This is a genomic window from Streptomyces seoulensis (assembly GCF_022846655.1).
Lineage (GTDB): Bacteria > Actinomycetota > Actinomycetes > Streptomycetales > Streptomycetaceae > Streptomyces.
In genome coordinates this window covers 3,281,596-3,395,542 of record NZ_AP025667.1, presented here as the reverse complement: position 1 = coordinate 3,395,542, position 113,947 = coordinate 3,281,596, and the positions used below count along the sequence as shown (strand labels likewise).

101 protein-coding genes, 1 tRNA gene and 7 pseudogenes (2 of these 109 running past the window's edge) are annotated in these 113,947 nt (G+C 70.3%); 55 read left to right on the top strand and 54 right to left on the bottom strand.

Annotated elements, in window-relative coordinates:
* The 5 genes from HEK131_RS15695 to HEK131_RS15675 all read left to right on the top strand — a co-directional run.
* On the top strand, positions 1–699 hold the 3' portion of the coding sequence (locus tag HEK131_RS15695; RefSeq protein WP_244335784.1) for a DUF6286 domain-containing Asp23/Gls24 family envelope stress response protein. It extends 249 nt beyond the left edge of the window; 699 of the gene's 948 nt are visible here — the last part of the coding sequence; its start codon lies beyond the left edge, outside the window; the stop codon is at positions 697–699.
* Positions 699–1,280, top strand: a complete 582-nt coding sequence (locus HEK131_RS15690) for a hypothetical protein (RefSeq protein WP_244335783.1) — start codon at positions 699–701, stop codon at positions 1,278–1,280. The genes HEK131_RS15695 and HEK131_RS15690 overlap by 1 nt, the downstream gene beginning before the upstream one ends.
* Positions 1,270–2,160: a YihY/virulence factor BrkB family protein gene (locus tag HEK131_RS15685; protein ID WP_244335782.1), complete on the top strand. Its 891-nt coding sequence runs from the start codon at positions 1,270–1,272 to the stop codon at positions 2,158–2,160. The genes HEK131_RS15690 and HEK131_RS15685 overlap by 11 nt, the downstream gene beginning before the upstream one ends.
* A gap of 467 nt (positions 2,161–2,627) precedes the next feature.
* Complete coding sequence (locus tag HEK131_RS15680) at positions 2,628–3,572, top strand: sensor histidine kinase (RefSeq protein WP_244335781.1); 945 nt, start codon at positions 2,628–2,630, stop codon at positions 3,570–3,572.
* On the top strand, positions 3,569–4,228 hold the full coding sequence (locus HEK131_RS15675) for a response regulator (RefSeq protein WP_217461631.1): 660 nt from the start codon (positions 3,569–3,571) through the stop codon (positions 4,226–4,228). The genes HEK131_RS15680 and HEK131_RS15675 overlap by 4 nt, the downstream gene beginning before the upstream one ends.
* On the opposite strand, the gene HEK131_RS15670 is transcribed toward HEK131_RS15675, so the two are convergent.
* Positions 4,203–5,450 carry a cation:proton antiporter gene (locus HEK131_RS15670; RefSeq protein ID WP_244335780.1) on the bottom strand — a complete coding sequence of 416 codons (1,248 nt, stop codon included), beginning with the start codon at positions 5,448–5,450 and terminating at the stop codon, positions 4,203–4,205. The two genes, HEK131_RS15675 and HEK131_RS15670, sit on opposite strands and share 26 nt — an antisense overlap.
* 306 nt (positions 5,451–5,756) lie before the next feature.
* Between HEK131_RS15670 and HEK131_RS15665 the strand changes: the two genes are divergently transcribed.
* Positions 5,757–6,065 (top strand): hypothetical protein, encoded by a 309-nt coding sequence (locus HEK131_RS15665; protein WP_244335779.1) that lies wholly within the window; start codon positions 5,757–5,759, stop codon positions 6,063–6,065.
* Between the two features lie 18 nt (positions 6,066–6,083).
* Here HEK131_RS15665 and HEK131_RS15660 read toward each other — a convergent pair whose 3' ends face one another.
* On the bottom strand, positions 6,084–8,480 hold the full coding sequence (locus HEK131_RS15660) for a beta-L-arabinofuranosidase domain-containing protein (protein ID WP_244335778.1): 2,397 nt from the start codon (positions 8,478–8,480) through the stop codon (positions 6,084–6,086).
* Positions 8,481–8,569: 89 nt separating this feature from the next.
* Positions 8,570–11,233 carry a PA14 domain-containing protein gene (locus HEK131_RS15655; protein ID WP_432215635.1) on the bottom strand — a complete coding sequence of 888 codons (2,664 nt, stop codon included), beginning with the start codon at positions 11,231–11,233 and terminating at the stop codon, positions 8,570–8,572.
* A 151-nt stretch (positions 11,234–11,384) separates the two neighbouring features.
* Between HEK131_RS15655 and HEK131_RS15650 the strand changes: the two genes are divergently transcribed.
* The 5 genes from HEK131_RS15650 (at position 11,385) to HEK131_RS15630 (ending at position 17,281) form a co-directional block, all read left to right on the top strand.
* Entirely contained in the window at positions 11,385–12,422 is a 1,038-nt protein-coding gene (locus HEK131_RS15650; protein ID WP_244335777.1) for a LacI family DNA-binding transcriptional regulator, read from the top strand.
* 159 nt (positions 12,423–12,581) lie between these two features.
* Complete coding sequence (locus tag HEK131_RS15645; RefSeq protein WP_244335776.1) at positions 12,582–13,667, top strand: ABC transporter substrate-binding protein; 1,086 nt, start codon at positions 12,582–12,584, stop codon at positions 13,665–13,667.
* A 68-nt stretch (positions 13,668–13,735) separates the two neighbouring features.
* On the top strand, positions 13,736–15,301 hold the full coding sequence (locus HEK131_RS15640; protein ID WP_432215634.1) for a sugar ABC transporter ATP-binding protein: 1,566 nt from the start codon (positions 13,736–13,738) through the stop codon (positions 15,299–15,301).
* Positions 15,294–16,259 carry an ABC transporter permease gene (locus tag HEK131_RS15635; protein WP_217464646.1) on the top strand — a complete coding sequence of 322 codons (966 nt, stop codon included), beginning with the start codon at positions 15,294–15,296 and terminating at the stop codon, positions 16,257–16,259. Before HEK131_RS15640 ends, HEK131_RS15635 begins: the two co-directional genes overlap by 8 nt.
* The gene (locus tag HEK131_RS15630; protein WP_244335774.1) at positions 16,259–17,281 is read left to right on the top strand and encodes an ABC transporter permease; all 1,023 of its coding nucleotides are present in this window, start codon (positions 16,259–16,261) and stop codon (positions 17,279–17,281) included. Before HEK131_RS15635 ends, HEK131_RS15630 begins: the two co-directional genes overlap by 1 nt.
* Before the next feature lie 15 nt (positions 17,282–17,296).
* Here the strand turns inward: HEK131_RS15630 and HEK131_RS15625 are convergent, their stop codons facing one another.
* Positions 17,297–19,141: a glycoside hydrolase family 76 protein gene (locus tag HEK131_RS15625; protein ID WP_244335773.1), complete on the bottom strand. Its 1,845-nt coding sequence runs from the start codon at positions 19,139–19,141 to the stop codon at positions 17,297–17,299.
* Positions 19,142–19,427: 286 nt separating this feature from the next.
* Here HEK131_RS15625 and HEK131_RS15620 point away from each other — a divergent pair, with 286 nt between their 5' ends.
* Together HEK131_RS15620 and HEK131_RS15615 are read left to right on the top strand one after the other, a co-directional pair.
* The gene (locus HEK131_RS15620; RefSeq protein ID WP_432215633.1) at positions 19,428–22,709 is read left to right on the top strand and encodes a TIM-barrel domain-containing protein; all 3,282 of its coding nucleotides are present in this window, start codon (positions 19,428–19,430) and stop codon (positions 22,707–22,709) included.
* A gap of 95 nt (positions 22,710–22,804) precedes the next feature.
* Positions 22,805–23,080 (top strand): glutaredoxin domain-containing protein, encoded by a 276-nt coding sequence (locus tag HEK131_RS15615; RefSeq protein WP_217464643.1) that lies wholly within the window; start codon positions 22,805–22,807, stop codon positions 23,078–23,080.
* On the opposite strand, the gene HEK131_RS15610 is transcribed toward HEK131_RS15615, so the two are convergent.
* The 4 genes from HEK131_RS15610 to HEK131_RS15595 form a co-directional block, all read right to left on the bottom strand.
* Positions 23,007–24,089: a LacI family DNA-binding transcriptional regulator gene (locus tag HEK131_RS15610; protein WP_217464642.1), complete on the bottom strand. Its 1,083-nt coding sequence runs from the start codon at positions 24,087–24,089 to the stop codon at positions 23,007–23,009. The genes HEK131_RS15615 and HEK131_RS15610 overlap by 74 nt on opposite strands.
* Before the next feature lie 57 nt (positions 24,090–24,146).
* Positions 24,147–24,983 (bottom strand): ATP-binding cassette domain-containing protein, encoded by an 837-nt coding sequence (locus tag HEK131_RS15605; protein ID WP_161149395.1) that lies wholly within the window; start codon positions 24,981–24,983, stop codon positions 24,147–24,149.
* Entirely contained in the window at positions 24,980–25,975 is a 996-nt protein-coding gene (locus HEK131_RS15600; protein WP_244335772.1) for an ABC transporter permease, read from the bottom strand. Before HEK131_RS15600 ends, HEK131_RS15605 begins: the two co-directional genes overlap by 4 nt.
* Positions 25,976–26,095: 120 nt before the next feature.
* Positions 26,096–27,118 carry a sugar ABC transporter substrate-binding protein gene (locus tag HEK131_RS15595; RefSeq protein WP_217464640.1) on the bottom strand — a complete coding sequence of 341 codons (1,023 nt, stop codon included), beginning with the start codon at positions 27,116–27,118 and terminating at the stop codon, positions 26,096–26,098.
* A gap of 405 nt (positions 27,119–27,523) precedes the next feature.
* Between HEK131_RS15595 and HEK131_RS15590 the strand changes: the two genes are divergently transcribed.
* Positions 27,524–30,073: a glycoside hydrolase family 32 protein gene (locus HEK131_RS15590; RefSeq protein WP_244335771.1), complete on the top strand. Its 2,550-nt coding sequence runs from the start codon at positions 27,524–27,526 to the stop codon at positions 30,071–30,073.
* A 77-nt stretch (positions 30,074–30,150) separates the two neighbouring features.
* On the opposite strand, the gene HEK131_RS15585 is transcribed toward HEK131_RS15590, so the two are convergent.
* Together HEK131_RS15585 and HEK131_RS15580 are read right to left on the bottom strand one after the other, a co-directional pair.
* Positions 30,151–30,984 (bottom strand): alpha/beta fold hydrolase, encoded by an 834-nt coding sequence (locus tag HEK131_RS15585; RefSeq protein ID WP_244335770.1) that lies wholly within the window; start codon positions 30,982–30,984, stop codon positions 30,151–30,153.
* Between the two features lie 24 nt (positions 30,985–31,008).
* Complete coding sequence (locus tag HEK131_RS15580; protein ID WP_244335769.1) at positions 31,009–31,383, bottom strand: VOC family protein; 375 nt, start codon at positions 31,381–31,383, stop codon at positions 31,009–31,011.
* A gap of 233 nt (positions 31,384–31,616) precedes the next feature.
* On the opposite strand from HEK131_RS15580, the gene HEK131_RS15575 reads away from it, so the two are divergent.
* Positions 31,617–31,691: transfer RNA gene (locus HEK131_RS15575), tRNA-Leu, on the top strand.
* Positions 31,692–31,788: 97 nt separating this feature from the next.
* Positions 31,789–32,490 (top strand): alpha/beta fold hydrolase, encoded by a 702-nt coding sequence (locus HEK131_RS15570; protein ID WP_244335768.1) that lies wholly within the window; start codon positions 31,789–31,791, stop codon positions 32,488–32,490.
* Between the two features lie 71 nt (positions 32,491–32,561).
* On the opposite strand, the gene HEK131_RS15565 is transcribed toward HEK131_RS15570, so the two are convergent.
* Positions 32,562–33,131: a DinB family protein gene (locus HEK131_RS15565; RefSeq protein ID WP_244335767.1), complete on the bottom strand. Its 570-nt coding sequence runs from the start codon at positions 33,129–33,131 to the stop codon at positions 32,562–32,564.
* A gap of 94 nt (positions 33,132–33,225) precedes the next feature.
* Here HEK131_RS15565 and HEK131_RS15560 point away from each other — a divergent pair, with 94 nt between their 5' ends.
* Positions 33,226–33,420, top strand: a complete 195-nt coding sequence (locus HEK131_RS15560) for a hypothetical protein (RefSeq protein WP_244335766.1) — start codon at positions 33,226–33,228, stop codon at positions 33,418–33,420.
* A gap of 7 nt (positions 33,421–33,427) precedes the next feature.
* On the opposite strand, the gene HEK131_RS15555 is transcribed toward HEK131_RS15560, so the two are convergent.
* Positions 33,428–33,865: a MarR family winged helix-turn-helix transcriptional regulator gene (locus tag HEK131_RS15555; RefSeq protein WP_217464663.1), complete on the bottom strand. Its 438-nt coding sequence runs from the start codon at positions 33,863–33,865 to the stop codon at positions 33,428–33,430.
* A gap of 115 nt (positions 33,866–33,980) precedes the next feature.
* Here HEK131_RS15555 and HEK131_RS15550 point away from each other — a divergent pair, with 115 nt between their 5' ends.
* Positions 33,981–34,823 (top strand): alpha/beta fold hydrolase, encoded by an 843-nt coding sequence (locus tag HEK131_RS15550; RefSeq protein WP_244335765.1) that lies wholly within the window; start codon positions 33,981–33,983, stop codon positions 34,821–34,823.
* 259 nt (positions 34,824–35,082) lie between these two features.
* Positions 35,083–35,856, top strand: coding sequence for an oxygenase MpaB family protein (locus HEK131_RS15545; RefSeq protein ID WP_308409292.1), 774 nt, complete (start codon positions 35,083–35,085; stop codon positions 35,854–35,856).
* Here HEK131_RS15545 and HEK131_RS15540 read toward each other — a convergent pair.
* From HEK131_RS15540 to HEK131_RS15520, 5 genes are all read right to left on the bottom strand, one after another.
* Entirely contained in the window at positions 35,853–36,827 is a 975-nt protein-coding gene (locus HEK131_RS15540) for an SDR family NAD(P)-dependent oxidoreductase (RefSeq protein ID WP_244335763.1), read from the bottom strand. The genes HEK131_RS15545 and HEK131_RS15540 overlap by 4 nt on opposite strands.
* Positions 36,828–36,914: 87 nt before the next feature.
* The gene (locus HEK131_RS15535; RefSeq protein WP_244335762.1) at positions 36,915–38,432 is read right to left on the bottom strand and encodes a catalase; all 1,518 of its coding nucleotides are present in this window, start codon (positions 38,430–38,432) and stop codon (positions 36,915–36,917) included.
* 211 nt (positions 38,433–38,643) lie between these two features.
* Positions 38,644–39,093 carry a spore-associated protein gene (locus HEK131_RS15530; protein WP_217464629.1) on the bottom strand — a complete coding sequence of 150 codons (450 nt, stop codon included), beginning with the start codon at positions 39,091–39,093 and terminating at the stop codon, positions 38,644–38,646.
* A gap of 194 nt (positions 39,094–39,287) precedes the next feature.
* A complete protein-coding gene (locus HEK131_RS15525) occupies positions 39,288–39,560 on the bottom strand; it encodes a hypothetical protein (RefSeq protein ID WP_244335761.1) in 273 nt (90 codons plus the stop codon).
* A 447-nt stretch (positions 39,561–40,007) separates the two neighbouring features.
* Positions 40,008–40,835 (bottom strand): ATP-grasp domain-containing protein, encoded by an 828-nt coding sequence (locus HEK131_RS15520; protein WP_244452029.1) that lies wholly within the window; start codon positions 40,833–40,835, stop codon positions 40,008–40,010.
* Positions 40,836–41,030: 195 nt separating this feature from the next.
* Here HEK131_RS15520 and HEK131_RS15515 point away from each other — a divergent pair, with 195 nt between their 5' ends.
* Entirely contained in the window at positions 41,031–41,918 is an 888-nt protein-coding gene (locus tag HEK131_RS15515) for an alpha/beta fold hydrolase (RefSeq protein WP_244335760.1), read from the top strand.
* Between the two features lie 87 nt (positions 41,919–42,005).
* Here the strand turns inward: HEK131_RS15515 and HEK131_RS15510 are convergent, their stop codons facing one another.
* From HEK131_RS15510 to HEK131_RS15500, 3 genes are all read right to left on the bottom strand, one after another.
* On the bottom strand, positions 42,006–42,542 hold the full coding sequence (locus HEK131_RS15510; protein WP_244335759.1) for a GNAT family N-acetyltransferase: 537 nt from the start codon (positions 42,540–42,542) through the stop codon (positions 42,006–42,008).
* Between the two features lie 62 nt (positions 42,543–42,604).
* On the bottom strand, positions 42,605–43,636 hold the full coding sequence (locus tag HEK131_RS15505) for a zinc-binding dehydrogenase (RefSeq protein ID WP_244335758.1): 1,032 nt from the start codon (positions 43,634–43,636) through the stop codon (positions 42,605–42,607).
* 51 nt (positions 43,637–43,687) lie between these two features.
* Positions 43,688–44,665: an aldo/keto reductase gene (locus HEK131_RS15500; RefSeq protein ID WP_244335757.1), complete on the bottom strand. Its 978-nt coding sequence runs from the start codon at positions 44,663–44,665 to the stop codon at positions 43,688–43,690.
* Positions 44,666–44,877: 212 nt separating this feature from the next.
* Here HEK131_RS15500 and HEK131_RS15495 point away from each other — a divergent pair, with 212 nt between their 5' ends.
* Positions 44,878–45,774, top strand: coding sequence for a helix-turn-helix transcriptional regulator (locus HEK131_RS15495; protein WP_244335756.1), 897 nt, complete (start codon positions 44,878–44,880; stop codon positions 45,772–45,774).
* A gap of 97 nt (positions 45,775–45,871) precedes the next feature.
* Here HEK131_RS15495 and HEK131_RS15490 read toward each other — a convergent pair.
* The 4 genes and pseudogenes from HEK131_RS15490 to HEK131_RS15475 all read right to left on the bottom strand — a co-directional run.
* Positions 45,872–46,173, bottom strand: a pseudogene (locus HEK131_RS15490) (hypothetical protein); the annotation flags it as partial.
* 219 nt (positions 46,174–46,392) lie between these two features.
* A complete protein-coding gene (locus HEK131_RS15485; protein WP_432215632.1) occupies positions 46,393–48,060 on the bottom strand; it encodes an immunity 49 family protein in 1,668 nt (555 codons plus the stop codon).
* A 325-nt stretch (positions 48,061–48,385) separates the two neighbouring features.
* Positions 48,386–49,651 carry an MFS transporter gene (locus HEK131_RS15480; RefSeq protein WP_244335755.1) on the bottom strand — a complete coding sequence of 422 codons (1,266 nt, stop codon included), beginning with the start codon at positions 49,649–49,651 and terminating at the stop codon, positions 48,386–48,388.
* 189 nt (positions 49,652–49,840) lie between these two features.
* On the bottom strand, positions 49,841–50,653 hold the full coding sequence (locus HEK131_RS15475; RefSeq protein ID WP_279614288.1) for a class I SAM-dependent methyltransferase: 813 nt from the start codon (positions 50,651–50,653) through the stop codon (positions 49,841–49,843).
* Positions 50,654–50,849: 196 nt separating this feature from the next.
* Here HEK131_RS15475 and HEK131_RS15470 point away from each other — a divergent pair, with 196 nt between their 5' ends.
* A complete protein-coding gene (locus tag HEK131_RS15470) occupies positions 50,850–51,386 on the top strand; it encodes a hypothetical protein (protein ID WP_244335754.1) in 537 nt (178 codons plus the stop codon).
* A gap of 158 nt (positions 51,387–51,544) precedes the next feature.
* Here HEK131_RS15470 and HEK131_RS15465 read toward each other — a convergent pair whose 3' ends face one another.
* Complete coding sequence (locus tag HEK131_RS15465) at positions 51,545–52,459, bottom strand: alpha/beta hydrolase (protein ID WP_244335753.1); 915 nt, start codon at positions 52,457–52,459, stop codon at positions 51,545–51,547.
* Positions 52,460–52,668: 209 nt separating this feature from the next.
* Here HEK131_RS15465 and HEK131_RS15460 point away from each other — a divergent pair, with 209 nt between their 5' ends.
* From HEK131_RS15460 to HEK131_RS15445, 5 genes and pseudogenes are all read left to right on the top strand, one after another.
* Positions 52,669–53,544, top strand: a complete 876-nt coding sequence (locus HEK131_RS15460; protein WP_217464620.1) for a helix-turn-helix domain-containing protein — start codon at positions 52,669–52,671, stop codon at positions 53,542–53,544.
* Between the two features lie 366 nt (positions 53,545–53,910).
* Positions 53,911–54,114 (top strand): cold-shock protein, encoded by a 204-nt coding sequence (locus tag HEK131_RS15455; protein ID WP_161147263.1) that lies wholly within the window; start codon positions 53,911–53,913, stop codon positions 54,112–54,114.
* Positions 54,115–54,346: 232 nt separating this feature from the next.
* A complete protein-coding gene (locus HEK131_RS15450) occupies positions 54,347–54,832 on the top strand; it encodes a DUF427 domain-containing protein (RefSeq protein WP_244335752.1) in 486 nt (161 codons plus the stop codon).
* A gap of 84 nt (positions 54,833–54,916) precedes the next feature.
* Positions 54,917–55,033: pseudogene (locus HEK131_RS30310) on the top strand (peptidase E); the annotation flags it as partial.
* A 71-nt stretch (positions 55,034–55,104) separates the two neighbouring features.
* Positions 55,105–56,157, top strand: a complete 1,053-nt coding sequence (locus HEK131_RS15445) for a hypothetical protein (RefSeq protein ID WP_244335751.1) — start codon at positions 55,105–55,107, stop codon at positions 56,155–56,157.
* Between the two features lie 33 nt (positions 56,158–56,190).
* Here the strand turns inward: HEK131_RS15445 and HEK131_RS15440 are convergent, their stop codons facing one another.
* A complete protein-coding gene (locus HEK131_RS15440) occupies positions 56,191–57,168 on the bottom strand; it encodes a hypothetical protein (protein WP_244335750.1) in 978 nt (325 codons plus the stop codon).
* Positions 57,169–57,188: 20 nt separating this feature from the next.
* On the opposite strand from HEK131_RS15440, the gene HEK131_RS15435 reads away from it, so the two are divergent.
* The 5 genes from HEK131_RS15435 (at position 57,189) to HEK131_RS15415 (ending at position 64,025) form a co-directional block, all read left to right on the top strand.
* Positions 57,189–58,403, top strand: coding sequence for a CapA family protein (locus tag HEK131_RS15435; RefSeq protein WP_244335749.1), 1,215 nt, complete (start codon positions 57,189–57,191; stop codon positions 58,401–58,403).
* A 221-nt stretch (positions 58,404–58,624) separates the two neighbouring features.
* Complete coding sequence (locus tag HEK131_RS15430) at positions 58,625–60,877, top strand: HAMP domain-containing protein (protein WP_244452026.1); 2,253 nt, start codon at positions 58,625–58,627, stop codon at positions 60,875–60,877.
* A 6-nt stretch (positions 60,878–60,883) separates the two neighbouring features.
* Positions 60,884–62,458: a poly-gamma-glutamate synthase PgsB gene (pgsB, locus tag HEK131_RS15425; RefSeq protein ID WP_244335748.1), complete on the top strand. Its 1,575-nt coding sequence runs from the start codon at positions 60,884–60,886 to the stop codon at positions 62,456–62,458.
* Positions 62,455–62,937, top strand: a complete 483-nt coding sequence (locus HEK131_RS15420) for a poly-gamma-glutamate biosynthesis protein PgsC/CapC (protein WP_161187662.1) — start codon at positions 62,455–62,457, stop codon at positions 62,935–62,937. Before pgsB ends, HEK131_RS15420 begins: the two co-directional genes overlap by 4 nt.
* Positions 62,938–62,972: 35 nt before the next feature.
* Positions 62,973–64,025, top strand: coding sequence for an NlpC/P60 family protein (locus HEK131_RS15415; RefSeq protein ID WP_217464615.1), 1,053 nt, complete (start codon positions 62,973–62,975; stop codon positions 64,023–64,025).
* Between the two features lie 46 nt (positions 64,026–64,071).
* Here the strand turns inward: HEK131_RS15415 and HEK131_RS15410 are convergent, their stop codons facing one another.
* From HEK131_RS15410 to HEK131_RS15395, 4 genes are all read right to left on the bottom strand, one after another.
* Positions 64,072–65,325 carry an acyl-CoA dehydrogenase family protein gene (locus tag HEK131_RS15410; RefSeq protein ID WP_244335747.1) on the bottom strand — a complete coding sequence of 418 codons (1,254 nt, stop codon included), beginning with the start codon at positions 65,323–65,325 and terminating at the stop codon, positions 64,072–64,074.
* A gap of 50 nt (positions 65,326–65,375) precedes the next feature.
* Complete coding sequence (locus HEK131_RS15405) at positions 65,376–66,923, bottom strand: CoA transferase (protein WP_244335746.1); 1,548 nt, start codon at positions 66,921–66,923, stop codon at positions 65,376–65,378.
* Positions 66,924–67,160: 237 nt separating this feature from the next.
* On the bottom strand, positions 67,161–67,676 hold the full coding sequence (locus HEK131_RS15400) for a GNAT family N-acetyltransferase (RefSeq protein WP_244335745.1): 516 nt from the start codon (positions 67,674–67,676) through the stop codon (positions 67,161–67,163).
* Positions 67,677–68,136: 460 nt separating this feature from the next.
* The gene (locus tag HEK131_RS15395; protein ID WP_244335744.1) at positions 68,137–68,496 is read right to left on the bottom strand and encodes a hypothetical protein; all 360 of its coding nucleotides are present in this window, start codon (positions 68,494–68,496) and stop codon (positions 68,137–68,139) included.
* A gap of 186 nt (positions 68,497–68,682) precedes the next feature.
* On the opposite strand from HEK131_RS15395, the gene HEK131_RS15390 reads away from it, so the two are divergent.
* On the top strand, positions 68,683–69,366 hold the full coding sequence (locus HEK131_RS15390) for a transposase family protein (protein WP_432215631.1): 684 nt from the start codon (positions 68,683–68,685) through the stop codon (positions 69,364–69,366).
* A gap of 207 nt (positions 69,367–69,573) precedes the next feature.
* On the opposite strand, the pseudogene HEK131_RS15385 reads toward HEK131_RS15390, so the two are convergent.
* Positions 69,574–69,717, bottom strand: a pseudogene (locus HEK131_RS15385) (IS5/IS1182 family transposase); the annotation flags it as partial.
* Between the two features lie 161 nt (positions 69,718–69,878).
* On the opposite strand from HEK131_RS15385, the gene HEK131_RS15380 reads away from it, so the two are divergent.
* Entirely contained in the window at positions 69,879–70,409 is a 531-nt protein-coding gene (locus tag HEK131_RS15380; RefSeq protein WP_244335743.1) for a GNAT family N-acetyltransferase, read from the top strand.
* A gap of 21 nt (positions 70,410–70,430) precedes the next feature.
* Here HEK131_RS15380 and HEK131_RS15375 read toward each other — a convergent pair.
* The 6 genes and pseudogenes from HEK131_RS15375 to HEK131_RS15360 form a co-directional block, all read right to left on the bottom strand.
* Positions 70,431–71,306 (bottom strand): annotated as a pseudogene (locus tag HEK131_RS15375) (IS5 family transposase).
* A gap of 60 nt (positions 71,307–71,366) precedes the next feature.
* Positions 71,367–71,577, bottom strand: a pseudogene (locus HEK131_RS30305) (IS5/IS1182 family transposase); the annotation flags it as partial.
* Positions 71,578–71,630: 53 nt separating this feature from the next.
* A pseudogene (locus HEK131_RS30300) lies at positions 71,631–71,783 on the bottom strand (transposase); the annotation flags it as partial.
* A 35-nt stretch (positions 71,784–71,818) separates the two neighbouring features.
* The gene (locus HEK131_RS15370; RefSeq protein ID WP_244335742.1) at positions 71,819–72,109 is read right to left on the bottom strand and encodes a hypothetical protein; all 291 of its coding nucleotides are present in this window, start codon (positions 72,107–72,109) and stop codon (positions 71,819–71,821) included.
* Between the two features lie 239 nt (positions 72,110–72,348).
* A complete protein-coding gene (locus tag HEK131_RS15365) occupies positions 72,349–72,663 on the bottom strand; it encodes a DUF6980 family protein (protein WP_244335741.1) in 315 nt (104 codons plus the stop codon).
* Between the two features lie 290 nt (positions 72,664–72,953).
* Complete coding sequence (locus HEK131_RS15360; RefSeq protein WP_244335740.1) at positions 72,954–73,598, bottom strand: dihydrofolate reductase family protein; 645 nt, start codon at positions 73,596–73,598, stop codon at positions 72,954–72,956.
* Between the two features lie 149 nt (positions 73,599–73,747).
* Between HEK131_RS15360 and HEK131_RS15355 the strand changes: the two genes are divergently transcribed.
* A complete protein-coding gene (locus HEK131_RS15355) occupies positions 73,748–74,338 on the top strand; it encodes a winged helix-turn-helix transcriptional regulator (protein WP_244335739.1) in 591 nt (196 codons plus the stop codon).
* 227 nt (positions 74,339–74,565) lie between these two features.
* The gene (locus tag HEK131_RS15350; RefSeq protein ID WP_244335738.1) at positions 74,566–75,006 is read left to right on the top strand and encodes a VOC family protein; all 441 of its coding nucleotides are present in this window, start codon (positions 74,566–74,568) and stop codon (positions 75,004–75,006) included.
* A gap of 395 nt (positions 75,007–75,401) precedes the next feature.
* Here HEK131_RS15350 and HEK131_RS15345 read toward each other — a convergent pair whose 3' ends face one another.
* Both HEK131_RS15345 and HEK131_RS15340 read right to left on the bottom strand, forming a co-directional pair.
* Positions 75,402–76,109, bottom strand: a complete 708-nt coding sequence (locus HEK131_RS15345) for an HAD family hydrolase (protein WP_244335737.1) — start codon at positions 76,107–76,109, stop codon at positions 75,402–75,404.
* A 1,068-nt stretch (positions 76,110–77,177) separates the two neighbouring features.
* Positions 77,178–77,573 (bottom strand): hypothetical protein, encoded by a 396-nt coding sequence (locus tag HEK131_RS15340; RefSeq protein ID WP_244335736.1) that lies wholly within the window; start codon positions 77,571–77,573, stop codon positions 77,178–77,180.
* A 282-nt stretch (positions 77,574–77,855) separates the two neighbouring features.
* On the opposite strand from HEK131_RS15340, the gene HEK131_RS15335 reads away from it, so the two are divergent.
* Both HEK131_RS15335 and HEK131_RS15330 read left to right on the top strand, forming a co-directional pair.
* Positions 77,856–78,344: a hypothetical protein gene (locus tag HEK131_RS15335; RefSeq protein ID WP_244335735.1), complete on the top strand. Its 489-nt coding sequence runs from the start codon at positions 77,856–77,858 to the stop codon at positions 78,342–78,344.
* A 257-nt stretch (positions 78,345–78,601) separates the two neighbouring features.
* Entirely contained in the window at positions 78,602–79,399 is a 798-nt protein-coding gene (locus HEK131_RS15330; RefSeq protein WP_244335734.1) for a carbon-nitrogen hydrolase family protein, read from the top strand.
* A gap of 322 nt (positions 79,400–79,721) precedes the next feature.
* On the opposite strand, the gene HEK131_RS15325 is transcribed toward HEK131_RS15330, so the two are convergent.
* The gene (locus tag HEK131_RS15325; protein WP_244335733.1) at positions 79,722–80,576 is read right to left on the bottom strand and encodes an NAD(P)H-binding protein; all 855 of its coding nucleotides are present in this window, start codon (positions 80,574–80,576) and stop codon (positions 79,722–79,724) included.
* Positions 80,577–80,663: 87 nt separating this feature from the next.
* Here HEK131_RS15325 and HEK131_RS15320 point away from each other — a divergent pair, with 87 nt between their 5' ends.
* The gene (locus HEK131_RS15320) at positions 80,664–81,260 is read left to right on the top strand and encodes a TetR/AcrR family transcriptional regulator (protein ID WP_244335732.1); all 597 of its coding nucleotides are present in this window, start codon (positions 80,664–80,666) and stop codon (positions 81,258–81,260) included.
* Between the two features lie 164 nt (positions 81,261–81,424).
* Here HEK131_RS15320 and HEK131_RS15315 read toward each other — a convergent pair whose 3' ends face one another.
* The 3 genes from HEK131_RS15315 to HEK131_RS15305 all read right to left on the bottom strand — a co-directional run bounded on the left by HEK131_RS15315 (position 81,425) and on the right by HEK131_RS15305 (position 84,900).
* A complete protein-coding gene (locus HEK131_RS15315) occupies positions 81,425–81,904 on the bottom strand; it encodes a diadenosine tetraphosphate hydrolase (protein WP_244335731.1) in 480 nt (159 codons plus the stop codon).
* Positions 81,905–82,696: 792 nt separating this feature from the next.
* On the bottom strand, positions 82,697–83,305 hold the full coding sequence (locus HEK131_RS15310) for a hypothetical protein (RefSeq protein ID WP_217464591.1): 609 nt from the start codon (positions 83,303–83,305) through the stop codon (positions 82,697–82,699).
* 875 nt (positions 83,306–84,180) lie between these two features.
* Positions 84,181–84,900 (bottom strand): hypothetical protein, encoded by a 720-nt coding sequence (locus HEK131_RS15305; RefSeq protein WP_244335730.1) that lies wholly within the window; start codon positions 84,898–84,900, stop codon positions 84,181–84,183.
* A gap of 218 nt (positions 84,901–85,118) precedes the next feature.
* On the opposite strand from HEK131_RS15305, the gene HEK131_RS15300 reads away from it, so the two are divergent.
* Entirely contained in the window at positions 85,119–85,505 is a 387-nt protein-coding gene (locus tag HEK131_RS15300; RefSeq protein ID WP_244335729.1) for a VOC family protein, read from the top strand.
* A gap of 139 nt (positions 85,506–85,644) precedes the next feature.
* On the opposite strand, the gene HEK131_RS15295 is transcribed toward HEK131_RS15300, so the two are convergent.
* The 3 genes from HEK131_RS15295 to HEK131_RS15285 form a co-directional block, all read right to left on the bottom strand.
* Entirely contained in the window at positions 85,645–86,460 is an 816-nt protein-coding gene (locus HEK131_RS15295) for an SAM-dependent methyltransferase (RefSeq protein ID WP_244335728.1), read from the bottom strand.
* Positions 86,457–86,819 carry a hypothetical protein gene (locus HEK131_RS15290; RefSeq protein ID WP_244335726.1) on the bottom strand — a complete coding sequence of 121 codons (363 nt, stop codon included), beginning with the start codon at positions 86,817–86,819 and terminating at the stop codon, positions 86,457–86,459. Before HEK131_RS15290 ends, HEK131_RS15295 begins: the two co-directional genes overlap by 4 nt.
* Before the next feature lie 367 nt (positions 86,820–87,186).
* The gene (locus HEK131_RS15285) at positions 87,187–87,324 is read right to left on the bottom strand and encodes a hypothetical protein (RefSeq protein ID WP_244335725.1); all 138 of its coding nucleotides are present in this window, start codon (positions 87,322–87,324) and stop codon (positions 87,187–87,189) included.
* A gap of 312 nt (positions 87,325–87,636) precedes the next feature.
* On the opposite strand from HEK131_RS15285, the gene HEK131_RS15280 reads away from it, so the two are divergent.
* A complete protein-coding gene (locus tag HEK131_RS15280; RefSeq protein WP_244335724.1) occupies positions 87,637–88,374 on the top strand; it encodes a dienelactone hydrolase family protein in 738 nt (245 codons plus the stop codon).
* A 105-nt stretch (positions 88,375–88,479) separates the two neighbouring features.
* Here HEK131_RS15280 and HEK131_RS15275 read toward each other — a convergent pair whose 3' ends face one another.
* The gene (locus HEK131_RS15275) at positions 88,480–89,328 is read right to left on the bottom strand and encodes a LysR family transcriptional regulator (RefSeq protein WP_279614254.1); all 849 of its coding nucleotides are present in this window, start codon (positions 89,326–89,328) and stop codon (positions 88,480–88,482) included.
* A gap of 83 nt (positions 89,329–89,411) precedes the next feature.
* On the opposite strand from HEK131_RS15275, the gene HEK131_RS15270 reads away from it, so the two are divergent.
* Positions 89,412–90,149 (top strand): NADPH-dependent F420 reductase, encoded by a 738-nt coding sequence (locus HEK131_RS15270; protein WP_244335721.1) that lies wholly within the window; start codon positions 89,412–89,414, stop codon positions 90,147–90,149.
* A gap of 154 nt (positions 90,150–90,303) precedes the next feature.
* On the opposite strand, the gene HEK131_RS15265 is transcribed toward HEK131_RS15270, so the two are convergent.
* Positions 90,304–93,015 (bottom strand): fibronectin type III domain-containing protein, encoded by a 2,712-nt coding sequence (locus HEK131_RS15265; protein ID WP_244335719.1) that lies wholly within the window; start codon positions 93,013–93,015, stop codon positions 90,304–90,306.
* A 460-nt stretch (positions 93,016–93,475) separates the two neighbouring features.
* Positions 93,476–94,222 carry a hypothetical protein gene (locus tag HEK131_RS15260; RefSeq protein WP_244335716.1) on the bottom strand — a complete coding sequence of 249 codons (747 nt, stop codon included), beginning with the start codon at positions 94,220–94,222 and terminating at the stop codon, positions 93,476–93,478.
* A 525-nt stretch (positions 94,223–94,747) separates the two neighbouring features.
* On the opposite strand from HEK131_RS15260, the gene HEK131_RS15255 reads away from it, so the two are divergent.
* The 3 genes from HEK131_RS15255 (at position 94,748) to HEK131_RS15245 (ending at position 97,409) form a co-directional block, all read left to right on the top strand.
* Entirely contained in the window at positions 94,748–95,491 is a 744-nt protein-coding gene (locus tag HEK131_RS15255) for an IPT/TIG domain-containing protein (RefSeq protein ID WP_244335715.1), read from the top strand.
* A gap of 156 nt (positions 95,492–95,647) precedes the next feature.
* Positions 95,648–96,652: an IPT/TIG domain-containing protein gene (locus HEK131_RS15250; RefSeq protein WP_244335714.1), complete on the top strand. Its 1,005-nt coding sequence runs from the start codon at positions 95,648–95,650 to the stop codon at positions 96,650–96,652.
* A gap of 256 nt (positions 96,653–96,908) precedes the next feature.
* Positions 96,909–97,409, top strand: a complete 501-nt coding sequence (locus HEK131_RS15245; protein ID WP_244335712.1) for an Ig-like domain-containing protein — start codon at positions 96,909–96,911, stop codon at positions 97,407–97,409.
* A gap of 601 nt (positions 97,410–98,010) precedes the next feature.
* Here HEK131_RS15245 and HEK131_RS15240 read toward each other — a convergent pair.
* The gene (locus HEK131_RS15240) at positions 98,011–99,864 is read right to left on the bottom strand and encodes a hypothetical protein (RefSeq protein WP_244335711.1); all 1,854 of its coding nucleotides are present in this window, start codon (positions 99,862–99,864) and stop codon (positions 98,011–98,013) included.
* Between the two features lie 808 nt (positions 99,865–100,672).
* Here HEK131_RS15240 and HEK131_RS15235 point away from each other — a divergent pair.
* The 5 genes and pseudogenes from HEK131_RS15235 to HEK131_RS15215 all read left to right on the top strand — a co-directional run.
* Positions 100,673–101,857 (top strand): annotated as a pseudogene (locus HEK131_RS15235) (MOSC domain-containing protein); the annotation flags it as partial.
* 76 nt (positions 101,858–101,933) lie between these two features.
* Positions 101,934–102,437, top strand: coding sequence for a 2Fe-2S iron-sulfur cluster-binding protein (locus HEK131_RS15230; protein ID WP_347881875.1), 504 nt, complete (start codon positions 101,934–101,936; stop codon positions 102,435–102,437).
* Positions 102,438–103,101: 664 nt separating this feature from the next.
* Positions 103,102–105,216 (top strand): MMPL family transporter, encoded by a 2,115-nt coding sequence (locus tag HEK131_RS15225; RefSeq protein ID WP_244335709.1) that lies wholly within the window; start codon positions 103,102–103,104, stop codon positions 105,214–105,216.
* A gap of 171 nt (positions 105,217–105,387) precedes the next feature.
* On the top strand, positions 105,388–106,806 hold the full coding sequence (locus HEK131_RS15220; protein ID WP_244335708.1) for a sensor histidine kinase: 1,419 nt from the start codon (positions 105,388–105,390) through the stop codon (positions 106,804–106,806).
* An 8-nt stretch (positions 106,807–106,814) separates the two neighbouring features.
* Positions 106,815–107,483: a response regulator gene (locus HEK131_RS15215; protein ID WP_217464654.1), complete on the top strand. Its 669-nt coding sequence runs from the start codon at positions 106,815–106,817 to the stop codon at positions 107,481–107,483.
* Positions 107,484–107,558: 75 nt separating this feature from the next.
* Here the strand turns inward: HEK131_RS15215 and HEK131_RS15210 are convergent, their stop codons facing one another.
* The gene (locus HEK131_RS15210; RefSeq protein WP_244335707.1) at positions 107,559–107,720 is read right to left on the bottom strand and encodes a hypothetical protein; all 162 of its coding nucleotides are present in this window, start codon (positions 107,718–107,720) and stop codon (positions 107,559–107,561) included.
* Positions 107,721–108,700: 980 nt separating this feature from the next.
* Here HEK131_RS15210 and HEK131_RS15200 point away from each other — a divergent pair.
* Positions 108,701–109,192 (top strand): MarR family winged helix-turn-helix transcriptional regulator, encoded by a 492-nt coding sequence (locus HEK131_RS15200; RefSeq protein ID WP_244335706.1) that lies wholly within the window; start codon positions 108,701–108,703, stop codon positions 109,190–109,192.
* A gap of 162 nt (positions 109,193–109,354) precedes the next feature.
* Here HEK131_RS15200 and HEK131_RS15195 read toward each other — a convergent pair whose 3' ends face one another.
* Positions 109,355–110,005, bottom strand: a complete 651-nt coding sequence (locus tag HEK131_RS15195) for an FMN-dependent NADH-azoreductase (RefSeq protein WP_244335705.1) — start codon at positions 110,003–110,005, stop codon at positions 109,355–109,357.
* A 146-nt stretch (positions 110,006–110,151) separates the two neighbouring features.
* On the opposite strand from HEK131_RS15195, the gene HEK131_RS15190 reads away from it, so the two are divergent.
* Both HEK131_RS15190 and HEK131_RS15185 read left to right on the top strand, forming a co-directional pair.
* Positions 110,152–110,820, top strand: coding sequence for a nitroreductase (locus HEK131_RS15190; RefSeq protein WP_244335704.1), 669 nt, complete (start codon positions 110,152–110,154; stop codon positions 110,818–110,820).
* Between the two features lie 116 nt (positions 110,821–110,936).
* Positions 110,937–111,665: an SDR family oxidoreductase gene (locus HEK131_RS15185; RefSeq protein WP_244335703.1), complete on the top strand. Its 729-nt coding sequence runs from the start codon at positions 110,937–110,939 to the stop codon at positions 111,663–111,665.
* Positions 111,666–111,987: 322 nt separating this feature from the next.
* Here HEK131_RS15185 and HEK131_RS15180 read toward each other — a convergent pair whose 3' ends face one another.
* Entirely contained in the window at positions 111,988–112,389 is a 402-nt protein-coding gene (locus HEK131_RS15180; RefSeq protein ID WP_432215630.1) for a helicase associated domain-containing protein, read from the bottom strand.
* Positions 112,390–112,651: 262 nt separating this feature from the next.
* Here HEK131_RS15180 and HEK131_RS15175 point away from each other — a divergent pair, with 262 nt between their 5' ends.
* Positions 112,652–112,852 carry a hypothetical protein gene (locus HEK131_RS15175; protein ID WP_244335697.1) on the top strand — a complete coding sequence of 67 codons (201 nt, stop codon included), beginning with the start codon at positions 112,652–112,654 and terminating at the stop codon, positions 112,850–112,852.
* A 94-nt stretch (positions 112,853–112,946) separates the two neighbouring features.
* On the top strand, positions 112,947–113,438 hold the full coding sequence (locus tag HEK131_RS15170; protein ID WP_244335698.1) for a hypothetical protein: 492 nt from the start codon (positions 112,947–112,949) through the stop codon (positions 113,436–113,438).
* A 253-nt stretch (positions 113,439–113,691) separates the two neighbouring features.
* Here the strand turns inward: HEK131_RS15170 and HEK131_RS15165 are convergent, their stop codons facing one another.
* Positions 113,692–113,947 carry the final stretch of a restriction endonuclease gene (locus HEK131_RS15165; RefSeq protein ID WP_244335702.1) on the bottom strand. It continues 1,001 nt past the right edge of the window, so the window shows 256 of its 1,257 coding nt (coding positions 1,002–1,257); its start codon lies off the right edge, out of view — the gene reads right to left on this strand; it ends in the stop codon at positions 113,692–113,694.

Here is a 113,947-nt window from a genome sequence, read left to right as displayed (position 1 = left end):
GACGTGCGCACCGCGCGCGTCGGCGTCACCACGCTCACCCCGGACCGGCCGGCACCGGACGCACCGGCCAGGGAGGCGGCGCCCGCTGGACGCGTCCCACGCCGTTGGTGGGCGCAGCGCAGGCTGCCCCTCGGTGTGCTCACCCTGCTCGCCACCCTGACCTGCGGCGCGCTCGCCGCCGACCTGATCCTCGTGCACACCGGGCACCGCCCGGCCGCCGCCTGGCGCACCGGCGCCCTGCACTGGCTGTACGTGCACGGACCCGGCGAACCCCCGGTCACCGCGGCCGCCCTCGGCTGCGCCCTGCTCGGCGTCTGGCTGATCGTCCTCGCCGTCACCCCCGGCCGGCGCGGCCTGCTCACCGCACGCTCCGCGGCACCGGCGACCCACGTCGCCGTGGACCGCACCGCGGTCGCCGCCCTGCTCCGCGACACGGCCGCCGCGACCGAGGGCGTCGACACCGTCGCCGTACGGGTCCGGCGCCGCCGCGCCACCGTGCGCGCCGCGCTCGCCTTCGGGGACCGCGCCGCCGCCCGTGAGCAGATCACCGACGCCGCGCGCCGCGCCCTCGCCGAATGCGGCCTGCGCCGCCCGATGAAACTGCGCGTCGCCGTACGCCCCCTGCCGGTGTGGACCCCGCCCCCGGCCGAGACGGCACCGGCACCCATGGCGCTCGCGGCACCGGCCGGGGGAAGCTGATGCAGACCTCCCGCACCGTCCTCAACCGCTGCGTCCTTGCGATCACCGGCCTGGCCCTGCTGGCCGCCGGAGCCTGGCTGGCGTCCGCCGACCCGGCCCTCGGCACCGCACTGCCCGCCTGGTGGCCGGAGCCGTCCGGCGACGTCACCTTCCTCAGCCCCGCCCGCCTCCTCGACCTGCGGACCCAGGCGTGGTGGACGCCCACCGTCATGGCCGCCTCGGCCGCCCTCACCGCCCTCTTCGCGCTGTGGTGCGCCCGCCAGTTCCGCGGCGGCGGACGCGCGCTGATCACCCTGCCCGCACCCGGCGCCACCGTGCGCGCCCGCGCGCTGGAGGAGGCCGTCGCCCGCGACGCCGCAGCCCTCGACGGCGTCGCCCGCTGCCGCGCCCGCGTCCTCGCCGGACGCGGCCGCATCACCGTACGGCTGCACCTCTGGCTCCAGCCCGACACCACCCCCGACGCCGTACTCCCCGGCATCACCCGACTGCTCGGCCGGGCCGAATCGGCCGCCGCCCCCCGTCCCGTCCACGGCCGGGTCCGTCTGAGCGCCCGATCCCACCAGGTACCGCATGTCCGCTGAGCCACACGCCCCCGCCGCCACCCGCCCGCCCCGGCCCACCGAGTGGGGCGCGGCGTTGCGCCGCACACCCCTCGCCATGTGGCGCGACGACGTCTCCGACGACGCCGCCGCCCTCACCTACTACGCCATCCTGACCGTGCTGCCCGCCCTCCTCGTCACGGTCATCGCCTTCGCGCTGATCAGCCCCGGCACGGCGGAACGGTTCATCACCCAGGTCACCGCCTACGCCCCCGCCGAGTCCGGCGGCGAACTCCACGACGTACTGGGCCGCATGCTGCGCCCCGACTCCGCCATCTGGCCGCTGCTGGTCGCCGGCTCCGCCAGCGCCGTCTGGTCCGCCTCCAGCTATCTGGCGGTCTTCCGCCGCTCCCTGCACCGCATGCACCGCGTCGAGGACCACCGCTCGCCCCTGCGCAAGGCCCACCGGATCGTGCTGACCGCGCTGGGCCTGCTCGGCCTGCTCGTCGTCAGCGCGCTGGTGCTGCTGCTCACCGGCCCCGTCGCCGAGGCCGCCGGGCGCTTCTTCGGCCTCGACGCGACCGTGGCCTGGGTCTGGCGCCTGCTGCGCTGGCCCCTGCTGCTGGGCCTCGCGGTCGTCCTGATCGTGGTCGTCTTCCGCACCGGCCCCGTGCAGGCGCGTCGGCGCAGCCACAGCCTGCCCGGCGGAGTGCTCGCCGCCGCGCTGTGGATCATGGTCTCGGGGGGCTTCGCGCTCTACACCTCGGTGCTCGGCGGCTACAGCAGGCTCTACGGTTCCCTCGCCGGCTCGGTCGTCTTCCTGATCTGGCTCTGGCTGACCAACCTCGCCCTGCTCACCGGCGCCCAGTTCACCGCCGAGCTGAGCCGCACCCCGGCCGAACCGTCCCCGCCGGCCGACTGAGCGGCAGCGGCTGCGGGCCGGGTCCAGGAGCTGGGCCGCGATCCCGCTGAGCACCAGCCCCGTCGCGATCAGCAGCCCGTGGGGCAGCACGATCCCCGCCGCGAGCAGCACCCCGCCGAGCGTCAGCAGCCACCAGTACCGGGCACGGAAGGGGTGGTGGCCGGGGCGCGGCGGGGGTGCGGGTTCCTTGCGGCGGCCGTCGTACGGGCCGCTCCGGGCGAAGCGCCCCCGGACACCGGCCAGGGTCTCCTCCTCGTACACGTGCATCGGGCGCCTCCCTTCCGGTTCGCTTCCAGCGTCCCGGCCGCACCGCCGCCCGCGCCATCGGGTATGACCCCCATTTGCGTGCCCTGTGACCCGTAGGGGAGACCCGGACGGGTGCCCCCACGGATGGCGCCCCGACCGCTCCCCGCACAGGCTGTAGCTGACGGGCCCGACCGAGACCCGGCGCCGGGAGGTGAGGCGCGGTGCCCCTGTTCTGGCGGATCTTCCTGCTCAACGCCGTCGTCCTGGTCGCGGCCGCCGCCCTGCTGCTCGGCCCCGTCACCGTCTCCACCCCGGTCCTGCTCACCGAGGCCGCGATCCTCACCGCGGGCCTGGCCGCCATGCTCGTCGCCAACGCCGTCCTGCTCCGCGTCAACCTCGCCCCGCTGCACCGCCTCAGCCGCGCCATGACCACCGCCGACCTGCTGCGGCCCGGCGTGCGCCCGCCGGTCGGCGGCCACGGCGAGATCGCCGAGCTGATCACCGTCTTCAACGCCATGCTCGACCGGCTGGAGCAGGAACGGGCCACGAGCAGCGCCCGCGCCCTCTCCGCCCAGGAGGCCGAACGCCACCGCGTGGCCCAGGAACTCCACGACGAGGTCGGCCAGACCCTCACCGCCGTACTCCTCGAACTCGGCCGCGTCGCCGGCCAGGCCCCGCCCCGGCTGCGCGAGGAACTCCTCCAGGTGCAGGAGACCACCCGTACCGGACTCGACGAGGTCCGCCGCATCGCCCGCCGGCTGCGCCCCGGTGTCCTGGACGAACTCGGCCTGCCCAGCGCACTCAAGGCCCTCACCGCCGAGTTCTCCGGTCCCGGACTGACCGTCCGCCACCGGCTCTGTACCGACCTGCCCCCGCTCGGCCACGAGACCGAACTCGTCCTCTACCGCGTCGCCCAGGAAGGACTCACCAACATCGCCCGCCACGCCCACGCCCGGCACGCCGAGCTGGCCCTCACCCGCACCCCGGACGCCGTCGAGCTCCGGGTCGGCGACGACGGCCGGGGCATCGGCTGCGCCCCCGAGGGGTCGGGCCTGCGGGGCATGCGCGAACGCGCCCTGCTCATCGGCGCCCGCCTCACCGTGCGCCCCCGCCCCGGAGGCGGCACCGAGATCCGCCTCACCGTCCCCGTCCGGAGCCGCCCATGACCGCCCCGGCCCCCGCTCGCATCCTCCTCGCCGACGACCACGCGCTCGTCCGGCGCGGAGTCCGGCTCATCCTCGAGAGCGAACCCGACCTCACCGTGGTCGCCGAGGCCGACGACGGTGCCGAAGCCCTCGCCCTGGCCCGCACCCACCGCCCCGACCTGGCCGTGCTCGACATCGCCATGCCCCGGCTCACCGGTCTCCAGGCCGCCCGCGAGCTCTCCCGCACCCAGCCGGAGACCCGCATCCTCATCCTGACGATGTACGACAACGAACAGTTCTTCTTCGAGGCCCTCGCCGCCGGAGCCTCCGGATACGTCCTGAAGTCCGTCGCCGACCGCGACCTCGTCGAAGCCTGCCGCGCCACCCTGCGCGGCGAGCCCTTCCTCTACCCCGGCGCCGTGGGCGCCCTAGTCCGCGACTACCTCGAACGGGTCCGCGACGGCCGCGCGCTGCCCTCCAGGATGATCACCGGCCGCGAGGAGGAGATCCTCAAACTCGTCGCCGAGGGCCACACCTCGCAGCAGATCGCCGACCTCCTGGTCATCAGCCCCAAGACGGTCGAACGCCACCGCGCCAACCTGCTGCAGAAACTCGGCCTGAAGGACCGCCTGGAACTCACCCGGTACGCCATCAGGGTGGGCCTGATCGAACCCTGAACCACCGCTCCGCGGGAACCGGGGCCTCCTCGCAGGGCTTTGGGGCCGGTGGAGCCGGACGCACCGCTCTCATCGCGCGGGCCAGCAGATCCGCGCGTTTGGCGATGACCGGACCGAGGATCGCCAGCACCAGCACGTACCCCGCGATGAACGAGGCGAGCCGTCCGTCCAGCCCCGCGCTCGCCGCCATCGCGCCCAGGATCAGCGCGAACTCCCCGCGGGCCACCAGGGTGGTGGCGATGGCGGCGGCGGGCTCGGGACCGTACCCGTAGGTGCGGGCCACCAGCAGACCGGCGATCACGTTCATCACGATGGTCAGCCCCGCCGCCGCGGCCACCGGTCCCGCCACCGACGCGAGTCCTGCCGGGTCCAGCGCCAGCCCGAACGCGAAGAAGAAGATCGCCGCGAACGCGTCCCGCAGCGGATGCACCAGCCGCCGGATACGCGGCCCGGACGGCGTGCCCGCCAGGATCAGCCCCACCATGAACGCGCCGATCGCGTCCGCCACCCCCAGCAACTCCGACACCCCGGCCACCAGCACGGCCGCGCCCAGGAAGCTGATCACCAGCAGTTCGTCGTCACGGACCCGGATCAGCCGGCCCACCAGCCGGGTGCCGTACCGGGCGGCGGCGGCCAGCACCAACAGGAAGCCGAACGCCTTCGCCGCCTGCGACACCGTCTCCCCGACCCCTTCCGCGCCCCCGATCACCGGCTGGAGCGCGGCGAGGTACAGCGCGAGGAACAGGTCCTCCACCACGATCACGCCGAGGATCAGCCGGGTCTCCGGACGGCTGATCCGGCCCAGGTCGATGAGGATCTTGGTGACGATCGCGGAGGAGGAGATGCCGAGGACGCCGGCCAGCACCAGCGCCTCCCGCGCGCCCCAGTCGAGGGCGAAGCCGAAACCCAGGCCCGCGCCGACATTGAGCAGCAGATAGATCCCGCCCGCCGTCAGCAGCCGCCGCCCGCCGCGCCGGAGGTCGTCCAGCTTGAACTCCAGGCCCAGGTAGAACAGCAGCAGCACGAGCCCGAGCGCGGACAGCATCTCGAAGTCGCGCGGGTCCGACACCAGGGCCGGACCGGGGGTGTGCGGGCCGAGCAGCAGACCGGCCAGCATGAACAGAGGGATCGTCGGCACCCCGAAGCGGGCGCCGAGGCGGGCGAGGAAGGCGGCGGCCAGGAAGGCGCCGCCCATGGCGAGCAGGGTGTCGGCATGTCCCACGGGCCACCTTCGCCTTCCTCGCGGACGCTTCGAGGGCCCGCACCCCGGTGCGGTTCCGGGCGCGAGGCCCCACGCCGTCGGACCGTCCAGGTCCGGGTCGCGGGGGCCCTGACACCGTCGCACGCGCGAGCGCCGGACCACCATCGGTGCCGGCACCCATGCCGGGAGGTGTCCGGCACCCATACGCGGCCGCGCCGCCGTACGGCGAACGCCCCGTGACGAATTGCCGACCACCGTCCGCCGTGTTTCGTTGGGTGCTGAGCCGTCCCCGTCCCGGTGGCGGCGCCCTTGCCGGCTGGAGGAACCGTGGCCGAGAAGTTCGTGCAGATCATCGCCTTCGAGACCGACCGCATCGACGAGATGCGCACCCTGGCGATGGACATCGACAGGCGTTTCGGGGGCATGGAACACGGCCCCACCTACCAGGCCGTCCTCAAGGACAAGAACCAGGACGACCGCTACTACGAGGTGCTGGAGTTCGCCTCCCTGGAGGCAGCCGGCCGCAGCCGCCACGACCCCGAGGCCCGCGCCTTCGCCGAGCGCATGGCGGCCCTGTGCACCAGCCCGCCGTCCTTCATCGAGTGCGACCTGCTGGAGGCGTCCCGGCCGAGCTGACCGGGACGCCCGCGCCGGCTACCCGATCCGCCACAGATGGTCGTCGGTGCCGTTGTCCGCGAACTGCACGACCTGCGCGCTGTTCGCCGTGGACATGCGGTCCACGCCCAGCACCTTGCCGCTGTGCTTGTTCTGGAGCCGGAACCAGCCGTCACCGCTGTCCAGACGCCGCCACAGATGGTCGTCGGTGCCGTTGTCCTCGTACTGGACGACCAGCGCGCTGTCGGCCGTCGACATGCCGTCCACGCCCAGCACCTTGCCGCTGTGACCGTTGCGGACCAGGAACCAGCCGTCCCCCCGGTCGAGCAACTGCCAGGCGTGGTCGCCGGTCGGCGTGTCGTCGTATTGGACCACACGGGCGCTGTTGGCCGTGGACATGTTGTCCACGGCCAGCACCTTGCCGCTGTGCTTGTTCCGCACCCGCCTGAACGGCGGCTCCGGGGTCCAGGGGCGGCCGTCCGGAGCGGCGGTCGGGAAACTGCTGATCCGCAGCCGGGCCGCCCCCATCGGGACCAGCGTGACCGTCTCGACCGGAGAGGTGGAACGGGCCGGGCTCTGCTGGAGCGGCGCGACCACGTGCTCGTCGTCCGCCACCCACTCCGGGACACGGCGGGCCCGCGCCGTCAGCCGAACGGGCGTGCCCTCCAGGGTGAACGGGTTGGCCGGGACCGGACCCGCCGCCCGGACGAACTCGGGCACCGCGCCCGGCACCAGCCCGTAGTTCCACGCGGTGGTGGCGTGCACCTCGTACTCGGGGAAGGCGTCGTCGCCCGCGTAACGCACGTACCGCTCGCCGATCCGCAGCGCGTACGTCAGCGGGCCGTGCGCCACGCTGACCGCGTCCCGCTGGCCCGGCCAGGTGCGCACGGTGGTGCGCTGCGGCAGCCGCAGGGCGACCACGTCGCCGTCCGCCCAGGTGCGGTCCACGGTGACGAAGGCGGGGCCCGGCCGCGCGGCCACCGCCTGTCCGTTCACCGTGAGCACCGGGGCCGCGCACCAGCCCGGCACCCGCAGCCGCAGCGGGAAGCGGACCGCTCGGGGTGCCGACAGGGTGAGCCGGACCGTCTCGCCGAAGGGATAGTCGGTCTCCTCGGTGACGGTGACCCGCGTACCCCCGGCCACCGTGGCCGTCACCCGGCAGGGCGCGTAGAGGGCGGCCGCCAGACCCTGGTCGGGGGTGGCGAGCCACAGCTCCTCGGTGAAATTGGGCCAGCCCATCCCGTAGTTGTGCGGACAGCAGCGGTACTGGTCGACGCCCGGCTGGAACGACTGCATGGCGAAGCCGTTCTGGAACTGCCCCTGCGACTTCACCGTGTCGTCGAGGTCGACGCTGTTGGCGCTGGTGACGTAGTGCACCGCCCGGCCCTGCGGATCGAGCGAGGCGGGCAGCATGTTGAACGCCAGCTCCTCGCACCGGTCCGCCCACACCGGGTCCCCGGTGACCCGGGTGAGCAGCTCGTGGCTGGCCATGAACTCGACGATCCCGCACGTCTCGAACCCCTGCCGGGGATCACCGAAGCCGGGCCGCAGATTCTCGTCCCCGGCGAACCCGCCACCGGGGAACTGCCCGTGGGAGCCCAGCACCTGGTCGTACGTGCGGTACGTGGCACCGGTGTCGGAGGCCGAGCCGGAGAGCCGGGCGTACTGGGCCGGTTCGCGGAAGCCCTGCGCGATGTTGACGTTGTGCGCGGTGGGCAGTGGTCCGGTCCAGTCGGCGCCCCAGGTGTGCATCTTGTCGGCCAGGTCCAGCAGGAACGCGTCGCCGGTCCGCTCGTGCAGCCACAGCGCGATGTCGAGACCGTCGCCCCAGCGGGTGGAGATCCAACTGTGGTCGAAGGCGCCCTTGCCCTGGGCGTTCATGAAGGTCAGGAAGCGGGTCAGGAAGGGGATGATCCGCTGGTCGCCCGCGTACTCCTGCCAGGTGCGCAGCGCCATCAGCAGCGGCAGGAACGGCCAGAAGTCGGGGCCGCCGTCGAGCGAGGTACGCAGGGAACGCGGGCCGAAGAACCCGTCGGACTCCTGGGTGGCCAGCACCGCGTCGATCCAGCGGCGGGACCGCGCCAGCGCGTCGGCGTCCCCGGTGGCGATGGCCAGCGGGACGAAACCCCGGAGCCAGTAAGGCAGTTCCTCCCAGCCGGGCTTCTCGGGGTGCACCCAGCCGGAGGTGTCGAAGTCCAGGAAGTGCGAGCGCCGGTCGTAGCGCCCGCACAATCCGTCGAGCTGAAGCCTGAGCTGGCCGGCCAGCCAGCCGCGCGCGGTGACGCTGCCGGGCGCGAGCCGGGTGAAGGCGGCCGGGGCCGGCGCGCGGGCGGCTCTGCCCGCGGCCGGGGCGGCGTGCGCCAAGGGGCCGGACAGCGCGACCGAGCCCAGCGCCAGCGCGCCGCCGGCCAGGAAGTGACGTCGGTGGAGGGACATGCGGGCGCTCCTGGGGGGTGAGTCCGGCATGGGGGTTGCGCGGCCCGCCCCGCTGAGGCGGGGCGGGCCGGCAGGGTTCTTCAGGTGTTTCAGGAGGTGCAGGTGAGCGTGCCGTTCTCGGCGCCCTTGATCAGCGCCTCGTGCGCGGCGTGCAGCCGCGCGGTGTCGGCCTTGAGGACCTTGCGGTCGTAGGTGAGCAGGCCGTTCAGCTCGCCCTCGACGTCCGTGATCTGGGTGTACACGGCGCCGTTGCCGCCCTTGCAGGCCGCGAGCTGCTCGACCTCCTTCAGCCGGTCCAGGTAGACGTCGGTGTACGTCTCCGGGGTGACGCCCACATAGGTCATCTGGACCGGGAAGGCGTGTCCGGGAACACCCAGACCGAGGCCGCCGTACTCGCCGCTGACCAGGGCCCGTTTGCCGTCGGCCGCCGGGACCTGCGGGCTGGGATAGCCGTGGGCGTCGGCGATGTCACCGTTGCCGCCGTCCACCGCGCCGCAGCAGTTCAGGCCGCTCATGTTGTTGACGAGCCGGGTCGGGTCGAGGGACTTGGCGTAGTCCGCGATCCGCGCCTGGTCGTACTGGCCCCAGCCCTCGTTGAAGGTGACCCACATGACCACCGAGGGGTGGCTGTCGTGCTGGAGGATCATCTCCTTCAGCTCGTGCTCGTACTCGGTACGGGCCGCCGCCGACGGGTTGACCGTGTTCATCGCCGGCATGTCCTGCCAGACCATGAGGCCCAGCTTGTCCGCCCAGTAGTACCAGCGGTCCGGCTCCACCTTGATGTGCTTGCGCACCGAGTTGTAGCCGAGCTGCTTGTGCACCTTCAGGTCGTAGGCGAGCGCTTCGTCGGTCGGCGCGGTGTGCAGCCCGTCGGGCCAGAAGCCCTGGTCGAGCGTGGCCATCAGGAACACCGGCTTGCCGTTGAGTATCGTGCGCTGCTTGCCGTCGACCGTCTTGACCTCGACCGAGCGCATACCGAAGTAGCTGCCCACCCGGTCGGCGTTCGTGCCGCGGCCGACGGTGACCTTGAGCTGGTACAGGTGCGGGTCGTCCGGGGTCCACAGGTGCGGACGGGGGACGGGCACCGAGAAGGCAGAGCCGCTGGTGCCGCTCGCCCGGCCGACCTCACGGCCGCCGTCGTAGGCGACGGCCGTGACCGGCACGCCGTCGCGCACACCACGCACGTTCACCGACACCGAGCGGTTCGCCAGGTCCGGGGTGGTCTTCACGTCCTCGGCGCGGTCCCGGCCCACCGGCTCCATCCACACCGTCTGCCAGATGCCGGAGCTGGGCGTGTACCAGATGCCGCTGGGGTCGAGGCGCTGCTTGCCGATCGGCGGGTTCTCGCCGTTCGCCGAGTCGGTCGGGTCGTAGACGCCGACGATCAGCTCCTGGGGGCCGCCGTTCTTCTTCAGCGCGTCCGTGACGTCCAGGCTGAACCGGTCGTACCCGCCCTTGTGCTCACCGACCTTCTTGCCGTTGACGTAGACCACGGCCTGCCAGTCGACCGCGTCGAAGTTGAGCTGGAGCCGGCGTGAGCCGTGCACCTGCCAGTCGGCGGGGACGGCGAAGGACCGCTTGTACCACATGCGGTCCTCGTGCCGCTCGACCCCCGAGAGCTGCGACTCGACGGGGTAGGGCACCAGGATCTTCTCGCCCAGCTTCTTGCCCGTGGGCGGCTGCTCGCCCGCCTCGGCGCCCGCGAACTCCCAGGTGCCGTTGAGGTTCTTCCACTTGTCGCGGGTCAACTGCGGCCGCGGGTACTCGGGATGGGCGTTGGTGGGGCTGACCTTGTCGGCCCAGGGGGTGCGGAGCTGGTACGTGGAGCGGTTGCTGCCCGTGCTCCAGAAGTCGGAGACCTCGGCGCCGTCGGTGCCGGTCAGGCCGCCCTTGCCGTCGTAGCGCAGGTCCGCGTAGCCGCCGTGGCCGCCGACCACCGGCTCCTTGAGCGGCACGACCAGCTTGCTCGGGTCGGACGCGTCCAGGTGGGCGGTGCCGCGCGGCCAGGCGGAGCCGCCGACATCGATGTCGAGGTGGTCGTCGAACCCGGCCGGGGGAGCCTTCAGTTGCTGGGCGAAGTCCAGCACCAGGGTCTTGCCGTCCGGCTGGATGGCCGAGTCCTGCGGGCCGTTGTAGGTGAACCCGTCGGGCAGGCTGAACGCCGACTGCGGGATCGCCTCCTTGGCACCGCCGGGCGGCGTCCAGCGCACATGCAGGTTGGAGCCTCCGTAATGCTCGAAGTACTCCACCTTGATGTCGTAGGCGTGACCCGCCTCCAGGGTGACGGGCGCCGAATTCTGCTCACGGTCCCAGTCGTCCACCCAGTGGTCGATGACCGGCTTGCCGTCGATCCACAGCCGGAAACCGTTGTCGCCGGTGATCGAGAAGGTGTGCGCGCCGGTCTTGGCCGGGGTGAGCCGGCCGGTCCAGCGCACGCTCACGTCGTCCTGCTGCCCGGCGCGGGCCTTCAGCCGCGGTTCGAGGTCGGCGAAGTCGAGCGAGGGGTCGAAGGAGGTCGCCTTCAGCGCGGCGAAGTCGAAGGCGCCGGAAGCCGACTGGGTGTAGTACTCACCCTTGAGGCCGTGAGCCTCCGCCGGGCCGTCGGCCTTCGGAGCGGCCGGGGACGCCGGGGACGCCGGGGACGCCTGGGACGCCTGGGACGCGGCGGCGCCGGAGACGACGAGCGTCAGAGCGGTGAACGCGGAGGCCAGCCAGCGGTGCGGGCCGGACCTGCGGCGAGGGGATGGTGGCACGAGTACCTCCGGGGGGAACGGAGTTGCGGGTGCGTGCTCTGCCCGTGCTCCAGCACATCTTGTATAACGTTGGAAACAAGGGCAGTTGGCATGAGAACACGCCTCCTGCGCTCTGTCCAGGTGTCTGACACGAGGCGTGGGAGGACTGAGGATGCGCGTGAGTCTGAAGGACGTGGCCGAACGTGCGGGGGTCTCCGTGAAGACCGTCTCCAACGTGGTCAACGACTATCCGCACGTCACCCCGGCCATGCGGGCCCGTGTCCAGTCGGCCATCGACGAGCTGGGCTACCGGCCGAATCTGACCGCTCGTCACCTGCGCAAGGGCCGCACCGGGATCATCGGTCTGGCCGTACCGGAACTCGGCAACTCCTACTTCGCGGAACTCGCCGGCGCCGTCATCGACGCCGCCGCCCAGCACGAGTACACCGTCCTGCTCGACCACACCCAGGGCCAGCGCGAACAGGAGATCCTGGTCTGCCAGGGCTTTCGCGCAAGGGTCATGGACGGCCTGATCCTCAGCCCCCTGGAGCTGGAGACCGAGGACCTCGCCGCCCGCCGCGACGACGCGCCCCTGGTCCTGCTGGGCGAGCGCCGCTACGACCTGCCCTACGACCACATCGTCATCGACAACATCGCCGCCGCCCGGGCCGCCGTACGCCATCTGCTCGCCCTCGGCAGGCGCCGCATCGCCTTCCTCGGCGCCCGCCAGGACCGCATGCACCAGCCCGCCCACCTGCGCTTCATCGGCTGGCAGGCCGAACTGGCCGCCTCCGGCGTGGTGGTGGACGACCGGCTCGTCGCCTCCACCAGCGGCTGGGGCCACGAGGACGGCGCGCGCGCCATGGCCGAACTGCTGGACTCCGGCGAGCGCCCGGACGGGGTGTTCGCCTACAACGACCTGGTCGCGCTCGGCGCGATGCGGGTGATGTTCGAGCGGGGCCTGAGGGTGCCCGAGGACATCGCGGTGGTCGGCTTCGACGACGTCACCGAGTCCCGGTACGCCGCCGTCACCCTGACCACCGTCTCCCCGGACAAGGAGGCCATCGCCCGGCTCGCCGTGGAGTCCGTCGTCGGCCGGCTCAAGGGCGACCAGAACCACGAGACCCCACGGGCCGCGCGCCTGCTCCAGCCCGGCTTCACCCTCGTGGAACGGGAGAGCACGCTCGGACGGCGCCCGTACTCGGCCTGACCAGTGCAAACCCCTTTCCATGGGCCGCAGTTGGCACCCATACCGGTTCGGTGTCGTCCCGCGCAGGGTGTTTACACGGCACTTCCAACGATGTAAAAAGCATCCTGATCTGGTCACCGCCGGACCGGCCTTCCGCAGTCCCGAAGTGGGGTAATCCGCATGAAGCCGCACTCCCGCACCACCACCAGAAACATCCTCGCCGTGGGGCTCGTCGCCGGGCTGGCGCTGGTCACCGGCTGTACCAAGTCCGAGAGCGACAATTCAGCCCCCTCGCAGACGAGCAGCGCGGGCGGCGACGCGGGCAAGCAGGTCGCCGAGAGCGGCGGCGGCAAGACCTGCGCGATCGGCGACTACGGCGCCGACAAGCTCGACCTGAAGGACGCCGTCGTCGGCTTCTCCCAGTCCGAGAAGGAGGCCAACCCGTTCCGCATCGCGGAGACCGCCTCCATCAAGGCCGAGGCCGACAAGCGCGGCATCAAGCTGCTCACCGCCAACGCCCAGTCGCAGTTCTCCAAGCAGATCAGCGATGTGCAGGACCTCATCGCCAAGGGCGCCGAGCTGCTCGTCATCGCCCCGCTGAACTCCGACGGCTGGGAGCCGGTGCTCCGCTCCGCCCAGGCCAAGAAGATCCCGATCATCACCATCGACCGGCAGATCAACGCCGCGCCCTGCAAGGACTACGTCAGCTTCATCGGCTCCGACTTCGTCGCCCAGGGGCGGCGCGCGGCCGACCAGTTGATCGAGGCCACCGGCGGCAAGGGCGAGATCGCCATCCTGCTCGGCGCGGCCGGCAACAACGTCACCACCGAGCGGACCAAGGGCTTCGAGGACCGCGTCAAGGCCAAGGCCCCCGGACTCAAGGTCGTCTTCAAGCAGACCGGCGAGTTCACCCGCGAGAAGGGCCAGTCGGTCACCGAGCAGCTCATCCAGTCCAAGCCCGGCATCAAGGCGATCTACGCCGAGAACGACGAGATGGGCCTCGGCGCGGTCAACGCCCTCAAGGGCGCGGGCAAGAAGCCGGGCGCGGTGAAGATCGTGACCATCGACGGCACCCGCAACGCCGTACAGGGCATCGCGGACGGCTGGATCAGCGCCGTCATCGAGTCCAACCCGCGCTTCGGGCCGCTGGCCTTCGCCACCCTGGACTCCTTCACCCAGGGCAAGCCGGTCGGCGAGGACATCGTCATCCAGGACAGCCAGTACACCGGCGCCAACGCCAAGGCCGACCTGAACAAGGCCTACTGAGCGCCGACTTCGACCGGGCGCCGAGAGCCCTCCGAAGGTTCTCGGCGCCCCGAGCAGGCACGTCGCCCATGACCCCATGGAGAGCAGCCGTGACCGCACCACCCGACGAAGTCCTCGCCGTCACCGGCCTGACCAAGCGCTTCCCCGGTGTACTGGCCCTGGACGACGTGACGTTCACCCTGCGGGCGGGCCAGACCCACGCCCTGGTCGGCGAGAACGGCGCGGGAAAGTCCACGCTGATCAAGGTCCTCACCGGTGTCTACCGCCCCGACGAGGGCGAACTGCGCCACCAGGGCGCGCCGGTGGCCTTCCCCACCCCGCTCGCCGCGCAGCACGCCGGGATCTCCACGATCTACCAGGAGGTCAACCTCATCCCCCTGATGAGCGTGGCCCGCAACCTCTTCCTCGGCCGCGAGCCCCGCACCCGCCTCGGCCTGATCGACTTCGCCCGCATGCACCGCGAGGCGCAGGAGACCATGGCCGAGTACGGCGTCCACGTCGACGTACGCCGTCCCTTGCGCGAACTCGGTGTCGGCGCCCAGCAGATGGTCGCCCTCGCCCGCGCGGTCTCCGTCGACGCCCGCGTGGTCGTCATGGACGAGCCCACCTCCTCGCTGGAACCCCGCGAGGTGGAGACCCTGTTCGGCGTCATCCGGCGGCTGCGCGAACAAGGCATCGCCGTGCTGTACGTCAGCCACCGCATGGACGAGCTGTACGCCATCTGCGACACGGTCACCGTGCTGCGCGACGGCCGCCTGGTGCACACCGGCCCGCTCGCCGAGACCGGCCGCCTGCAGTTGGTCTCCCTGATGCTGGGGCGCGAGACCAGCGAGGTCCGCGCCGAGGGCGTCACCAAGTTCGCGGGGAGCCACGACGCCGGGGCACAACCCGTGCTCAGCGCACGCAATCTGACGCGACGTCACCAGTTGCACGACGTCTCGCTGGACATCCGCCCCGGTGAGGTCGTCGGCCTCGGCGGGCTGCTCGGCTCGGGGCGTACCGAGACCGCCAAGGCCATCGCGGGCGCACTCACCCTCGGGGCCGGAGAGGTCACGGTCGCAGGGCAGCCGGTGCGCACCGGCTCGGCCGCCGCCGCCATCCGGGCCGGGATCAGCCTGCTCCCCGAGGACCGCAAGTCCGAGGGCATCGTGCCGGGCCTGTCCGTCCGGGAGAACATCGCCCTGGCCGCGCTGCCCCGCATGTCCCGCTTCGGGCTCGTCTCCGAGGCCCGTGTCGACGCCGTGGTCGACACCTTCATGAAGCGGCTGCGGATCAAGGCCGCGAGCCCCCACCAGAAGGTCGGCGAACTCTCCGGCGGCAACCAGCAGAAGGTGCTGCTGGCCCGCTGGCTGGCCATGCACCCCAAGGTGCTCCTCCTGGACGAGCCGACGCGCGGCATCGACATCGGCGCCAAGGCCGAGGTGCAGAAACTCATCGACGAACTCGCCGAGAACGGCCTCGGCGTGCTGCTGATCTCCTCCGACGTGGAGGAACTCATCGAAGGGTCCGACCGGGTGGTGGTGCTCCGGGACGGCGCGGTCGTCGGCGAGCTGACCGGGGACGAGGTAGGGGCCGACCAGCTCCTGCGGGCCATCGCCGAGGCCGCCGAGGAGGAGGCGCCCCACCATGACTGAACTCACCCTGGGCAGCCGGACGTTCCCCGACCGGAACACGGTCGTCGGCTGGCTCCAGAACTACGGCGTCTACCTGGGCCTCGCCGTCCTGCTGCTGTTCAACGTGGTCTTCACCGACCACTTCGTCTCCGGCGAGAACTTCCGCACCCAGGCCGTCCAGGTCTCCCCGGTACTGATCGTCGCCCTCGGCATGGCGCTGGCCATCGGCACCGAGGGCATCGACCTCTCCGTCGGCGCCGTGATGGCCCTGGCCACCTCCGTCACCTCGCTCTACCTCGGCTACGGCCCCTGGCTCGCCCTGGTGGCCGCCCTGGTCGGCGGCGCGGTCATCGGCCTGGCCAACGGCTCGCTCATCGCGTTCGTCGGCGTCCAGCCCATCGTCGCCACCCTCGCGCTCATGGTCGGCGGCCGTGGCATCGCCCTGGTGCTGCTGCCCCAGCTCAAGGACGTGCGCGACCCCGCCATGGCCACGCTCGGCTCCGGCAGCGTGGCCGGCATCCCCTACCTCGCGCTGATCGCGGCGGGCCTCGCCCTGGTCGTCGGCTTCACCGTGCGCCGCACCACCTTCGGCCGCAGGCTCCTCGCCATCGGCGACAGCCGCCCCGCCGCCCAGCTCGCCGGACTGCCCGTCCACCGGGTCCTGATCACCGTCTACATCTGCTCGGGCATCCTCGCCGCCGTCGCCGGGTTCCTCGCCACGGCCCGGCTCCAGGCCAGCGACCCCAGCTCCCTGGGCAACCTGATGGAACTGTCCGCCATCACCGCCGTGGTCGTCGGGGGCACCCCGCTCACCGGCGGACGCGTACGCATCGGCGGCACGGTGGCCGGCGCCGTCCTCATCCAGCTCCTGACGGCCACGCTCATCAAACACGACCTGCCGTCGTCGTGGACACAGATCGCCCAGGCCGTGGTGATCGTGCTCGCGGTGTACGCGGCACGGGAGAGGAGCAAGCGGTGATGACCAGCACCAAGGAGCACCCCACGACGGCCGGGCGGACCGCACCCGCGTCCGGCGACACCGGCCGGCGCGGCGACCGGCTGGCCGCCCTCGCCCAGCGGCACGGCGCCCTGGTCGCCCTCGTCGTCCTCGCAGCCGTCGCCTCGCTCTCCTTCGACTCGTTCGCCACCGGCGACAACCTCGGCAACATCGCGGTCTCCTCCTCCTTCCTCGCCACCGTCGCCCTCGGCATGACCTTCGTCATCGTCAGCGGCGGCATCGACCTCTCGGTCGGCTCCGTCTTCGTTCTCGGCGGAGTCCTCGCCGCCTGGGGTTCCCAGTACGGCACGGTCGTCGCCCTGCTGCTGCCGCTGGTGGTGTGCGCGGCGATCGGCCTCGTCAACGGCCTGCTGGTGGCCCGTACCGGACTCGCGCCGTTCATCGTCACGCTCGCCTCGATGCTCGCCGCCCGCGGTCTCATGCTGGCCATCACCGACGAGGGCGCCGACACCTTCCTCGTCGACCCCGACTCCGTCTTCGCCTCCCTCGGCCAGGGCAAGCTGCTCGGCATCGGGACCCCGGTCTGGATCACGGCGGTCCTCTTCCTGGGCGGCGCCGTGCTGCTGCGCAGCACCTGGTTCGGGCAACGCGTGTACGCCGTCGGCGGCAACGAACAGGCGGCGGCGCTGATGGGCGCCCCCGTCGCCCGCACCAAGATCAGCGTGTACACCCTGTCCGGGCTGCTGGCCGGCCTCGCCGGGGCGCTGAACGCGGCCTACCTCGCCTCCGGCGTCACGATCCTCGGCTACGGCATGGAGCTGGACGCCATCGCCGCCGTCGTCATCGGCGGCACCCTCCTCACCGGCGGCCTCGGCTACGTCAGCGGCTCCCTCGTCGGTGTGCTGCTGCTGAAGGTCATCCAGAACGTCATCAACCAGATCGGCTCCCTCGACTCCGCCTACCAGCAGGTGGTCAGCGGGGCGTTCCTCGTCCTGGTCGTCGTCGCCCAGACCTGGCTGGCCCGGCGCCGACGCGTCGGCTGAACGCCCCGCGTCCGCTCACCCGGCCGCGGTCAGCGCCCCCAGCGCGCTCGCCTGGGTCCGCCAGTCCACCTGGTTCGGACCCGTACCGGCCCAGCGCTGGCCGAGCCGGTTCAGCGGGTCCCGGTCCTTGGTCCACACCGAGTCGGCCTGCCGCACGAGATACGCGCGGTAGGCCGACGAACCGGTGGCGGACGCCAGATCGGCCAGATGCCGCACGAACACGCCCTTGAACTGCTTCTGGTTGTCGTCGCAACTCGCGCCGCCGACATCGCACGACTCGGTCAGCACCCCGTCACGGGTCAGCGCGGAGGAGGACAGCGCGGCGTCCGCCAGCCGCTTCGCGGTGTCCAGGTAGCGGCCGTCCCCGGTCGACCGCCACAGCTCGGTGAAGCCGCCGATCGCCAGCCCCTGGTTGTAACTCCACACCGTCTGGCCGTTGTTGGCGCATCCCGAGGTGAGGCCGTCGTTCACCAGACCCGACCCGTTGATCATCCCGCTGCGCAGGTACCAGTCGCCGGCCGTCACCGCACGCGCGCCCCACACCGTGTCCCCGCTCAGCCGCTGGTGCAGCGCCGACGTCAGCCACAGGTACAGCCCGCTGGTCACCGCGTTCTTGTACGTGCGCTCCCGGTTCCACCACACCCCGCCACCGCAGGTGCCCGTGTCCCAGAACCCCCGCACGTAGTCCGTGATGGTGACCGCCTCGTCCAGATACCGTCGCTCGCCCGTCTGGTCGTACGCCGCCACCCAGGCGATCGCCCACCACGCCGCGTCGTCCACGGCCCGGCTGATGAAGTGCCCCTCCACCGGGTCCGAACTGCGCCCGCCCGCCGGGAAGACGCCCTTGTTCTGCTCGAAGGTCCGCGCGATCACCCAGTCGTAGTCGTGCCGGCCCGTGCTCCGCGCGAAGTCGCTCAGCGAGGTCAGTGCCACCGCCGAGTTCCACCAACTGCTGCGCCACCAGCCCTCGTCGGTCCGGTACGACGCCATCAGCGCGTCCGCCGCTCCCCGTGCGCGGGTCGGCGCCGGACGTGCCCACGCGGTGCAACTCCCGTCCTGGTGCGCGGACTCACGGCCGCAGGCGCGCACCGCACCGCCATACAGCAGGCCGCGCGGGTCGCGCGTGGCGAACATCGCCGTGCGGGTGGAGGCCGACCCGGACGGCACGCTCGTCCGGCCGAGCGACGAGCCCTCCGGCCAGCTCGCGCCCTCGTCCCAGGACCGGTCGAGCCAGATCTCGTCGCCCGCGCCGCCGTTCTCCACCACGCCCCACGCCAGACCGTTCGCCTGGTCCATGTGCAGGCTGATGGTGCGCCCGTACAGCGTGGTCGCGGGGACCGGGCGCTCGTCGCGGGCCGCCGTGGCCGGGTCGGCGCCGTCGCAGGAGGTGCCGTCGCACACCCGTGGGCGGAACCAGTCCGTGCAGGTCACCCCGGCCGCGTCCGCGCATGCGCGGACCCAGCCGCGCCGGTGGCCGACGGGATCGGTGACGTTGTACATCAGCGTCCGGGTGCCGGTCCACGAGGCGGGGACGCTCGCCTTGCCGAGCAGCCCGTCCCAGCTCGCGCCCCGGTCCCAGGAGCGGTCGAGCCACACCGCGTCGCCCTGCCTGCCCTGGTCGACACTGGCCCAGACCATGCTGTCCGGCTCGGAGACATGCAGCCTGAGCAGGCGGCCGTTGACGGTGCGGTCCGGCACCGGGAACGACTCCTGGCGGGCCTTGGACGGATCGAGGGTGTCGCAGGAGAGGGCGCACACCGCTGTGGCGGCACGGGCGGGGGCGGGCAGGGCGAGCACTCCGCCGAGCGCGAGGGTGAGGGCGAGCAGCGCGCCCAGGAAGCGAGGTCTGTGAACCGGCATGGCGTGTCCGTCCTCCAACGTTGAACAAGCCCAGTCACTTGCACGACAGCACCGGGGGCTCGGGCTGTACAGCATCAAAAGCAGCCACGGACGGAACACGCGTCGCTCCCGCTTCGCGCCAACTGCCCTGACAACGCTGTCTGTTCGACGCCTGGACACCGGAAAGCGGTGCGTGGTCTCATGCCGGGGAGCCGTGTTTACAACGTTGTAGCTCGTCAGTGATGCACCCGTCGTCTCCGCATGTCCGTCGCGCTCGGCAGAGCGCCACCGCCCCCTGGAGCGTGCTGTGCGACCACCCTTCCCCCGTTCCCTCCGCCCGACGCGCGGGCAGGCCATCGCCCTCGTCCTGGCCTGCGCGGGCGTCGCGCTCGCCCCCGTCGGCGCGGACGCCGCCACCCCGGCCGCCAAGGCCCGCTCGGCAACCGTGACCGTGCCCGGCGCCCGGTTCCAGGTGCTGTCCCCGACCCTGATCCGTACCGAGTACGCCGGGGACGACCGGTTCGAGGACGGCGCCACCTTCAACGCCATCGGCCGGAGCGCCTTCACCCCGCCCGCCTACACCTCGTCCGTCAAGGACGGCGTCCTCACCGTCACCACCAGCGCCCTGACCCTGCGCTACCGGGTGGGCTCCGGCCCCTTCACCGCCGACAACCTGACCGTACGGCTGAAGGCCGGGCAGAAGCAGGTGCTGGCCTCGCCCTGGCAGCGGCCCGACTGCGCCGTGGGCACCCTGTGCGAGGCCGAGGGACAGCTCCACGACGGCCCCGGTGTCGCCACGGACCACACCGGGTTCACCGGCAAGGGCTTCCTCGCGGGCTTCGCCGTCGACAACAACTCCCTGACCACGGACGTTCGTTCATCCGAATCCGGCACCTACGAGTACGCGGTCAGGTACGCCAACGCGGTCGGCGCCGACGGCCGCCGCGAGACCCGTACCCTCAGCCTCAGCGTGGACGGCGGCGCGAACAGGACGTTCAGCCTCCCGGCGACCGCCGACTGGAACACCTGGGGCGTGGCCCGGCTGCCCCTGAACCTCGGCGCCGGCGACCACACCGTACGGCTCCAGCGCACCGCCGCCGACTCCGGCAACGTCAACGTCGACAGCGCGGCCGTGGTGAAGCCGGGCGCCGACTACCCGGCGCGGGACCGCACCGCCGTCACCGGGTGCGCGTTCGGCACGAGCTGCGAGGCCGAGGACGGCCTCCTCGCGGGCTCCGCGGTCATCGCCACCGACCACCAGGGGCACTCCGGCGACGGATTCGCCGCCGAGCTGAACAAGGACGCCCGCCTCACCCGCCGCGTCGTGGACGTCCCCCGCGACGGCACCTACCGCCTGCACCTGCGCTACGCCAACGGCACCGGCGGCGACGGCCGCCACGAGAAGCGCACCATCGAGGTCCGCCCCGGCACCGGCACCCCCGCGACCCTCACCCTCGACCCCACCGCCGACTGGGACACCTGGCAAACCGCCTCCACCACCGTCGAGTTGAAGGCCGGCGCCAACGACGTCACCCTCGCCTGCCCCGACACCACGAGCTGCCACGTCAACGTCGACACCCTCGCCGTCACCGCGACGGCCGACCCCGCCCCCGAGCCGCATCTCGCCCTCGGCGGCTACCGCCGCAGCCTCGACGGACTCGACGGCGACAACGACCCCCACCCGCGCATCACCCCCGGCCTGCTGCACCGCGACGGCTGGCACCTCCTGGACGACACCCCCTCCGCCGTCTACGACGCCCGCACCGGCAAGGCCACTTCGCGCGCCGCACATGCCGGGAAGCCCTACCAGGACGGCTACCTCTTCGGCTTCGGCCACGACTACAAGCAGGGTCTCACCGACCTCGCCACCCTCACCGGCCCGCCGCGACTGCTGCCCCGCTGGGCCTACGGCGTCTGGTACTCCGAGTACATCGACCGCACGCAGAAGGACTACCAGGACACCATCGTGCCCGCCTTCCGCGCGGCCGGTGTCCCCCTGGACGTCCTCGTCACCGACACCGACTTCAAGGCCCCCAACACCTGGAGCGGCTGGAACTTCGACCCCGTCAAGTACCCGGACCCCAAGGGCTTCTTCGACTGGTCGACCGCGCAGGGGCTGCACAACACCCTGAACGTGCACCCCAGCATCCTGGAGTCCGACCCGCAGTACGCCAAGGCCCAGCAGACCGCCAAGGGCAAGCTGGCCAAGGGCGGTTGCGCCGGGTCGGCCGGCTCCGAGTGCCGTACCTTCGACTTCGGCGACCCCGACCAGCTCAAGGCGTACCTCGATCTGCATCGGCCCTTCGACCGCGCCGGGAACGACTTCTGGTGGCTCGACTGGTGCTGCGACGCGTCCCGTTCCTCGCAGCCCGGCGTCACGCCGGACGCCTGGATCAACCAGAAGTACGCCGACCTCACCGCCGAGACCGCCGAGCGCCCCTTCGTGCTCTCCCGCGCCTACGGCTCCCTCCAGGCGGGCGGCTACAGCGGCGGCGTCGGCCTGCCCACCGGTCCCTGGGCCGACAAGCGCAGCACGCTCCACTTCTCCGGCGACACCGCCTCCACCTGGGGCACCCTCGGCGCCGAGGTCGGCTACACCCCGGCCGAGTCCGCCGCCACCGGCATGACCGCCATCAGCCACGACATCGGCGGCCACAACGACGGACACGGCATCCCCGGCGCCGAGACCTACACCACCGACGACGGCCGCGGCCACCGCACCACCAAGCTGCCCGACGACCTGTACGCCCGCTGGGTCCAGTTCGGCACCTTCCAGCCCATCGACCGTCTGCACAGCAACCACAGCGACCGGCTGCCCTGGCAGTACGGCGACGCGGCCCGCGACTCCGCCGCCAAGTTCCTGCGCCTGCGCGAGTCCCTCGTCCCGTACACGTACACCCTCGCCCAGCAGGCCGCCACCACCGGCGTCCCCATCGTCCGGCCCCTCTACCTGGACCACCCCGAGGAGGAGAACGCCTACACCAAGGCGGGCAGCGAGTACCTGTACGGCCCCGACATGCTGGTCGCCCCGGTCACCACGCCCGGCACCAGCACCACCACCTCCGTCTGGTTCCCGCCCGGCAGTTGGACCGACTACTTCACCGGCCGCACCTACACCGCGGGCACCGGCGGCGCCACGTACGACGTGACGACCACCCTGGACACCATGCCGGTGTTCGTCCGCGCCGGCGGCATCGTCACCACCCGCCTCGGCAACGCCGCCCACGACTCCGGCACCCCGCTCGACCAGGTGGGCGTCACCGTGGCCACCGGCGCGTCCGGCTCCTTCACCCTCTACGAGGACGACGGCGTCAGCACCCCCGCCCGCCACCGCGCGGCCACCACCCGCATCACCCACACCGGCCACACCCTGCGCATCGCCCCCACCCAGGGCACCTACAAGGGGCAGCCGGCCCGGCGCAGCTGGACGGTCACCTTCCAGGGCCTGACCGAGCCCCCGGCCCGCGTCACGGCGAACGGCACCAAGCTCGCCGCCTCCGCCTGGCAGTGGGACACCACGACCCGCACCCTGAAGATCACCACCCCCAGGACCAGCGTCCGCGGGCCGGTGACAATCGGCTTCAACTAGCCCCGAACGGACGGGAGGAGGGCCCGCGCGACGACACCGCGCGGGCCCTCCACTACGCTCGATCCGAAAGACGCCGACCGAGGGGATGAGCACCGATGGACTACCGGGACGGCGTGGTCGTCTACTGGCGCCCCTTGTGCCCGTTCTGCATCAAACTCCGGCTCCGGCTGCGGTTCGCCCGGCTGCCCCGCACCGAGGTCAACATCTGGCGCGACCCCGACGCGGCCGCGTTCGTGCGCATGGTGGCCGACGGCAACGAGACCGTCCCCACCGTGACCGTGGCGGGCAACGCGATGGTCAATCCGACGATGAAGGAGATCCGGGAGGCCGTCCGCCGCCACGCCCCGCATCTGCTCGGTTCGACGCGCTGACCCGCTGCTCGCCCGACCCCCGCACGATCAGCCGGGTCGGCACCGTCACCGTACGGGCACGGGAGCGGTCACCGTCCAGGCGGGCCAGCGCCGTGGTGGCCGCCGTCCGGCCGATCTCCCCCGGGTTCTGGGCCACCACCGTCAGCGCCGGTTCCAGCGCCTCCGCGAGTGCCACGTCGTCGAAGGCGACCACCGCCACGTCCTTGCGGCCGCTGCCGGCCAGTCGCGCGACCACGCCGAGGGCCACGATGTTGTTGCCCGCGAACAGCGCGGTCGGCGGATCGGGGAGCGCCAGCAGCCGCGCCGTCGCCTCGCCCGCGTCGTGCTGGTCGTGGGCGCTGGCGATCAGCAGCCGGTCGTCGGGCAGCCCCGCGTCCCGCAGCGCCTCCCGGTACCCGGCCAGCCGCTCCCGCCGCGTGTAGAGCCGGGTGGGCAGATCCCCGACGAAGGCGATACGGCGATGCCCGTACCCGACCAGGTGCGCCACCCCCGCTCGGGCACCCGCCCGGTTGGAACTGACCACGCAGTCCGTCGCCAGCCCCGCCCCCGGCCGGTCCACGAACACCACCGGCAGCCCCACCGCCCGGTGCGGGCGCAGATGGGCGTGGTCGGCGCCCACCGACGGCACCACCATCAGGATGCTGACCCGGCGCGCCAGGAACTTGTCCGTCAGCGCCCGCTCCCGCTCCGGATCGTCGGCCGAGGACCCCATCAGCAGCGTCAGCCCGCGCTCGCGGACGCGGTCCTCGATGCTGCCCGCCACCGCCCCGAAGAACGGGTTGCCGAGGTCAGGCACGACCAGCCCGATCGTGGTGTCCGGGCCGCCCACCCGTATGTTGCGCGCCATCAGGTTGGGCTGGAAGCCCAGCCGCGCCACGGCCGCGAGCACCTGCTCCCGGGTGTGCGCCGAGGCGGGCCCGTCCTCGTTGAGGACACGGGAGACCGTCTTGGCGCTCACCCCGACCTCGCGGGCGACATCGGCCAGGGTGGGGCGGCGGTTCGCGGCCATGCGGGACACGTCTCCTGTGCTCGTCGGCTCCGGCAGGGCACCCCCAGGCCGGTGAAGTCAGGTGGCCTGGACCCCGGCGGCCTTCGCGGCCTCGGAGTCCGCGACGACCGTACCTCCGCTCTCGTCCACCGTGAGCGCCCCCGTCATGATGGCGACCACCTCCGCCATCGAGTACTCCGACGGCTTGATCACCGCCGCGCGGCGCCCCAGCCGGTGCACATGGACCCGGTCCGCGATCTCGAAGACATGCGGCATGTTGTGGCTGATCAGCACCACCGGCAGCCCCTTGTCCCGCACCCGCCGGATGAGGTCCAGCACCTGGCCGGACTCCTTCACCCCGAGCGCGGCCGTGGGTTCGTCCATCACCACCACACTGCGCGCCCACGCCACCGACCGCGCCACCGCGACCGCCTGGCGCTGCCCGCCGGAGAGCGTCTCCACGGCCTGGGTGAGCGAGCGCAGCCCGATCTTCAGATCGGCCATGTGCTCCGCGGCCTCCTGCCGCATCCGCTTCTTGTCCAGCATCCGGAAGACGCTGCCCAGCACACCGGGACGGCGCAGCTCCCGCCCCAGGAACATGTTGGACGCGATGTCCATCGAGGCGGCCACGGCGAGATCCTGGTGCACCGTCTCGATGCCGTGCGCGCGGGCGCTCTGCGGCCCGGTGAACCGGATCGGTTCGCCGTTCAGCCGTATCTCGCCCGCGTCCGGCACGATCGCACCGGTCAGCGCCTTGATGAGGCTGGTCTTCCCGGCGCCGTTGTCCCCGATCACCGCCAGCACCTCGCCGGGCAGCAGATCGAAGTCGGCGCCGTCGATGGCGGTCACCTGGCCGTAGCGCTTGACCAGACCACGGGCCTGGAGGACGGGCGTGGGGGAGTCGGCGGCGGTCATCGGGCCTTCTTCCGGGAGATCTGGTCGACGGTCACCGCGAGGATCACCAGGATCCCGGTGATCAGGGTCTGGTAGATGGACGCGACCCCCATCAACTGCAGGCCGTTGCGGAACACACCGACGATGAGCACACCGATGAACGTGCCCAGCACCGAACCGCGCCCGCCGAACAGGGAGGTCCCGCCGATGACCACGGCGGTGATGCTGTCGAGGTTGTCCGTCTGCCCGGCCTGCGGATCGCCCACGCCGGTACGGGAGATGAGCAGCAGCGCGGCCACCCCGTAGAGCAGACCGGCCACCGTGTACACGCCGATGGTCAGCCGGGAGGTGCGTACGCCGTTCAGCCGGGCCGCCTCCACGCTGTTGCCGAGCGCGTACACGTGCCGGCCCCAGCCGGTGCTGCTCAGCGCGTAGGCGAACAGCAGGAACAGGGCGATCGTCACCAGGGACCCGTAGGTGATGTCGGTGTGGCCCAGCGGGAAGGTCCCGCCGAGCGCGGTCAGCACTCCGGGGAGCTCGGTGACCGTCTGCTCCTTCGAGTAGATGTGGGTCAGCGCGAACGCCACGTTCAGCATGCCGAGGGTGACGATGAACGGCGGCAGTGGGATCTTCTCCGTCAACACCCCGTTCAGCAGCCCGAATCCGGCGCACACCAGCAGCCCCAGACCGACGGCGAGCAGCGGCGACAGCGAACCCTCGGCCGCCATCCGCGCCATCATGATGCTGCCGAACGCCATCACCGCCCCGCACGACAGGTCGATCCCCGCCGTCAGGATGATCAGGGTCTGTCCGATGGCGAGGGTGCCCACGACCATGACCTGCTGCACGATCAGCGAGAAGTTCCCGCCGGTCAGGAACTGGTCGGTGGAGAAGGCGAAGAAGACACAGGCGATCAGGAGGGCGGCCAGGGGACCGGTGGTGGGTGCCGTGAGCAGTCGGCGCGCCGTGCTCGGCGCCGTGAGCCCGGCGTACGGCGTGGTCGTGGCGGTCATACGACGTCCTTGTCGAAAAGGGGTGCCGGAGGTCGGGGGACTCGAACGGGAGGGGAGCAGGGGCGGCCGGCCCGGCGGGGGAGTGGCCGGGCCGACCGCCCGGTCAGGAGTGCCGGGGCATCAGCCCCAGCAGTTGTCCAGGCCGTACGCGGTGTCCTTCGCGTCCACCCCGGACTGCGCCTTGTCGGTGATCAGGGTGACGCCGGTGTCGGTGTAACCCGACGCCTTCTTCCCGTCCTTGGCGTACGACACCACCGCCTTCACGCCCTCGGCGGCCATCTTGAGCGGGTACTGCTGCGAAGTGGCCGCGATCTTCCCGTCCTTGACCGCCTTGGTGCCGGTGCAGCCGCCGTCCACGGAGACGATCAGTACGTCCTTCTCGCGGCCCTTGGCCTTCAGCGCGGTGTAAGCACCCAGCGCGGCGGGCTCGTTGATCGTGTAGACGACGTTGATGCCCGGCTCCTTCTGGAGGCAGTTCTCCATCGCCGTCTGCCCCTTGGTCTGGTCACCGGCGGTGTCCTGGGAACAGACCACGGACGGGTCCTTCGCACCGACCCCGAAGCCCTTGAGGAAACCGTCGTGCCGCTGCACGCCCACCGAGACGCCCGGGGCCAGGTCCAGCGTGGCGATCTTCGCCTTCTTGCCCTTCATCGCCGCCTTGGCGTACGCGCCGATCAGCTCGCCCGCCTTGAGGTTGTCCGTGGCGAACAGCGCGTCCACCGCGCTCTCCGGCTCGGTCGGCGTGTCCAGCGCGATCACCAGCACCCCCTTGGCGCGGGCCTTCGCCAGCGCGGGCACGATCGCCTTGGAGTCGCTCGGCGTGATCAGGATGCCCTTCACGCCGGACGCCACCATGTTCTCGATGGCGGTGACCTGACCGGCGTTGTCCCCGTCGAACTTGCCCGCAGCGGTGAGCAGTTGCGCGCCGTTCTCCTTGGCCGACCTCTCCGCGCCCTCCTTCATCTTCACGAAGAACGGGTTGGTGTCGGTCTTGGTGATCAGCCCGACCTTGACGCCGCCCGAGCCGGACCCGGACGACCCCGCGCCGGAGCCGGAGCCACACGCCGTGAGGGCCAGGGCCGCGACGCCCGTACACGCGGCGACTCTCAGCAGGGACAGGTGCGGGCGAGTGATGCGAGACATGAACGACTCCTGCGGGATTGCGAGCGGCGCGGCCGGCATCGGAACATGCCGTCCCGAGGTGTCATCGTTGACTTATGTCATCGTTGACACTGCATGGCGAGGATGATGGACGGCCCCTCACGGCGGCGTCAATGCCCTGGGCCTGTCACAAATCGGCAACGCATGCGGCTTGTGCCGCCCGGCGGGAATCAGCCAACGAACGCCGCCGCGCGAACCGTTGACGCGCCCGTGTCCCTGCCGCATCATCGACGCACCCGCTCGCTGTCATCGATGACATGAGTCAACGATGACATCTCCCGCCGACGCCAGGGACGACGGCGCCGGCGGCCTGCCCACTCCTTCCCGGACCCGTGCGCCCCGCGCGTCACGCTCCGCCGCGGGGCCGACCGCAGCACAGGAGATGTCATGAGCTCGGTACGTGGAGCGCGGCACGCTCGCGCCTGGCTGATCGCGGCGTCGCTGTCGGCCTGCGCCCTGGCGGCCGCCTCGCTCACCCCGCCGGCGGCCGCCGCCGACGCACCGCCCTACACCGAGACCTACCGCCCCCAGTTCCACTTCACCCCCGAGAAGAACTGGATGAACGACCCCAACGGTCTCGTGTACTACCAGGGCGAATACCACCTCTTCTACCAGTACAACCCCAACGGCAACTCCTGGGGCGACATGTCCTGGGGCCACGCCGTCAGCACGGACCTCGTGCACTGGAAGCAGCTCCCGCTCGCCCTCTCCCACGACGACAAGGAGATGGTGTTCTCCGGCAGCGCGGTGATCGACCGGAACAACACCAGCGGCTTCGGCACCCCGGACAACCCGCCGATGGTCGCCGTCTACACCAGCGCCTTCAAGAGCGGCGGCAAGCAGGCCCAGTCCCTCGCCTACAGCACCGACCGCGGCCGCAGCTGGACCAAGTACCAGGGCAATCCCGTACTGGACATCGGCTCCACCGAATTCCGCGACCCCAAGGTCCAGTGGTACGCGCCCACCAAGAGCTGGCTGATGACCGTCGCGCTGCCCACCGAGCACAAGGTCCGCTTCTACACCTCCAAGAACCTCAAGGACTGGAAGCTGCTGAGCGACTTCGGCCCGGCGGGGGCGACCGGCGGTGTCTGGGAGTGCCCGGACCTCTTTCCCCTCGCCGTCGACGGCAACTCACGCAAGGTCAAGTGGGTCCTGGTCACCAACGTCAACCCAGGCGCGGTGGCTGGTGGTTCGGGCACGCAGCACTTCACCGGTGACTTCGACGGCACCAGGTTCACCCCGGACGACGACGGCACGTACACCCCGCCGCCGGGCACGGCCGTCCAGGACTTCGAGGCGGCGAGCTTCGGGGACTGGACCGCCACCGGCACCGCGTTCGGCGGCGGACCGGCGTCCGGGGCGGTGGACGGCCAGCAGACCGTCACCGGCTTCGACGGCAAGGGCCTGGCCAACAGCTTCCACGGCGGCGACCCGAGCACCGGCACCCTCACCTCGCCAGGCTTCACGGTGAACACCCCGTACCTCAACTTCAAGGCCGGCGGCGGACGCCACCCGCACGAACCCGGCACCGCCGTGGACCGCGGGCCCACGCCCGAGGGCACCGTCCTCGCCGACTTCGAGGGCGGTACGTACGGCGACTGGACCGCGACCGGCGACGCCTTCGGCACCGCACCGGCCACCGGGACGCTCCCCGACCAGCAGCAGGTCTCCGGCTGGCTCGGCGACGGCCTGGTCAACACCTACCGGGGCGGCGACCCCGGCACCGGCACGCTGACCTCACCCGAGTTCACGCTGGACAAGGACTACCTGGACTTCCTCGTGGGCGGCGGCAACCACCCTGCCGCCTCCGCGAACCGCACCGCCGTCGAACTCGTCGTGGACGGCCGCACGGTACGCACCACCACCGGCCGTGACGCCGAGGCGCTCGGCTGGGCCTCCTGGGACGTGCGCGACCTCAGAGGCAAGCGGGCCCGCATCCGGATCGTGGACGACAACACCGGCCGCTGGGGCCACCTCAACGTCGACCACCTCGTCCTCTCCGACACGCGTGCCGAGGGCCTCACCGACGAGACGGCGGTGAACCTACTGGTCGACGGCCAGGTCGTCCGCAGCGTCACCGGCTCCGACAGCGAGGCGATGGACTGGGCCTCCTTCGACCTGCGCCCCTACCAGGACCGCACCGCCCGCATCCAACTGGTCGACCGCAACACCGGAGGCTGGGGCCACATCATGGCCGACAGCTTCACCGCGGCCCGGGCCCCCGCCCGCTCCGCCGTGGACCGCGCATCCTGGGTCGACTACGGCAAGGACCACTACGCGGCCGTGACCTGGAACGACGCACCCGACGGCCAGCGATACATGATCGGCTGGATGGCCGGCCTTGACTACGCCGGTGCCACTCCCACCACCCCCTGGCGCAGCGCCCAGACCGTGCCCCGCCGCCTGACCCTGCGCACGATCGACGGCCGCCCCCGCCTGGTCGGCGAGCCGGTGGCGGCGCTCTCCACCCTGTGGCGGCAGCCCGCCACGACGGCCGGCGTCACCGTCACGGACACCTCCCGCCCCCTCCCGGCCAAGGGCAAGGCCCTCGACATCGAGGCCACCTTCTCCGTCCGGGACGCGGCCCGCTTCGGCCTCAAGGTCCGTACGGGGGCCGGGGGCGAGGAGACGGTCGTCGGCTACGACCGCACGACCGGCGAGATGTACGTCGACCGCACCCGCTCCGGGGTCACGGACTTCAGCCCGTCCTTCCCAGGAGTCCAGCGGGCCCCGCTGAAGCCCCGCGACGGCAAGGTCAGACTCCGCGTCCTGGTCGACTGGTCCTCCGTCGAGGTGTACGGGGGCGACGGCGAAGCGACCATCACCGACCTGGTGTTCCCGGACCCGGCCTCCGACGGGGTCCAGGTGTTCGCCGAGGACGGCTCGGTGAGGCTGGACCGGGTGACGGTGCGGCAGGTCGGCTCGTACCGCGAATGACACTCGGGCCGGGCACCCGTGGCAGGGGTGCCCGGCCGGGTCGCCGGTCGCGTGGCGCCACCGGATCGCGCCGGGCGTCAGTGCGGTCGGTGGCAGAAGGCGATGAGAGCGGCCGTGAGTTCGGCCGGCGCGTCCTCCTGGACGAGGTGGCCGGCACCGGTGACCGGCTCGAGTCGCGCGCCCGGGATGCGGGCGGCGAGTTCCCGGCCCTTGGCGGGAGGGATCCAGGTGTCGTCCTGCCCCCAGCAGATCAACGTCGGCAGATCGATCTCGCCGTACCGCTCCTGCACTTCGTCGGTGTGGAGCTGGTCGGCCTGGGCGATCTGCCGGTAGAAGGCCGCCTGGCCGGGGTCGCCGAGCCAGGGCCGCACGAGCCGGTCGAGGAGGGTTGGGCGCAGACCGGGGCTGCTGGCCGAGCTGATGTACTCGCGCACCAACGCCTGGTGCAGCGGGGGTGGTAGCTGCTCGAAGACCTTGGAGTGCTCGCCGACGAGCCGGAAGAACGGGGAACCCCAGGGAGCCAGCGCGACCGGGTCGACCAGCGCGAGCGCACGGTAGCGAGCGCCGTGCAGCAGATGTGCCCGCAGGGCGACGGCACCGCCGAAGTCATGGGCGATCACCTTCGGTTCGTCGAGGCCCCAGTGCGCCAGCAACTCGGTGAAGACCCTGCCCTGGGCGGCCAGGGAGACGTCCTGGCCGTCGGACATCTCCGACGTGCCGTAACCGGGCATGTCCCACACGAACACCTGATGGTGCCGGGCGAGCGCGCGGGCCACGGCGCGCCATACGTAGGAGGAGAAGGGCGTGCCGTGCAGGAGCACGACCGGGTCCTGGCCGGGCTGACCGAGGCTGTCCCAGCGGACGCCACCCGACGTACTGCGGAACGTCTCTGACAGATGCCAATCACTCACGGTCGCTGTTCCTCTCGGTCGGCACTACAGGTACGGCCGGGTGATCAGCTCGATCGCGTGGCCGGCGGGGTCCTTGAAGTACACACCCCGGCCGCCGTGCTCGTGGTTGATCTCGCCGGGGCGCCGCATCTGCGGATCGGCCCAGTGCACGACGCCGCCGTCCCGGAGCCGCTGGTAGGCACGGTCGAACAGCTCGTCGTCGACGAGGAAGGCGTAGTGCTGCATCTGGATGTCCACCGGCGGCTCGGCGAACTGCAGCAGCACGCCGTCGGTGAGCTGGACGTTGACGAACGGCCCCCAGGACGGCGCCGCCTTCACCTCCAGCAACTCCCGGAAGAATCGGGCGGATTCCTCGCGGTCCCTGGCGGCGATGATGGTGTGGTTGAACGTTGCGGACATACGACTGACCTCACGGTGGTTTCGGACTCGGACGCGTGGTGACGTACGAGACCCGGAGGCCCGCGGGCGAAAGCCCGCCGCGCCCTCAGCCGTCCACCGGCTGACCGTTCTGTGCATGGCGTAGCGCCGATCCGGTGTTCACCCGGAGAACGCTACCGGTCCCTGTGCGAGTGATCCAGACCGGTCCTAAAACCTGTCCACGCGCCGGGCAGAGGTCTATGATCGACAACAAGGCGGGGTCGTAGCACAGAGGTAGTGCGCCGCGACAGCATCTCGGAGGACGTCGGTTCGAATCCGACCACCCCGCCCCTTTCTGCGTGACCCTGCCGAGCAGGCTCAACGGAGTTCGCGTGCGGGCCAGTTCGCCCTGGTGCGGGACGGGCCCACAACGGTTATCGTCCCGGCATGGCTGATCATCGCTCGATCGACGTCGGGGGTATCCGGCTGGCCTATCAGGTCGCAGGCCCCCCGGACGCGCCGCCGCTGCTTCTGCTGCACGCCCTCGGTGAGAACTCCACCGACTGGGAGCCCCTGGTCCCGGTCTTCGCGCAGCACTGGCGCGTCTACTTCCCCGACCTGAGGGGGCACGGCCGAAGCGAGTGGCCGGGGAAATACTCGCTCGAGCTCATGCGGGACGACGTACTCGGCTTCCTGGACGCGCTCGGACTGGACCAGGTGGATGTGATCGGGCACTCGATGGGCGGGGTCGCCGCCTACCTGCTCGCCGAGGAGCAGGCGCGGCGGGTGCGCCGGCTCGTCCTGGAGGACGTGCCGGCCCCGCTCCCGCGGCAAGTGACCAGCCCGATCCGGCCGGACGGGGAGCTGACGTTCGACTGGGAGGCGGTGCCGGCCCTCCGGGGGCAGATCGACACACCCGACCCGCGCTGGCTGGAACGCCTGAGCGGGATCACGGCCGAGACCCTGGTCGTGGCCGGTGGCCCGAGCAGTCACGTGGACCAGCAGGGCGTCGGCGAGCTGGCCCGGCGTATCCCGCGCGGACGGCTCGTCACCATTCGGGCCGGGCACATGGTCCATGCCGCCGAGCCGGTGAAGTTCACGCAGGCCGTGATGTCGTTCCTGCGGCCGGAGGGCGAGGGCCCCGCGTAAGGCGGCGGCGACCTCGTCGTGGACGGGGAGTGGGGGCGTGACGGTTCACCCCGCGCGGTGGTGAACCGGGTTCACTGCCCCACCCTCCCGTCGACCCGTTCACGCAGCAGATCGGCGTGTCCGCAGTGCCGGGCGTACTCCTCGATCCGGTGCACCAACAGCTCCCGGACCGCGATGCCCTCCTTGCCCACGTGCGCCCCCAGGTCCGGGTGCCCGGCCAAGGCGGCGTCGGTCGCGGCCTGTTCACGCTCCAGATCGCGGAAAGCGGCGTCGACCACGGCCTGTTCGGCGACGGCTCCGTCGAAGTCCGCGTCCCGCGCGCCGTAGATCTTCGGCAGCGGCTCGCCCTCGCTGATCCAGTTGCGCCAGTCCCGTTCCACCTCGGCGAGGTGCCGGACCAGCCCGAGCAGCGACATCGTCGACGGCGGGACGGACCGGAGGGCCAGTCGGGCCGCGTCGAGCCCCTCGCACTTCATCCGCAGGGTCAGCCGGTAGTTCGTCAGGAAGTCCTGGAGTGTCGCCGACTCGCCTTCCGGACTGGGACCTTCGGTGTTGCGCGGGTCGACGTCCGGATCGGCCCACATGTCGGGGTAGACGGTCGCCTCGGTCCATCGCGATGGCTGCTCAGTCATGCGGTGCATGCTTGCCGGTAACTAGCGTGCCACGCCACCCAGTTATCGATAATCCTCGCCCAGATCCTTCCCCCGGGGCGAGGTCGTCACCGATGATGTCCCCGTGACCAAGAGCATCAGTACCCTGATCTCGGCCGCCGGTGCTCTCATCAGCGTGTTGCTGCTCGCCCTGGCGGTCGGGGAGTACCGCTCCGGCGCATCCGCCCTCTGGCCCGCCGCCGCAGCCGTGATCTTCCTGGGCGCGTCGTGCACGCTCGTACGGGACCTGCGGAGAGCGCGCGCCGGGACGACGACCTGAGCACCGCCTAGCGCGGGGGAGTGCCGGTGACCTCCACGTCACCGAACAGCTCCAGCATCCGTCCCAACACCCTGACGCACGAGTCCACTTCGGACCCGGTGAGGTCGCCGCCGACCTGGCGGAGCAGCGCGTGCTCACGGGCGACCGCCGTGTTGATCGCGGTGCGGCCGGCCTCCGTGAGACGGACCAGCGAGGACCTCTGGTGCGCCGGGTTGGGGATCGTCTCCACGAACCCGTGCGCGGCCGCGTCATTGACCATGCGCTGCACGAACTGCCGGCTCAGTGACTGGGCCCGGCCGAGCTGCGGAACGGTCATCGGGCCGTGCTCGCGCAGCAGGTCGAGCACCGCACGGGTGCCGACGGAGAGCCCCTGGGCCGGGGCGTCCTGCTCGATCTTGCGCTGGACGCGCCGGTAGAGCGGCCCGACCAGTGCGAACACCTCCATCAGCCGCTCGGGCAGCTCGTCGGGGGAGAGCGGTCGGTCGTCCGGGATCTTGGTCACGCACACCATCATGACACCTTGGTTGCCATACTCGACGAGACATGACACCTTGGTTGTCATGATGAAGGATCTGCACACGGCCCGGCCCGTCCAGACCTACGCCTCGGACGACGGTCCACTCGCCTACCTCGACACCGGCCCCCGCACCGGCCGCCCGCTGGTACTGCTGCACACCGGCTTCACGGACCACACCCAGTTCGACAACCTGGTCCCGGCCCTCGCCCGGCACCACAGGGTGATCGCCCCGGACGCCCGAGGCCACGGCCTCTCCGCGAACGCGAGCAGACCGTTCCGCCAGACCGACGACCTGGCCGCGCTGCTGCGCCACCTCGACCTCGGCGAGCCGGCCGTCCTGGTCGGCGTCTCGATGGGCGCCCTGATCGCCCTCGACACCGCCCTGGAGCACCCGGAACTGGTCCGCGCCCTGGTCGTCAGCGGCCGGGGACTCCATGAACCGGACCTCGGCGACCCCTGGTCCTCGGCCCTCCAGGAAGCGCAGACGCGCGCGCTGGCCTCGGGCGACATCCCCGCCTGGCTGGAAGCGTTCGTCCAGTGGCTCCCCGGCCCGGCCCGCACCCTCGCTGACGTGGACCAGGGCATCGTCCGGCATGTGCGGGAGATGACCCTGAACACCCTGATGAAGCACACCCCGGACGAGCCCGACCACCGGGTCCTGGTCCCCGATCCCGCTTCCCGCGCGAAGGAGATCACCGTCCCGGTCCTGGCGATCAACGGCGCCCTCGACGCCCCCGGCCTGTTGGCCACCGTGGACGCCTTGGTCGGCGAGGTACCCGATGGGCGCATGGCCACGATCGACGGCGTGGGCCACTACGTCACGATGGAGGCACCGGGGCAGTTCGCGGCCCTCCTGGAGGAGTTCCTGCGCGAACTGGACGCTTGAGGAAAGGGCGGCCGAGGAAGCGACGCAGCAACGATGCGGCTGGCGTCGCCCGGACCGCCGCTGTTCACTTGGACCGGAGGGGTCCGCGACCGATTGGGGCAGGGTGATGGCCGACCGACCCGCACCCACGCGGACGCGACCGGGCCCCAGCGGCGCACCCGCAGCCGCGGTGGCGCCTCGCTCCGGACTGCGCGGCCGCCTCGGTGACGCCCTCTTCCGCGGCGTCGCAGGCCCCGGAGGGCTCGAAAGCAGACGGCGCGTGCACGGCACACCGGGCCCTCGCTGGTTCGCGGCCGACCGCCCGATCCGCGTCGTCCACGGGGACGCCTCGATGTTCCCCGGCGGCCTCTCCGCCCTCCTCCTCCAGTCCCTGCACCCGTTGGCGATGACAGCGGTGGCCGACCACTCGGACTACCGCAACGACCCCTGGGGCCGCCTCGCCCGCACGAGCACGTTCCTCGCCTACACCACCTACGGCGCCGCGGACGACGCCCAGCGAGCCGTGGACCGCGTGCGAGCGGTCCACGAGAACATCCGGGGCCGCACGGCGGAGGGCGAGCCGTACCACGCCGCGGACCCGCACCTGCTGGCCTGGGTGCACTGCGCCGAGGCGTACTGCTTCCTCACCGCCCACCAGCGTTACGGCAAACGGCCGTTGGACGCGGCGGGCCGCGACGCCTACGTCGCCGACATGGCCAGGGTCGCCACCGCGCTCGGCATCGCGGACCCCCCGACGACGCTGGCGGAACTCCACGACCGCCTCGACTCCTACCGCCCCGAACTGCGCATCACCCCCCAGACCCGCGAGGCCGTGCACTACATCCTCCTGCGCCCGCCCCTCCCCGCACCGGTCCTCCCCCCGTACCTCTTCCTCGGCGCGGCAGCGGTGTCCCTGCTCCCCGACTGGTCCCGCGAACAACTGCACCTCCCGGTCCTGCCCCGCACCGAACGCTGGTGCGTAGGCCCGGCCGGGGCGGCGGTGACGGCACTGATCAGATGGCTGCTGCCGCCGTCACCGCAGCTCCGGGCCTAAGCGGCCCGTTCGCCGTGGGCGACGGACTCGACGTACTCCCAGAGTTCCGTGCGGACCTCTTCCGGGTCGTCGTCGGCCCCGATCGTGTAGGTCGTGGGCCGCGGGCGGCGGTCGTGCCAGAAGAGGCCGTCGCTGTCCGTGGCCTCTTGGGCCGAGCCGAGCCAGACGATCGTGTCGGCGCCCTGAGCCGGGGTGCGGATGATCGGCCAGGTCACCGCCCGGAACACGGGCATCCAGTGCCGCACGCCCTTGGTGTCGGCCCACCCCGGATGCATGGAGTGCACATGCACACCCTGCTCCCGCAGCCGCTCGGCCCATTGTTCGGTCAGAACGACCTGGGCGCGCTTGGTCCGGGCGTAGAACCTCTTCGGGCTGTACGACGTCTCCTCGGACTCCGGATCGCCCGCCGGAAGCTGTTGACCGTACTGACCGCCCGAAGTCACGTTGACGACGACAGAGGGCGCCGCGCGTGTGAGCAGCGGTGTCAGCTCCTCGATCAGCACCCAGGGCGCCAGCACATGTGTGGCGAACGTCAGCTCGACCCCGTCCACGCTGTACTGCCGCTCGTCCGGCATCACCCCGGCGTTGTTGACCAGCACGTCGAGCCGGTCCTCCTGCTCCCGGAACCGGGTGGTGAAGTCCCGCAGCGCGGCCAGGCTGCTCACGTCGCACGCGACGGGCCGGACGTCGACGTCGTCGCCGGCCTGTTCCCGCGTGAGCGCGGCGGCCTCCTCGGCACGTTCCTGGCTGCGCCCCAGGACCCGGACCGAGGCCCCCAGCCGGGCGAAGCCGATGGCGGCGGCGAGACCGACGCCGGAACCGGCACCGGTGACCAGGACGACCTTGCCGTCCATGCGCTCGGGCCCGTCAGGCCAGCCCGGCAGGGCGCGCCGCACCACGAGTCCGGGCCACCCGTAGCCGAGGACGACGGAACGGTCGAGGGCTGTGTCGATCAGAGATGTGACACTCATGGACTCCGCAGTACCCACCCTCGCCGGACTGACACGGCCCGGCGCCCCTCCCCGCACGGACGGGGGAGGGGCGCCGACGGGACGTGGTCAGGCTTTGCCCTGCATGCTGCGACGAGCGGGATTGCCCTGCTCACCCGCCTTGGGGTCTTTATCGTCGGCCTTGGCGCGCACACCCTCGGCGATGCGCTGGCCGATCTTCGGATCGATGTTGGTCCAGTACTGGAAGGCGCGTTCCAGGACGGGCTCGGTGACGCCGTTCAGCAGGTGGCCGACGACATTGTCGACGAGGCGGTCGCGGGCGTCGTCGTCCAGGACCTCGCGCACCATGGTGCCCGCCTGCCCCCAGTCGTCGTCCTCGGCGTGCTGGACGTAGGCGCTCCGCGTGATCGCGCCGTCGGCCTCCCAGCTCGGCGGGCTGCCGAAGCGGGCGGTGTCGGCTGCGGGGCCGCCCTTGGAGTTGGGGGCGTAGACCGGGTCGGTGGTCTTGCGGTACGCCATCGCGCCGTCCTTGGAGTACGTGTGGACGTCCGCGACGGGGGCGTTGACCGGGAGCTGCGCGTAGTTGGCGCCGATGCGGTGGCGGTGGGCGTCGGCGTACGAGAACAGCCGGGCCAGCAGCATGCGGTCGGGGCTGGGGCCCACGCCGGGCACGAGGTTGTTCGGCTGGAAGGCGAGCTGCTCGATCTCGGCGTGGTTGTCGGTGGGGTTGCGGTCGAGCGTCATCCGGCCGACCTCGATGAGCGGGTAGTCGCTGTGCGGCCACACCTTGGTGAGGTCGAACGGGTTGAAGCGGTACCCGGCGGCGTCCTCGTACGGCATGATCTGCACGTACATGGTCCAGCTCGGGTGCTCGCCGTCGCGGATGTGCTCGAAGAGGTCGCGGGTGTGGTAGTCCGTGTCGACCGCGGCCATCTGGTCGGCCTCGTTCTGGGTGAAGAACTCGATGCCCTGGTCCGTCTTGAAGTGGTACTTGACCCAGAACCTCTCGCCGGCCTCGTTGACCCACATGTAGGTGTGGGAGCTGTAGCCGTTCATGTGGCGCCAGGTGCGGGGGACGCCGCGGTCGCCCATGAGCCAGGTGACCTGGTGGGCGGACTCGGGGGAGAGGGTCCAGAAGTCCCACTGCATGTCATGGTCACGCAGGTTGTTGTCGGCGCGCCGCTTCTGGGACCGGATGAAGTGCTGGAACTTCATCGGATCCTTCACGAAGAACACGGGCGTGTTGTTGCCGACCATGTCGTAGTTGCCCTCGCTGGTGTAGAACTTCACCGCGAAGCCGCGAGGGTCACGCCAGGTGTCCGGGCTGCCACGCTCCCCGGCGACGGTGGAGAAGCGGGCGACGAGATCGGTACGGGTGCCGGGCTGGAACACGGCGGCCTTGGTGTAGCCGCTGACGTCGCCGGTCACCTCGAACCGCCCAAACGCCCCGCTGCCCTTGGCATGCGGCTGCCGCTCGGGAATCCGCTCCCGGTTGAACTGCGCCATCTGCTCGATGAGGTACGCGTCCTGCAGCAGCACCGGCCCGGCGGGACCGACGGTCAGGGAGTGCTCGTCACTCTCGACGGGGGCGCCGGAGTCTGTGGTGGTGTAAGGGGTGTCGGTCATACCTGCTCGCTGATCCTTTCCACAACGTCTGCCGCGCGGCCCTTGCGCATGCCTGCGGGCGCAGGGGCTCAGGCTTACCGGGTGACCGGGTTGGGGGGCGGCAAACGTGGGTGGCGAGGGGATGACCTGGGTGGGGGAGCGGAGGCTCTGGCGGGACGGGGTGGTCCCGGCCCCGCCAGAGCGCGTCATCACCCGGTGTGGTGGTGAGGTACTACCGGGTGAACGTGGTGCGCTTCTCCTTCAGAGAGGCGCAGTTGGAGCCGGAGACCTGGGTGTACACGTTCTTGATGTGTCCACCCCAGTCCACGCAGTGGCCCTTGCCGTAGGCGTAGGTGGGTCCGGCGTAGGAGGTGTAGACGCCGTAGTCGTCGTCGCCCTGCTCGGTGTCGGTGATGTACAGCCAGGCGGACATCTCGGTGGCGGTGCCGGGGTTGCTGCGGATGGTGGTGACGCAGTTCTTGCCGGTGGTGGCGTTGTAGGTGAGGTAGACGGTGCCGAGGCTGCCGACGGCGGCGGAGTTGACGGTGCGGTAGCCGCTGCCGCACACCTTCTGCGGGGTGGTGTTGGGTGCGGCGGAGGCCGGGACCGCCATCGCCGTGGTGGCGGCGAGCGCGAGGGCGGCCAGGGCGCCGATGCCGAGGGCCGTACGGTTGGATCGCATTGTTCCCCCTGTGTGGCTGTTGAAGCTCCTTGCTCCTGTCTGGTGTGACTGACGGCGTATCCGGATGGTTGTACCGGTCGCGGAAGAAAGTCCGGCGGCCGGGAAGCGTGCATGCGCCGACGTGTGCTGTGAACTCCTCAGCGACAGATGGGGAGTTGGGGGTTGCCCTCCGCGTTCCCTTGGCGCGGGGCCCGTCACTCGTCGACGAGCGCCCAGTCGTCGACCTCGCAGTGGTCGATCCCGTCCACGCGCCCCGAGTCGGCGACGGGCACCCGAACGGTCGCTTCGCCCTTGGCGGGCACCGACACCTCGCCGGTGGCGTCGGGCAGGTACAAACCGTCCTCGTCCACGAAGCGCACCGTCACGCTGAACGGGCCCTCGCGCCCGTTCGGGTTCCCGACCTCGACGGTGGCGTACGGGTCGTCCTTGCTCGCGCAGTGGATGAGCTTCGCGGTGCCGTCCTTCATGGACCGGGCAGCGCTACCGGAGGAGGACGTCGTGGGGTGGGAACGAGTGCCGGGCCGCGAACGGTACGTACCGCCGTCGCCGCCACCCGTGCTCGCCCCGAGGTCGTACGCCCCGCTGTCGGACGAATCGCCGTATGGATCGTCACCGTACGGGTCCAAGTCGTCAGGATCGACACTGGACGAGTCGCCGAGGTCGGACACCGACGAACTGTCTTGATCCTGGCTGGAGTTGCTGCAACCGCCCCCGCTGCCGCCGTGATGGCCGCTGCTCCCGTGACCACGGCTCGAGAACCCGGTGAGGGCCAGCATCACCGTCGCCGACACCGCTGCGAATCTGAATTTGCGCCCCCATGTGTACATACCGTCACCCTACTCATCGCCGGTCCACCACTCCGGCCGGCCCGAGTGGCCCCCCTCGCGCGCAACGGCCGAGTCCGCGCCGGATCGTCAGCCGGTCCGGTGAGCGTCCCCGGTGCTCCGGCAGAACCGGCCGTCCCGCCCCGCCAGTCGTGTCCGTGGACCGGCCGAGCGCAGGACGACGTCCAAGGCGCGGTCGGGATCGGCGGCGTAGCAGTTGCTGAACCACGCCATGTTCGCCTCGACCACCGCCCACTGCTCCGCGGCGCCGCCCTCAGGTGCGGCCAGGAGCCCGATGTCCACCACCACCGCGCTGGGCAGACCGTCACCGCACGCGGCCAGCAGACTGTCGGCGAATTCCAGGGCCGCGCCCTCATGCCGGTACCCCTCCAGCGGCTCCGCGTCGAGACGGCCGAAGGTGGCGTACCGCGAGCCCGTGCGGACCTCGCCGTCCAGGACGTACAGGCGGAACTCCGCCGCCCAGGTCACCACGTCGCTGATCTGCACCGGCACCTCCGGCGACAGCTCCGGCCCGTCCGGGAGGCAACTGCCGTCGGCGTAGACGGCGGCCGGGAAGCTCTTGGCGCTCGGTGGCTTGACGAACGCCGGCCGGGACAGACCGCGCGCCTCGCCCAGGGTCGCCATGGTGATACGGCGTCCGGTGTACTCGTAGGGCAGCGTGGTCAGCCACTCGTCGGACGGCTCCAGGAGCGCGACTTCGAGGGCGTCCACGACGCGTGCCGCGAAGGCGGGGCCGCCGTAGTAGTGGCCACCGCGCCTGGCCATGGCGGTGTCCACCCCGCCATGGGCGGGAAGCACCTCCACGTCCATCCCCCGTCGCCGTGCCGATGCCGAGAGCAGCTCGGATGTCGTGGTGTACTGCGGCGCCAACGCCAGGAAACCTTGCTCTGTCACGATCACCGACGATGCCACTGATCCGGCCGGACAGTCCACAGCGTCAAGTTCCGCCTCGGCCAACGGGGGCTAACCCCACCGGACACACTCGCATCAACCGCACCTGGGCACGCGTGCCAGCCGGATTCCGTGATCGTCCAGCCCGCCGAATCATGGACATCGCAGTCTCCCCCGCACTCGTAGCCCGAAGGATCAGCCATGTCCCGTGCCACGCCCAGAAGTTGGTCTCTCCACCGCGCAGTACCGGCCCTGGCCGTGCTGGCCCTGACAGCGGGTGCCGTCACCGCCTGCGACGGCCATGACTCCGCCGACAAGGATGGTGACGAAGCGAAGTTGCACATGATCGACAACGGCGGCCACCGTCTGGCCTTCCATGTCACGCCGGGCCACGGTTCCACCATCGTCCTGGACTCGGGTGGCGGCGAGGACTCGTCCTACTGGAAGAAACTGGTCCCCGGGCTCCACTCGGCCACCGGGGCCACGGTCATCACCTACGACAGGGCCGGGCTCGGCAAGAGCGACGTGGTGCCCGGTCCGTGGAAGGTCGAAAGCGCGGTCAGCGACCTCAGGTCGGGACTCCGGCAACTCGGCATCGCCAAGAACGTGATCCTGGTGTCCCACTCCCAGGCCGGTGAAGTCGCGACCTACTTCGCCAAGGACAACCCGAGCATGCTCTCCGGTGCGGTCCTCGTCGACGCCAACCTGCCCCCGCTCTTCACCGACGAGGAGATCGCCCGCCTGGTGGCCTTCGCCCAGCCCCAGGTCGACGCGGCGAGGAAGGACCCGGACAAGCCGCGCAACCGCCAGCTCATCTCCACCGCGGACAGCTTCGTCGCGACGAACAAGGCCTTCCACACCGTCGCCTGGCCGGACGCGGTACCGGCCACGGTGATCGTCTCGGAGAAGACCCCCTTCGACGGATCCCCTGAGGACGCCCAGCGCTGGCGCGACGCAGCCGCCTCATTCGTCCGCAGCGGCCCGAACCGGACACTCGTCACCGCCGAGCACAGCTCCCACGACGTCCCCGAGGACCGCCCCGACCTCGTCCTCGAAGAGATCGAGAACATGGTCGCCGCACACCACTGACGTTCCGGAGGCACGCGGTTTGCGGCTGTGTGGACCCTGCGTGGAATGGCGAACTCTTGGGCCTGGCCTTCCGCCTACGCCGGTCCCTCACCCACGATCGTCGGCGGTCAGGCTGTGTTCCCAGATGAGCAGGTCGTAGGTCCGGCCCTTGTCGGTGACCGTCTCGGGGACCGAGTGGCTGGACGGGTGGAAGCCGGCCATGCGCGCGACGGTGATGCTGGGCCGGTTGTCAGGTTCGATCTCGAGGATCACCTTCGGCAGGGCGGCAGTGGTGTGCGCGAACTCGGTCATCGTTCGAAGGGCGCGCACTGCCAGCCCTTGTCCCCGGTGGGCGGCACCGACGACGTAGCCGATGCTGCCAGTCACGCGGTTGAGCAGGATCTCTCCCCGCGCCTGGTGCCCGTCGGTCGTGATGGCCAGGTGGATCCGCTCCCCGTTCCGTCGGGCTTGTCCCGCGCTGTGCAGGTATCGCAGTGCGGCTGCCTGGCTGAACGGCGACTCCAGCGGGGTCCGGTAGGCGACGTCGGGGTCGTCGAACAGCTCGCGCATGACGACGAGGTCGTCGCTCGTCCACTCACGAAGGACGAGCCCGTAGCCGGTGAGCAGAAGGGGATGCGTGTCCATGGCGACACCAGTGTGCCCTGCGGCGGCGGAATGTTCTTCTGAGTGGGTGAGGAGCGGGGGGCTCAGGGTCGGATGAGGGCCTTGAGGACCTGGCGGTCGGCCATGGCCCGGTAGGCGTCCGGGGTCCGGTCGAGGGCGAAGGTCTCATCGAAGACGCGGCCGGGGGTGATGGTGCTGTCCAGGACGTCGGCCAGCAGTTCCGGGATGTAGGCGCGGGCAGGGCTGGCGCCGCCGGTCAGGGTGATGTTGCGCATGAACTCGGCCGGGCCGATCGGCCCCTGCTCGTACTGCGGCACGCCCAGGCGGCTGATGGTGCCGCCGTCCAGGACCGTGCCGAGCGCGGTGTCGAGGGCCTGCCGGGTGCCGACGGCCTCGATGACCTTCTCCACACCGCCGCCGGTCAGCTCACGGATCCGGGCGACGCCCTCCTCGCCGCGCTCGGCGACCACGTCGGTGGCACCGAACTCGCGGCCCAGGCCGGTACGGGCCTCATGGCGCCCGGCGAGCACGATCCGCTCGGCCCCCAGCCGCTCGGCGGCGATCACCGCGCACAGACCGACCGCGCCGTCCCCGACGACCAGCACCGTGTCCCCGCGGGCGACGCCGGCGGTGACGGCACCGTGGTGGCCGGTGGTCATCACGTCCGACAGCGCCAGCAGAGAGGGCAGCAGCGCGGAGTCGGCGCCCACCGGCAGCTTCACCAGGGTGCCGTCCGCGTACGGGACGCGGACGGCTTCGCCCTGGCCGCCGTCGACGCCGTCGAAGCCGTAGCGGCCGCCGTTGCGGCACGAGATCTGCAGGCCCTTGGCGCAGTAGTCGCAGGTGTCGTCGCTGTAGGTGAACGGGGCTACGACCAGGTCGCCCGCCGTCAGACCGGTCACGTCCGCGCCGGTCTCCTCCACGACGCCGAGGAACTCGTGGCCCATCGGGCGGCCGGTGTCGGTGGCGGGCATCGACCGGTAGGGCCACAGGTCGCTGCCGCACACGCACGAGGCGACGACACGGACGACGGCGTCGGACGGGTTGACGATCTTCGGGTCGGGCCGTTCCACGACGCGGACGTCTCCGGCTCCGTACATCACTGCTGCACGCATGAGAGGTGTTGCTCCAGACGGGGGTTCTTGCCAGGCGGTGGGCGGGGGTGATCAGCGTTCGAGCATCCGGGCCTGGGCTTCGGTGTGGGTGTCGCCGGCGGCGGGCGGCAGGCCGGAGAGCTGGCCGAGCTGCTCGGCCGTCAGGGTGATGCCGTCGGCGGCGGTGTTCTCCTCGACCCGGCTGACGCGCTTGGTGCCGGGGATCGGGGCGATGTCGTCGCCCTGGGCGAGCAGCCAGGCCAGCGCGACCTGCGCGGGCGTGGCGCCTACCTCGTCGGCCAGGGCCTTGACCTCGTCGGCGAGCGCGAGGTTGCGCCGGAAGTTCTCACCGGTGAACCGAGGGTTGTCGCGCCGGAAATCGCCTTCGTCGAACTGGTCGGTGGAGCGGACGGCGCCGGTGAGGAAGCCGCGTCCGAGCGGGGAGAACGGCACGAGGCCGATGTTCAGCTCCCGCAGTACGGGCAGGACGCGCTCCTCGATGCCGCGCGTCCACAGGGAGTACTCCGACTGCACCGCGCTGACCGGCTGTACGGCGTGCGCGCGGCGGATCGTGTCCGGACCGGCCTCCGAGAGACCGAAGGCCCGGACCTTGCCCTCGGCGATCAGCTCGCCGACGGCTCCGGCGGTCTCCTCGATCGGCGTGTTCGGGTCCACGCGGTGCTGGTAGTACAGGTCGATGTGGTCGGTGCCCAGCCGCCGCAACGAGCCCTCGACAGCCGTACGGATGTTGGCCGGGCCGGAGTCCAGGTTCCATGCGCCCTCGCCGCCGTGGGAGACCATGCCGAACTTGGTGGCCAGCACCACCTGGTCCCGGCGTCCCTTCAGGGCCCGCCCGAGCAGATCCTCGTTGGTGTAGGGGCCGTAGATCTCGGCGGTGTCGATGAGTGTGACGCCCAGATCCAGCGCCCGGTGCACGGTCCTGATCGACTCCGCGTCGTCGGTGCCTGAGCCGGTGTAGCCGTGGGACATGCCCATCGCACCCAGCCCGATCCGGGAAACTTCCAGGTCACGCAGCTTGATATGACGCATTGCCCTCTCCGGTCCGTGATGTCTCGTCCGGCACCCTCACTCTCGCCCGACCAGCCGGATGGCGCCCGTGGCGGCGGGCCGGAGGTGCCGACCGTCTCGCTGCCTCACCTTCCCCCGGATCACGCCCGTGTGGCAGGGCGGGTTCTTCGGGGGTAATGCCAGGGCCCCCCTCCCGCCCGCGCGACGGGTGCCCCGCGGGCGAGACTGGTGTCATGGCATCGATGAGCGCGCACAGCGAGAGCGCCGAGCTGGGCCGCTACCTGCGCGCCCGCCGCACCCAGACCAGCCCCGGACACGTCGGCCTCACCATCGGCACCGGCGTCCGCCGCACCCCCGGCCTGCGCCGCGAGGAGCTGGCCACCCTCGCCGGCATCAGCATCGACTACTACGTACGCCTGGAACGCGGCAAGGAGACCCGCCCCAGCCCCGCCGTCCTCGACTCCCTCGCCCGCGCCCTGCGCATGGACGACCAGGAGCACCAGCACCTGCGCGAACTCGCCGCCAGAGCCGCCCGCTACGCTCCCGAGCCGCCGCCCGCTCCCAGCCGCACGGTACGCCCGCACCTCAAGCTGCTGCTCGAGTCACTGCGCCCGAACCCGGCCTACGTCATCAGCCGCAGCATGGACGTCCTGGCCTGGAACCCTGGTGGCCTCGCCCTGTACGCGGGTCTCGACGACTGGCCGGTCAAGCACCGCAACCTGGCCCGCTACCTCTTCCTGCACCCCATGGCCCGCGACCTGTTCACCGACTGGGACCGGCAGATCACGGGGTGCGTCGCCCGCCTGCGAGCCATCGCCGGCACCGCCCCCGACGCCCCCGACCTGACCAACCTCGTCGGCGAACTCCTCCTTAAGAGCCCTGACTTCGCCGGCCTCTGGGAGCGCTACGAGGTCACCGGCCGCAAACCCGCCCACAAGACCTTCCGACACCCCCAGGTCGGCACGCTCACCCTCACCTCCCAGTCCCTGCACATCGAAGGCACCCCCGGCCAGCGCATCGGCGTCTACACCGCCGACCCCGGCACCCCCGACCACGACGCCATGACACTCCTCGACATGACCGCGCCGGTGACGGCACCGGGCCAGAAAAGTCCGCACACGTCGACCTGACCGCGCTGTGCACGTCGGCTCGGATCGACGGGGCTCGGACAATGACACGTAGCCACCTGAAGAGCCGACGATGTGGTCAGTTGTCGGTTCGTGGAATGCCGAAGTCGACGATCAGAAGTTCCGGAAGGCCGAGCACCGCTGCGATCCACCGGTTGGCATCTCCATCCAGGTGGTGGCCCAGCACAGCTCGAAACCGAGTCCGAGCGGGGATGGGCCGTGCTCGGGGTTGAGCCAGACGCGCAGGGGGCGCCGCCGGAGGGAGAGGCCGCTGTCATCCCGATGTGGCCCGTCGTCCAGAGGCACTCGGAGTGTGGTGTAGCCGTCGGGGCGCCTTTCCGGCTTGGCTGTATAAGGGTTGAGCGGGCCGTCCACGTCGAGGAACAGCAGTGGTCGGTTCACGGTGCCCCCGGTCTTGCTCACATTTGGACTGCCCCGCGGAGCGCAGCGGTGTAGAAGCCGCCCCGGCGTCGGCCGGCTGATCACGATCTGGCGAGCGTGATCAGGGCGTCGGAGCTGTTGCCGAGCGTGCCCCGGCCCGGCCTGACCGAACTCACGGACCGGAAAGAGAACCGGACCGGCGGCAGGCGCCCCTCCGCGAGGTCGGTCGGTCACGCTTCTCTAGAAGGGCTCGGCGGCCGCCAAGAGGTCATGCGGAAGGTAGGGGGACTCGACCCGTATCGCCCAGCCGCGTCGGCGTGCGTGACAGGCGAGAGCCAGGATGTCCAGGTTGACGGAGGCGTCCGGATCATCGGCGCGGTCGGCGACCTGGTAGTAGTCCCGGTGGTGTTCGAGCGCGTCGGCCAGGGCGAGGTTGAAGCTTTCCTCGTCCCCCTCCACGAGCTGCGACAGCAGCACGGTCGGCGGCATCGCGAAACCCCAGTCCTTCGCCTTCTCGTCCTGCTGCAGCGCCCGTTGCGCGGCCGCTTCGGGCTCGACGCCCTTCAGATAGGCGTGGAGGGCTTCTCGGTACGCGCTGAAGGCGGAGCCGTCCGGGCGGGCGAAGGTGGGGCCGGTGAGGACCAGAGGGGCGAGGTCCTCGCGTCGGCCGGTGATCAGGGCGAATGCGGTGGCCGTCTGCCAGTTCCCGGCGCTGATCTCCTCGCCGCGCCCGGCCGGGTAGCGCAGCGTGCGCCCGTCGATGTCCACCTCGGCCTCGGTGCCCGGCTCCGCCTGCGCGATGCGGAACAGGGCAGCGCCGATGCGGGAGGCCAGTCGAAGAGTGGCGAGCTGAGTGCCCGTGACATCACCGGTGTTCCCCGCCCGCCACGTGAAGAGGCGCTTCTGGTCACCCATGGTGCCGCCGAGACGCCGCACGTCGAGAGGCTTTCCGTCGACAGGGGTGAACGCCTCCTGCAGCTCCTCCTCGTACATGGCCTCGATCCGCGAAACGCCGGCCTGTTCGCAGGCCGGACGCTCCACCACGAGCGGGCCCGCGGCAAGCGCGGCGACCGCGTCGGGCCTCCGGTCGCGGCCGAACCCCGCGACCCGCGGGCCTCGGGTCTCGAAGCCGGTGACCAGGGCGTGCGGGAGGTAGTCGGTACGGACGGCCGGTGCCCAGCCCAGCTTGCGGTACGCGAGCGCGGCGAGAGCGATGGGGACGAGTGGGAGCAGAGTGCTGGGCGAGGCCGAGGTGCCGTGCACGGCGGCGTGCCTGAGCAGGAGGTCGGCGAGCACGGCATCGAAGGCTTCCCGGTCCTCGACGACCAGGGCGCGCAGTGCGTGGAGCGCCGCGCTGTCCAGCCGGTCCAGAAGGGGCTCGCCGGTCTCTGCGGCGCGGGTCCGGATACGGTCCAGGGCCGCGTCCACGGCCGCCAGCTTGGCCTGCGCGCTGGGCGGGTACTCCTCGTCGTCCCCCGTGTCGTCCAGGACCACGGCCATCAACCCGGTGGCGAACTCCCCGGCGGGCGTGCCCTTCGCCTGCTCGGTGAACTTCTGCCGGGCGAAGTGGAAGGCCTCGCCGTGGAACTGCGCCTTGTCCCTGAGGACCGACAGGCAGAGCGCGTCGATCCACTCCCCGGTCGTGACGCTCTCCTCGGGGGCGTCAGCACCTGGCTCGTAACCCATGCCGAAGTTCACGTACTCCAGGAAGACCTGGAAGCTGCAGTGCGGGTGGTACGCGGCATAGGCGACGGCGCCGGCCGCGGCCTCGGAGGCGTCCTTCAGGGCGGCCTTGGCCTCCGGGGTACCGAGGTCGGGTGTCTCGACGGAGAGGGCGCCCAGGTAGTCGAGGAACTCGTCGGCGATCGACTGCCACTCCCAGGTGGTCATCCGGCCGGCCTTCGACATGGACCGGACCTCACCCCCGATGCGGTTCGCGAAGTCCTCGCGAGCTGCCGAAATGACGACTTCGCCCACCTGGTGACGCTCTATTCGCACTGCCGCGCTCCTCGATCGAACCTCTGCGACAGCCTAGGTGCGGGCACTGACAGTCCGGCCGCCGCCGTGCGCGGGCCTTCGTCCCGGACCTGTCGCTGCTGGGCCCCCGGACAGCCCGTCAGCAGCGCATGGCCTGACCAGGGGTGCTTCGGCTATGCCGGACGGTCGGCCCGTAGCTGCCGGAGACACCACCCGCCGCCGCGACCCACCCCGAGGCCACGGTTCGGCGAAGCCGCTACGCAGAGGGGCTCTCCGGGGCCGGCAGCGGAACCGCTTCCGTCGTGGGCGACGGAACATCCCTTGTGGAGATACGTGTCTCTCGCCATGGCAGGAGCAACGCGCTGGTCATGCACAGCAGGCCGGCGACGCACAGTGCGCCGCGCACCCCCGCTGCGGCGGCGATGAGGCCACCGACGATCATGAAGGCGGCCTGGCACGTCTTCGAGCCGACCGACCAAGAGGTGCCGACACGGGACATGAACGCGTCCGGGGTGGCCGCCATGCGATACGTGGTGAATGACGGGTTGAAGACCCCGGCGGAGAAGAGCAGTCCGAAGTCGGCGGCCACGATGACGAACACGCCGACGGCACCGGAGGGCGTCAGCGGCAGCAGGATCGTCCACAGAGTGCGCGCGACACCGGCCAGCAACAGAATGCGACGCTGTCCGAATCGCCGGGTGAGCAGCGGGGTGAGGCGTGAGCCCAGAACGCCGCCCAGGCACGGCAGTCCCAAGGCGAGCCCGTACTGCCACGGTGCCAGGCCGAGGTCATCGAGCATGAGGACGGCCATCAGCGGGGACGACATCATCACGGATCCGCCGAAGAGCAGCGCGTTGAAGAACAACGGCCGCAGTCCTGGGTGCCTCAGGAGGAATTGCCAACCGGCAGCGATGTCACGGCCCAGGTGAGCGGTGGCGGCGCGGGCCGGTGGCACAGGTTCAGGCTGCCGGATGCGACGGATACCCAAGGCTGATCCGAGGAAGGACAGTGCGTCGACCACCGTCGTGACGACCGGGCCCAGAGCCCCGACCAGAAGCCCGCCGACGGGCGGCCCGGCGCTCACGCTGATCCAGTTGGTGGTCTCGAACAGGCTGTTGGCACGAAGGCGCTGCTCGGGCAGGACGAGTGCCTTGAGATGGGCGCCGCTCGCAGCGTCGAACGCGACAGATGCCGCCGTCTGGAGAACGCCGACGACACACAGGTGCGTGAAGGTGAGTCTGCCGAAAGCCATGACGAGCGGAATGCTCGCCAGCACCGCGCAGCGGGTCAGATCGGCGATGATCATGACCGGCCGCTTGTACTGGTGCTCGATGCGCACGCCGAGCGGCAGAGCGATCAGCCCGCTGGCCACCGCGGACAACGCAGCTAACAGAGAGACCTGGAACGCCGAGGAACCCACCACCAGGAGGGCGATCAGCGGCAACGCCCCCATGCCGACCGCACTCCCCGCTGCGCTGACCGCATAGGCGCCCCACAACCGCCGGAAGTCCCGCCCGAGCATGCTCCGCCGTACCAACTGAACCTCCCGAGGCGTGAAGGCGCTCAGCGTAGTGAGCCCACTGCTCCACCCGTTGCCACCGTGCTTGTTTCACGGGAGGGGGGTGAGCAAGTGGGCAGCGAGAAAGCTTCGTTCGGAGGGCAGGGCGGGGAGGCCCCCTGGAATCGATCGTCCAGGGAACCTGGAGCCGTCCTACCTGCGGACCGCCGAGATCAGTCCACCGGGCCGTTCCTCGCGCTGCGGCGGGGTGCTGATCGGGCGGCCATAGGCGGCAGCGCGCTCGCGCAGCGTGTGGCTGTCGGCCTCCCAGCCGTGTCCGGCCAGCCAGCCCACCGGGTCGTCAGGCATCTCGGACACCCACAGGGACGCCGCGGATCCCGGCGCGGCGCCCGCGGCGAAGCGATCGATCACGCCGCGCGAGCCCAAGGTCAGCCCCAGCCGACTGCCTGCCGCCGACTGCGTGCTGACCCGGGCCAGCGTCAGATCCACCGCGTCCTCGGGTAGATAGATCAACAGCCCTTCGGCGATCCACGCTGTCGGCAGGCTGGGGTCGTGGCCTGCGGCGGCCAGCGCGCCTGGCCAGTCCTCACGCAGATCCACCGCGACGGGGATCCGCTCGCAGCGTGCGACGGCCCGCTCCTGCCGTAGCACCGAAGCCTTGAAATCCAGTGGCGCAGCGGTGTCGACCTCGAACAGCCGGGTGTTCTCGGGCCAGTTCATCCGGAAGGCCCGGCTGTCCATGCCGGCACCGAGCAGCACGACCTGCCGTACCCCGGACGCGGAGGCCCGCTGCAACAGGTCGTCGAGGAACTTCGTCCTGATGACGATGGAGAACGACACGGCCAGCCGACGGCGTCTCGCGGCCTCGTCATCGGGCGACGGCGAGGAGGGCCACAGTCCGCCGGCGGTGGCGAAGGCTTGTGCCAACGGGTCGCGGAACAGCGCGTCCTCGCGCCCGGTCTCCAGCGCCCGCACCCTGGCGACCCCCACCGCCGTGGCCCACACTCCCGACGGCTGCACCATCTCCGGCTCATCAGTCACCACGCCAGCCTAGATGACCGCCAGGTGGATGCCGGGCACACATGAGACCGCTGACCTCCCCCTTTGGCTGCACTGCCGCGTCGTCGGACCGGGGACGGCCAGAGGGACCGGTCCGGAGGGCGATCGGTTACGCTGCGCGTCCATGCGTGGAGGGGGAACGATGTTCGGCAGGCGACTGGCGATAGCCGGAGTGACGGCGTTGGTCATGGCGGGGATGGGCGGCTGCTCCGGCGGCGACGCCGGTGCCCACGGGGGCGGCGGGGGCGGCGGGGGCCACGTGAGCACCGTGAACGGTGGCACCACCCCCTCACCGAACACCGTGTCCGGGCTGCGTGACGAGGTACGGCACGTCTCCGCCGTGACCACCAGGGCCACCCGACCGCACCTGGTGCGGCAGTGCACCGACGCGACCCGGCGGGTCAAGCACACTGGGCGCACCGGGTCGGGCAAGCGGCGTTCCGCGCGGACCTGGTACACCACCGACCACTACCAGCGCTGCGGGAAGGTGCGTCACGGAACCGAGACGTACCGACGGGTGACCCGGCCGGAGCACTGGTGCGTACGGCTGGACGACGTCGGCGGTGACCGCTCGCACGACGACGTCTGGTACCGCGTCACCCGCACGACCTACGGCGACGCGCTCGGCACACACGACCACGCCCGCCTGAAGTTCACCCCGCAAGGCAGCGGCTGCTGAGACTCGGCCCCCGACAGAAGCGGGGGCCGCCTGCATGTCCCACCCGCCGACCAGGATCTGAAGTGCGGCCGCGACAAGGCCCCCTGACCCGCCACACGCGCCACATCGCGGAGAGGACCCCGGCACCGCCGATCGACCGACGCATGTGTCGGGGCGGGTCAGCCGGTGAGGTGCTCGCCGAAGAAGCTGGTCAGCTTGGTCAGGGCGGTGGGCACGTACTCCTCCTTGTCGTAGAGGTCGATGTGGGTGGCGCCGTCGATCCAGAACAGCTCCTTGGGCTCGTCCGCCTTCTCGATCGCCTCGCGGCTGAAGTACGCGGTGTCCGCCGCGGTGCCGGCGATCATCAGCAGCGGGCGGGGCGAGACGAGGTGGATGAGGTCGTACGAGGAGTACTGGGCGATCTGGTCGACGCTGCGGGCGACGAACCAGTTGGGCGAGTTGGGGTGCTGGGCGCGCGGGGTGCGGTAGTAGTCACTGCCCTGCTGGTACAGGGTGGGCCAGCCCTCCGCGTCCTCCGCCGACTCCGGGACGATGTGCTCCAGGCGAGGCGCCTCACCGAGGGCTTCGGCGGTACGGTCCTTGCCGGCCTGGTCGAGCATGCCGCGGATGACGTCCTCGCTCTGGCCGCCGCCCAGGCCCTCGCGGAACAGGGCGCCCATGTCCGCCGCGCTGACCGTGGCGACGGCCTTGATGCGGTGGTCGGTCTGCGCGGCGTAGGGGACGTAGCCGCCCGAAGCGCAGATGCCCAGCGCGCCGATGCGGTCGGGGTCGACCTCGTCGCGCGTGGTCAGGAAGGTGACGGCGCTCCTGACGTCCTCGGCGCGGGCGAAGGGGTTCTCCAGGAAGCGCGGCTCGCCCTCGCTCTCGCCCTGGTACGAGGCGTCGAAGGCCAGCGCGACGAAGCCCTCGCCGGCCAGCCGTTCGGCGTACAGGCCGGCCGTCTGCTCCTTCACCCCGCCGAAGGGGTGGGACACCACGACGGCCGGGCGGCGGTCACCGGTGTAGTCGTCGGGCAGATAGAGCTGCCCGGCGAGCTCCAGGCCGTTGCTGAGGAACGTGACGTTCGTCTTCATGATTTCTCTCTTCCGTGCAGCGTTATCGCTTGCAGTTGTCTGCGGCGGGACGACGGAACCACGCTCGCATTCACAGCCGTCGGAGACGGGATCTCCGCCCGGCGCATATCCAGACTCACACGCCCGCATGCCTGCGAAAAGTGGAGGATCCCTGCGTAGGAAGAATCCTTCCGTCCCATCCCGGCGCACTCGGCTGCGACACTGGTCTCATGAGCGGCAACAATGCGCGACGCGATGAACTGGGCGATTTCCTGAAGGCCAGACGCGCTGAGCTGCGGCCCCACATGGTCGGGCTGCCCGACGGGGACCGGCCGCGCCGCGTACCGGGTCTGCGGCGGGAGGAGGTCGCCCAGCTCGCCTCGATCAGCACCGACTACTACACCCGCCTCGAACAGGGCACCCTCCCGGCATCCGCCCACGTGCTGGCCGCTCTCGCCCGCGCGCTGCGGCTGGACGAGGACCAGCGGACGTACGTGTACGGCCTGGCCGGGAAGACCGCAGCGCGCCCCCGTCGCCGTACCGCGCAGCGCGTGCGTCCGCAGTGGCAGCGGCTGCTGGACCAGCTCACGGAATCACCGGCCATGGTCCTTGGCCGGTATATGGACATTCTCGCGTGGAATTCCCTGGCGGCCGCACTGATCGCCGATTTCTCGGCGATTCCCGCGACCCAGCGCAATTACGTCCGCCTCGCTTTCCTGGAACCCGCGGTACGCAATCTCTTCGACGACTGGGAGACCACCGCCCGCACCTGCGTCGCGTTCTTGCGTATGGAAGCCGCCCAATCGCCCACCGACTCCCGCCTGGCCGGCCTGGTCGGCGAACTGTCCGTGCAGGACGCGGATTTCCGGCGCTGGTGGGCCTCCCACGACGTGGCCAGCAAGGCCAGCGGCACCAAGCTCCTGCACCACCCCGTCGCCGGTGACCTCACCCTGGACTGGGAGATGCTCGCGAGCACCGCCGACCCCGACCAGCAGCTCATGGTCATGACCGCCGCCCCGGGGACTCCCTCCCATCAGGCCCTGAGCTTTCTCACGTCCTGGACCGAAGCGACGCACTCCGAGGCAGCCCGCGGCGACCGGAGCTGACCCGGTCAGCCGGACTTCGAAGGGCGCGTTTTGGGCTGCTGCGCTGTGAGGTGGGGCCTTTTGGGTGGTCGTGGCCGTGTCTCCTGCACATCTGTCCGGTTTGCCGGCCGGGAGTGCCGGGACCCAGTGAGTCGGCGGCCCGTGTGCGCTCGGGGTTCCGCTGTGGGGACGTGTGGGACGCGCGGGTGAGTCATGGCCGTTGCTCTCTGGTGAGAGCCGGGTTCGCCGTGTAGCGTCGTTCTCAGATGTCGTGATTCGCAGTGCCTGCCCGCGCTTCGGCGTGGGCGTTTTGCTGTGCGGTGCGGGAGCGGGACATCACGTTCGGGTCCGCGCGGTGCGGGTCCGATATCGACCGGAAGGCTCAGCATGACCAGCGGTACCGTCAAGTGGTTCAACGCCGAAAAGGGCTTCGGTTTCATCTCCCAGGACGGCGGCGGCCCGGACGTCTTCGCGCACTACTCCAACATCAACTCCTCCGGCTTCCGTGAGCTGCAGGAGGGCCAGAAGGTGACCTTCGACGTCACCCAGGGACAGAAGGGTCCGCAGGCGGAGAACATCACCGTCGCCTGACCCTGTGCGGCCGCAGGTCCCGGCACAACCCCGGGACCTGCCCCGTTTGGCCGGTGCGGTTCGCACGCGGCAGCATTCTTCCGAGAAGTCCGTCGGATCGGACCGGTCTGGTTCGTCCGGGACGACGAGGGAAGCCCGGCTCCCCTCCCCGCCCGACAGCCCGCGAAACGGCTCAAGCGACGCAGCAACGACGCGGAAGGCGCAGGCCGGGCGACGGTCGCAGGATGGCACCATGTCCGATCACCCACCGCCCCGGACGGAATCCGTCTGGGACTACCCCCGGCCTCCCGCGATCCGGTCCGACAGCCGCCGTGTCCGTGTGGAGTGCGCCGGCACTGAGGTGGCCGACACGCGGCGGGCCCTGCGCGTGCTGGAAACCTCGCACCCGCCCGTCTTCTACCTCCCTCCCGAGGACGTACGCACCGATCTGCTGCTCCCGGCTCAGGGAGGCACGTGGTGCGAGTGGAAGGGACGAGCGGTGTACTGGGACCTGGCCATCGGCCCCGACGTCCGTATGCGCGCGGCCTGGAGCTATTCCGACCCCACGGCCGGCTACGAACAGCTCACCGACCACATCGCCTTCTATCCCATGCGTGCCGACCTCTGCACGGTGGACGGCGAGGTCGTGCGCGCGCAGGAGGGTGACTTCTACGGCGGCTGGGTCACTGCCGAGATCGAAGGCCCGCTCAAGGGCGGCCCCGGAACGGCGCTGTGGTGATCCGCCGAGCCCTCCCCGAATGTGCTTCATCCCGACTGCCGGTGGCGTCGCCCCCGGCTATGTCGAGCAGTTCCTCCAGGCCCACCAGCCACGTTCCTCCCGACCGGCTCGGTCTGCCCGCACTACGACAGTGAGCCGGGCCGACGAGCGTTCCACCAGGCTGTTGTGGCGAACCGTGTGCTGCCGGCCGGCCTCGCTGTCAGCGCTCTGTGTCATCATGCCTGCGCGTCCCAGGGGAGTGGGCCGCGGTCTACTGAATGCCAGGGGTTGGGATGAGCACGGGTACGGAGCCGGAGGGCTCGTCCAGGTCTGACGAGGAGTGGGAGCGGTTCCTGCGTGAGTCGGTGGCGGGTGCCGCCGATGCGCCCAAGGAGCCGTCGGCGCGGGCTCGCGAAGTGGCGAAGCGGCTGCGCGCGGAGCCCGGCCGGGACCGGGAGGGCTGGCGCAGCCACACGCCCGCGCGGCCCAGGCGGCGTACGGGCTGGTACGTGGTCGGACTGCTGGTCGTGCTGGCTCTGATCGTGGTGGCGCTCGCCCCGGAGAGGGTGAGGAATCTGGTCACCGGAGCCGACTCCCCGCCGCTGGCGGCCCAACGTCCCACCGCGGGCCAGCCGTTCCGCGGCTCGCCCGCGGCGGGCTGGGCGAGCGGCGCGGCGGGGATCGCCGTGCCGAAGGCCGAAGCCGTCGGCTGGATGAGCGCGGCCGAGGTCGGGCGGGCCCTCGCGCGCAGCCGGGACTTCCTCGTCGCGTCCGGCCTGGAGCGCGGGGTGCTGCGGGGCGAGCGTCCCGAGAAGGCGATCGCACTGATCAACCCGCACCAGAAGGACGTCCAGCACCTTCTGAAGACCGCTTTCCGGACCCCGAGCGAGAAGAACGACCCCCTCCTCCTCTTCAGCCGCTTCCGGCCCTCCCGCGCCCACCTGGTCGGCGACGTCGTGAAGACCCGAGGCCGGCTCACCTACCGGGAGGGCGAGCGCGGCGCGCTCCAGGTGACCGCCGACGTCACCTTCGTCTATCCGGTCACCCGCGCGGACGCGGTCGGCGACGACGAGATCGTGCGCACGATCATCCGACGCGAGCTGGTCCTGAGCTGGGACGACCCTGACAAGGTGACCACCGAGCCGGGCACGTTCTCGATCGTCTCGTACAAGTACGACATGACCAACGGCGGTTGCGGCACCCCGAGCGGCTACTTCACCCCGCCCTTCGGCGCAGACCGCCGGTCGGACGAGTCCGGCAGGGAGGTCGACCCGTACGACGACAGCAAGCCGGTCGGGCAGGGCGGGTCCTCCGGGGACGAGTGCGGGAGGGCCACGCGGTCCTAGGGACGTCTCTTCGATCACCGGCCGAGATCGGATTCATCGTGCCGACGGGGCCTTCTCCCAGCGACGGGTGACCGTACCGATGTCGTGTGCCGCCTGTTCCGCGGCCGCGTCCGCACCGCGTACCGCCGGTGCGAACTCCACATGCAGGAACGGCACATGCCGGGCATCGGCGACGCGGCCCTGCATGTTCTCCTGGCCTTCCAGCGGGCAGGTCCGGGCCCAGGCCCGGCACACCCGGAAGCCATGAGCGCCCAGTGCGTCGGCCAGCGCGCGGCCGTCGGAGCGGCCCTCCCGGCCGACGCCGGTGGAGGCGATGACGTCATGGTCCGGCGCGGAGGAGGCCGCGAAGCCGTGCAGTTGGACACCCGGCATCCCCCGGCGGGCCAGCTCGGCGCAGACGGCGTGGAAGACGGTGTCCCGGCGGTGCGCCACATCGGCCGAGTTACCCTCGCCCGCTTTGCGATGTGCACCTGCGATCACAAGAACGCCACCCGGTGAGTCCCGCAGCACGCGCACCGCGAGCTGCTCCGTGCCCTGATCGGCGACCGGGTGCGGGACCTGTACCGACCAGCGCGGGCGGTGGTCGAGATCGAGGTAGAACCGGCCCCAGCCGCGTGGTGCGACGGCGTCGTCGGTGCGGTCGGCGACCTCGGTGTAGTGGCGGCCGGAGACCTGGTCGACGATCGTGCGTACGGTGAAGTCCCGCTGGGAGAGTTGCTGTTCAGCCTCATGGCGGTGGCCGTCGAGCAGCAGACCGATCGCCGTGGCGACGGCCTCGCGGTCCGCCCTGTCGGGTTCCCGGTAGCCGTGTCCGGGGCCGAATCCCCGAGTGAAGTCCGCCACCGTGCGCGCCAGGTCGGTGCGCGGTGCGCGCTCGTCGTCACGGTGGTCCGCGGCGGCCCCGGTCACCGTGCGCGCGTTGCGAAGCACCACGGTCGCCGCCCCGGCGAGACCGGCGACGACGAGGAGAATTGTTGCGATCGTTATGGTGCGTGAGCAGTTGGCTCTCATGGTTGTATCAAGATATCCCGGTGAACAGACGCCGCAGCCGCACGCTGCTGACCTTGCTGAGCCCGCTCGCTCTCCTCGCCGGAGCCGCCGGCTGCGGCCTCCTTCCGGGAGGCTCGGACGACCAGGGTGGTGGACGTTCCTTCACGGTCGCGGCGGCCGGCGACATCCTGATGCACCCCCAGCTCATCGACCAGGCGCGCAAGGACGCGAAGACCACCGGCGCCGGGATGGCCGGACTGGACTTCGGGCCGCTGATGGCCGGTGTCGAGCCGGTGATCAGCAAGGCCGACCTCGCGATCTGCCACTTCGAGCCGGTGATGGGCACCCCTGGCGGCCCGTTCGAGGGCTTCCCGGACTTCCAGGTGCCTCCGCAGACCGCCGAGACGATCAAGAATCTCGGCTACGACACCTGCTCCACCGCCTCCAACCACACGCTCGACCACGGGTACCAGGGCGTGAAGCGCACCCTGGACGCGCTGGACGCGGCCGGTGTGAAGCACACGGGTTCCTTCCGGACGAAGAAGGACTCGCTCACCCCGCTGATCATGGACGTCAAGGGCGTCAAGGTCGCGCAGTTGTCGTTCGCGTACGGCTTCAACGAGCCGCACCGCCTGCCCGCCGACAAGCCGTGGCTGGCCAACCGGGCGAGCCTGGAGCGCGTCAAGGCGGCCGAGGGGCGGGCCCGCGCGGCCGGTGCCGAGGTGGTGATCCTCTCCCTGCACTGGGGTCGTGAGCACCAGCCCGACCCGTCGGCCCAGCAGACCGCCTTCGCACGGCAGATCGCCGAGAACACCGGCGTCGACCTCGTCATCGGCCACCACGCGCACGTCGTACAGCCGATGGAGAAGGTGGACGGCACCTGGATCGCCTACGGGCTCGGCAACCAGATCGCGCGGCACGAGGCGCCGACCGGGCTGACCGAGGAGGGCGTGATCGCCTGGTTCTCGTTCACCGAGCACGGCAAGGGCCACTGGGACGTCCGGCCGCGCTTCGAGCCGACGCTGCTGGAGATCCCGCCGGACAGCGGGAACAGCCCCGACGGCAACCCGTCCGCCCCCGACGACGCGCAGGACTACCGCCTGCTGGACGTACCGGCCGCGCTGGAGGACGGCCATGGGCTCACGAGTCGACAGAAGGCCCGGTTGCGGCTGGCCTTCGAGCGCACCGAGGGCACCCTGCTCAACCGCGGCGCGGCCGATGACGGCCTGAAGGCGCTGACTCCGCTGCCCGAATGACGGGCTCCGCCGATCAGCAATGACCACAAGGCGGCAGATGTTGCGTAGATCACGTGAAGATCGGTGCAACCTTACGACTCCTTTTCGGGTCTCGCTTCCGGACATACCCCTGGTGTCACACCTGTGCCGGAACACGACACATGCACCACTAAGCCCGAGAGGACCGTCCCTTGGCCTCACCGCCCCCGGCGGGGCAGCACCGCGCCCGCCGCCGCGCCGACATGTCGCTGATCGGAGGCATCCGCCCGCCGATCGCGGTCCTCTGCGTGCTCCTGCTCTCGCTGGCGGGAGTGACCGCCCTCGCACTGGGGCGTGTGGACGACGCCGGGGTGCCCAAGGCGGTACTGACCTCCCAGCAGCACTTCGCCGAGGACGGCGCCGTCGCGCTGCGCGCCTCCATCGACGAGTCCGTCACCGACCTCACCCGGTCCGCCGAGCTGTTCAGCGCCGGGCCGCCGGTCTCCGGTGACGCGGCGCTCGACAAGCTCGGCAGCACCTACCAGAAGTGGGCGGGGACGGCGGTCGTCGAGATCCGCAGCGGCAAACTCGTCGCCGCCCGCGGCGAGACCGTCCCCCTCACCTCCGTGGACACCTCCACCCTCGGTGACGAGGACGGACTCGCGCCGCGCATGGTCCGGCTGCGCAACGGTGAGACCCGTCTGCTGTCCTTCGCCCTGCTGTCCTGGCCGGGCAGGCCACAGCTCCTGCTGGTCGCCTCCAGCAATCTCCAGTTCCCCGGCATCAGCCTCGGCCAGTTCCGCTCCATCGCCGTGGTCGACAGCGCGGGCACGGTCCTCAGCAGCGACGGCATCGCCGAGCCCGAACAGGCCCGCACCAGCGCCGACCGCAAGGAGATCAAGAGCCTGCGCAAGCAGCTCGAGACCTTCGCCCACGACGCGGCCCGCCGGGCCCAGCAGGACCCCCGCAGCACCAAGGAACCCGGCAGCGGCGGCTACCAGGGCGTCAGCGGCAGCCTGCTCGGCGGACATCCGCTGAGCGACCGGCCCGTCGCCGGATACGCCACCCTCGCGTCGCCCGAACCCGGCGAGGTCACCACCGCCTCCCGGCTCGGCCTGTCCGTGGTCGCCATGATCAAGGTCGACGAAGACTCCGGCCGCGCCGGCTCCACCGTCTTCGGCGTGCTGGCCGGCGGCGCGCTGCTCCTGGTGGGCGCCGCAGCCGTGGCGCTTCTCCTCGGCACTGTGCAGCGTCCGCTGATCCGGCTGTTCCTGGAGTCCCGCCGCCTCACCCGAGGCGATCTGACCAGGCCCGTCACCGTGCCCCGCTTCGGTGAGGCGCACCGCGTCGGCCAGGCCCTGGAACGGCTGCGCCATCAGTTGCTCGGCGAGTCCGCCACCGCGGGCAGCCGCGCGACGCGTCCGGGCGGCATGCGCAGGGTCGGTATCCGCGCCCTGCTCGTCATCTGCGCCGTACTGCTGCTCGCCTGGTCCGCGCCGCTGATGCTGCTGCTCAACCGCGCCGACGGCACGGCGACCGTTCCGCAGCAACTCGTCGGCGACCAGCGCGAACGCACCCAGACGCTCAGCGACCGGGTACGGCGCGCGCTCAACGAGGGCGAGGCCGACCTCCAGTCCGTCGGCTCCCTCATCGGCGACCGGACCGAGCCCGCCGACATGGACGAGGTCCTGAAGCGCACGCTCGACGAGAACACCCGCTACCGCTCGCTCTACGTGATCGACTCCTCCGGCGACATCGTGGCCCGCAAGGGCGACGAACCGCGCCTGCCCGGCTCCCGCCGCACGTCGGCCACGCCGCTCAGGCTGCTCGGGCGGGGCGACAAGGAGCCGTTGGTCGTCGGCACGGCCGAGATCCCCGGCGCCAAGGGCAACCGCCTCGTCGGCGAGTTCCGCATCGAGTTCCTCAACGCGCTGCTCAACCGGCCCGGCATGGGAGTCGTACGCCTCGTGGACGACCGAGGCGCCGTGATCGCCGGCAACACCGGCTTCCTCGCCTTCCAGTCGCTGCCCGACGGCCACCTCGAAGACCTCGTCACGGCCAGCGGTCAGAAGCTCGGCAAGAAGGCCAGGCCGAACGGCGTGCTCTACCGCGACCACGGTGTGCGGATCGCCGCCGCCGCCCCGTTCGCCGGCAGCGGCCCGGCCCAGTCGCTCCACTGGAGCGTGGTGAGCTGGCAGCCGGTGGAAAGGCTCGCGATCCCCGGATACGACACCCAGAACCGCACCGTGCTCGCCGGTCTGCTCGGTGCCGCCGCTGCCGTCGCCTGCCTGGGCTGGCTGCACATCGTCGTCGCCCGCCCGCTGCGGACCCTGGCCGACCGGAGCGAAGCGCTGGCCGACGGCGACCGCAAGGCCGTGCTCTTCCCTCAGCATCACGACGAGGTGGGAGCCGTCACCCGCTCGCTCGAACTCATCCGCCAGCAGTTGCAGGTACAGCGCCGCCAACAGCCGCGCCGCACCCAGCCCCCGGCGGACCAGCAGTACATAAGGAACTGATCACCCGTGCTCTTCCTCTACACCGTGCTGCTGGTGTGCTGCGCGATCCTGCTCGTCGCGGGCATCGTCGAGCAGCGGCGGCACTTCACCAACCTCGACCAGATACCCACCCGCGTCCTCGTCAACGGCATCCGGGGCAAGTCCTCCATCACCCGGCTGTGCGCGGGCGCGCTGCGCGGCGGTGACCTGACCACCGTCGCCAAGACCACCGGCACCGCGGCCCGGTTCATCCACCCGGACGCCACCGAGGAACCGGTCTACCGCAAGTTCGGCATCGCCAACGTGGTCGAGCAGATCGGCATCGTGCGCCGAGCCGCCGCCTACCGGCCCGACGCCCTCGTCATCGAGTGCATGGCCGTCATGCCGGCGCTGCAGGAGATCAACCAGTCCAAGCTGATCCGTTCCACGATCGGCGTGCTGTGCAACGTCCGTGAGGACCACCTCGCCGAGATGGGTCCCACCCTGGACGACGTGGCGCGCTCGCTGTGCCGGTCGATGCCGGAGGACGGCATCTGCGTCACCGCTGAGAAGGAACGTTTCCACATCCTCCAGGAGGAGGCCGACGCCCGGAACTGCCGGCTCATCTACGCCGACCCCGAGACGGTCAGCGACGAGGAGCTGCGCGGATTCAGCTGGTTCACCTTCAAGGAGAACGTCGCGATCGCGCTCACCGTCGCCGAACTCCTCGGCGTGGAGCGGGAGACCGCCCTGCGGGGGATGTACGAGGCTCCGCCGGACCCCGGTGTCCTCTCCGTCGAGCGCTACCTGACCCCCCAGGGCAAGCGGCTGCGCTTCGCCAACGTCTTCGCGGCCAACGACCCCGAGTCGACGCTGATGAACATCAATCAGCTCCTCGACCTCGGGGCCATCCACCGACCGCTCAACGTCGTCATCAACTGCCGCCCCGACCGGGTCGAGCGCAACGGCCAGATGGGCGAGATCATCCCCGACCTCGACCCCGAGCACGTCTTCGTCATCGGCCACCCGGCCAGGTCCGCCATCGACGCCATCCCCACCGCGTTCCGGTCCCGCGCCGTGGACCTCGGCGGCGACAAGCGCGACCCCGAGGAGTTCATGGCCTCGCTGCTGGAGAAGCTCGGCCCCGAGTCCTCACTGGTCGCGATCGGCAACATCCACGGCCAGGGCGAGATCCTGCTGGAGCACCTCGCCGAACTCCCGGCCGACGAAAGCCCCGACGAACCCGCGGACAGCGCACCGGCCCACCCGCCGGAGCGGCCCGACCAGCCCGTGCACGTCGAGACCATGCCGCTCTACGTCCCCCGGATCGACCCCTACCAGCGCTATCCGCAGGCGTACGAGGAGCGCTACACCCAGCAGCCGTACCCGCCCCACCCCCTCGGGCAGCACCCGGACGAACGTCCGTACCCCGGGTACGACGCCCGGGAGGAGCCCTACCAGGCCCCGGCCCAGCCCTATCCGGCCGCGACGGAGCAGTACCCCGTCGGCACCGGGAGCCCGGCGGCCCCGGCAGCGGACCGCGGCCTCTTCGAACCCCGAGTACCGCCCATGAACCCCGCCGACGACAACCGGCAGTGGCACAGTCCAGGAGAACAGCGTTGATCCCCTCCGTCCTCACCCCCGAGATCGCCGCCATCGGCATCGGCCTGGGGCTCATGTTCTCCCTGATGTGCTACCTGACGACCAATCTGTCGCCGGGCGGCATGATCACGCCGGGCTGGCTCGCGCTCACCCTGATCGAGGACCTGCAGCGTGCCGCGCTCGTGGTCGGCGTCACCGTCCTGACCTACGTCACCACGCTCCTGCTCCAGCGCTACGTGATCCTCTACGGCAAGCGGCTCTTCGCGGCCGTCGTGCTCAGCGGCGTCCTCATCCAGGCCACCGTGATCATCGTGCTGCAGACGGAATTCCCGCTGCTCTACGCCAACCAGACGCTCGGGTTCATCGTGCCGGGCCTCATCGGCTACCAGCTTGTCCGCCAGCCCAAGGGAGCCACGCTGCTGTCCGTCGGCGGCGTCACCCTGGCCACCTACGTGGTCCTGACCGCCGGCATCCTGCTCGGCGCCATGCCGTCCGCCTGAATCCGCATCCCCCCGCACCCTGGAGCACCCACATCATGCCGAAGCGCAAAGGCCGCCCCGTCGTCCACGCGGCGACCGTGCTCGCGCTGCTCGCGGGCAGCGCCTACTGCACCTACGAACTGCGCAAGGACCAGCAGGCCGAGGTCACCGTGCACACGGTCACCGACGACGCCCCGAGCACCTCGGGCAAGCACACCGGACAGCAGACCTGGGAGCGGCTGAACGACCCCGCCCGCACGGTGCTGCGCGACGACAAGGGCGCGGTCGTCGCCACCTTCACCGACGGGGCCCGCACCGCCGCCCTGAAGGGGCCCTCGCGTACCTTCGGCGAGCCCGCCGGCACCAGCACGAAGGTGGTCACCGACGACTGGGTCCGCCTCCTGCCCGAGCCCTGGACCAAGGGTGCCCAGAACCAGCAGTGGTTCAAGGACTGGTTCAAGGAGAACTACGGCAGCCAGCAGGACGACGTCTTCGCCATCGCCTTCCAGTACGTGCAGGGCGCCCCGGTGAAGAAGGACGCGCAGGGCGTCCCGTACGCGGGTGACGCGGTGTTCGGCCCCTACAAGCCGGACGGCGTGGACCGGTTCGAGCAGAACGACTTCTACGACTACCTCGGCATCCCGTACACCTTCCGCAGCGGCGCCACGATGCAGCCGCACCAGGACCGGTACCGGGCCCTGGACTGTTCCGGCTTCATGCGCATGGTGTGGGGCTACCGGTCCCGGTTCCCGCTGATGGCCACCGACACCTCGGGCGACGGCCTGCCCCGCACGGCCAACGGCATCGCCCGCTCCAAGACCGGTGTGGACATCATCGAACTGCAGGGCTCCGCGCCCTGGTACGCCCGGCCCAAGAACACCGACCGGCTGCAACCCGGAGACCTGCTGTTCTTCAAGATGGACCACCGCACCGGCGACCACATCGACCACGTCGCCCTCTACCTGGGACCGGACACCGCGGGCCACAAGGTCTTCATCTCCAGCCGCAAGGAACAGAACGGCCCCACCATGGGAGACAAGGGCGGCGTCTCCCGTATCGACGGCAGCGGCTTCTACGCGGATCTGTTCCGCAGCGCGAAGCGGCTGTGACGAAGCGGGGACCCCGCGTTCCCGCTGCCGGTGGTGGTGGGGTGGCTCAGGCGAAGGCGCTGATCCCGGTCGCGGCGCGGCCGACGATGAGGGAGTTCATGTCGCGGGTGCCCTCGTAGGAGTAGAGGGCTTCGGCGTCGGCCCAGTACCGGGCCACTTCGTGGTCGAGCAGGATGCCGTTGCCGCCGAGCAGTTCGCGGGCGTGGGCGACGACCTCACGGGTGCGGGTGGTGCTGAACATCTTCGCCATGGACGCCTGCTGGTCGGTGAGCCGGCCGGCGTCCTGGAGCTGCGCCGCCCGTACGTTCATGGTCTGGCAGGCGGTGATGTCGGCGAGCATCCGCGCCAGTTGGTCCTGGACCAGTTGGAAGGCGGCGATCGGCTTGCCGAACTGCTCGCGTTCCAGGGTGTAGGCGCGGGCGGCCTCGTAGGCACCCATGGCGCAGCCGACCGCGTTCCAGGAGACTCCGAGCCGGGTGGAGCGCAGTACCTTCGCGGTGTCCTTGAAGGAGTTCGCCTCCTGGAGCCGGTCCGTCTCGGGTACCCGTACGTCGCGCAGGCCGATCTCGGCGTTCTGCACGGTGCGCAGCGAGACCTTGCCGTCGATGCGGTGCGGGGTGAAGCCGTCCGCGCCTTGCTGCACGACGAAGCCCTTGACCTCGCCGTCGGCCTCGTCCTTCGCCCAGACGATCACCAGGTCGGCGAAGGTGGCGTTGCCGATCCACTTCTTGCGCCCGTTCAGCACCCAGGTGTCGCCCTCGCGCCGCGCGGTGGTGGTCAGGCCGCGGGAGGTGCCGGAACCGACGCCCGGTTCGGTCAGGGCGAACGCGGCCAGCCGCTCCCAGCGCAGCATCTCCGGTATCCAGCGCCGCTTCTGCTCCTCGGAGCCGCACTCCATGACCGTGGCGACACCGAGTCCGCTGTGCACGCCGTAGAACGTGGCGAACGAGGGGTCGACGCGGGCGAGTTCCATGCTGACGAGGCCGGCCACCAGGGCACCCCGGCCGGGTGCGCCATGACCACTGAACTGGAGCCCCGCGATGCCGAGTTCGGGCATCTGCGGAATGAGCTCGTGCGGGAACTCGCCGCGCTCCCAGTAGTCGGCCGCGATGGGGGCGAGGTTCTTGCGCGCCCAGTCCCGCACCGTCGCCAACAGCTCCTGGTCCTCGGGGCCGACCGACTCGCGTACGTGGTAGAAGTCGGCCTCCACGGCCGCCGGGTCCGCTTCGTGGACCGTGACGCCGGGCCACTCGTGCCCGTGCTCCTGACCTGCGTGGTCGCGCTGCTGCTCTCCGGTCATGACGACCCCTCTTCTCCTCAAGTGGCGTATGGAACGCGGGTGGTACGGGCTCAGGCGGCTGCCGTGCCCGTCCCGCCGCCGTGCCGGGGCAGCCACTGGGGGCGGCCCGAGCCGCGGGGCACGAGCAGGGACTCCGGGCGGTAGGCGCCCGGGGTGCCGGACATCTCGATCTGGTCGGTCACGCCCTGGTACCGGCCGAGCGGGGTGTCCGCGGTGAAGGTGTGCGGGTCGAGGTAGGCGTGCTGGTCACCGGTGCCCGCGATGTCGTGCGCGTACGCCTTGTCGAAGATCCCGAGTGACAGGATCCACAGGGCGACCCGGGTCAGCGAGACGTGCACGCGGTAGCTGCCGCCCTCACGGGCGCGGCGGCGCAGCGCGGCGACGATCCCGGCGGTGGCGAGCCAGGGCACGAGGTAGTCGTTGACCACCTTGATGTAGGGCAGTTCGGGCTGCTCGGCGCTGCCCTCCAGCGTCATCATGCCCGTGACGCAGCCAGCGGTCTGGTCGAAGCCGACCCGGTCGGCCCACGGGCCACGCTCGCCGTGCAGCGTGACGCCGACGTGGATGATGCCGGGCCTGACCTCGGCCGCCTCATGGGCGGTGAGGCCGAACCGGGCGAGGTAGCCGGGACGCCGGTTGGCGTAGAACACGTCCGCGCCGCGCAGCAGTCCGCGTACGGTCGCCGCGCCCTCGGGGGTGGTGGGCTGCACGGTGGCGGAGCGGACGCCGGTGTTGGCGGTGACGTACACGACGTCGTGCTCCCACTCGGTGGGGCGCCACAGGTTGAGCGCGTCCGCGCCGTACAGGGCCAGGGACCTGCCGATGCCCGCGCCCGCGATGACGTGGCCCATCCCGAGGGCCCGTACGCCCTCCAGCGGGGTACGCGCGCCCTCGGGGAGCGGCTCGGGGGCGCTGTCGCCGATCTTCTCGACCTCGACCAGCGGCAGGTCGGCGAGGACGTCGCGGTACTGCGGTTCGGCGAGGAACTCCTCGGTGGAGCGCAGCATCGGCATCACGACACCGGCCTCGGCGCCGGCCTCCTCCAGCTCGGCGCCCTTCCAGCGGGCGACGGCGTCGGCGACGGCCTCGCGGGCGTCCCAGGTGCGCAGCAGCTTCAGCGTGCGGGCCTTGAGCCCCGGATACATCTCCAGCGGCATCACCCAGCGCCCGTCCCCGGCGCGGTAGAAGTCCAGGGTCATCGGGTTGGCCGGGTCGCTCGGGCGGCCGGGCGGGAAGCCGTTGACCAGCTCCCAGCGGCGGTCGTAGAAGGGGCACAGCCGGTGCGGGGCACGGCGCAGGTCCATCGCGATCGACTGGCCCTCGCCGCCCCTGTCGCGCCACAGAGCGGCGATGGCCACGGACCGGGCGGTCAGCGCGAGCGCCGTCGCGGAGGCGAGGCGCAGCGTGCTGGGTACGACGGGGTCGGCGCCGGTGAAGGTGATCTCGCCGCCCGCGTCACCGGCGCTCAGCCCGACACCGGCGAGCACCTCGTCCAGGCGGGCGTGCAGGTCGTAGGCGTCGTCGGTCGCGGGCTCCCGGATCGCGCGCGTGACCTGGTCGGTGAGCGTTCCGGCGGGGCGGGTGGTGCGGACGGTCATGCTGGGGGCCTTCTTTCCGGCGGAGCGGGGGTGGGGGGCGGGGGCGACGGTGGGGGCAGATACGAATCGATGTATATAGCAACTATCGTGGCCCAGAAATTCCCGCACAAACGTGGTCCGCCTTCCGCCTTCCGCCGCCCGCCGGGGCACCGGGGGAGACCTGGCTCGCCCCGTCATCCCGCCTCCACAGGAAAAAGACCTGGCAGTGGCCCTACCGAGGCGGGAGGCCGTTGCTCGTCAGACCCGCTCGAACGGCTCCGCGTACCGGAAAATCCCCCGCACCGCGGGGTCGTGGGCCGTCAGGACGCGGACCTGGAAGTACTCACCCCACGAGGAGTCCGGTGCGGCGATGCCGTGGTCCGCGCCGGCGCGGAAACCGTAGCGGCCGTAGTAAGCCGGGCTGCCGAGGAGGGCGACGAGGGGCTCGCCCAGGGCATCCGCCGCGCCTAGCACGGTGTGGACGAGGGCGAGCCCGACGCCGCGACGCTGGTGGCCGGGGTGCACGCTGAGCGGGCCGAGGCCCAGAGCGGGGGCGGTGCCGACATGACCCCGGGTGCAGACCACGTGGCCCACCACCTCACCGTTGCCGTCGAGTGCCACGAACGACAGTTCCGGCAGCCAGCCATCGCTGGTGCGCAGTTCGTCGAGGAGGGTCACCTCCACCGGCACCGGCGTCTCCGGCTTGGCGAAGGCCGCCGTGGTGACGGCGCGTACGGCGGGGACATCGGCAGGCGTTTCACGTCGGATCAGCACCGGCCCAGTCTTGGCCCCGAGCTGCGGGTCCGCAAAGGTTTTTGGGAGGCCCACCCATCTGACCTGACCGGTGCGCGAGCAGAGGGCCGGCATCATCAATGGAGACTGGCATCGGCCGCCCGCAGCAGTGGCTGTCGGATGGTCCATCACCTCGATGCCAGTCTCCGAGAGCAACCCATGCCCGTCCACCGCGACACCGGGGGAGGTCCCCAACAGGGTCGCATCCAGCACGCGCAAGCCGTCACCGACATCGCCCGCACGCTCAGACAGACCGCTGAGCAGATCGGCGAAGGTCGCGACGTTGACATGCAGGGGTCGCAGATCGCATCGACGACCTCATCGGTCAAGTCCGACGGCAAGGCACGGTCGCCCGCATCGTTGGCCCCGCAGCACGTTCAATTTGATTGCGATGCTGGAGGGGCAGATCGCCCCGATCTACCGATTGGTCGCTGAAGTTTGGTCAGCCGACCCCGCCGGTACTGCCTTCGCCGCCTCCCCCCTCGACCTCACCACGCGCCCGTTCGGCGCGTCGGCGTATCGCGGCAGAGACTCCCGCCCAGACGGCGAGCACGCAGACCGCCAAGCCGGAGAAGACGACCGGGTTCACCCAGACCGGCACCAGCTCGGTCCCCACCCCCTGCTCCGTAACGCACTGCACGCTCACCGGCAGCGTCATACGCGTCACCACGTGGTCGCCGTCGGCGCCGGAAGCCGCACACATCTGGTCCGGGTCCAAGATGTAGAACCCCGACATTACGCCCCAGGCATACGCGCCCACAGCCGCTGCGCCGGCCAATTGCACGACCAGCGCACATGACATGGCGTCTGGCGACGTCCACCCGTTTGGCGACTGACCGTGACGTGCGCGCCACACAAGCTGAACGGCCGTACCCACGACCACCCATGGACACACGAGGGGCGAGAAGGCAAGGATCAAGAAGAGAACGGCTTCCACGCCTTACCGGACATCGTCGTGGGGCGGCTGGTTCCCTCTTGAGGGCGGTCAGTGAGCAGGGCGTTCCGTGATCCAACCGACGGCCAGCAGACCCGCCCCGGCCGACAGGCCCTGCTGGTCCTGGCCCACCTGCGCCGCGGCGACACCTACGCCCGCCTCACGGCGGGATTGCGCGTCGGAATCGCCACGGTCTACCGCTACATACGCGAGGCCGTCGACCTCTTGGCCGCCCTCGCGCCCACGCTTGCGCAGGCCATGCAGACCATACGAAAGAAGGCATACGTGATCCTCGACGGCACGCTCCTGCCGGTCGACCGCACCGCCGCCGACCGTCCGTACTACTCGAGGAAGAAGCATCACGGGATGAACGTGCGGGTCCTCGCCGATCCGCCCGGAGGCCTGATGTGGGTGTCGGACGCGCTGCCGGGAGGCACGCACGACCTGACCGCAGCCCGGACCCACGGGATCCTCGCCGCTCTGGCAGCCGACGTCATCAAGTGCTGGGCGGACAAGGCCTATCAGGGTGCAGGCTCCGCCATCCGCGTCCCGTTCCGGGGCAAGCACCTGCGCGGCTGGCGCCGACGTCACAATCGGGACCACGCCAACATCCGCAGCCTGGGCGAACGCGCCATGGTGATCCTCAAGTCCTGGCGGCTTCTGCGGAAACTTCGGTGTAGCACCACCCGGATCACCGGCACCGTCCGAGCTGTCGCCGCTCTTGAATTCGCCAGCTGATCACGACGTCTACGGCGACCTGGAGCCAGCTGCCGCACTGGACCTCCTCGACCGGCTGGACCTCCCTACGCACACTCAGCACCGTGCCGAACTGCGCCACGTACTCGCCGCGGGGCACAGGGACCACTGCCACAGCCCTGGTGCCTGGGGCGATGCGGTTCGCTCCTTCTCCTGAGCCGTGGGCCTGGCAGACCAGACGGAGATGTCCGCGATGTGGAGTCCGGCCAGGTAGATGGTCGCGGTCTTCTCGTAGCGGGTGGCGATGCCTCGCCACTGTTTCAAGCGGTTGATGCAGCGTTCGACGGTGTGGCGCTGCTTGTATGCCGCGCGGTCGAACGCGGGTGCGTCGCCGGACTGGCCGGCGGTGAGCGCGAAGGCTAGGGCCTGTTGCGAAAGTCGATCTTGGTCCTGAATGATCAGGCGCCATGTGGGTGCGAGGCGCGAGCAGTTGTGAACTCGGGTCAGCCAAAAATGCCTGATCAGATGGTTCGGACAGTGTTAGCGTCGCCGGCATGCCCGAACTGACCGCACCCACAGGCCAACTCCGTTCCTCATGGCTCGCGGCGCGCGACGAGTGGCCGCCAGGTGCCCACCAGGACGGCACCGGCTTGCGGCTTGCGCCGGACGCCGACATCGCCAGCCCCGAGACTTTCTCGGCGTGGGTCGAGCAACTGAAGCAGCAGTCGGACAGGTCAGTTGCCGTGGGAGAAGGGCGCGTCCATGCCACCCACTGGTGGATCGTCGAGGGTCATTGCTATCTGGGAGCCATCGATCTACGGCACTACCTGAACGCCCTTCTGCTCGATGTCGGCGGGCACATCGGCTACAGCATTCGTCCCTCCGCCCGAAGACGCGGATTGGCCACGTGGGCTCTCGGTGCGGTTCTGCCCGAGGCCCGCGCGCTCGGCTTGGATCGGGTCCTCGTCACCTGCGACGACGACAACGTCGGATCGGCACGCAGCATCGAGCGCAACGGTGGCGTCTTGGAGGATGCCCGCACCACCGACGCGGGCATCAAGCGCCGCTACTGGATCACTCTGTAGGCAGTGGCGCAGCCGGGCTGGTCACAGCCACTCGTCGATGACTGCGACCAGCACGGTCGCCCCAGAACGGACGGCGAGTTTGTCATAGCGCGTGGCTACTGCGCGGTGGCGTTTGAGGCGGTTAATCCCGCACTCGACTGCGTGGCGTTCGCGGTAATCGGTCTTGTCGAACTTCGGCGGTCGGCCTCCGCGAGAGCCGAGGTTCTTACGATTTCGGACGCGGTCCGCCGGAACCGGAATGGTGGGCTTGATGCCGCGTCTGCGCCAGGTAGGCGCGGTTCTTGCGGGAGTCGTACGCCTTGTCCGCGCGGACTCGGTCCGGTCGCTTTCGGGGGCGCCCGAGCCCCAGCCGGGGCACCCGGATCGCTTCCAGAACCGGCTCGAACTGCGGCGCGTCACCCCGCTGGCCAGCAGTGATCACAATCGACAGAGGCTTCTGTCCCTGCTCAACTGCAAGGTGGATTTCTGTGGTCAGCCCGCCTCGGGATCGCCCGAGCCCGTGATCAGCCGGCTCGACGACGATCCCTCCTGGCGGCTCTTTCTGGAGATCCCCCTATTCGCCGCCCCGGCGGCGTGCTGGTGGGCCCGGCGCACCATGGAGTCGACGTTCACGGCCCTGGTGATCAGGCCCTTGGCGTCCGCCTCGGCCTGGAGCTGGGTCACGATCCGGGCCCACATCCCGTCCCGCTGCCAGCGCCGGAACAGGTCATAGACCCGTTCCCACGGCCCGTAGCGTTCCGGCACGTCGCGCCACGGGGCAGCAGTCCGCGTCCGCCACCGTATGCTGTCTATCAACTGCCGCCGCGTCCAAACCTGCGGACGGCCCGGCTTGACGCCCGGCGGCAGCAACGGCTCAAGCCGGGCCCACTGGCCATTCGTCAGATTTTCACGTCCCACGATATGTGATCATTCATGACCAAGATCGACTTTTGCAACGGGCCCTAGTGGCCAGCAGCGGGCATCGGAGGCCAGGTGGATATTTGTGTTCAGTCCACCGCGGGACCGGCCGATGGCGTGGTCTGCCGGTTCGCCTGTTGGCGCCCTTTTTACGGGCTCCGGCCGCGTGCTGGTGCGCGCGCACGGTGGAGTCCACCGAGAAGACACGGTTGAGGTCGTCGTCGGCATCGGCCTGTGCGACCAGCGCGGTGAACACCCGTTCCAAGGTGCCGTCGATGGCCACATCCGCAGCCGGTTGTAGACGCCCCGCCAGTTGCCGTACTTCTCCGGCAGCTGCACCCACTGTGCCCCGGTCTGGAACCTCCAGGCGAGTGCGTCGATCACTTCTCGGTGGTTCCGCCATCGGCCACCCCGCTTCGGTGTCCGGTCCGGGAGTAACGGCTCGATCTGCGCCCACTGCGTGTCCGTCAACGGCACACCCGGACAACGAGCAGACGATCCGGAGGGAGCGACTACACGCAGCCGGTGCCATCGGCCTGGACGGCAACTGTCCACCAGGAGGTCACTCTGGCAGCCATCGCTTCCGGCTCTGACGGCAGAGGGGTGAGACCGAAGTGATCTTCCAGCTCGCGCCGCAGGAACTCGCCGATCTCCTCTTGGCCGACGCCAAGCCGGAGCCGCTGCAGGAGAGGGACGAGCATGCAGTCGTACTCGTCTTGCACCTCATCAGCGACGCCGATCGGATCCCACTCATTGAGCAGATGCCGCAGGCCGTTCTCAGTGACGTCGGTTCCTGGTCGCATCGCTCCAGGGTGCCACCCTGGAACCGCCGTCATCACTCGCCCCCACCTTGATCCAAACGAAACCGCCTAGTGTCGTCCGGATGCGCGACTCTCACCGACTAGGCAGAGCGGAGATGCGCTCCCGCCCGGCGTGACGCCGGCGCCGACCTTGGTGAGCCCGTATACGGGGGGTGTGGCGCGGGATGGCCCGGACGAATGCTCCGAGGATGTGTCTTGGAAGCGGCCCGAGGAGTCGCTGGCTACTCCCGGCGGAGAGGGGCGAGCCAGCTGCCGTCCTGGAACTCGGCGGGGACCTCGTCCTCCCGCGGATCGATGCCGCGACGCTCTAGCTCGTCGAACCATCGGTCTCGCTGTGACTCGGGGAGGCGTCGTCCGCACCACGGGCAGAAGTCGATGGTGATGCTCGACGTGCCGCCGTCGTGGATGATCAGCCCGTACTCCTGGAACTTGGCGCTGTGGTCAATCAGCGCGTCCGGGCAGGCGAAGGCGTCGTTGTGCTGGTCGCAGCGCGCGTTCACGCGGCTGGTCATCGCCTCGCAGCAGTGACTGGTCATGACCTCGGCTTCTCGTCGATCGCACTATGACCAGAAGTAGATCACGGTCTGCGATGGTCACCGGGTGGTCCCGTTCTCCGCCCGAAGCCGCTGACGAGCTGCCCTGAGTCGCTGGCCATAGTCCGCCGCGAACAACTTGGGAAGTGTCTTGCCCAGCGTTCCAGCGATTCGATGGATCGGTGACCATACGGCCGGAGCGTCGATGACGCGACTCAGGTTCGTCATGAGTGTTGCGGCTCGGAACCTGGTCAGCCGACCTCAGTCGGCGATTGCCGCCTGCGCGACGACCGCTACGGCCGGGTGAAAGTCATGTGTGTGACGCCGCTGGGGGTTGTCACGGACTCGACCTGGAAGCGCTCCTCCAGTCCTTCGAGTCCGTCCCACAGGCGCTCGCCACGGCCCAGAACGATCGGGACGACGGCGATGTGCAGATGGTCGATGAGATCTTCGGCGAGGAACTCGCGGACCGTGGTCGGCCCGCCACCGATCCTCACGTCCAGGTCGCCCGCGGCCTCGCGCGCCTGACGGAGGGCCTCCTGCGGCGTGGCGTCGATGAAGTGGAATGTGGTGCCGCCCTCCATCTCCACCGGAGGCCGGGGGTGGTGGGTCAGGACGAACACCGGGGTGTGGAAGGGCGGGTTGGGCCCCCACCAGCCCTTCCAGTCGTCGCTCTCCCATGGCCCGCGCTGGGGCCCGAACTTGTTGCGGCCCATGATCTCCGCGCCGATGCCGACATCCCAGGTACCGGCGATGGCGTCATCGACCCCAGCGCTCCCGTCCGGCTTGCCCAGCATCCGCTGGAAGGTCCGGGTCGGGAAGAACCACTCGTGGAGCCGCGTGCCGGCGTGGCCGAACGGGGCGTCGAGACTCTGCCCCTCACCGGTGGCGAATCCGTCGATGGAGACGGAAAAGTTGTGGACCCTCACACGGGACATGGCCTGGCCTCCTACCCCCGAAGCAGTGTGCGTGCGAACTGCAATCACCAGCCGTGGGCGAACCTAGAGTCGGTGGTAGCAGAATGCCATCACTGGCGGTGGCCATGCGAGACAAATCGCGATGCGCATGCGTGATAAACGCTGCCGTGATGGCGCTCGGGGACCAGTGGAGCCTCATCGCCCTGCGTGACGTGATGTCCGGCGGGCGCCGACACTTCCCTGAGCTGCTCAGCCACTCCGAGGAGGGGATCGTGTCGAACATCCTCAGCAGCCGTCTCAAGGCCCTCGTCGTCGGCAGTCTCCTCACGCAGGAGCAGGCTGACGAGGGCGGCGAGCGACCTATCCTCACGCAGGCGGGCACCCCGACAGTCCCCATCATGGTCGCGCTCGGCTCCTGGGGATGCGGCACCGCCCGGCTCGCCACCTTCATGCTCCGCCACCAGGGAATGGCGGGCCCTGCGCGGTGGAGCGCTGATGCGTGCGGGGTCCGGATCAACGACGGCCGGTATTCCTTCCGCGATCCGGAGAACCGTGACGCGTTGCCCGATCGCCGACTGGCCCAGCCATCGGCCGCCCTGGACCTGGCCCACCCCGGTTTCCTCGGTGAGGTGTGCCCCACCGAGGGGTGTCCGGACGGCTGCCGGGCCGAGCCCCGTTCCACTACGGCCTGTCCCCGCCGGGCCGAGTACACGAGATGGCTCGCCACTCTGATGCCGGAATCCGTGTGCAGCTCCGTGTGAAAGAGCGTGAGGGCCACTCACTGGGACCACCTCGCTGACCAGACAAGGACGGCGGCGAGATGGAGTCCGGCGAGATGCGAATTTCGGGCATGTGCCAACGAGATCCGAGCGGTGCACCCCCGTTCGCCGAGATTCCTGGCGAAGGATGTCGAGAACGTACCGCCGGTACCGTCCCAGGCACATCAGCGGCCACCACCGGCCGCACGAGGAAGTGAGGAGAAACCAGCATGGCGATTCAGCGGATGGACAACGTCGGCATCGTCGTCGAGGACATGGATGCGGCCATCGCGTTTTTCGTGGAACTCGGTATGGAGGTGGAGGGCAGGGCAGAGGTCGAGGGCCCCGTCGCCGACCAGTGCACCGGACTCGACGGTGTCCACTGTGACATCGCGATGCTCAGGACCCCGGACGGTCATAGCCGCATCGAGCTGGCGAAGTACCGCAGCCCCGAGGTGATCAGCGCCGGGCCGCGCAACCAGCCGCACAACGTTCTGGGCACGCACCGCATCATGTTCGCCGTCGACGACATCGAGGGGACTGTTGCCCGTCTGCGCACCCATGGCGCAGAACTCGTAGGCGAGCTGACACAGTATGAGGACAGCTACCGGCTCTGCTACGTCCGCGGCCCCGAGGGCATCATCGTCGGACTGGCCGAACAGCTGAGCTGAAGGCCGGCGCGGGGGCTGGTGCGCCCGCAGGCCCTCCGGCCGCCACTGTTGACGACTAAGTACTCCCGTGCCAAATGGACTTCGTCGCCACATGTCCCAGGTTCGGTGGTACGGCGCCGGAGTGCCGCCGGCCACCGGCACCCCGTTGGGCGGGGCGGAGATGTATGAGCTGCTCTCCCTCAGGGAACCCCTCCAGTCCGGGCGGGCAACGAGCTTCCAGTCAGGCTGCGCAGGGCGCGGAGGCTGGGTGGACGGAGGCGCGGTGGCGAGAGGGGAGTCTGGCAGGCGGGGCGTGTACCACCCAGTCGCCTTCCGGATCATCGGATGGCGCCCTGCCGGACCACGCACGCGGTGATGCCGCAGGAACCGGACATGGCAGCGGAGTGAGACACGCCTCAGGAACGGCGGCCCAGCGGGCTCTGGGGGAGTGAGGAGAGCAGCCGGTCCGGGCCGTCGTACACCACGTCTGCGTCGGCTTTCTCAAGGTCTTCGCGGGGGATCCCGCCGCAGAGCAGCCCCACGCAGGTGACTCCCGCCCGGCTGCCCGCTTGCATGTCCCACACGGTGTCGCCGACGAACACCGATCGCTGCGCTACCGCGCCGGCCAGCTCCAGCGCCCTGGCCACCGGCTCTGGGGCGGGCTTGCCCTCGGAGACGTCGTCGGCGCTCGCCATGCCGCAGATCGCCTCGTCGGCGTCGAGCGCGGTACGCAGCGCGGACAGCTCCTGGCCGCTCGCCGACGTGGCCAGTACGACCTTCCAGCCGTCGTCCGCCAGGCGCCGCAGCAGCAGCCCGGCCCCAGGGAGGGCGGTCAGGCGCCCGAAGTACTGTCCGTACAGCGTTTTGTGCGCGGCGCTGAGTGCCTCCGCCTCCCCACGGGCCCGGTCCGCGCCCAGCAGATGGGCCACGAGGTCACTCGAACCGAGACCGATGGCCCGGTGGATCGCCTGCGTCGGCACGTCATGCCCAGCCTGCCGCAGAGCTTCCCACCACGCCGTGACGTGCAGGTAGTTGGTGTCCACGAGAGTGCCGTCCACATCGAACACGGCGGCGCGAGCCGCGCCTTCGCCGCCGTTCGCGGTCCGGTCGTCGGTGGGGGGCATGAAGCGCACGTCCTCTCCTCACACCTGCTGTCCGCCACGCCTGCTCCGCCCGCTCGCGGCGGTCACCGGCTCGGCATTCGCTGCCGAGTACCCGCTTTCCACCGAGTGATGCCAGGCGTTTGATCTCGCCGGGGGCAACCGCACCTCGGATCGGCAGAGGCGGGCCGAGGTGCGGTTGTGAAGGCCTCGATGACGAGCGTCTGGGCCCAGCCGTGTCCGCTCCGCCGCCGTTAGCGGACCCCGTCCGGTGGCCGCCATCACATAGTGCCGGTAGGCCCAGTCGGCCCTTCGGGGGGCCGCGCACGCATGCCAGCGCCTCCTCGGCCGGAGGCTCGACGGTGGGAAGGTGGGCGATGAGGTCGAGGTGGTGGACCGTGCTCTCGACGGCGAGCGTCGTGACCAGGTCATCGGGTCCCTACTGCAATCGGCGGCCGACAGCGTGAGAGGAAGTTCCTACACCGCACAGGTAATGCGTTACGGGGCCGATGGTCCTACGCCGCTCCTCGGCACGCGGCTCCCTCGGTGGTCCGTTTCCCCGACGTCAGCTGCTGCCGCAGCCACCGCCGCCGCAGGACGACCCGCACGACGAGCTCCCACAGGAGTGTCCGCTGCCGCAGGAGGGGCCCCCGTGGCCGTGCCCACCGGACGACGAATCGGAGTTGCCTCCCACCACCCACCAGCTCGACCCGCCGTCCGACGCAGCCGAGCCCGACGACGGCGAGGACGCCGACGATCCGCGCGACGGCTTCGTGAGCGAAAACCGGCGCCGGTCGCGGCGCTCCTTCTGGTGGTCCCTCACCCCCACGATCACGGTCACGGCCACGGGTACGACCACCAGCACGGTCACCAGGAAACTCTCCCCACTCATCCCCCACCCCCTTCGTCCCCCGGAACGCCCCGGCACCGGGCCCTGCGGCGCGGTGCCCGGGGGGTGCCCGCTCGCGGAACGCCTCAAAGCGGAGTTGAGGAAGTCCAGAGCATGGGCGGGGGGGCCATTAACTCCGGCGCACGCCCTACCTCACCTCCGCCTCGCGAGGCTGTTTGAGTCGCGTGGGCGGCCAGACACGCTCAATGGCCACCCGTATGCGGGCGCGCGGGGCGTGGCAGCGGCTGACGCCAGTCGCCCAGCTTCGTGAGGAGGAACTGACGGGTGAGGGAACGTATGTCGTCCCACGCCGGTTCTGTGGTCAGGGAGTTGACCCATAGGCCGACGCGGCAAGCGGTGTCGATCTCGCCAAGGCGACGGCCGATGGCCCGAAGGCCGCGCAGATCCGCAGGCTCGAACACTCCACGTTCAGCGAGTCCTTCGGAGACCCGGCAGAGAAGTTCCGCCTCCTCGACTACGTCCACCATCCCCAGCTCACGCTCGCCCAGCCAGGCAATCTGGTCCTGAACGTCGGCTGCGAGGAGGGCCATGAAGCGCAACGTCCAGGTGCGCAGGTTGGTGTCGGCCAGATGGTTCACCACTGCAGGATCGCACCTGGTTCCGAAGCCCCGTGCGAGGGCACTGAGAGGCGGAGGGCCGGCGCAGCGCCTGCGGACGCCGTAGCGCGAGTGCTGCTGCAGCGGTTGACCAGGGTCAGGGAGCAATAACTCCCGAAGTCGAGGACCCCTGCTCTCTGTTCTCGTGCCCAAGGTCAACCCCACCACGGGCACGCGATCGTGCCGGCCTGATGAGCCGTGCTGAGGGCAGGGCTTGAGCAATATCCAGTTGTGCCAGCACCAGAAGATGCCAGAGTCGCCGTCATGACCTTGATGAACGTGCTCGTCGACTTCGCCCGGACCGGCCGTATCGGCCCGCTTCACTGCGGCATGCCGCTGACCGAGGCAGAGGATCTCCTGGGCCCAGGACGTCCGCACCCGGCAATCCGGATGAGACCGGATATCGACGGCTACCCCCATGCTTGGGACGGCCTGGAGCTGGTTATCACCCAACGCCTTGTAAGCGGAATCTGGATCAGACTCCGGCCAGGCTCGACGACCAGGCTGCCGCCGCTGGTCCTGCCCGAATCAGAGTCCTACCCATCCGCGGTGCTCCGAGAAGACCTGATCGCCGGCCTTGACGCAGTCGACTGCCGCCACGACGTCAACGACCGCCTCACGTTCGGAGAGCAATCCAGCATCCTCACTCAATCCGCCAACGTCTGCGCGGTATTCTTCACACCTGGCCGTGACGACGACGTGCCCCATCATGAACGCCTCTATCTCGGCGTGCTTCACAAGCACACTGCCTGACATCTTTGATTCCACAGAACGCCCTGGCCGACCCTCTACTGGTATTTCATCTGGTGGCACGACAGACGGCATCGCCGTACACCTCCAGGCTCACCCTGCGCACAGGATCCGCGAGGCCGAGGGCGGAAAGACAGGGCCGAGCGCAAAGGGTCGGCTGAGGTGCGGGGCGCATGCGCGGCTGCTGGCGATGTTGCTTGCAGGGGGAGTTGATCCGGATCGCCCCGTGCATGTCCGGGCCGTGCAGCACAATGAGTCGCATGACAAGACTTCGCATCGCGCTCGCCAACCTCGAAATACCCGAGAGTCCAGAAGACTCCGTGGCGCGAGCCGAGCGTGCGGTCAGAGACGCTGCTGCTGCCGACGCGCGTATCGTGTGCTTCCCGGAAGCGTACGTGCCGGGCTATCCGTGGCCGCTGCGATCGCGTAAGGCCGTGAGCGCCAACTTCCTGGAAGCTGCGCACGAGCGCATCGCCCAGGCCGCGCGGGAGAGCCGCATCTACGTGGTGCTCGGTACGGAGCGGTACGTTTCGGACAAGCCGCGTCTGACCACGCTCGTGCTTCGACCCGACGGTGATCGAGCGGGTTATCAGGACAAGGTACAGCTCGACCCCGACGAAGACTCCAGATACGAGGCGGGTAGTGGTCGCCGGATATTCGAAGTCGACGGCATTCGTTTCGGCATCGTGATCTGTCACGAGGGTTTTCGCTATCCGGAGACGGTTCGCTGGGCCGTTCGCAACGGTGCCCAGTTGGTGTTCCACCTGCACTATAGCGAAGCAGAGCCCGACGCGTTCCAGCCAACTGAATTCGCCGACCCGAGAAACTCCTTCCACGAGAAGGCATTTCTGTGTCGCGCCGCCGAGAATAATTGCTACGTCGCCGCCGTCAACTGCGCGAGCCCAGGATCGCCCACGACATCCGCCGTAGTGCGGCCGGACGGCACGCTGCTTAGCCATCAGCCTTACGGAGAACCTGGGCTGTTGGTCTGCGACATCGATCCCGCCGAAGCCACGCCACTGCTCGCGCAGCGTCTGAAGGCTCAACCGCTCGGCTGAGGTCGCGGCTGTGGGCCGAGCCTGAGATCGACGCTCAACACACGCTCAACACACGCTCATCACCGAACAAGTGAGGGCATGCCGGAAACGCGAGTTGGGCCGCGCCCCTGAAATGGAGCCCCGGTGCGTGCAGGGGGCTGAACGTGTAGCTGTCATTGGCGTTGGCAGTCTCGGAGCCAGCGTGGGCTGGAACCTGTCGCGGAACGGGGGAGAGAGGCGCCTTGAGCCTGCGCTGACGGTGCCCGGCAAGGCATGGGGTGCACGGACGCTGGGATGGCCCCCAAGCCGTTACAGCGAGTCGACCTACAGCGCGCGGGGACGGCTATGCCCCCTCCGTGAACGCCTTGGCGTGGTCGACGGCCCACTGGCTAAACGTCCGCGGCGCCGTCCCGAGGATGTCAGCCACCGCGGTGGTGACGTACGCGGGCTTCCCGACAGCCGCGCTCCACGCGGAGAGCAGCATGTCGACGACCGAGCTGGGCGCCGTGCCCTCCGACAGGCTGCGGAACTCGTCCGGCGTCATCTCCTCGAAGTCGATCCGGCGCCCCAGGACGTCACCGATGACGTCCACCTGCTCGGCCTGGGTGAGTGATTCGGGGCCCGTAAGCACGTAGTCGCCCCCTATGTATCCGTCCCGGTAGAGCGTCCGCGCCGCGACGGCTGCGACGTCGCGCTCGTCGACCGGTGCCGACTCGGCGGCGCCGTAAGGCCACCGGACGACCTCGCCGGCCCGGATCGCGGGTGCCCACCAGGCCAGCGAGTTCGACGCGAGCATCCCCGGCCGGATGATCGTCGACTCGAGTCCGGTGGCCGCGATGAGCCGCTCGATGTCGGCGTGCAGCACCGCCATGGGATTGGGCTGCTGGAAGAAGGGGTGCGGCGTCCGGTGAGGGGAGGAAAGGAAGACGATCCGCCGCGCGTGGGATGCCAGCCGCTCGACGACTGCCGCGGCGGTCTGGGGAGGGGCGGTCCAGACGAGGAAGGCCGCACCGACGCCACTCAGTGCCGGGTCGAGCGATTCGGGCACGGTGAGGTCGCCGGTGAAGACCTCGGCCTTCGCCGGCAGCGTCGACGCCATCTCGGAGCGATGGGCGAGGGCACGGACCGGCACGCCCGCGTCGAGGAGTTGGTCGATGACGACGCGGCCGACCCGGCCCGTCGCCCCGGTTACGAGCACGGGAGGAATGTCCATCTGATTCATGCCGCCCATGAAAGCGTTACTCGGTTAAAAAAGCAACTCGGTAACGAATGTTACGCTGGTCAGATGAGCGAGTCGACGGGACTGCGGGCCCGCAAGAAGGAGCGGACGCGCGACGCCATCGGCGACGCGGCCGTCTCGCTGTTCCTGGAGCACGGCTTCGACCGCGTCTCGGTCAACGACATCGCCGCGGCGGCCGATATCTCCAAGCCGACCCTCTTCCGGTACTTCCCCACCAAGGAAGATCTGGTGCTGCACCGGTTCGCGGACCACCAGGGCGAGGCGGCGCGCGTCGTACGTGACCGGGGGTCCGGCATCGAGCCGGTGACGGCGCTGCACCAGCACTTCCGGGCCGGCCTCGATCGGCACGACCCCGTCACCGGCCTCAACGATCATCCCGAAGTGGTGGCGTTCCATAGGCTGGTGTTCACCACACCGAGCCTTGCGGGTCGGCTCACGCAGTACCAGCTCGAAGACGAGGAGGCACTGGCGGACGCCCTCGGCGAAGGCGTCCAGGCCCGCCTTCGGGCCGCCCAGGTACTCGCGGTCCAGCGGGTGCTCGCCCGGACCAACTGGCAGAGGATCGCCGACGGCCGAGCCGCCCGCGACGTCCACCCCGAGGCCGTAGCCGACGCCGACCTGGCATTCAGCCATCTGCGGTGACGGGTGGCACTCCCGGTCGAAGAAGGCCCCGCCGCCCGGCGCACGCGTTGCCAAGGGTCGGGTCAGCCCCCGGATGCTGGCGGCCAGGCGTGCCGGAGAACGTGCCGGTGGCCGTGCATGGGTCGATCCGGCGGCGACGTAGCGCTCCCTGAGTCTCCCCGGACTCAGGTCGCCGAGCGCAGTCGGTCCAGTTCGCTGCTGATCGCATCGCGCAGCACGTCATGCTGCGGGCCGAGCCTGAACTGCTCGTCACTCCACCGTTCGCGCGGATAGAGCCACACCGGCCTGCCCACCACATCGGCCGGCTCCCACTCGAACCGCGGCCAGACATGCGCATGCAAGAACGGGTCTGTATTCCCCAGGATCTCCAGGTTGACCCGTCGGAAGCCCGGGTCCAGCCGCCGACAGACACGCTCGACCGCTTCACCGAGCTGGTCCATGTCGGACAGGAACGACAGCCGTTTCGCCTTCGGAAGGTCAGACAACCGCTGCGCATCGGGCTCGTCCACGAGCAGAACCGAGTAGCCAGGCAGGAACTGGACGTCCCCGATCACCGCAAACCCCGCTGTCAGGCGTCGCAGGACGGTCGGGTTCTCGCCCCTCAGAGCAGTCCCGATCCGGTCCAACCGCCAGTCACCAGTCATGGCCAGAACTTAATACCGGTGATCAGGGATCGCTCTTCGATCCTTGATTTCCCTACATGGTTCCAAGACCAAGCAAGTGCGGCGAGGAGGGGCTGCGACGGTTGTCGCGTGCTCACCGCAGCGAGTCGGGTTCGGCGATGGGCGTACCTGAGACAGCAACACCCGCGGAGAGCAGGCGCTGGATCTCGCTACGCGCAAGCCAGTGCGTTCCGTCGGCCTCGCGCGCGGGTACCGCGACCGTGTCCATACGTGGTGCACCAAGCTTGCAGATCGGCGCATCGCCAGGGCCGTTGGCCCGCAGAACCGGTCACCGTCTCCGGCGACCAGGCGGCCGCCGGGCGTACCAGGCACCGGCAGCAGTCCGCCCGCCGCTCGCCCCGCGCTCGGTGACCCCGACCGGCAGCCCCCGCCCCCCTTGCCTGAGCGGGCCGGGGTCATCGAGCAGGGCATTGGAAACAGGATCAGGACTCGCGCCGCTGCCGAAATGCTCGCGGCCGCCGCCGTTGTACCCGGTCCGGCTTCAGCCGTCGCAGCCGAGGCCGTACACCGGTCCGACTACGGGCCGTACCGGACCGGGTGTGCCTGATGGTGCTGGACGCGGCAAGCACGTCCAGCACCATCAGGGCCACGGCCGGGCGTTCCTCGGCCGTGCCACGAGGTCATTGAGCGGAACGGCACTCCGACGTGCGGGAGTTACCTTCCGACGGCTCCCTCGGCCACTCAGGGGTCGACCGGGTGTACTGCATGAGTTCTCGGCGTTCTCTCAGGCTGAGAACCAGAGGTAACGCCGACTCAGATGGTCGGGGTGTCGTCGACGACCGGCCTGTGTATCTCGATGACCGGCTTCCACCCCGCGGTGAACTCGATGAAGTCCGCACGGGCGGGGTAGGTGTCGATCGCGCGACGGTCACGCTTGGGGCTGTCGCCCCCCTTGCGTCCCCGGGGAACCTGCTCCTCGAAGATGTCGACCTTCACGTCGGGAACCTCCTTGAGGCCCTGGCGCCAGATCTGCACGACGTCGGCGCCGAACGCCTGCCGGGCCGCAGCGTAAAGGGCCGAGAGGGCCCCCTTGTCCCCATTGGGGACGAAGAGCGCCAGGTCCAGCACGACGCCGGCGGACTGGAGGACCTCGATGGTCGCCGAGCCGTTCTCGTCGGCCAGGTAGATCCCGGCTTCATTCTCGTCGTCGGGAAGGCAGGAGACTTCTTCCTGGAATATGGTCCTCGCCGTGACCGAACCACCCTCGAAATCCTCACCGGACTTGGTCAGGAAAGCAGGTACATAGCAGCCGGGAATCTTGAGTTCTGCCGTGTCGGCGGAAACGAAGAGCCTGTCCTTCATGTCGAGCTTCGTCACCTCTTCCATTGAGAGGCGGCGAGCGGCGATCTTCTCCGTGTTCACGATTTCCCTTTCAGGTTGCACTGTCCCTGCGAACAAGGACGCTATCACGAAACCCTGAGGTCAACTGCCCAGCAATCGTTGGGTAAATGACCCCTGACGACCTGCACGGGAGGGTGCCGATGCGAGTCCCGCTCGACGGGGGAACACGCACCCGCCAGGCAGTGTCCCTCGTCATGGTGTGGGGGATCAAATGGCGGTTGCATTCCGGTGCGTTGGGTGTCACGAGGGAACTAAAAGAGAGTTTACGGTAGATACCACCCATAGCGTCTTCGAGGGTGAGGTGAGGCGTTTCATTCGTCACGCATCTCGAAGAGCGCAGCGCAAACAGACCGGATGATCCCACAACGCAACAACGCAGCCTCCCACCGGCAACATCTGGATGAAGCGCGAACCGGAAGACGCGTACCACTGCGCCCTCTTCGGTGAGCGGCGCGCACCGTCCCCATGCCCGAGTGTCGCCCCCTGCCTGACTGGAGCCCCCTGGGCTGTCATCGACTCCTTCGGGGCGTCCAGTGGGACTCCGGCGCGCGCTCGGAATGAGGTCCTGTGCGGGCGCGCCGACCACCATCGGGCCGGCCAGCGTTTCTCGGGCTGGCTACCGCTGGCGTCGGTGCAGTACTCAGCCTCATCGGGTGAGACAGGGGCAGCGGCCGCCGCCGGTTTCCTCTTGTTGCCTCAGGCCGAGGTCTAGGAAACGTGCACGGCGCCGACGATGCATGGAGGGCTTCGTGGGAGGGCCGGGCGGAGGAAGTCGTCGCGCTGACCCCGGTGCATCCGCTCATCATGCGGCCGTAGTCCTCGGCCCCACTCCGCGTCGGCGTTTTCGAGGCCGCAGCGCTGACACCGTCGGTGTCAGCCCGCCCCCGTTTCCCGACTCAGTCGGGCCGACTGTTCAGACCCTCATGCACCAACCCGTGCGGATAGCCGAACCGCTCGCCGAGAGCGACGAGACTCGGTTTGTCCGCCGATACTTGGTACGCCTTCATGGCCCGAAGGAACAGCCGGTAGCCAAGGTCCGCGCAGGACTCGGTGACCACCTGCTCCAGAGCCTGGACGAGGCCGGTCACTGGCGTGCCAAACGGAGGGTGCTCGGCTGCGAGGCCCAGACGCCGCGCGACCGGATGGATCTCCTGGAGGACGGCCCGCCGCAGCTTCTCGTCCGTCACGGGCTGCGGCGGCGGGGGAACGAACGCCGGATCGTCCTCGAGCACCCGGGCCAGCCATGCCTCTTCCGCCCGCCGCAGCCAGGAGCGGGCGCTCATGCCTTGCTCGCGTGGGTCGAAGATGCCGTGGGTGGCGGCGAGCCAGACCGTTCGGACGGTCTCTTCCGGCAGTGGTGAGCGCAGCAGGCGCTGCACGTCCTGGCCCAGTTGGGCGGCCTTGGAACGGTCGAATTGGTCGACCGACGATTCGGCCAGCCTGAGCCACACCGTGACGTGGCCGCCGTCGAGGGGGTTCGGTCCGGCCAACTCCGCGTAGACCTCGTCCAGTACTTGCCATCGCGAGGCCAGCCAGGTAAGTCCGACATCGGTCACGAAGATGTCTTCGAGGAAGTCCTCCTCGACGCCGCTCTCGTGTTCGTGCGCCACGGTCATCCTTCCAGGGAGAGGCGTACACGACCTACTTGCCGTAGGGGTGCGCACGGTTGCCCTTGCCGGTGTATCCGAGCTGGACGGTGACCCAGTGGGAAGTGGGCGAGCGGCTCAAGATGCGGCCTACTCCAGTCGGCGGGTCCGGCGCCGCAGACATAGGCCGGTGGAGCCGAGTGCCAATAGGACCCGGCCTGTCCTAGATCCCGAATACCTTTCCGCGCATGAGCCATGAAGACATCTCAGCATCAACGTTCCGCTACTCGGCTGTGACCTTCGACTGCCCTGACCCAGCCGAGCTGGCCCACTTCTACGGGAAGGCCCTCGGTCTGCCTGTGGTCTTCTCCGCCGAGGATTTCGTCCTGCTCGGCCAAGAGGGAGCTGCTGGACTGGGATTCAACCGGCTCGCCGACTACCGCCGCCCCACCTGGCCGGACCCCTCCCAGGAGAAGCAGGCTCACATGGAAATCGGAGTCGACGACTTGGACGCCGCTCAGGCTCGCCTCCTCGCTCTGGGCGCCGTCAAGCCCGAATTCCAGCCGGACCCCGACCGGTGGCGGGTCCTGCTGGATCCCGCAGGCCACCCCTTCTGCGTATCGACCCTGGTCTGAGGGTGACCGTGCCGCGAGCACCTGGACTCGGGCGGGGGACCGGACAGGGGCGGGGGAGGGGACCGCGGCCGTGCGGCGCGGTCCCCGCTCCCTCGGAAGATGCCTCGCCCAGTCGGTCGCACGATCGGCCGGGCACCGGTCAGCGCTTGATGCCCACGCCCGCCAACAGGCTGATCTGGGCGTCCGTGGGCTCCGGCCCCTCGGCCGGGCCGGCGGGCCGCCAGCGGTGGCAGCACACGATGCCGGGGTCGATCAGGTCGAGTCCGTCGAAGAAACGGCGGACATCGCTGTGCGAACGGAACCGCACCGGAGAACCGGACTTGGTGTAGACCTCCGCGACCTTGTTCCAGGTGACGGGGTCGAAGTCGGGGGTGCAGTGGTTCATGGCGAGGGCGCTGCCCGGCGGCAGCGGGTCGAGCAGCCGGCGGACGATGGCGTACGGGTCGTGCGGGTCGGTGATGAAGTGCATGAGCGCGTTGAGGGAGAGGGCGATGGGCTGGTCGAAGTCCAGTACCTCGGAGGCCTCCACGGCGCTTATCAGCGCATCGGGGTCCCTGATGTCGGCTTCGACGTAGGCCGTGCGTCCCTGTGTTGTGCTGCGCATGAGGCGCTCGGCGTACTTCAGGACGAGGGGGTCGTTGTCGGCGTACACGACACGGGCGTTGGCGGCGACGGACTGAGCGACCTGGTGCAGGTTGGGCTCCGTCGGGATCCCCGTGCCGATGTCGAGCCACTGGCGGATGCCGTGCTCCTGCGCCAGGACCCGCGTGGCACGGTGCATGAACGCACGGTTCTCGCGAGCGGTCATGTAGATGCCGGGGTGTGCGTCGGCGGCGACCAGGGCCGCCTCCTTGTCGATCTCGAAGTGGTCCTTGCCACCGAGAAAGTAGTCGTACATCCGGGCCGAGTGCGCCTTGCTCGTGTCGAGATCCCGGCCGACCTGCCTGGTGCTCATGTTCTCCCCTTTACGCGTGTGTCTGTCGGCCCGCAGGCCAGGAACTGGACTGGTGTCGCCGGGACGACGTCGCGGTAACGGGCCCACCAGTCGGGCTCGTCGGCCTGCTCGGCCAAGTCGATGAACTCGTCGCTCACCTGGCGGTCCGCTCCGTAGGTCTCCAGGAGCTTGTCCGCGTAGAGAGGCCTCAGCGCGACCTCGCCCCTTTCCGGCCGACGGACCGTCAGGGTCTGCACGCGCAGGGTTTGTGCCGCGTCCTCCAGCGAGGCGCAGGTGTCGAGTCGGATGTCCTGCAGCCGACGGTCGCCGATCACACGCAGGACTGGCGGCGTGCTGGTGCCGGGACGGGCTTCGCTCACGCCCAACCTCCTGAGTGACCGTCAACGACACGATTCTGACAGCGACTTGGTGTTGACGCCAGGGTGATTACGCGCTGTTGAAATTATCAGGAAGCCGGTTGCAGCGTAGGCCGGGATTCGCGTGTGCTTGGGCGTGATCGGCCGTTGACTCCGTAGGGGACGGACATGTCTGGCCTGCAGACCGGCCGCCCTCGCCGGGTCCGCAGCGCGTCCCGAGACCCGGGCTCATCAAAGATCAGGCGGGACGAGCGGGCCAGAGCATCCGCATCCTCGTTCTCGACCGCGCACTGAGCCGGTGTCCGGTACTCACTCACCATCGCCCATGTCCTTGGCGGGGACCGAACGTTCGCCCACGCCCTAGGCGCATTCAGCGCCTGGCGCCGAAGGCGAACTCCACCCAGTTGGAGAACTCGATGGCTAAGTGCCAGCGGTGCTCGGAGAGGATGCGCGGGAGGGTCGTACGGGGAAACTCGACGCACAGGCGCGCGGAAGCCTCCCGGCACATCCCGGAACTCGTGGCGCATGCCGCCGATGTGCAGGCCCTTTCCGCTGATGGCGAAGCCCGCCGCGTCGGCGTCCGTGGCGGGGTCGGAGGGCGTAGTGAGCGTGGAGTGGTCGGTGTAGTCGACCTCGTCGGCGGGCGGCGCCTCGGCGCACACGCCGGGGTGTGACCGGGATACGCGCCAAAGGGTCAACGGGATGATCTTGAAGCCTTGAGTGCCGTGTCTCTCGCCGTATTTCAGAGGGAGACCCACGCTGTTCCGCCAGCGGCAGAACAGCCGCCGAACAGGGGCGACGATCATTACAGTCCAGCCTCATGACGGCGATTACGACGCGCACGGTCGAGTATCCGGCCGACGGTTTGACGATGATCGGGCACCTCGCGCTCCCGGCCGGTGCCGACCGCCGGCCCGCGGTGCTGCTCGGACCAGAAGGCATGGGGCTCAGCGATGTCGAGCGCCGCCGGGCCGATGCTCTCGCTGAGCTGGGATATGTAGCGCTGGCCTTCGACCTCCACGGCGGGCGCTACTTGGGCGACCCCGAGGAGATGCTGGCCCGTTGCCTGCCGCTGCTCGCTGATCCCGACCGGATGCGGGGGATCGGCCATGCGGCGCTCGACGTGTTGCGCACCGAGCCCCGGACCGACCCCGACCGGATCGCCGCCATCGGCTACGGCACCGGGGGCGCCATCGCGCTGGAACTCGGGCGAGACGGCGTCAACCTGCGCGCGATCGGGACAGTCAACGCGACTACCACGGGCCGACCGGGCGAGGCAGCACACATTCGCTGCCCGGTGTGGGCCGGGGTCGGCTCGGAAGACCCGATCATGTCGCCCGCGCAACGAAACGCGTTCACCGCCGAGATGCAGGCCGCAGGCGTCGACTGGCGCCTCACGGTCTACGGCGGCGCCTTGCACGCCTTCCACCATCCACCGGTCGACCACCCCACCGTCCCCGGCGCCGGGTACCACCCACAGCACGCACAGCGAGCCTGGCGCGACATCGTAGACCTGCTCACCGAGTGCCTGCCCGTGACGGAGAACTTGGGGGCATGACCCAGGGCGGTGCGCCGCAGGTGACCCGAGCGCGCACCGGCGCGTGTGCACCAGATGCTCGCCCACCCGCAGATTCCCGCGTTCGTCGAAGGGCGCGCGAGGTGGTCAGTCGGAGAACGCGGCGACATACGACGCCGCGCACGTCTTCGGTGTGGCACGGGAGGTCACGACGTGGCCGACGACGGTCACCGGCGGGTCGAGCGGCACGTGCGTCATCCTGCCGGACAGCGGAGCGGCAAGTTGTTCGGCCGGCATCAGCGTCCAGCTCCCGGGATCCTGGCTGACCTCGAACAGTACGTTGACCAGGTCCCCGGCGGGCGGTCTCGACGGCGCGACGGGCAGAGCGGCGAGCATGGCGTCGTGCAGGGGCGGGTCGGTATCGCGCGACGGCAGTCGTAGTCCGGTGGGGTCGAGGTCGAGCAGGCTGAGTGAGGGTCTGGCGGCGGCCGGGTGGTCGGTCGACAGCACTGCGTGCAGCGGCTCGGACCAACTGGGCATCACCCGGAGTCCCGGCTCGGCGACCGCGCCGCGGACCAGCGCGAGGTCCAGGTGGCCGTCGCGGACGGCGTCCAGACGCGCGGTCACCGGCAGGTCGACAAGGTGTGGGACAGCGGGGCGATCACCGTCGCGCAGACGGGCCAGCGCCCGGTCGAACCGTGCGGTGACGCAGGACGCCATGCCGATACGCAGCGGGGCCGCCTCCTCGCCGGCGACCACCCGGACGCGAGCCGCTGCGGCCAGAGTCTCCCGGGCTGCTACCAGCACCCGTTCGCCCACTGCGGTGAGTCGGACGCTACGCGACGTCCGCTCGAGCAACTGGACGCCGAGCTCGCGTTCGAGCCGCACGATCTGCTGGCTGACCGCCGATTGCACGATGTGCAGCCGTTGGGCCGCCCTGCCGAAGTGCAGCTCTTCGGACACGGTCACGAAGTATTGCAACGCCCTCAGTTCCACCCCCGTGATCTATCACGAAATGTGATCGCTGACTGATGATCCTGACCGTTGTTCACGCATCGCGCATCGGATGAGCTGTCTTCATGAAGACACCGACACTTGGCATCATCGGCACCGGCATGGTCGGCACAGGGGTGGCACGTCGCGCCGTCGCAGCGGGCGTCGATGTCATCCTGAGCAACTCGCGCAGCCCGCAGTCGCTGGCCGCTCTGGTAACCGAACTCGGCCCGCGGGCCCGGGCCGCCACCCCGGCCGTCGCCGCCGGCGAAGCAGATCTCGTCCTTGCCGCGGTGCCGCTGTCCGCCCGTAAGCAGTTGCCGATCGCCGAACTCGTCGGCAAGACGGTGATCGACCCCATGAACTACGCGGTCTACCCCGGGGCAGAGATCGCGGAGCTCGACGACCACACCTTGACCTCGAGCGAACTGGTCCAGCGTGACCTGCCGGGCACCCGGTTGGTGAAGGCGTTGCACAGCATCGGCCCCAAGCCGCTTCAGTCGCTGGCCCGCCCGGCCGAGGCCGAGGACCGTACCGGAATCCCCATCTCGGGTGACGACCCGGCGGCGAAGAAGGAGGTGGCGGATCTGCTGGATCGTCTGGGATTCGAGGCGGTGGACCTCGGTCCCCTGGCGGAGAGCTGGCGCAGCGAACCCAACACGCCGCTGTACGCCGTCGCCTACACCGGACAGCCTCCAGCCGGCCTCAGCATCCCGGACATGGTGGCCTGGTTCCAGAACGCCCCCGGGGTGCCGATCCCGGCTGCCCGGATCACAGAACTGGCCGCGGCCACGGTGCGGGGACCGGCCGGCTTCCGGCTTTGAGGACCTGCGGGGCCGACGACAGACCAGCACTTGAGGCCGCACAGGTCACCGGCCCACCACCGGCTTGCCGCCGCCTCGGACCACGGGCGCCCTGCGTGCCCCGGCGCTGAGCCGGAGCACGCAGGGCGCGCAGTGTTACGAAGGCGGCGAGGAACTACGCACGGGGGCGTGCGGTGGGTACCGACCCGGGGGAGGCGGTCGGGGCCTGGCGCAGCAGGGCGAGATCCTGACCGGCGTCCTGACCGGCGTCCGGACCGGAACCGCCGACCGCTCGGACAGCCTCACGGGAAGTACCGCTCTTGCCCGTGTCGGCGCCCGTGGACCCGCCCCCGGTGCTCGGCGGCGCCGGGACGGAGACCGCGCCGGACCGCGCCGATTCCATCTGGCCGTTCACCGCCGTCACCGCGAACTCGAAGTTCCAGTTGCCGGGGAAGAGGAAGGCGATGCCCCGGTCCGGGGTGTCCGAGATGTACTCGTCGGTCTGCCAGGGGCCGTTCTCCGTACGGTTGCGGTACCAGACGCGGTAGCCGGCAGCCTGCGGGGAACCGCTCCAGTCGAGCTGCACCGTCGTGGCATCCAGGGACTTGATGCGCAGGTTCGTCGGCGTCGGCGGGGTGCCCGCGCCGATGGTGACGGGCCGGGCGCCCGTCGGCAGGCCGCCGCCCACCGCGTTCCAGGTGGCGATCGCGACCAGGTAGTGATGACCCGGGATCAGCCCGGCGATGTGCGCCGAGGTGCCGCGCACGGCCGTGCTCTGGATGAAGGCACCCGGTGTGTCCTTGTCCCAGGTGATGATCTCGTAGCGGTCCACGCTGTCGCTGTACGGCCCCTTGGCGGGCTCCCAGGAGAGGTCCACGCCGTCGATGGTGGGGTTGGTGAGGACATGCGTGGGTGCCGCCGCGGTGTGCGGGTGCGCGGTGGCCCGGACGACCGGGGACCACGCCGAGACGCCGTCACCCGCGTCGTCGACACGGACGGAGTACTCCCACTCCATGCCGTCCTGGGTCCAGGTCGTGTCGTAGCGGTTCGCCTGCACCGGCGTCTCGTTCCACGCGGTCGCGCCCACCAGCCGGGAGCGGACCGTGTAGCCGCGCGCGCCGTACACCCGGTTCCAGGTGACCGTGACGCCGAGGTCGCTGGAAACGGCCTTGACGTTCGCCGCGAGGCCCACGGGGCGTTCCGGGACCGAGCGGGGGACGTCGGGGACGATCTGGCCGATGCCGTACCGGTCGTGGAGGGTGGTCTCGAAGGCGTGCGCGATCTGGAACTCGCCGAGCGCGTTGGGGTGCAGCCCGTCGTAGCCGGCGGGGCAGGCGTCACGGGCGCAGGTGTAGTTGCCCGACCAGTTGACGACCTCGACAGGGGAGACGGGGGTGCTCCACTGCGGAACGGCCTGGCGCAGCATCAGGTCGTAGTCGGTGGTGCTGAGCGGCAGGTCGTCCCGCCCGCCTATGTAGGTGCGCTGAGGGACGTCCGCGACGGCGAACTTCACGTTCGGACGGGCCGCGCGCGCCTCGTCCACGAACGTCTTCATGCTGTCGAGCGTCCCCTGCGGGCCGCTCACGAACCAGCCCATGTCGTTGAAGCCGAGGCCGACGAGGACCAGGTCCGGATTGTACTGGGCCACCATGCCCCGGATCAGCTTCTTGTCCTGCATCGCCTGACGGCCCCAGACCCCGAAGTGGTCGCTGTCGAAGGCCGGGTCGACGCCCGCCGCGTAGCCGCCGGAGGTGTCCGGGGCGTCCAGCGAGGCGCCGGGTGTCTCCCCCTGCAGAGCGGGCCGCGCCGGGGGCTGCGGCTGGGCCTGCGCCTTGGTCCCCTTGTACGGGCCGACGAAGTCGACTGCGATGTGCTGGTCGCGGAACCACTTCCAGAGGCGGTAGCGCCAGGTCCAGTCGCCCTCGTATCCCTGCGTCATGGAGTCGCCGACGACCATGACCCGCAGGGGTGTGTCACTCCCTCCGATGCCGCGCTGGAGGTCGTTCAGGCGCCGCAGCAGGGCCGGCACCATGTCGCTCAGGTGGTCGCTGATGTACGTCAGGGGATTGCCGAAGTTGCCCAACCGGGCGAAGACGGAGCGCAGACTGGTCTGGATCTCCGCGACGAAGCTCGCGGCGCTGGCAGTCGCCCAGTTCACCAGGGTCCCCGTGAGGGCGCCTCCTACGACGCCCCAGAAGGCCGTGGCGAGGATGCCGCCCCAGACGTCCGGGTCCTTGAAGTCCGCGTGGTCGAAGACCGCGTTCAGCGCCTCGCCGACGAAGCCGGCGACGCCACCGCTCACGGCCGCGCAGACCGGGGCGGCCGCCGGGGCCCCGGGAGTGAACGCGGCCAGGCACACGGAGAGCGCGAGGACGGTCGTCGCCAGAGTGACTCCGCCCGCGATGAACTTCTGCCACCACGTGGCGCTCGCGCCGACCTCACCCGACGGCAGGACGAGAACGATGCTGTCGCCCGCGACCGTGATCCGCCCGTCGTAGTCACCGGCGTCCGTCGTCGGGTAGAGCCCCACCGCGTTGTCCCGCGCGTGGTCGTAGAGCGCCTGGGCGAGAGTGTGCCCGGAGTCCTGATCGGCCTGGATGGCGGCGACCGCCTTCCGGGCATCGGCGCGGGTCTCGTCGCGGCGCTCGGGCATGTTGTAGTCAAAGGCGACGACGAGGTCGCTGTCGCTCTGGGCGAGCGTGCGCAGCGAACCCGCGTCCCCGGCACATCCCATACGGAGGGTCATGTCCGGGGCGTTCGCCACGGCGCCGAACGAGGTGGCGTGAGCCCCGCACGCCGTGCCGGTCGCCTGCTCCTGAGCCGCCGCCGGCCCCGAGCCAAGGGCGGAACCCGTCACCACCATGGCCAGGGTGACCAGGAGCACCACGAGGTGATCGGTGAGAGCCCGGCGGGGGCCCGTCCTGTGCCGTCTCCCCGCCGCCGACGCCGATCTGTGTAACGCACTCATCGTGAACCGTGTTTCCTTCCGGATCGTCAAGAGGTACCGCCGCCGGGCCGGGTGCCTGACCGGGTTGACGCGCCGCGGGAAACACCTCCCGCGCACGACCGGCCCCTCAGGGGGAGATTCCTCGTCCCCCTCCGTGGTCCCCGGCGCTGCCAACTGCCTTACCGTGAACGCGCAGCCCGGCGTCGTGATCATCTTCGCCCCTCGGAGCGCGCGTCGGAAGGCCGTCACGTGGAAATTGCACGAACTCTGTGAGCGTCCGCCGAGCTACGACCAGACCTTCGCCCGCCCGCGCGTGGCGTGGGCCCTGCTACCCCTTGTCGTTCCCGTGCCTGCGGGGGTGGTTGGGGGTGGAGGCTAGAGGACATGAGCCCTTTCTGGGTTACCTCCGGTGCGCCTGGCTCTGTCGCAGGGTGGGTCGGTTGGCGGAGGTGTACTCGTCCGCGATGTCGAAGACGCTGGCGCAGCGTGGGCATTCGGCCGTGCCGAAGAGGTGGGTGAGTCCGTCGGCGAGTGCCTCGTGCCCGTCGCGGACGGCAGTCTCGTACATCCACCGGCCGGTGCCGGAGAGTTCCGCTGAGGTCGCCGGACGCAGGCCGCGACGGTCCACGTCGCCCAGGTGCCAGTCCCGGATCGCTGAATACCGCCCGTGGTCCCCGATGGCGATCGTCACTTCGACGGCGCAGTGGGGGCAGGCCAGGTGGTAGAAGTCGTCCGTGAAGTCCCCCAGGACGGCACTCCAGTGGTACTCCTCCCTGGCCGCGAGCAGATCGAGGAAGGTCGCGAGGTAGTCGTCCGGCCGCGATCGCAGGTGCCGGTCCAGTAGTTCGCGGAATTCCGCGATCGGGTCGGCGCAGTCCGCCAGCAGATCGTCGCAGCCGTGGTGTCCTGCCGCGCGTCGCAGGATCGTCCCGGCCAGACCACGTGCCCGGGCGCTCCTCGAGGCGAGACGTACCAGGTGTGGCAGGGCGGCGAAACTGGCGGGGAAGACGAGGTCGTGTTCCAGGACCAGCCGGTGTCCCAGTGCCTCCCAGGCTTCGGCATCGTCCTCGACCTCCACCTGCTCCAGAAGCGCGGGGACGCGATCGACATCCCCGTAGCAGTCGTGCATCTGCGTCCAGTTCACCACCTGGGTATTTAAGCGGCCGATGGCAGCCGGGGGAGATGCCCCCTGTTCCTGACACCGGCGCGACCGTCGGCCGTCCGGCCTGTCTTCGGGGCTGACTTCGCCGTCGCCCCGCTCTACGGCCCGTGCCCGCACACCGACGCATGGGCGGTGCGTACGCCAGCCCGGCCCGTCGTGGACTCCTCCGTGGTCGTGCCGACTCGACAGACGACCGTCTACCACCGGAACACGCCGTCGTGCGCCAGATGCGCTCCGCCAAACGGCTGATGTCATGTCAATTTCCTTGGTGATGAGCTCACTCGGATGGGTTAATTCGGGTGTCTGCATCAATGGGCGATGGTCCATCGAGTCGCCGCGGACAAGCCTCCCTCCCGGGACTGAACCCATCCCGTCCGGTCGGGCCTCCGCACCTTTCCGTCTGCCGGCGCCCAGGGCGCGTCGTCCCGGGCCGGGCAGGTTCGGGACGTCCGTGGATCGGGACACCCAGTCGCTGCTCGGAGAAGACTTCCGAGTGAGGAGGAACCCCTCATGCCCATCAGCCCCAACCAAGGCTCCACCAGCGGCGGAACCACCGTCACCATCACCGGCGTGAACCTGTCCGGTGCCACCGCCGTCCATTTCGGGTCCCGGACGGCCACGATCACCGCGAACACGCCGACCTCGATCACCGTCATCGTCCCCGCGGGCTGCGGAGTCGTCGACGTCAACGTGACGACCGGGGGAGGGACGAGCAACTCGCTCTCCTTCTTCTACATCAGCCCGCCGATCGCGGTGTCCCTGAACCCCGGCTCCGGTCCGACCGCAGGCGGCAACACGGTCACCATCGACGGCTACGGACTCTCCACAGCCACCGCCGTGTCCTTCGGCTCCAGCAGCGCGACGCCGACGGTCGTCTCGGACAGCCGGCTGTCGGTGGCCGTTCCCGCCGGCAGTTCCAGCGGCTCGGTCGGCGTCACCGTCACCACCACCGGGGGCACGACGACTCCGCTCACCTACGCCTACGTCGACGCGCCGACACTGGCCTCGCTCACCCCCGCCTCGGGACCGACGTCCGGCGGTACCTCGGTGACCGTCGACGGCACCGGCCTGGCGTCCACCACGGCCGTCACCCTCGGCGGTACGTCCGCGTCCTTCGCGGTGCTGAACAACACCACTCTGGTGGCCGTCACACCGCCGGGCGCCGCAGGTTCCGTCGACGTCGTTGTGACCACTCAGGGCGGTAGCGCCACCGCCAGCGGCGCGTTCACCTACGTGTCCGGTCCCGGCATCTGACGGCGACTCGGCCGCACGGCCGCGCACGGTCCAGGCCCGCTCCGGTCCACCGGCCCGTGCCCACGGCAGCGGTGCGAACTCGCCTACGCCCGCATCGCTTCCGCGGCCCCCCTTGCTCGCGGCCCAGCCAGGCCGACCACACCCCTTGGAGTCCCCGTGGCCCCTCCCGTCCTCACCTCGCTGGTACCCCACACGGGTCCGGCAGCGGGCACCAATCCCGTGACCCTGAACGGAAGCCAGTTCACCGGCGCCACCGCTGTCACGTTCGGATCCGCGGCCGCACTGTCGTACACGGTCAACACCCCCTCGACGATCACGGCCACCGTCCCGCCGGGGACCGGCACGGTGAACGTCACCGTGCGCACACCCGCCGGGCTCAGCAACACGGTCACCTACACCTACGCGCCGACCCCGACCCTCACCGCGATCACACCCACCCAGGGACCGACGTCTGGCGGGACGAGCGTGGTCCTCACCGGTACCGGTCTCACCGGGACCACCGCCGTCACTTTCGGCAGCACTCCCGCGATGTCCTACATCGTCAACTCGGCCACGCAGATCACCGCGGTCGCCCCGGCCGGCACCGGCGCGGTGGCGGTCACCGCGACCACCGTCGGCGGCACCTCGGGCCCGGTGTTCTTCTACTACCTCAACGCGCCCTCGCTGCTGTCCGTCTCGCCCGCCCAGGGCCCGACGTCCGGTGGGACGAGCGTGGTCCTCACCGGTACCGGCCTGACCGGGACCACCGCCGTCACCTTCGGCAGCAGTCCCGCGGCGTCCTACACCGTCGATTCCGCCACCCAGATCACGGCGGTGACCCCGCCCGGCAGCGGATCCGTCGCGTGCACCGTCACCGGTCCCGGCGGCGGCAGTAACTCCGTCATCTACACCTACCTGGCTGTGCCGGTGCTCACCGCGCTGTCGCCCGCGCAGGGGCCGACGGGCGCGGGTGCCGCCGTGACCCTGACGGGTACCGGGCTGACCACGACCCTAGCGGTCCGCTTCGGCACGGTACCGGCGGCCTTCAACGTGCTGTCGGACGCGACAGCGATCGCGATCGCCCCGGCGGGCCCGGCGGGGCCGGTGCCGGTGAGCGTCACCACGTCGGGCGGCACCAGCAATGCGCTCGCCTACCAGCGGGTCGCGCCTCCAGCGATCTAGCCGGTACCACGGAACCGGCCCGCGCCTGCCCCGTGCCACCGGCCCGCTCCAGCCCATTCGAGCGAGCCGGTACTACGGCACCGGCGACAGCGACCCCCGCGCCTGCCCCGCGCCAGCCCATTCGAGCGAGCCGACGACGCGGGCGGGCCGCCTGAACCCGCGCCTCCCGCACATGCCACCGAAAGCGGCCTATGGTCACGCACCGAACGGTTACGGCGAACCCCCGCCCCACCATCGGACCGAGGAGGCCCCTTAAGTGAAAGCCCGTCGTGCGCGCAAAGCCGGAGCCGTGGTCGCCGCGACGGCAGCGGCCACAGTGCTGTTCCTCGCTCCGTCGGCTGCCGCCGCTGATCCCTCGTCGACCACGGTCCAGGCCACGCCTTCCTCGGCGGCGACCGGGCAACTGGTGACCCTCACCGCGACAGTGACCTGCAGCTCGGACCCGAGCGGCGGCCTCGGCGTGTCGTTCTTCGACGGCGAGGACCTCCTCGCGACGGCGCCCGTCTCCGCCGACGGAAACTCCTCACTGACCACCGGTTTCACGACCACCGGAACACACACCATCACCGCCGCCTACAACGGCGACGACAGTTGCGGCGCCTCGAGTGACACCACCACCGTCACCGTGTCCCAGGCCCCGGCGCCCCCAGCCGACAACCCGGGCTGCCTGCTGTGCGGGCTCATCGACTTCCACACCGGGGACATCCACAACGAGGTCAACGTCAACAGCCACAACGTGACGCGCATTGACAAGTAACCAGGCCTTCCGGCCGCCGGACGCGCGGGAGGGCTGCCACGGGCCCGTCGCACCCCTCGCGCGCGTCTGTTACGAGGTCGCTGTACTGCAGGGCTCCACCGGTAAGCGATTTCGTTAACCAAGTGATGACTGCGTCCCCTTGTCCGCCATGGTCGAACCCGACCACGACGGCCCGATGCTCCCGCGGTCACCACCCACCACTGCGGAACCCACTGTGGTCCCCGGTCCCGACCGGACGAAATAACCGCAGGTCACCCAAGCAGATACGGCCGCGCTCGGCGTTGTCGCAACCCTCTTCTCCCCTCCTGAACCTCTCTGCGATGTCCGTGGAGGAGGAGATCATCGGGTCCGGGGGCCGAGTACCTCCTGCGCCCGGGCTCGGCCTGTGCCTAGGTGGCCGCGCGCGACGAACCCTGGGGGAGGAGCGAGTCTGCCGCGCACCCTGGGCCTGCCCTGCCCGGAGCGTGCTGGACTTTTCCCTGTGGCGGAACTCGCGCTGTGGCCGCGGGAGTTCGGGTCGGCCGCGCACCCTGGCGGTCGGCGCCGCCCGCCCGCCGTCCGCGCCCGTGCGCCGTCCGCAGCCCGCCCGCTGTGGGCGTGCTCAGCGCGTCAGGTCGTCCCAGGTGGCGCGGCCGATCAGGGCGCGGAGCACGCGAGCGGCGCTCTGGCGGGCGGCGGCTGTCAGGTCGGGGAGGAAGTGCTTCAGGTCGCGGTAGGACTGCTGCCGGAAAGAGGTGTAGAGGCAGCCGCACACCGTGAAGGGCAGCGCCGTGAACAGAGCGGCCCCGGGGCCGGCGAGCAGCGCCACGCCCACGGCGGGCAGCACGGTGCCCGCCGCCAGGAGCAGTGTCCGCACCGCCGGGCCGCCCGCCAGCGGCAGCAGCGCGGCGGCCGGTGCCGAGACGGCAAGAATCCACACTCCGGCGGCATCGTCCGGGGCGAGGCCGGCCAGGCGCAGGGCGAGCGGGGCGCCGGCCGCGACGGTGGCCCAGTACGCCAGGTTCCACGGTGCGGCCGGCGCGCACCGGCCGCGCAGTACGGGGATCTCCCCGCAGCCTGGGCGGGCCGGAGGCCCGGAGGGTGGCGGCCCGGGCATCAGGGTGACGCCCAGCACGTGCCGTAGGAGGAGGAGCAGGTGAGGCTTGGCCCGCAGCGCGGGCGAGGCGTACCAGCGGCGTGGGCGCGGGGCGAGGCAGTACGCGCTCGCTTCCAGGACCCAGGTGAGCAGGACGAACATCATGCCTAGGCCATAGGCGTAGAGGGCACCCGTCCACACCAGCGGGTCGCCGACCGGCAGCCCGGCGGCGTGCGCGCCCACCGCGTAGCGCAAGGCGTACCCCGTGCCCACCAGGAGCCACAGGCCCACGGCGGCGGCACGCCGTGCGCTGCCCGGGCGGGCCTCGGTGGTGCGCAGGTACTCGTAAAGCACTCCGGCCACGGCGATGACGGCGGTTGCCCCTGCGAAGCCGCGGGTCAGCCCGGTGGCGACGGCGATGCCGAGGGCCGTGACAAGGCGCAGCGCGGCGACCAGCGCGCTGCTCACCACGACCAGACGCCGCGCCGCCGCGTCGGCGGGGTGGGGCAGGCGCATGCGCGCTGCGGCCTCGGGGTGAAAGGCGTCCTCGGCATAGCCGCGGATGTCGTTGACCTGGTAGCGGGCGGCATAGACCAGGTACTCGACAAGGAGCATCGTCAGGAGCAGCCGTCCCCACTGCGGCGTCAGGTCGCGGGCGAGGACGACGACGGTGAAGGCCAGGGGCACCAGTAGCCATTTGACCCAGTCCTCGGGCCGGGGCAGGAGGAGGTAGGAGAGCAGGCCGCGCCGGCGGGGGCCGCGCGGCGGGCTCCCGCCGAGCAGGCCGGTGTTCTGCCGCGCGGCGAGCTGTCCGGCCAGGCGCAGGAAGGTTGAGCGGCCCCCGACGGTGGCGGAGACGACGTCGGCGACGAGGAGGAGGAAGGCCCAGCCGTAGCCGATCGCCATGATGAGCCCGGTGCGGCCGCCGAGACTCACCGCGACGAAGGCCGTCAGACCGGAGAAGACCGACAGGGTGATGAGCAGGATCAGGACGCTGAGGATCCGGTACCGGGAGCGGCTGCGGCGCATGGTGGATGCTTCGGCGGTCAGTGCGGCGTATGAGGGGGAGCTGAGGCCGGTACCGGCCAGTTCGCCGAGGGGGACGGCGGCCACCCGACGCAGCTCCGCTTCCACTGCCCGCAGGTAGTAGCTGCGTAACGTGGCGACCAGTCCGAGAAGTTGCAGCAGCGCCAGGGCGGCGAAGGGGATGGCGGGCGCGCTGGCCAGGAACAGGACGGGGGCCTCGGTGCAGTTCTTCGCCTGGTGGTTGAGCTTGCAGGTCTGGGTGAGGACGGTGGCCAGGGCAGCCAGGAGCGCGACGACGATCCCGGCGACCGCCGCCTGGATGGTGGCGAAGGTGCGCTCGTCCTCCCGCGCCATCTCGTAGTCCGTCTTGAGGACCTCGAACTCACGGTCCGAGATACCCCCGTCACCCCCCCCATGAACATCCCGCCCTCTATGCCCGCGCGTGCGGCTCCCGCTTTGTCGGTGGGGTCAATCTATCTTTGTGGAGGGTGAGTTGAGGGGGTATGGGTTCTTTCGTTACGTCCTGCGCGTCAGGAGAGCCGCTTCCGGCACCAGGAGTGCCGCCTCCGGTACCAGAGGCAGGTCCTGCCCCTGCTGGGAGTTCCTCCGCGACGTCGCCGTCGCACTCGGCATCTCCATCCGGCCCCTGGACCGGCCGTGACGGCACGCCGCCCTTGAGGCGATGAACAAGGCTTGGTGTCTCCTTGCGGCCCTTGTGCCGGCTGTGGCGCCACGCCGTCCCGGAGGCGATGAACATGTCTCCGCCCGTGTGACCACGATCGCCGCCCGTGTGACCACGACTGCCGCCCGTGTGACCGAGTCCGCCGCCCGCTCCACCTACCACTGGACCCCGCCGTCTCCGGGGCCTCACCGAGAGCGGCCACCGCCTCCACGCCTGTGTTTTTCTCAGCGACTCGTGCTGCCGAGCAGCCGTCGAACGGGGTGGGCGTATGCCCGGGACGGATCATGCGGCCGGAGTAGCGGATGGACCGTGGTCGTGCTCGCTGGTTCCATCGTCTCGAAGGATCTCGGTGAAGGGCGCTGGGAGACTCATGATCACGGAATCGCGGGTGTACCGGCCCAGACCTAGGATCGGTCTCGAGGTACAGATCACAGCACCAGAGGGGGCTGCTCCGGCCGGCCGTCTCGCAGGAGGTCCGCAATGGCGACGCTGCTGTCCGTCAATGTAGGCATGCCCGAGGATGTTTCCTGGCAGGGAAGGACCGTCCACACGGGAGCCTGGAAGACCCCCGTCCGCGGCCCCCGCATGGTCCGGCGGCTCAATGTCGAGGGGGACGGTCAAGGTGATCTGGCCGGGCACGGCGGCGAGGTCCGTGCCGTCCTCGTCTACCAGCAGCAGTCCTACCAGTACTGGCGGACGCAGCTCGGTCGCGACGATCTGGCCTTCGGGATGTTCGGGGAGAACTTCACCGTCGACGGACTGTCCGACGACGACGTGTGCATCGGTGATCGCTACCGTATCGGCGAAGCCGAATTCGAGGTCACCCAGCCCCGCGTCACCTGCTACCGCGTGGGCATGCGCCTGGGCGAGCCCGCCATGGCGTCCCTGCTGGTCGCCCACCACCGCCCCGGCTTCTACCTGCGCGTCCTGACGGAAGGGCGTGTCCAGGCCGGCGACGAGATCACCCTCACCCGCAGAGGCCCGGAAGAAGTCAGCGTCGCCGACACCGACGCACTGCTCTACCTGCCCGACCGCGATCCTGCGAAGCTGCGCAAAGCGCTGGGCATCCCCGCCCTCAGCCCCGGATGGCAGCAGTCCTTCCGCGAACTCGCCACCGCCCGACAGCCCGAACCCGAACTGGAACCGGGAGGGTCCGGCCAGCGCGCCAGCCAGCAGCCCGGACAGGCGCCGGGCTGGCCCGGGTTCAAAACGATGCGCGTCGCCCGTATCGTCCGCGAAACCCCCGAGGTCTCCTCGGTCTACCTCCGGACCACCGACGGCACCCCTCTTCCCGTGGCCGTCCCGGGTCAGTACCTTTCCCTCCGCCTGCCTGTCGACGAGGCTGCCCCCGCGGTGCGCAGCTACTCGCTGTCGTCGACTCCTGCGGACGGCGCCTACCGCATCAGTGTCAAGCACGAGCCGCACGGGAAAGTCAGCGGTTACATCCACCGCAGGCTTCGTCCTGGGGACTTGTTGGGCGTGGCCAGTCCTCGCGGGACGTTCGTGCTCGAGGAAGGGACCCGCCCGATCGCTCTCGTCTCCGCGGGGATCGGTGCTACTCCGGTGCTCGCGATGCTGTACCACCTGGCCGCCAAGGGAGATCCGCGTCCTGTCTGGTGGATCCACACCGCACACGACCGCGCCCACCACGTCTTCGCGGACGAGGCCCACGCGCTCCTGGAGCAACTCCCCACAGCTCACGAGCACATCTACTACACCTCAAAGGTCCCGCCCCCCCGAAATGCCTTACGTCGTCCGGGGCCGCCCGACTGCCTCATCGCTGGCGGCCCTGGGTATCCCCGCCGACGCGGACGCCTACCTCTGCGGACCACCCGCCTTCATGGAGGATGTCGCCGACGTGCTGCGCGATCGCGGCCTGAGCCCCGAGAAGATCCACAGGGAACAATTCAGCGCCCTCCCGGCCATCAACCCTGGCATCACGCCCACAGCCGCCGTCCGACCGCACCAGCCGGCCGGCCCGAGGGGCACCGGCCCCCTTATCACCTTCGCGCGCAGCGGCGTCACCACCCCATGGTCATCCGCACACGCTTCCCTCCTCGATCTTGCCGAGGCCTGCGACATCCCCACCCGCTGGTCCTGCCGCACCGGCGTCTGCCACACCTGCGTCACCCGGCTCGTGGCGGGTGACATCACCTACACCACCCCACCCCTCGAACTGCCCGAAGCCGGCACTGTCCTCGTCTGCTGCAGTGCACCGACCACAGAGACGGTCCTCGATCTTTGACGGGCTGACAGCCACAGTGCCCCCCCAGCCCCGTCCCCGTCATGTTCTTCGCGGTCCTGTACGAGGGGCGCTGGCTTCCGGGCCCGGTATGACGGTGTCTCGGTGTCGAGGGGTGTTGTCGGAGACGTTGATGAGTGGTCCGGTCACCGCCTGCCGATCGTGGTTGTGTGGGGTTTTCGGCAGGCCCGGGGGTGTGGTCCGGTGAGCGGGCCGGTGGCGGCGGTGATGTAGGTATGGGTGGTGCTGATGGATGTTCCGAGGCCGGGCCCTGTTTCTTGCGGGGCTGTTGTGGCGGCGCGGGTACACCACGGTGGCGAGCACGCGCCGGACCGGCGCGGGTAATGGCGCGGCCAGCGCCCGCCCATCCGTGGGCGCTCACGTACCTGTGGGCGGACACCACCCCGTGGGCGCTCACGTACCTGTGGGCGGACACCCCCCCCGTGGGCGAACACCCCCGCGGGCGCTCACACCCCCCCGTGGGCGCGCACGTACTCGTGGGCGTACACGTACCTGCGGCCCGCTCTTACTCCTGGGGGAGTAATCCGTGCTCCGGGTCACCTCTGGCAGTACCTGTGGGCTCCCCCTCTCGTGCGACGTATACCGCTTCCCGTGCCGGAAGGCTGACAGCTGGAACGGTTGTCGGCGTAGCGAGGGAGTTCAGTTCATGACGGTCGGGAAGACAACGACGAGGGGTGTGGGGCGGAGGCGGGCTGTGCCTTGGGTGTTGCTCGGGCTGTGGGTGGCTGTGCTTGTGCTGGTCGGTCCGTTCGCGGCGAAGCTCGCCGGTGTGCAGCATGACCGGGCCATCGATTATCTGCCTTCCAGTGCCGATTCGACTCAGGTGGCCCGGATACAGGACGCGTTGCCCGGGGGTGAGAGTACCGAGATGGTGATCGTGTATCACCGGGGCGGCGGGCTGAGTTCCGGGGACCGGCGGGTGGCGGCCGGGCAGGTCGGGGAGATCGGCGAAGCGCATGAGCTGGTCGGCGGGGTGCCTGAGGGGATTGCGTCCGATGACGGTACGACTCTCATGTATCCCTTGGTCAGTAACGAGCCCGGGAGTGACGAGAAGCTGCGGGACGCGCTCGTGGAGGATGTCCGGGGCATCGCCCGCGGCCAGGGCGGGCTGAGTGTCGAGGTGGGCGGTACCGCGGCGCTCGGTACCGATGCCGGGAAGGTCTACGACTCACTGGGCGGGCCGCTGCTCTACACCACCGTCGCTGTCGTCGCCGTCCTGCTGATCCTGATCTACCGCAGTCCGGTGCTGTGGCTGGTGCCGCTCGTCGTCGCCGGTATCGCCGACTACATGTCGATGGGTGTCGCGTACGGGCTCAACCAGGCTTTCGGTACCACTGTCACGGGCCAGAGTTCCGGGGTGATGACGATCCTCGTGTTCGGTGCGGGTACCGACTACGCACTGCTCCTCGTCTCCCGTTACCGGGAGGAACTGCGGCGTGTGGAGCGCCCGTACGAGGCCATGGCCGCCGCTCTGCGCGGCTGCGGGCCCGCCGTGCTCGCTTCTTCCGGTACGGTCGCCGCCGGTCTGCTGTGCCTGCTGGCCGCCGATCTCAACAGCAGTCGCGGCATGGGCCCGCTCGGCACGGTCGGTGTGCTGTGCGCGCTGATCGCGATGCTGACGCTGCTTCCCGCCGTCCTCGTACTCGTCGGGCGGCGGGTCTTCTGGCCGCTCGTACCGGTGTACGGCAGCGAACCCGGACGGCGGCGGAGTCTCTTCGGTGCGATGGGTGATTTTTCCGGACGCAGGCCGCTGACCGTGCTCGCGACCGGAGTGGTCCTGCTCGGCGCACTCGCCCTCGGCGCGCTCAACCTGCCGGGGCCGCTCAAGCAGGAGGACTCCTTCGTCTCCAAGCCGGAGGCCGTCACCGCCATGGAGACCCTCGCCCGGGCCTACCCCGAGCGCGGCACCCAGCCCATCGACGTGATCACCCCGGCCGGCCGCGCCGACTCGACCCTGGCGGCGATCCGGGACACCCGGGGGGTCGAGAGCGCCGAGATGGGCCGTACCGGAGGCGGCTGGGCCGAGATCTCCGTCATCGCGAAGGACGCACCCCAGTCGGCGGGAGAGACCGCGACCATCACGTCTCTGCGCGGCAGGCTGAAGGGCTCCTACGTCGGCGGGGACAGCGCCCAGCAGATCGACCTGGAGGACACCAACGGCCGGGACACGAAGATCGTCGTCCCCCTGGTCCTCGTCTCGGTGCTGCTCATCCTGTTCGTCCTGCTGCGCAGTCTCGTGGCGTCGCTCATCCTGGTGGCCGCCGTGGTCGCTGTCTGGGGCGCGGCCCTCGGGATCGGCGGGCTGGTCTTCGGGCCGGTCCTCGGTATCGAGGGAACCGATCCGGGACTCGGGCTGCTGTCCTTCGTGTTCCTCGTCGCCCTCGGTGTCGACTACGGCATCTTCCTCATGCACCGGATGCGGGAGGAATCCCTGGCCGGCGCGGAACCGGCCGCCGCCGCGCTCACCGCCCTGCGGAGCACCGGCGCCGTCATCGCCTCGGCGGGCCTGGTCCTCGCCGCGACCTTCGCCGTGCTGATGAACATGGGGCTGGTGCAACTCGTCGAACTCGGCTTCGTGATCGCCGTCGGTGTCCTCCTCGACACCTTCCTCGTACGGACGTATCTGGTGACCAGTGCCAGCGTCGCCCTGCGCCGGACGATGTGGTGGCCGGGCCGCCTCTCGCGCGAACCGGCGCCCGGCGCCGGGCCGTCCGAACCGACCGAGCCGCCGTGGCAGTCGGAACAGGTCGGCGCACCCTGACCTGCCGGGCTTGGCTACAGCCGGCCGGGCGCCTCTCCCGGTTTCTGCCGGAGGGGCGCCCCTGTGACGGAAGATGGAGTCGTGCAAGACCGGGGAGCGGCCTCAGCCGCAGGGGATCTGAGAACCACCGCTGTACGGGGGGAGGCGCGGCCCCGCCGGGTCGAGCGCGTCATGGCGGCCGTGAACCGGGACCCGCTCACCGCGCCGCACCGCACCCGCAACGACGCGTTCCTCGCCGTCGGTGTCACCGTGCTGGCCGTCGTCCTGGCGTTGCTCGTCGACGACGGACTCCCGCCCGGGGCGCCCGGCTGGGCCCTGCTGGCCGGCGCCCATGTGTCGCTCGTGTGGCGGCGCAGCCGTCCGCTGCTGGTGCTGCTCGCGGTGGCGGCCTGCGTCACCCCGTACCACGCCCTGGACTACGACCATGCCGTACCGATCCCCGCGACCCTCCTGGCGCTCTACACGGTCGCGGCGACCGGCACGGTACGCCGCTCGCTGCTCACCGCTGTCGTCGTCCTCGGCCCGACGCTGATCATCAACAGTTTCACCAACCCGGACGGGGCACTCGAGCTCCTGCGGATCTCCGGCTGGATCATCGCGGTCCTGTTCTTCGGCGTCGATGCCCGCTTCTACCGCCGGTACGTCGCCTCCATCGTCGAGCGGGCCGAGCGGGCCGAGCGGACCCGCGAGGAGGAGGCGCGGCGCCGGGTCGTGGAGGAGCGGCTGCGGATCGCCCGTGACCTGCACGACCTGCTCGCGCACAGCATCACCCTGATCGGTGTGCGGACGTCCGTGGCGGCCCATGTCCTGACCGCGGATCCGGGCCGGCTCGACCACCAGGCGGTCGCCCAGGTGCTCGACGACATCGCGGAGACCTGCCGGACGGCCCGGGGCGAGTTGCGTACGACGCTGGAGGTGCTGCGGGCGAACGAGACGAGCGCGGGTGCCGCAGGGCAACGGGAACGGCAGCGGGTGGCCGGACCCGGCTCCGGACCGAGTCCCGGCTCTGGATCGAGTCCCGGCTCTGGATCGAGTTCCGGTTCCGGATCGAGTTCCGGTTCCGGGCTCGGTTTTGCGGACGGGCGCGGGCCGCTGCCCGGACTCGACGGGCTCGGCGCGCTCGTGGAGGCGGCCAGGGAGGCGGGGGCCGAGGTCGAACTGTCCGTGCATGCGGACGGCGTGCCACCCTCGGTGGGCGCCGCCGCCTACCGGATCGTGCAGGAGGCGCTCACCAACGCCGTACGTCACGGGGGCCGCGAGGACCTGACCGTCCGGGTGGGACTGCGAGCGGCGGAGGGGATCCTGCGGGTGACCGTCACCGACGACGGGACGAGCCAGGGGACGAGCCAGGGGACGGGCCACGGGACGAGCCAGGGGACGGGCCGGGGGCCGGGCCACGGGGTGAGCGGCGCGGTGAGCGTCGGGGTGGGGCACGGACAGGGAGCCGCCGGTAGCGGGCCGGGGTTCGGGCTCGTCGGGATGCGTGAGCGGGCCCGTAGCGTGGGCGGCACACTGGACGCCGGTCCGGGCCCCACCGCGGGCTTCGAAGTGACCGCCGTACTGCCGCTGCCCCGGGAGGAACCCTCGTGACGGCCCCGATGCCGATCCGCGTACTGCTCGCCGACGACCAGACCCTCGTACGGGCCTCGTTCGCGATGCTCGTCGCGTCCGCCGGGGACATGGAGGTCGTCGCCGAAGCGGGCACCGGGCGGCAGGCCGTGGACCTCGCCCGTTCCGCGAGGGCCGACCTTGTCGTGATGGACATCCGCATGCCCGACCTGGACGGCATCGAGGCGACCCGGCTCATCGCCGCCGACGAGGACCTGGCGGGCGTGAAGGTGCTCGTCCTGACGACGTACGACACCGACGAGCACATCGTCGACGCGCTGCGGGCCGGGGCGTCCGGCTTCCTGGTGAAGGACATCCGGCCGGCCGAACTCCTCGACGCCATCCGGACCGTGGCCACCGGCGACTCCCTGCTCTCGCCGGGACCCACCTCACGGCTCATCGCCCGTTTCCTGCGCGCACCCGACACGGCGATGTCAGCCGTGGGCGGGCCGGACGGGCTGTCCGAGCGGGAGCGGCAGGTGCTCACCCTGGTCGCGCGCGGGTTCAACAACACCGAGATCGCCGAAGCGCTGGGGCTCAGCCCGCTCACCGCGAAGACCCATGTCAGCCGGATCATGGGCAAGTTGGGGGCACGTGACCGGGCGCAGCTGGTGATAGTGGCGTACGAGTCGGGTCTCGTGACACCCGGGACGCTCTGAGCACCGCCGCCAAGTCCCGCCCCTTACGCGGAGAGTGCTCCTGACGTGCGACGACGGGACTTGCCGAGAGTCCTGTCAGCTGCGAGGTGCGGCTTTCTCGGCTTGGGGGGCGGTGGCGGTGACCTCGAACCCGGGGCCGTCCATCGGCGCCCCAGCGCTCACCGCACCCAGATCCACGACCGCGCCGTTCGCCCGCCCGGCGTTCTGCGCGCGGATCGCGGGCAGGTGCGCCTTCACGTCCTGGACGGTGAACCCCTTGGGACGCCGGCTTGTCGGTGACGGCTTTGGGCAGTACCGCCACCTCGCCCAGGCCGGACACGGCCGCCCGGTACTCCGGGCCGGCGGCGGCGAGTTCCGCGTCGGTGAGGATCGAGCCCAGTGCGTCCAGCGGGTCCCGCTCCCAACTGTTCAGGCTCAGGCCCTGGTTGCGGCGTTCCACGGCGTGCAGGGCCACTTCGAACAGGACGTTCGGTTGGCGGTGTCGCGCAGCCGTCCCCATACGTTGTCGTCGGTGCCGGAGCCGCTCCAGTCGCAGGCCCGCACGGTGACGTCGTACGCGGTTGGCCCTGCCGCTTGGGGTGCGGAGGGATGGGCCGGGGCAGCGGCGGCCAGGACGAGGAGCGCCGGGGCAAGGGGCGCGACGGCGTGCAAAGAGCGGCGGGGCACGGGGACTGTGGTGTGCGGCGGGGCGGGGAAGACGCCGCGATCGTGGCAGGAGGACCGGCGCACGGGACCGCACCGCGTCGGCCGGTCGCCGCCCGATGTCGCCGTAACGGAGCAGCCGTGCAGCCGCTCTGGACGGGCCGGACCGCCGCGCCCCGGCCGGCACCGGACCGTCGGGCGATGAGGCGGCCGCACGAACCGGGTGGGGGAAATGGTCTTGGACCAGTGCGCCGTGGCGGGACCGGAGCCGCGTCGGGACCGGAGCCGCACCGGGTCGACCGCCGCGCTCGATGTGAACAGCAGGCTCCACGGGGCGGCGGTTGCCGCCGCTCGCTTGCACGGGCATCGCACGGGCCTGGAGATGGCCGGACTCACCGGCGCCGAGATCACGCCGGCTCCGGCGGTCGCCGACGGCATGCACTCCGCGACCGTCGGCGCCCTCGGGCCCGGACGCCAGGATCACGCGGACGACGCTCCCGCGGCCGCCGTGGCCGATCCCCGCTTGGTTTCAGGCGATACCGTATCGATTGAGCGGACGGCGTAGGGTTGGCCCCATGTCCGCCGACGTCACTCCCGCCACTCCCGCCACTCCCTCGCGCGTCACTGACCGCCCCGGGGACACCTCGCCTTTCGCCCTCGGCCTGCTGCTGCGCCGGGCGCACTGGCGTGCGGCCGCCGTGATGGAGGAGTCGCTGCGGCCGCTCGGCATCGAGTTGCGTCATTTCGCCGTGCTGATCGTGCTCGTCGACCGTGGACCCACGGTCCAGCGGGACCTTGCGGCCGCCACCGGGTCCGACAAGGCGGCCATCATGAGGATCGTCGATGATCTGGAGCGTCGGGGGCTGGCCGTCCGCAAGGGTGTGCCGGGGGACCGGCGGGTGCGCGCCGTGGAGATCACGCCTCAGGGTGTCGAACTCTTCGACGCGGCCCACGTGGCGGCGGAGCCGCTGGCCGAGCGGCTGGTCGCCGGCCTGAGCCCCGGTGAGTCCGAGAAGCTGTCGGACCTGCTGACCCGGATCGCCCATCCCTCGGACGGGCAGGCGTAGGAGTACGCCCGCACACCCGCGCGGGCGGCCCGGCCGTCCGGAGCACCCGCCTTCCGGTGACGCCTGTGAGGGACCCGGTTTCCGGGGCTGCCGCCGTGGACACCCTGCGGGGCTGCGCCCCGGGGTGACACACGGGCCCCTACGGCCTGTACGGCCAGGGCGTCACGCCCCGAGACGTTCCACGAGTTCCTTGGCTTTGATGGTCGCGTCGTCGAAGGCCCGCTCGCGAGAGGCCTCGTAGAGGGGGACGAGTGCGGACATGGCCGCGTTGCGGGGGGCCATGGTGAGCTCCGGGACGATGAACTCGAGATCCAGGCCAAGGGTGTCCCTGAGCGTGGCCTCCAGGTAGTTCTGCACGAACTCGAAGCTCTCACGCGGGGTGCCGGGCGCGTAGGAGCCGCCGCGGCTGGCGACCACGACCGCCGGCGTGCCCTGCGCGGAGGGTACTTCCCCGGCGGTGCGGCCGAGCAGCAGGACGCTGTCCAGCCATGCCTTGAGGGTCGACGGGATCGAGAAGTTGTACATGGGGGCGCCGATCAGGATGGCGTCCGCCCGTTCCAGTTCCTCGATGAGCTTCTCGCGCGCCGCGAACGCGGCGGACTGCTCCGGGGTGCGCTCGCCGGGAGCGGCGTATCCGGCCGACCAGGCGGCGGCGGTGATGTGCGGGACCGGGTCGGCCGCCAGGTCGCGGTAGATCACCGTGCCCTGAGGGTGCTGCTCCTCCCAGGTCTCGCGGAACGCGGCCGTGACGGAACGGGACGAGGACGTCTCGCCGGGAAACACGGACGAGTCGATGTGCAGCAGCGTGGCCATGACCTTCTCCAAAGTGCGGTGACCGGGCGGGAAGCCCGGGGTGGGGATGCGTGCCCGACGATAGTTAAACACGAGATGGTATCGAGTGATACCGTATTGCTTGCTACGGAAGCAGGGTGTCGAGCGGAACGAGGAGCGGGACGACCATGGACGTCTACGAGGCAGTCACGAGCCGGCGGGCGGTGCGCGCCTACACCGATCGAGAAGTCCCGGCGGACACGCTGGAGCGCGTACTCTCCGCCGCGGCCTGGACGCCCTCCGCATCCAACCTCCAGCCCTGGCACACCTACGCCGTGACCGGCGCACCCCTCGCCGAGATCAAGAAGCGCGCCGGCGAACGCCTCGCCGCAGGCGACCCCTGGGACGACCCGGAGTACGAGCAGTACCCACAAGCGCTGAAGTCCCCCTACCGCGAGCGCCGGTCCGCCTTCGGCGAGCAGCGGTACGGCGCGCTCGGCATCGCCCGCCAGGACATCGAGGCACGCCAGCGGGCCGCTTCGGCGAACTGGGACTGCTTCGGCGCACCCGCCGCCCTGTTCTGCTACATCGACCGCGACCTCGGCCGACCGCAATGGTCCGACGTCGGCATGTACCTGCAGACCGTGATGCTCCTGCTGCGCTCCGAGGGGCTGCACAGCTGCACCCAGATGGCGTGGGCGAAATTTCACCGGACCGTCGCCGAGGTCCTGTCACCCCCGGACGAGCTCATGCTCTTCTGCGGCATGTCGATCGGGTTCGAGGACCCCACAGCCCGTGACGCCCGCACCGGCCGCGCCCCGCTCGGCGAAACGGTCACCTTCATGGGCGACACCTGACAACGCCGCGCCGCACCGCACCGCACCGCGCCCCGACTGGGCGAGGCGCATGTTGCCGCCCTCACCCACGTCCTATATGCCGTATACACCCGCATGATTCCTGAGAAGGGAACCTCATGAAGATCGCAGTCATCGGCGGTACCGGACTGATCGGCTCACAGGTCGTCGCGGACCTGAACGCGGCCGGGCACGAGGCGGTACCCCACTCCAAATCCACCGGGATCGATGTCATCACCGGCGAGGGACTGGACGAAGCGATGGCAGGAGCCGACGTCGTCGTCAACCTGACCAACTCCCCGACCTTCGACGAAGCCTCCCTGACGTTCTTCCAGACCTCGATGGACAACCTCCTGACCGCGGCGGACAGAAGCGGAGTCGGCCACTTCGTCGTCCTCTCCATCGTCGGTACCGACCAGGTACCGGAGCTGGACTACTACCGCGCCAAGACGCTCCAGGAGAACCTCCTCGCAGCCGGACCTGTCCCCTACTCGATCGTCCGGGCAACGCAGTTCATGGAGTTCATCGACGCCGTCCTGTCCTGGACCACCGACGCCGACACCGTCCGCCTGCCCGCCACCCCGATCCAGCCGATCGCCGCCAAGGACGTGGCCGCAGCGGTGGCTGAGGTCGCCGCCGGTGCACCGCTGAACGGCATCCGCAACATCGCCGGCCCAGAGATCTTCGCCCTGGACGAGCTAGGCCGGATCACCCTGTCCCACAAAGGCGACAACCGCACCGTCGTGAACGACCCCACCGCCGGCATGCTCTCCGTCGTCAAGGGCAACGCCCTCACCGACGAGAACGCTCACCTCGCCGCAACCCGCTACACCGACTGGCTCTCCTGACTCGCTCACTTCCCACCTCCCGCCTCCCGCGGCGTGCAAGAGCATCGAGCCCGGCCGGACAGGTTCCCGCACCACGCACCCGGGGCCACCACGGGCCGCCGTCCCCGGCCGCCCCCGCGTGTGCCGGGGATGGTCCGCTGTCCGGCGTCAACGCCGATGGGTACGCGCCGAGCGGGTGCTTCCCGCCGGTTGGCGGAGTTCCGTGTCGCAGACCTTCTCCACCTGTAGTTGCACGCACACGACCCGGCAGACGACAAGCCCTCACCCCCCATTTGCCGACGAAGCACCCCATCAGGCAATGGGCACATGGAGACCCACGCGATTACGCCCAGTCCAGTCCGAGTTCCCGTAGCGCGTTGAGCTGCTCCTGAGTGAGTTTGTCCCGCCGGGCCTTGGTGTTGGAGACCCACACCCCCAGCCTCACGACCACCGGGACAGCCTCACCCTCCACCGCGATCTCCTCTGCATGCATCCTGGGGACACGATGGTGACCTTCGCGGGCGACGTACTGGGCGAGGGCAGCCACGCCGCGCCGGAACGCCTGCTGAGCCTTGCCCGGCCCTTTCACTGAACGCGGGGCCACTACGGCTGGAGCGGGCCGTTCGACAGGCTTCACGCCCAGAAGGGACAGCCGCTCCTGCTGCTCAGCGGACAACTGCGCCCAAATACCCGGCCGGGACTGCCGCTCCAGCCATCGCCCGATGTCATCGCCGTCGAACAGCACGCCGGGTGCGATGCCGGGCAGATACTGTCCATTATCTGCAGGTGGTGATGCCGTGGAGTGTTTGTTGTGGTTCTGACCTGCTCGTATTCCGCTGCCCGGTGACGCGTGAGGCTCCACAGCAGGCGTCTCGATGTTTGTGCGAGAACGAGCTGCCCGCTTTGTAGCGAAGCCCTTGGGGTGTTGCCTTGCCAGAAGCAAGGGTTGCTAGTAGGTTGCTCGAGGTTATCTCTTGACAGATGCAAGGTTTGGAGGTGGTATTGGCATGGCAAATCGGATGGACGTGCTTCTCGCGGCACTGGACCGTCAGGGATTCAAGAGCTGGCAGAGCCCGGAGGGATCTTGGTTCTTCTCCCGGGACGGCAACGTGACCACGATCGATCACGAGCCGGGCAGTACGGGTGAGTGGCTCGATCTGGTCTCGACGCTGCGGGATATGGGCCTGGTCCTCCCGTACGAGGGCTAGCCAGGTATGGAAGGGGGCCAGAAGGCCTGGCCCCCTGTACCTGTCCATCCGCGCACACCACAGAACGAAACAGAGGGAAGGAGAGGAGAGAAGCATGGAACAGGAATGGCGGGCGTCTGCGACTGCGGATGCTGTTCGCGCGCTCCGGGATGAGCAGTTCGAAGAGATGCATCGGCACTTCGCTGGTGTCATCAGGTATGAGGCTGACAGCCGGCGTCTCTACATTCTGTGGCGCCTGAGGGCGTCCGGCTTGGTAGAGGCTGCGGACAAGGCTCTTCATACAGTGGTGGAGGGACTTGAGGCTGCTCTGGGCCACAAGCCTCGGCTGATCGACCTGCGTGTGGTTACCGCTGAGCAGGCAGCCGCGGAGCGGGACTACCCCAAGGAACAGCAGCTCATGGGATACAGGGAAGCGGCTCAGGAACTGGGTGTCTCTCGTCAACGGGTGGCTCAGTTGGATGGCAGCCATCCTGACTTCCCGCGGCCGATTGGCCGCACTGCTGCTGGACCGGTCTTCACTGCTGAGTCCATCCGGTCCTTTGCCACCAGGTGGGATCGGAGTCCAGGGCGGAGGAAGACCGCCTAGGCAACTGCGTTTGAGCGAGTGGGCCCCACTGGCTGCTGGCCTTCACCAGCCAGCGGGGCCTGCTTGCGGCAGTGTCTACCTTTGCTCATCCGTCGTGGAGCTGACCCTGGTCACCATCTGGCCCGGACTGTTGCCACGGCTAGGTCAGACGTGTGGGCGGTATGCACGGCCTCCAGCCAGTAGCGCTCTGGTGGGCGAGTTACGGGATGGTGATCTGCTAGGGCGCACACCAGGAATCCGCTGTCCTGAAGTTCTAGCGGCCAGCCTTCGAGCACGGCGTGCTTGCCGTTCGCGGAGTAGCGATCGTGCACGACGAGGCCGACGACGAAGTCCTGACCGTGACTGAGTCGTGTTCCACGATGGTGGCTAGCGGGTCTACTGGTTGTTGATCAAGCCAGCTGATCTTGATTGCCGTGATGTCCAAGTGTTGGCATTGCGAGACCAGTAGGGGAGCAGGCGTTCTGTTGCGTTGGCTGCTCGAGGGGGTGCACTCGTCCGCTTGCTGCCTG

Coding starts and splice junctions, on each gene's coding strand:
- HEK131_RS15690 (WP_244335783.1), top strand. CDS start 699: ATGCAGACCTCCCGCACCGTCCTCAACCGCTGCGTCCTTGCGATCACC.
- HEK131_RS15685 (WP_244335782.1), top strand. CDS start 1,270: ATGTCCGCTGAGCCACACGCCCCCGCCGCCACCCGCCCGCCCCGGCCC.
- HEK131_RS15675 (WP_217461631.1), top strand. CDS start 3,569: ATGACCGCCCCGGCCCCCGCTCGCATCCTCCTCGCCGACGACCACGCG.
- HEK131_RS15660 (WP_244335778.1), bottom strand. CDS start 8,480: ATGTCCCTCCACCGACGTCACTTCCTGGCCGGCGGCGCGCTGGCGCTG.
- HEK131_RS15650 (WP_244335777.1), top strand. CDS start 11,385: ATGCGCGTGAGTCTGAAGGACGTGGCCGAACGTGCGGGGGTCTCCGTG.
- HEK131_RS15645 (WP_244335776.1), top strand. CDS start 12,582: ATGAAGCCGCACTCCCGCACCACCACCAGAAACATCCTCGCCGTGGGG.
- HEK131_RS15640 (WP_432215634.1), top strand. CDS start 13,736: ATGACCCCATGGAGAGCAGCCGTGACCGCACCACCCGACGAAGTCCTC.
- HEK131_RS15635 (WP_217464646.1), top strand. CDS start 15,294: ATGACTGAACTCACCCTGGGCAGCCGGACGTTCCCCGACCGGAACACG.
- HEK131_RS15630 (WP_244335774.1), top strand. CDS start 16,259: ATGACCAGCACCAAGGAGCACCCCACGACGGCCGGGCGGACCGCACCC.
- HEK131_RS15625 (WP_244335773.1), bottom strand. CDS start 19,141: ATGCCGGTTCACAGACCTCGCTTCCTGGGCGCGCTGCTCGCCCTCACC.
- HEK131_RS15615 (WP_217464643.1), top strand. CDS start 22,805: ATGGACTACCGGGACGGCGTGGTCGTCTACTGGCGCCCCTTGTGCCCG.
- HEK131_RS15610 (WP_217464642.1), bottom strand. CDS start 24,089: ATGGCCGCGAACCGCCGCCCCACCCTGGCCGATGTCGCCCGCGAGGTC.
- HEK131_RS15605 (WP_161149395.1), bottom strand. CDS start 24,983: ATGACCGCCGCCGACTCCCCCACGCCCGTCCTCCAGGCCCGTGGTCTG.
- HEK131_RS15600 (WP_244335772.1), bottom strand. CDS start 25,975: ATGACCGCCACGACCACGCCGTACGCCGGGCTCACGGCGCCGAGCACG.
- HEK131_RS15595 (WP_217464640.1), bottom strand. CDS start 27,118: ATGTCTCGCATCACTCGCCCGCACCTGTCCCTGCTGAGAGTCGCCGCG.
- HEK131_RS15590 (WP_244335771.1), top strand. CDS start 27,524: ATGAGCTCGGTACGTGGAGCGCGGCACGCTCGCGCCTGGCTGATCGCG.
- HEK131_RS15580 (WP_244335769.1), bottom strand. CDS start 31,383: ATGTCCGCAACGTTCAACCACACCATCATCGCCGCCAGGGACCGCGAG.
- HEK131_RS15570 (WP_244335768.1), top strand. CDS start 31,789: ATGGCTGATCATCGCTCGATCGACGTCGGGGGTATCCGGCTGGCCTAT.
- HEK131_RS15565 (WP_244335767.1), bottom strand. CDS start 33,131: ATGCACCGCATGACTGAGCAGCCATCGCGATGGACCGAGGCGACCGTC.
- HEK131_RS15555 (WP_217464663.1), bottom strand. CDS start 33,865: ATGGAGGTGTTCGCACTGGTCGGGCCGCTCTACCGGCGCGTCCAGCGC.
- HEK131_RS15550 (WP_244335765.1), top strand. CDS start 33,981: ATGATGAAGGATCTGCACACGGCCCGGCCCGTCCAGACCTACGCCTCG.
- HEK131_RS15540 (WP_244335763.1), bottom strand. CDS start 36,827: ATGAGTGTCACATCTCTGATCGACACAGCCCTCGACCGTTCCGTCGTC.
- HEK131_RS15535 (WP_244335762.1), bottom strand. CDS start 38,432: ATGACCGACACCCCTTACACCACCACAGACTCCGGCGCCCCCGTCGAG.
- HEK131_RS15530 (WP_217464629.1), bottom strand. CDS start 39,093: ATGCGATCCAACCGTACGGCCCTCGGCATCGGCGCCCTGGCCGCCCTC.
- HEK131_RS15525 (WP_244335761.1), bottom strand. CDS start 39,560: ATGAAGGACGGCACCGCGAAGCTCATCCACTGCGCGAGCAAGGACGAC.
- HEK131_RS15515 (WP_244335760.1), top strand. CDS start 41,031: ATGTCCCGTGCCACGCCCAGAAGTTGGTCTCTCCACCGCGCAGTACCG.
- HEK131_RS15510 (WP_244335759.1), bottom strand. CDS start 42,542: ATGGACACGCATCCCCTTCTGCTCACCGGCTACGGGCTCGTCCTTCGT.
- HEK131_RS15505 (WP_244335758.1), bottom strand. CDS start 43,636: ATGCGTGCAGCAGTGATGTACGGAGCCGGAGACGTCCGCGTCGTGGAA.
- HEK131_RS15500 (WP_244335757.1), bottom strand. CDS start 44,665: ATGCGTCATATCAAGCTGCGTGACCTGGAAGTTTCCCGGATCGGGCTG.
- HEK131_RS15495 (WP_244335756.1), top strand. CDS start 44,878: ATGGCATCGATGAGCGCGCACAGCGAGAGCGCCGAGCTGGGCCGCTAC.
- HEK131_RS15485 (WP_432215632.1), bottom strand. CDS start 48,060: ATGTCGAAGGCCGGCCGGATGACCACCTGGGAGTGGCAGTCGATCGCC.
- HEK131_RS15480 (WP_244335755.1), bottom strand. CDS start 49,651: ATGCTCGGGCGGGACTTCCGGCGGTTGTGGGGCGCCTATGCGGTCAGC.
- HEK131_RS15470 (WP_244335754.1), top strand. CDS start 50,850: ATGTTCGGCAGGCGACTGGCGATAGCCGGAGTGACGGCGTTGGTCATG.
- HEK131_RS15465 (WP_244335753.1), bottom strand. CDS start 52,459: ATGAAGACGAACGTCACGTTCCTCAGCAACGGCCTGGAGCTCGCCGGG.
- HEK131_RS15460 (WP_217464620.1), top strand. CDS start 52,669: ATGAGCGGCAACAATGCGCGACGCGATGAACTGGGCGATTTCCTGAAG.
- HEK131_RS15455 (WP_161147263.1), top strand. CDS start 53,911: ATGACCAGCGGTACCGTCAAGTGGTTCAACGCCGAAAAGGGCTTCGGT.
- HEK131_RS15450 (WP_244335752.1), top strand. CDS start 54,347: ATGTCCGATCACCCACCGCCCCGGACGGAATCCGTCTGGGACTACCCC.
- HEK131_RS15445 (WP_244335751.1), top strand. CDS start 55,105: ATGAGCACGGGTACGGAGCCGGAGGGCTCGTCCAGGTCTGACGAGGAG.
- HEK131_RS15440 (WP_244335750.1), bottom strand. CDS start 57,168: ATGAGAGCCAACTGCTCACGCACCATAACGATCGCAACAATTCTCCTC.
- HEK131_RS15430 (WP_244452026.1), top strand. CDS start 58,625: ATGTCGCTGATCGGAGGCATCCGCCCGCCGATCGCGGTCCTCTGCGTG.
- HEK131_RS15415 (WP_217464615.1), top strand. CDS start 62,973: ATGCCGAAGCGCAAAGGCCGCCCCGTCGTCCACGCGGCGACCGTGCTC.
- HEK131_RS15410 (WP_244335747.1), bottom strand. CDS start 65,325: ATGACCGGAGAGCAGCAGCGCGACCACGCAGGTCAGGAGCACGGGCAC.
- HEK131_RS15405 (WP_244335746.1), bottom strand. CDS start 66,923: ATGACCGTCCGCACCACCCGCCCCGCCGGAACGCTCACCGACCAGGTC.
- HEK131_RS15395 (WP_244335744.1), bottom strand. CDS start 68,496: ATGTCATGTGCGCTGGTCGTGCAATTGGCCGGCGCAGCGGCTGTGGGC.
- HEK131_RS15380 (WP_244335743.1), top strand. CDS start 69,879: ATGCCCGAACTGACCGCACCCACAGGCCAACTCCGTTCCTCATGGCTC.
- HEK131_RS15370 (WP_244335742.1), bottom strand. CDS start 72,109: ATGCGACCAGGAACCGACGTCACTGAGAACGGCCTGCGGCATCTGCTC.
- HEK131_RS15365 (WP_244335741.1), bottom strand. CDS start 72,663: ATGACCAGTCACTGCTGCGAGGCGATGACCAGCCGCGTGAACGCGCGC.
- HEK131_RS15360 (WP_244335740.1), bottom strand. CDS start 73,598: ATGTCCCGTGTGAGGGTCCACAACTTTTCCGTCTCCATCGACGGATTC.
- HEK131_RS15355 (WP_244335739.1), top strand. CDS start 73,748: ATGGCGCTCGGGGACCAGTGGAGCCTCATCGCCCTGCGTGACGTGATG.
- HEK131_RS15350 (WP_244335738.1), top strand. CDS start 74,566: ATGGCGATTCAGCGGATGGACAACGTCGGCATCGTCGTCGAGGACATG.
- HEK131_RS15345 (WP_244335737.1), bottom strand. CDS start 76,109: ATGCCCCCCACCGACGACCGGACCGCGAACGGCGGCGAAGGCGCGGCT.
- HEK131_RS15335 (WP_244335735.1), top strand. CDS start 77,856: ATGACCTTGATGAACGTGCTCGTCGACTTCGCCCGGACCGGCCGTATC.
- HEK131_RS15330 (WP_244335734.1), top strand. CDS start 78,602: ATGACAAGACTTCGCATCGCGCTCGCCAACCTCGAAATACCCGAGAGT.
- HEK131_RS15320 (WP_244335732.1), top strand. CDS start 80,664: ATGAGCGAGTCGACGGGACTGCGGGCCCGCAAGAAGGAGCGGACGCGC.
- HEK131_RS15315 (WP_244335731.1), bottom strand. CDS start 81,904: ATGACTGGTGACTGGCGGTTGGACCGGATCGGGACTGCTCTGAGGGGC.
- HEK131_RS15305 (WP_244335730.1), bottom strand. CDS start 84,900: ATGACCGTGGCGCACGAACACGAGAGCGGCGTCGAGGAGGACTTCCTC.
- HEK131_RS15300 (WP_244335729.1), top strand. CDS start 85,119: ATGAGCCATGAAGACATCTCAGCATCAACGTTCCGCTACTCGGCTGTG.
- HEK131_RS15295 (WP_244335728.1), bottom strand. CDS start 86,460: ATGAGCACCAGGCAGGTCGGCCGGGATCTCGACACGAGCAAGGCGCAC.
- HEK131_RS15285 (WP_244335725.1), bottom strand. CDS start 87,324: ATGTGCCGGGAGGCTTCCGCGCGCCTGTGCGTCGAGTTTCCCCGTACG.
- HEK131_RS15280 (WP_244335724.1), top strand. CDS start 87,637: ATGACGGCGATTACGACGCGCACGGTCGAGTATCCGGCCGACGGTTTG.
- HEK131_RS15270 (WP_244335721.1), top strand. CDS start 89,412: ATGAAGACACCGACACTTGGCATCATCGGCACCGGCATGGTCGGCACA.
- HEK131_RS15255 (WP_244335715.1), top strand. CDS start 94,748: ATGCCCATCAGCCCCAACCAAGGCTCCACCAGCGGCGGAACCACCGTC.
- HEK131_RS15240 (WP_244335711.1), bottom strand. CDS start 99,864: ATGGCGCGGGAGGACGAGCGCACCTTCGCCACCATCCAGGCGGCGGTC.
- HEK131_RS15230 (WP_347881875.1), top strand. CDS start 101,934: ATGCCTTACGTCGTCCGGGGCCGCCCGACTGCCTCATCGCTGGCGGCC.
- HEK131_RS15225 (WP_244335709.1), top strand. CDS start 103,102: ATGACGGTCGGGAAGACAACGACGAGGGGTGTGGGGCGGAGGCGGGCT.
- HEK131_RS15220 (WP_244335708.1), top strand. CDS start 105,388: ATGGCGGCCGTGAACCGGGACCCGCTCACCGCGCCGCACCGCACCCGC.
- HEK131_RS15215 (WP_217464654.1), top strand. CDS start 106,815: ATGCCGATCCGCGTACTGCTCGCCGACGACCAGACCCTCGTACGGGCC.
- HEK131_RS15200 (WP_244335706.1), top strand. CDS start 108,701: ATGTCCGCCGACGTCACTCCCGCCACTCCCGCCACTCCCTCGCGCGTC.
- HEK131_RS15195 (WP_244335705.1), bottom strand. CDS start 110,005: ATGGCCACGCTGCTGCACATCGACTCGTCCGTGTTTCCCGGCGAGACG.
- HEK131_RS15190 (WP_244335704.1), top strand. CDS start 110,152: ATGGACGTCTACGAGGCAGTCACGAGCCGGCGGGCGGTGCGCGCCTAC.
- HEK131_RS15185 (WP_244335703.1), top strand. CDS start 110,937: ATGAAGATCGCAGTCATCGGCGGTACCGGACTGATCGGCTCACAGGTC.
- HEK131_RS15175 (WP_244335697.1), top strand. CDS start 112,652: ATGGCAAATCGGATGGACGTGCTTCTCGCGGCACTGGACCGTCAGGGA.
- HEK131_RS15170 (WP_244335698.1), top strand. CDS start 112,947: ATGGAACAGGAATGGCGGGCGTCTGCGACTGCGGATGCTGTTCGCGCG.